The sequence below is a fragment of the Acinetobacter tibetensis genome (genome assembly GCF_023824315.1).
GTDB classification, from domain to species: Bacteria; Pseudomonadota; Gammaproteobacteria; order Pseudomonadales; family Moraxellaceae; genus Acinetobacter; species Acinetobacter tibetensis.
On the sequence record NZ_CP098732.1, the window covers coordinates 1,845,489 to 1,958,807 of the forward strand.

The following is a 113,319-nucleotide window of genomic DNA, read 5'->3' on the forward strand; positions in this document are numbered from 1 at the left end:
TGATACTGATGGCAACATTATTGAAGGTGCCAAAGTTGAAGTTTGGCATGCCAACAGCTTAGGCAACTACTCATTCTTCGATAAATCACAATCTGACTTTAACTTACGTCGTAGTATTTTAACGGCTGCTGATGGCAAATATGTGGCACAGACCACCATGCCTGTAGGCTACGGTTGCCCACCTGATGGTACGACTCAAGCGGTGTTAAATAAGCTAGGTCGTCATGGTAACCGCCCTTCACATGTACATTATTTTGTCTCTGCTCCTGGTTATCGCAAGCTCACGACTCAGTTCAACATTGAAGGTGATCAATACCTTTGGGATGACTTTGCCTTTGCAACCCGTGATGGTTTAGTTGCCACCGCTGTAGATGTGACCGATGAAGCTGAAATTACCCGTCGTGGTTTAAATCAGCCATTCAAGCACATCACATTCAATATTGAGTTAGTAAAAGAACAGCAAGGCGTTCCTTCAACTGAAGTAGATCGTCGTCGCGCTAGCGCTTAACCCATATTTTAGGAACCGAAATGACATCTAAATCAACTGTCATTTCGGAGTGTTCCCCACATTTGGAACCTCGGAGAACGGACATGCCTCGTATTCCTGTAATTAACACCAGTCACCTTGATCGTATTGATGAATTGCTTGTTGACGATTTTGAAACGGGTGAATTTAAACTGCATCGCTCAGTGTTTACTGATCAAGCCTTATTTGACCTTGAAATGAAATACATTTTTGAAGGCAACTGGGTGTACTTGGCACACGAAAGCCAAATTCCAAATAATAATGATTTCTACACCACATATATGGGACGCCAACCGATCATTATTGCGCGTAACCGTAATGGTGAACTGAATGCCATGATCAATGCCTGTTCACATCGTGGTGCACAACTTTGCCGCCATAAACGTGGCAACAAGGCAACGTATACCTGCCCATTCCACGGTTGGACTTTTAACAACTCAGGCAAACTCCTGAAAGTAAAAGATCCAAGTGAAGCTGGTTATTCAGATTGCTTTAATCAAGAAGGTTCACATGACCTGAAAAAAGTAGCACGTTTTGAAAACTACAAAGGCTTCTTGTTTGGTAGCTTGAATCCTGATGTTCCTTCACTGGAAGAATTTTTGGGTGAAACCACCAAAATCATTGACATGATTGTCGATCAGTCTGAGCAAGGTCTGGAAGTTTTACGTGGTGCATCGACCTACACTTACGAAGGCAACTGGAAACTGACTGCTGAAAATGGTGCCGATGGTTATCACGTGTCTGCCGTACACTGGAACTATGCCGCAACGACTCAACACCGCAAAGAAACTCAAGCTGCCGATAATATTCGTGCCATGAGCGCAGGTTCATGGGGTAAACAAGGCGGTGGCTCTTACGGTTTTGACCATGGTCACATGTTGCTCTGGACACAATGGGCAAACCCAGAAGACCGTCCAAACTTCCCTAAAGCAGACGAATACACCGAAAAATACGGTGCGCCAATGTCGAAATGGATGATCGAGCGCTCGCGTAATCTTTGCCTCTATCCAAATGTATATTTGATGGATCAATTCGGTTCACAAATTCGCGTCTTACGCCCACTGGCAGTCAACAAAACTGAAGTCACCATTTACTGTATCGCGCCGAAAGGTGAAGCACCAGAAGCACGTACTCGCCGCATTCGCCAATATGAAGATTTCTTTAATGCTTCAGGCATGGCAACACCCGATGACCTTGAAGAATTCCGTGCCTGCCAAGCAGGTTATGCAGGGATTGAACTGGAATGGAACGACATGTGCCGTGGTTCGAAACACTGGATTCAAGGCCCAGATGATGCTGCCAATGAAATTGGGCTAAAACCAAAACTCAGTGGCATTAAAACCGAAGATGAAGGTCTGTACCTCGCTCAACATCAATATTGGCTAGAAACGATGAAACATGCCATTGCCTCAGAAAAAGCACTGGTGAATGAACAAGGAGAGATCGCATGAATGCCACTGCCACTTTAGAACGCAGCTCACTCGAGCAGATCTCGCAATTTCTATATCAAGAAGCACGTTTTCTGGATGATGAACAATGGGATGACTGGTTAAATTGTTATGCCCCATCTGCTTCTTTCTGGATGCCTGCTTGGGATGATGATGACCGTTTAACTGAAGATCCTCAGTCTGAAATTTCGCTGATTTATTACCCAGACCGTCAAGGTTTAGAAGATCGTGTGTTCCGAATTAAAACCGAACGTTCTTCTGCAACCATGCCCGACACACGTACTAGCCATAACATCAGCAACATTGAAGTAATCGCACGTGAGGGAGACAAAGTAACAATTCGTTTTAACTGGAATACCTTAAGTTTCCGTTACAAAACCAACTATAGCTATTTTGGCATGTCACGTTACGAAATCGATTTTTCAGGTGCGCAACCACAGATTTTAAGCAAATACGTGGTACTCAAAAATGACTATATCAATCAAGTCATTGATATTTACCACCTCTGATTTAAGCGTCATCCCTTCAGTCAAATGGAATGTTGACTGAAGGTCAAGTTTCAAAGTTTTTAGTAGGATTCTAGCCATGTCAAACCACAATATTGCACTTCAATTTGAAGATGGTGTTACCCGTTTTATTAGCGTCGCTCAGGGCGAAACTTTGTCTGATGCGGCTTACCGTCAAAAAATTAATATTCCTTTAGATTGTCGCGATGGTGCATGTGGAACGTGCCGAGCTTTCTGTGAATCAGGAAGTTATGACATGCCTGAAGAAACCTACATTGAAGATGCACTCACCCCTGAAGAAGCTGAGCAAGGCTATATTCTCGCTTGCCAATGCCGCCCAACATCCGATGCTGTATTCCAAATTCAAGCGTCATCTGAAGTATGTAAAACCGAGATTCACCAATACCAAGGCACTTTAGTTGCTGTGGAAAACTTATCAGACTCAACCATCACTTTTGATATTCAACTTGATGAAGGTCAACCTGATATTCACTTCCTTGCAGGTCAATATGTCAACGTTGCCATTCCAGAGACAGCAGAAACCCGTTCATATTCATTTAGTTCTAAACCAGGCAACCGTTTAACAGGTTTTGTGGTGCGCAACGTGCCGAATGGCAAAATGAGTAGCTTTTTAAGTAGCACCGCTAAAGCCGGCGATAAAATGACCTTTACAGGTCCATTTGGCAGTTTCTACTTACGTAATGTAGTTCGCCCTGTCGTTATGCTTGCAGGCGGTACAGGTATTGCGCCATTTATGTCTATGCTTCAAGTGTTAGAAGAAAAAGGCTCAGAGCACCCTGTACGTTTAGTCTTTGGTGTCACCAATGATTTTGATTTAGTGGCTTTAGAACAGCTTGATGCACTTCAAGCCAAACTTCCTTGGTTTGAATATCGTACCGTTGTTGCAAGCCCAGACTCAGCACATGAGCGCAAAGGCTATGTGACTGGACACATTGAAAATGAATGGCTCAATGGTGGCGATGTCGATGTCTACCTATGTGGCCCTGTTCCTATGGTCGATGCTGTTCGTGGTTGGTTAGATAGTGAAGGTATAAAACCTGCAAACTTCCTATTTGAAAAATTCTCCGCAAACTAATACATCACCCAATATTTAAGTTATAGAAAAGATGATACGCGAAAATGTCATTCGCAATTGTTCGAGGCCAGACCACTTGGTAAAAATGCTTTTTCTGCAAGGAAGATATCAAGTAATCGGTTTCGGACGAGTTTTGCAATGAGGTGCATTGCACCGCAAGTTGGTTTCTTGCGAAGCGCTGCTTCTCATTTTCCCAAAAGAAAAGTAAGTCCAACCGAAGGTTAATCCAGTAACTGATATCCAGTTATTAGGATGCAGGCGTGCCAAATTGTATAAATTTAAAAGTTCATCTTTATATTGGATGATAAGTGAGTTCAAAAAATGGCGTCAAATCAAAGATTCTTAAACAAAGTCGTGATTGTGACTGGTGCCGCTCAAGGCATTGGTCGTGGTGTTGCACTCCAAGTGGCTGAAGAAGGTGCGCAAGTTGTCTTAGCTGATTTATCGGACTATGTCGATGAAACATTAGCAGAAATTGAAGAACACCAAGGTGATGCTATAACAGTCAAAGCCAACCTTGAAACCTTCGCAGGCGCACAAGCCGTTGTAGCAAAAGCACTTGAAATCTATGGACGTATTGATGTACTCATCAATAATGTCGGTGGTGCCATTTGGATGAAACCCTTCGAAGAATTTTCTGAAGAAGAAATCATTAAAGAAGTCAATCGTTCATTGTTCCCAACGTTGTGGTGCTGCCGTGCAGTTTTACCTGAAATGATTAAAAATCAGCAAGGTACGATTGTAAATGTATCCTCTATAGCGACTCGCGGGATTAACCGAGTACCCTATTCAGCATCCAAAGGCGGCGTCAATGCCCTCACCGCATCACTGGCATTTGAACATGCCAAAGATGGCATCCGAGTAAATGCAGTTGCTACTGGTGGAACCGAAGCGCCGCCACGTAAAGTACCGCGTAATGCGAATCCACTATCTGAAAATGAAAAGTCGTGGATGCAACAAGTCGTCGATCAAACTATTGATCGTAGTTTTATGAACCGTTATGGCACGATTCAGGAACAAGTCAATGCAATTGTATTCCTTGCTTCAGATGATTCGTCATATATGACCGGTACAGTGGTTCCTGTAGGCGGTGGCGATCAAGGCTAATTGATCGTCACAAAACTTTATATACAGGATCATGTCTGCATGGAGGCAAATGAATGGCTACCCTGTTTAAAACCTTGAAAGAAGATTGGTCTATTTCAGCTACTGTCGCAGGATTTTTGGCCGTGCTGATTTCCTATTCAGGTCCACTTATTATCTTCTTTCAGGCTGCGCAACAAGCTCAGGTTTCCCCAACCATGATGATTTCATGGATTTGGGGCATTTCGATTGGGGCAGCCGTAGCAGGGATCTTCCTTTCCATTAAATTTAAAGTCCCTGTGATTACGGCATGGTCTGCACCGGGTACGGCTTTATTGGTCACCCTGTTCCCAAACATTAGCCTGAATGAAGCGGTTGCTGCCTACATCACCTCTGCTGTGGTGATTTTCCTGATCGGGATCAGTGGTTACTTCGATAAATTATTGAAATGGATTCCGCAGTCGGTTGCCGCAGGCATGATGGCAGGGATCTTATTTCAGTTTGGTTTAGGGTTATTTAGCGCAACCAATAGTATGCCAATTATTGTATTTAGCATGTTGTTTGTATTTTTAGTCGCAAAACGAATTTCACCACGCTATAGCATGCTTTGGGTACTGATTTCAGGTGTGGCCTTGAGCTTTGGGCTTGGTGAAATGAATGCGGTGAGTTTAGATTTCCAACTTGCCATACCTCAGTTTATCACCCCAGAATGGACTTGGCATTCCACCTTAAACCTTGCCCTGCCTTTGATTTTAGTCAGTCTGACGGGACAGTTTTTACCGGGCATGGCCATCATGAAACTCAGTGGTTACGACATGCCTGCCAAGCCGATTATCACCACCACCAGTATTGCTTCTTTAGCTGTTGCATGTGTCGGCGGTATCACTATTGTTTTAGCGTCGATTACGGCTGCACTGTGTATGGGCAAAGATGCGCATGAGTTAAAAGAAAAACGCTATATCGCAGGGGTTGCCAACGGCATTTTTTATATTTTAGGTGGTCTGTTTGCAGGCAGTATCGTTCTGCTCTTCAGCTTACTGCCGAAAGAGCTTGTTGCAGCACTGGCTGGATTGGCCTTATTGGGCGCGATTTCAACCAATATCGCTGTAGCCATGAAAGATGAATCTCAACGAGATTCTGCCCTCATTACCTTTTTAGCCACGGCTTCAGGGATGCATTTTTTAGGCCTAAGTTCTGTTTTTTGGGGCATTGTGATTGGTTTATTCGCACATGTCATTTTAACCAAACGCCCTACTGAACCTACCACTATTTCATCCACTCAATCGAGTAAAAGTTAGTCCGACCTATATAGGGTCTAGGAAATATTATGATTGATAAAAGTTTAGCTTCTTTAACAGAAGCACTTTCGCAAATAAAGGATAGCTCAACCATCATGATCGGTGGTTTTGGTACCGCAGGACAGCCTGCTGAACTGATTGATGGCTTAATTCAACTCGGCATTAAAGACCTTACCATCGTCAGTAACAATGCTGGTAATGGTGACTATGGTCTGGCGAAATTACTCAAAGCCGGTGCCGTGAAAAAAGTCATTTGTTCGTTCCCGCGTCAGTCCGACTCTTGGGTCTTCGATGAACTCTATCGTGCAGGCAAAATCGAATTGGAACTGGTCCCTCAAGGTAACCTCGCTTGCCGTATTCAAGCCGCAGGCATGGGACTCGGGGCAGTCTTTACCCCAACTGGCTACGGCACCTTATTGGCCGAAGGCAAAGAAACCCGCCATATCGACGGTAAAGATTATGTACTGGAATATCCAATCAAAGCCGACTTCGCTTTGATTAAAGCCCAGCAAGGCGACCGTTGGGGCAACTTGGTCTACCGCAAGTCGGCACGTAACTTCGGCCCAATCATGGCCATGGCAGCCAATGTGACCATTGCTCAAGTTTCTGAAGTGGTGGAACTCGGTGCTTTAGACCCTGAACACATCATCACCGCAGGTATTTTTGTTCAACATGTGGTACAGGTTCAACCTGAACCTGTGGCTGTGTAATCAGGAGAACATCATGAGCTATCAAAAACTCAGCCGTAACCAAATTGCAGAACGTGTGGCACAAGATATTCCTGATGGGGCTTATGTCAATCTCGGTATTGGCTTACCGACCAAGATAGCCAGCTATCTGCCTTCAGATAAAGATGTGTTCTTACATTCTGAAAATGGTTTATTGGCTTTTGGTCCACCGCCCGCCGCAGGTGAAGAAGATCCTGAGTTGATCAATGCAGGTAAAGAATATGTGACCATGTTACAAGGCGGAGCCTTTTTCCATCATGGGGACTCGTTTGCCATGATGCGGGGTGGGCATTTGGATATTGCGGTTCTCGGTGCCTTCCAAGTCGCGGCCAATGGGGATTTGGCCAATTGGCATACCGGCGCACCCGATGCAATTCCGGCTGTGGGTGGTGCAATGGACTTAGCCGTCGGTGCTAAGAAGGTCTTTATCACCACCGACCATGTGACCAAACAAGGTGAACCGAAGATCGTGGCTGAATTGAGCTATCCCGCGACAGGTTTGAAATGTGTCGATCGTATTTACACCGATCTGTGTGTGATTGATGTCACCGCAGACGGCTTAAATGTGATTGAGAAAGTCGACGGTCTAAGCTTTGCAGAATTGCAGGCCATGACGGGCGCTCCGTTGGTGGATGCGACACAAGGATAATTAATCCCTCCCGACCTCCCTTTAAAAAGGGAGGAGTTTCCCCCTTTTTAAAGGGGGATTCAAAGTCCAACCGCTCGTTCTTGTTACTTTTTTAAAAAATGAGTGACAACGTCACGCAAGAAAAACTTTGTCATCAACAAAACCTGTTCACTATAGGCATCTATCCAATTGGATTGCAAAAACAATCCTGATCAGGATTTGAGTAGGTTGTTGATGACGTTGAGCACGAGCAAATGCTGGGAAAGAAATTTAAAACTGTCTTTGCTCACATGGCTAGCGACAAGGATGTCGCCTCGTTGCTCAGCACAACAAGGATGTTGTGTCTGAGTAACAAAGGGTTTTGTCACTTTTGCCCTATCAAAAGTGAGGCTTTGCCTACGCAAAGGAAAATGAATAAATCCATCATTTGTGGCAGTGACAACAACAGATTTCAAAATGGAAACGTAAGAATGAAAAACGCTTATATCATCGATGCCATCCGTACCCCATTCGGCCGTTATGCAGGTGGTTTAGCCCCAATCCGTGCCGATGACTTGGGTGCCGTACCGATTCAAGCCTTAATGCAACGTAATCCCAGTGTCGATTGGACCCAAGTCGATGACATGATTTACGGCTGTGCCAACCAAGCCGGTGAAGACAACCGCAATGTCGGTCGTATGTCGGCATTATTGGCGGGCTTACCAGTTGAAGTACCAGCAACAACAGTCAACCGTTTATGTGGTTCATCGTTGGATGCGATTGCCATGGCTGCCCGTGCGATTAAAGCCGGTGAAGCGAATCTGATCATTGCAGGTGGTGTGGAAAGTATGTCTCGCGCACCTTTTGTGATGGGCAAGTCGGAAACGGCTTATGGTCGTAGCCAGAAGATTGAAGACACCACCATGGGATGGCGTTTTATCAATCCGAAGCTGAAAGCCATGTATGGTGTAGAGACCATGCCGCAAACCGCAGAGAATGTGGCACAACAGTTTCATATTGATCGTGCAGATCAAGACCAGTTTGCCTTGACGAGTCAACAGCGCACCGCAACCGCGCAAGCTCAAGGCTTTTTTAAACATGAGATCGTCCCTGTAAGTATTGCGCAGCGTAAGGGTGATCCAATTGTGGTGGATACAGATGAACATCCACGTGCATCGACCACATTAGAAGGTTTGGCTAAACTGAAGCCAGTCGTCACAGCAGAAGGCACCGTCACAGCGGGAAACGCGTCAGGCATCAATGACGGTGCGGCTGCTGTACTGATTGCTTCGGAACAGGCGATTCAACAGTACAACCTCAAACCCCGTGCCAAGATTATTGCATCTACGGCTGTGGGGGTTGAACCGCGCATCATGGGCTTTGCCCCAGCGCCAGCGATTAAGAAGCTCCTCAAACAAGCCAATCTCAGTCTTGAACAGATGGATGTGATTGAGCTGAATGAAGCGTTTGCGGCACAAGCACTGGCGGTTACCCGTGACCTAGGTCTGGCAGACGATACGACACAGGTGAATCCAAATGGTGGGGCGATTGCTTTGGGGCATCCACTCGGTGCATCGGGTGCGCGTTTAGTCACCACGGCTTTAAACCAATTGGAACAAACGGGTGGAACCTATGCCTTGTGTTCAATGTGTATTGGTGTCGGTCAAGGCATTGCAATGATTATTCAGCGGGTTTAACAAATCATAACTATTTAAGATATTTCCCCTCCCTTTTTTAAAGGGAGGTCGGGAGGGATTTTATGCCAACATTTATTTCAAATGATGCAACCATCAATTACGCAACTTTTGGTGATGCCAGCAATCCTGCTTTGGTATTTTCCAATTCTTTGGGCACCAATTATGGCATGTGGCAGCAGCAGTTTAATGCTTTAAAAGAGCAGTTTTTTGTGGTGTGTTATGACACGCGTGGCCATGGTGCTTCCTCTACCCCGCAAGGTCCTTATCGCCTGCAACAATTGGGGGAAGATGTGATTCATTTGCTGGATCATTTAAGGATTCAACACGCTGCATTTTGTGGGATTTCTATGGGAGGCTTAACCGGTCAATGGTTGGCTATTCATTATCCTGAGCGTTTTAGCCATGTGGTGGTGTGTAATACGGCAGCTAAAATTGGTCAGGAGCAGGCGTGGCTGGATCGGGCGGCTTTAGTCAGATCTCAAGGTTTACAATCCATCGCGGACACCGCAGCTTCGCGATGGTTTACAGTTCCCTTTATCCAAAGCAACGCAGCAACAGTTGCAACGCTTTCAAACGACTTAGGTGCTGGCAGCCCAGAAGGTTATGCGAGTTGTTGTGAAGCTTTGGCTAAAGCGGATGTTCGGGAACAATTAAAGACAATTACAGTGCCCGTGTTGATTGTTGCAGGACGGCAAGATCCTGTGACAACCGTGGCGGATGCTGAGTTTATGCAGAGTCAGATTCCGAACAGTCAGTTGGTAGAAATTGATGCGTCGCATATTTCTAATGTGGAACAGCCAACGGCGTTTAATGAAGCTTTAAAACAGTTTCTTGTATAAGAACACCGCCCCCAAAGGCCTCACATTGCTGAGGCTTTTCTTTGTCTAAAATGTTTGTTTAAATACCGTCCACAAACTTCATAACCCCTAGAATTTATAAAAATGAAAAAATACTTTTTCAACTGTATTCTTATGCTTTCAAGTATGTCCGCTTTTGCAAATTCACAATTCGAAACCTACACCATCATTTATGGAGGTGGCGTAGATGATCTCGGACTCGGTTTAACAGATCAGCAAGGAAAAAAATATCACGCCTATTGTAGTCAGCAGTGTGGTGATTGGTTTGAGTTTGATCAAGACTCACTGGGTGAGAAACTCAAAAACCAATACAAAGGTCGCCAAGCTGTAGTCGATCTGTCTTATGAAATTAATGCTGGACGTATTGTTGGTCCTAGTAATGAAGATGAACTTTATTTTATAAAGAGCATCAAACTCATCGATTCAAATCAAAGAAAACCTTGGTTAAACTTTTTTGATCTTAAACAGAATTAAATGCCCTTCTAGGTCATATTTTTAATAATCAATTTGCTTAGGCTATTTTACCATCAATCACACCCATAGCCTTTAACCGTTGTAATTCATGCTCCGCCTTAAATTGAGACAACACAGACATGGTATGTTCTCCCAATTGTGGCGGTGCATGATGATATTCAACAGGTGTTTCTGACAATTTTATAGGTGAACCAATCATCTGGAACTCTGGATTAAGCGGATGTTGTATATTCACCACCATTTCCCGATGTTGAATTTGGGGTTCTTGTAAAGCTTCAGCAACAGAGTTGATTAACCCAACAGGGACTTTAAATGCATGAATCACACTCACCCACGACTCCGCATTTTGCTGTACAAAATGAGCAGACAATAATTCAATTAACGCGTCTCGGTGGCGCACTCGATCCTGATTTCGATTAAAACGCCCATCTTCCAATAGTGAGGTATAACCAATCGCAATACAGAAATCTTTAAACTGCTTATCATTACCACAAGCGACTATAAACTCTTTGTCTTTTGCGCTAAAAGTCTGATAAGGCACAATATTTGGATGGCTATTTCCCATACGCTTTGGAGATGCACCCGTGGTCAGATAATTCATACCTTGATTGGCTAAACCTGCCGCCTGAACATCCAGCAAAGACAAATCAATATGTTGCCCTCGTCCAATTTGATGACGAGCCAATAACGCAGCCTGAATGGCAATCGTGGCATATAAACCCGTTTGAATATCGACCACAGCGACACCCACTTTTTGTGCACCACGCCCTGAATCTTCCTCTTCACCCGTAATACTCATCAGTCCAGACATACCCTGAATGATAAAGTCATAGCCTGGTTCAGCCGCACGTGGTCCTGTTTGTCCAAAACCTGTGATCGAGCAATAAACCAGATTCGGATTAATATCACTTAAAGTTTCATAATCCAAACCATATTTTTGTAATGAACCTGCTTTATAGTTTTCGATCACGACATCTGCTGTTTTGACCATTTCATGCAGAATTTCCTGCCCCTCTGAGCGTGTAATATCAATCGCAACCGAATATTTATTTCTATTGGCTGACTGGTAATAACCCGACTCACGGGTAAGCTCACCTTGAGCATCTCGCATCCACGGCGGCCCCCACATGCGAGTGTCATCACCACATTGGGGACGCTCAATTTTAATGACTTCGGCACCGAGATCTGCCAAAATTTGCCCACACCATGGGCCCGCCAATACTCGGCTAAGATCCAAAACCCGAATTCCCTTTAACGCACCCATTTTTTGCTCCTCAATCTTGCATCTTCATTTTACTTTTGATTTTCAAAGATGCATTTGCCCTCAAGATGCTCTTTCGAGCACCCTGATTTTGATCAAAATGATTTTTTTAAATTAGAATGCAGCAATACCCGTCTGCGCACGACCAAGAATCAATGCATGCACGTCATGGGTGCCTTCATAGGTGTTCACCACTTCTAAATTGACCAAATGACGTGCAACACCAAACTCATCACTAATCCCATTGCCACCCATCATGTCACGGGCTAAACGGGCAATATCTAAAGCTTTACCGCAGTTGTTACGTTTGATTAGAGAGGTTGCTTCTACCGATGCAATCCCTTCATCTTTCATACGTCCAAAACGCAAGGCAACTTGTAGCCCTAAAGCAATTTCAGTTTGCATATCAGCAAGTTTTTTTTGAATAAGTTGGTTTGCTGCTAAAGGGCGGCCGAACTGTTTACGGTCCATTGTGTATTGATGCGCAGTATGCCAACAAAATTCTGCTGCACCCATCGCGCCCCAAGCGATACCATAACGCGCGCTATTTAAGCAGGTAAATGGACCTTTCAAACCACGAATTTCAGGAAACGCATTTTCTTCTGGCACAAAAACGTTATCCATCACAATTTCACCTGTGATTGATGCACGTAAACCCACTTTGCCATGAATCGCAGGTGCCGAAAGCCCTTCCCAGCCTTTTTCTAAAATAAAGCCACGAATGTCACCCACATGTCCTTCTTCAGATACTTCTTTTGCCCACACCACAAATACATCTGCAATTGGGCTATTGGTAATCCACATTTTCGCACCAGATAAGCGATAACCACCTGCTACTTTTTTAGCACGTGTAATCATGCTTCCTGGGTCTGAACCGTGGTCTGGCTCAGTTAAACCGAAGCAACCAATGTACTCACCTGATGCAAGTTTTGGTAAATATTGCTGTTTTTGCTGTTCTGTACCAAATTCTTGAATTGGCACCATCACCAAAGAACTTTGTACACTCGCCATAGAGCGGTAGCCTGAATCTACACGTTCAATTTCACGTGCAATTAAGCCATAACTCACATAATTTAAACCTGCACCGCCATATTGTTCAGAAATCGTTGGCCCCAATAAGCCAAGTTCTCCCATTTCACGGAAAATACCAACATCAGTTCGTTCATAACGGAACTGCTCCAATACACGTGGCATTAACTGTTCCTGACAATAGGCATATGCCGTATCACGAATCATGCGTTCTTCTTCTGTGAGTTGCTGCTCAATTAAAAATGGATCTTTCCAATCAAATTGTACACGTGCTGCTTTTTTATTCACCATTTGGTTCATTGCATCCTCTGCTAGGTCTTGTTATCTGTACTGATGCTATGCCTGAACATAAAATAATTCAAACGAATAATTCGCATGCAGATATGCTTAAAACACATATCTTCTTTAATATTTTCACATTTAAAAAACAATAAGGTGTTAAAAATGGCATTTCTACAGTATGTTCTTATGATTCAATCTACATGCTTTATGCACTTTTGAAATATCCTAACGACAGAATGACAACGCTAATGAGAAGAAAAATTCCCTCTATGCAGAGCTTACTCTGCTTTGAATCGGCAGCTAAACATGCCAGTTACACGCATGCTGCTTTAGAACTGTCCATGACCCAAAGTGCAGTATCACGTCAAATTCAGCAATTGGAAGAGTTCTTAGATATTCAGTTATTTACACGAACACGACATGGTATGGAACTGACCATTGCGGGTACACAATATTATGCGGCGATAAAACCTCACTTACTCGGTTTAGAAAAATCCACACAAGAAGTCATGGCACATAAAGGTTTAGGGGGGACACTAAAACTCGGTGTTGTGCCGACCTTTGCGACTCGTTGGTTATTACCCAAACTCCACGTTTTTAATACGCGTTATCCTGAAATTACCATTCATTTGGAAACCAGTACCAAGCCCTTTCTTTTTCATGAGCAAATGTTCGATGCAGCCATTTATGCAGGTACTGAGCAACAAATTGAACACTGGCCAAGCATCCAAGCCCATTTTTTAATGCATGAAGATGTGATAGCTGTTTGCTCACCTTCACTTATTTTGAAACATTTCCCAAACGCAGAAAAACTCACCCCATACAGCTATCATTTAAACCCAGAGCAAGTTACACAACTTCCTTTATTACAGCAAACCACACGACCTACGATTTGGCAGGAATGGTTTCAAGCACATCGAATCGATCATCCTAAAGCTGACGAAGGACAACGACATGAGCTGTTTTCCATGCTTGCTGTAGCGGCATCGCATTCAATGGGCGTTGCTTTAATTCCACAAATGCTGATTGAACAAGAACTAAAAAATCAAACCTTGGTGATTGCTAGTAGTAGTCCATTACCGAGTAATCGTGCATATTATTTGGTGCATTCTAGTCAAGCGCCATCAACTATCTTGAGTAAGTTTGTCGATTGGATTCAACATGAAGTAAAGGCGATTTCAAACTTCACTCCAGTGGATACCCAAGCCCAAGAATAAGTAAACAATGAGGAAATCATGCAAAACTTAGTGGTATTTTCAGGTGCTGGTATGAGTGCCGAAAGTGGTATTCAAACCTTTCGTGATCACGATGGACTCTGGGAAAATTACAACATTGAAGATGTCGCCACACCTGAAGCATGGGCAAGAAATCCACAGTTGGTTCAAGATTTTTATAACCAACGACGTAAACATATTTTACACGCTCAACCAAACCGTGCTCATCAACTCATTTCCCAATTACAGCAGCACTATCATCTCAATGTCATTACACAAAATATTGACGATCTGCATGAACGTGCAGGTAATGACAATGTACTGCATTTACATGGCAATATTCGCCTCACCAAGAGTTCAGGACCCCATGCTGAATATTCAACAGAATTTTATCCAATACAGGGTTGGGAGCTTAATTTAGAAAAGGATCTTTGTCCCGAGGGCTACCCACTGCGCCCGCATGTGGTCTGGTTTGGCGAGGCTGTACCGGCTTATGCCGAGTCACAAAAAATTGTGCAGCATGCAGATATTTTTATTGTGATTGGTTCCAGCTTAGAAGTTTATCCTGTTGCAGGATTAATTCATGAAATTCCACCACACTGTAAAGCGTATTATATTGACCCCAAAGCGCATCAACAAACCATGCCTCCGCAGTATCAACTTATTGCACAAACCGCAACCGAAGGCATGCAACAATTATTCAAGCTATTGACCACTTAAACCCTAAACTCGGATTGAATCGTTCTCCAACCTCCAGTCTAAGTTTAGGTTTTGAATACATCCGATCTTAAGCGCCATATTGCTTTTTAAGATAGTTGACGATTTTTGCCGATTCAAACATCTTTACTTGGGTATTTGGGTCAACCAAATATGGCACTTGAATATCACGCCCCATCAGCGCCACCACCTTTTCACGTTTACCTTCTTTAAGGGGAACATACTTGCCAGGCTTTAGTCGTAATACGGCTGGTCCCATATCTTGCCAACGTTCTTTTGCCACATTATGGAATACAAATGGTAGTTCCAATTCTGTCAGTACACTACGAACCACACGGGTAAATGGGCTGGCTTCAAATCCCCATAACTGGAGTAAGTGTTGTGGTGCTTCACGGTGAATAATTCTCTTGTCTACCCAAACACCACGCGCACCATTAATAATCGTTCCAGCAAGTGCCATGACAGGAATTTTAGGATAATGCGCAAATTTTTTCGGTGTTTTCCCTGTTCGCCCATAATGTTCAAACAGATGATGGATGATGTCTTGCGACTCATACATCTGCGTTGAAGTATTTTCATCAATGAAGAAAGGAAATTGTTTTTTCCCACCTAATTGCTTTACGATTTGACGATATTTTGTTCCACCTTTTGGACATGGATAAACTTCATAATCCAAATTCAATAAAGTTAAAACTTCACGCACACGGCGACAAAATGGAGAACCTTCAAATTCATAGAGTTTCAATGATTTCTCTGGTTGCTTTGGAAATGCTGTACCAGAGACTCCTCGACCACCTTCCGCGAATGATGAAGCCAAAGCTTGAATAACTTTTATTTGATGATTCACCATGTTTTGTCCTTATTTTTAATGGTCTTATAATTCGACCAAGGGTTCTTTAGCCACCACAATGCCATTATTATCGGCATAAATGTAATCGCCAGATTGAATATTTACCCCACCAAAATAGAGCGGAATATCCGTTTCGCCTATGCCTTTACGATTACTTTTTTGTGGAATTGCAGCCAATGCATGTACACCCAAATCCAATTCCGCAATGGCATCCACATCACGAACACATCCGTAAATAATCACACCATTCCACTGGTGCTTGACTGCTGACTCAGCGATCAAATCCCCCATGAGCGCACAGCGCATTGAAGCTCCCCCATCTACCACAAGGACTTTACCCTGACCATCGGTCGCCAGTAGTTCTTTAACACGGGAGTTATCTTCAAAACACTTTACAGTCACCACCTGACCACCAAAGGTTTTACGAGCACCATAACTTTTAAAGAATTTACCATCCATCGATGGAGTAACCACCTGAAGCTCTTTTTCAGGATTATCATCTAATAAATCACAAGTTACAAAAGGAACAGTTGCCACTTCATTCTCCAGTTATTGAGCTTTTTGTATGCGTAAATTATCATAAATCTCAAACTTTTCAGTCTGATATTGAGCTGCCACGACCATAGTATGAGCCACTTGTTCTGCAGTCACTGGCTTATATTTAAAAGAATCTGGTACCAAATGCGACATCTTTTGATATAAACGCTGAGTAGCACCTTCTAGCAACCGTTGTTCTGACCGCTCCCCTAGCAATAAAGAAGGTTGTAGTATTGAAGTCTTCGCTAAAGCCAATTCACGAATATGCTGTTCTAACTCACCTTTCACACGATTATAAAAAATTGGTGACTTCTGATTGGCACCTAGTGCGCTGACCAACAAGTAATGCGTTTCCAATCCTTCAAATAAGTCCGCAAAATGTGCATTTATCTCATAATCAATATTATAAAACTGTGCTTTTGAGCCTGCTTTTTTTAAAGTTGATCCTAAACAACTAAATGCATGGCTATAACCGTGCACATCTTCATCATTTAGTAACAAAAAATCTTCAAGTACGAATTGATGGACTTTTTCCAACTGACTTAACTCGACATCATAGTGTCGAACCACCGCAGTAATTTGCTCACAACTACTTAATTCATTTAATTGTTTTATTAAGGTCCGACCAACAAGACCTGTCGCGCCAATCACAATTGCATTTTGAATCGAATTTATCATTTTTTGACCGTTCTCCATGGTTTATGAGTAATCTAACGTTTTCTTTAACATTTTTCTGCATCTAAAATGTTGTCAAAGCATGTCAAGACTTGACTTCGTGGCCATGTTTAATCAAAATATGCCACTTGTTTACGGGCTGGTGATAGTTCTACTGATGTTGGTTTTCAGTATGAATTACAGCCCGCCCAGACCAATCTAATTCAAGGAGTGCACGAGTGGCAAACTCTGCTCAAGCAAAAAAACGTGCTCGTCAAAACGTTAAAGCACGTAAACACAACGCAAGCTTGCGTTCTATGGTTCGTACTTACATCAAACGCACAGTAGCTGCTATCGCTGCTGGTGACCATGCTGTTGCTACAGAAGCTTACAAAAAAGCTGTTCCTGTAATCGACCGTATGGCTGATAAAGGCATCATCCATAAAAACAAAGCTGCTCGTCACAAGAGCCGCTTAAATGCACAAGTTAAAGCGTTAGCTAACTAATTTGTTGTATTAAAAAAAGCCCATCTGGGCTTTTTTTACGTCTATACCTTTTGACTTTTCAATTCCATGGTCTAATTAAAAATAAAAGATATCGAATATGCCCTCAACAGAAGTGAAGGAGCGAAATTTTTAATTTACCAATACAGCTAAATTTTTAGGCTTCAAATAAGATAAAATTAAATGGGTATTCGGAGTCAACATACTCCATTTCCGATTCGCCCCATTAGTACATGAATAACGAATCAAATCCGCCTGATTATCGACCCAATATCCCTTATTCAAATCAAGATACTGATTTTCTTGACGAATAGACTGCGTATCTGCTGCCATCGTCCAGATTGGACTGCTTAATTTTGTTGAACAGGTCGCCAAAGAGATTTTATTACCACTTCCATTACTGGTTTGGCTGACCACTTTGAGCTAGCAATTTTTGCTCAAAACTTGGTAATTCAATTTTATGCAAAGCTTCACAACCATTTTCACGGCCAATTTTACCGCAGGACTTATTGCTTCGGCATAGGTCGGAATCTCAATACTAGAAAGCAATTTTTCAGCCTAATTGGCTTTTTTACAATACAAGCCAACATGCTGTGGCTAAGTTTTTATATTTTAAAATAAATCATTAAAAACATGATCTTATGAATTATTATATTATGCTTTTGACGAATCTACACCATCCGTTGCAGGAGTACACATATAAAGAATTATTCAGCCAGATAAAATAGAATATATCGGAGTTTTTGATTCTAATGATGTTGTTTAAACTGTCGAATATTTAATTCGTGTAATTCACCACGCCAAATCCATTTTAGTTTTGAATCTAAAAACTCATCGCCTTCAAACCAGACAAATAAGCCTTCCATCATTTGTGGCCAGTCTTCTTGAGTAATTACATTTCGACCTGAAATTACAGCAATAATTGCAGCAATAATGGTATCGTGACTCACTGCTAGGCTAAGCCCATTATGCTGCTGTGGATGCGTGTTATAAATTAATTCAAGCACATCGACCACACCTCGTATGGGGTGTTTCATGCCAGGTAAAGCATTATTTACAAAGCTATTGATAAATCCCAAAGCACCCTGTTCACGGAAATAAGGGCCTGCCTGTTTAATATCAAGCACAAAACTTCCTGGCTCAACCAAGAGTCCTTGCTGCACTATTTCAATATGATGCGTATTGTTTTGCAGGCTAATTGAATCCGCCCCTTGAATCATTAAAGCAGCAGTATCTACACAACGCTGAATAGGGCTAGAAATACAATGCTGAATAGTCCGATCGGTCTGAGCAATTAAGTGTCCCCCCCATGCTTGCGCCAAATCACGCCCTTGTGGTGTTAGCTGTAAATCATAACCAGCCAAGCCTTGCCCACTCACCATTTCACGAATGGAATGACGTGTAAATAATGTGACTGGAGTATGCGTATCTGGCAATAAATCTATTGCTTTTAACATACTATGTGGGAGTCGTTCTAATGCCATAAGACCATCATGCTTCCGTCGAGTTTACACTATAACATTTTAATTGTTTTGCTCAATGCTTACTCTGCATTACTGCAAGTGCTTGTAATGCGAGTTTTTTCATCTCTGCATTTCGATAGGCAATAAAACCACCATTCAACAAGGTCTCTCGTTGATTATATACAAATGGTCGCCCTCTAAAATCAACCAATCCACCACCAATTCGCTCAATTAAACATTGTCCCGCACTGGTATCCCATTCACTGGTGGGGTGAAAACGAGGGTAAATATCCACCTTATGTTCCAAAATCATACAAAACTTATAGGCACTCCCCGCTTTAAATACATCATAGCTAGTCATATCTTTCAACGCATCTAAATACGCCGTATATTCAGACTTATGCTGTGCACTCTGACTTAGACCTATATGCACTGGCGCAGCCATTGAGTGTTCCAATTCATACACATACCACTGCTGTGTACTTAGATTTAACTTCAATGGCATCCCTTGCAGAGGACAAAAGTACACGACCTGTTCCGCTGGAATTGCCAAGACTGCAAAAACCGTATGCACACCTTCAACCAAACTTAAATTGATGGTGAATTCAGAACGTTTATGTAAGAATTCTTTGGTGCCGTCCAATGGATCGAGCAACCAAAACCGATGCCATTGCTGACGTTGATCATACTCACCTTCTTCTGACAGTAAGGGAATATCTACAGATTGCTGTGCCAAAGCCTCTGTAATATATTGATTCACTCTAAAGTCTGCCTGCGTGACAGGTGAGTCATCATGTTTCTTCGTGATATCAAACTGTTCACCAGCACAATATCGTTGATATTCTTCTCGCAAAATTTCGCACGCTTGTGTCACAATGGGCACAAGCTGCAAGATCATTGCATCTTGCGGCGCTGTTGTTGTTTTAAACATAGATCACCTTATATATGTCGAACTTTTCTCAAAAACCGACCATTATCTTCGATATGGACGGAACCTTACTCGATCTTGCTTATGATGACCTGATTTGGAATCAGCTTGTGCCCATTCAGTATGCTGATGTGCATCAGTGTTCGATCGAACAAAGTAAAGAAGTCCTATTCCAATTCTATCAAGAACATAGTCACACTTTAAACTGGTATTCTTCACATTTTTGGTCGACTAAAGTCGGCTTTGATGTGCTTGCATTACAAAAAAAGCAGCAACATAAAGTGAGCCGCCGTGAAGGCTGTATTGAATTATTAGAATATCTGAAAGCCAATGATTATCCATGTTGGTTAGCGACCAATGCGGACTGTGCCAGTCTAGAATTTAAACTTAAGCAAACAGGTATTGGGCAATATTTTGACGTGATTGTCAGTAGTGAAACGCTAGGCCATGCCAAAGAATTTACTGCCTTTTGGGAGAAGTTACATCAGTTACATCCTTTTGACGCGCAGCAAACTTACTTTATTGATGACACTGAAAAAGTTTTACTGGGTGCACAAAAATTTGGACTACAGCATTTGATTACGATCCAACAGCCCTCATCTACAGGATTAGTGCGTGAGAAATCCAACTTCCCAATGCTTGATATACTCACCGACTTAATTCCCTTACTTGAACAAGCCGAGGAACAAAAGCAATATGCCTAAAGCAGAGCAAAATCTTCCTGCTGAAACTGTACGTATCGATAAATGGCTGTGGGCTGCACGTTTTTTTAAAACTCGAAGCATTGCCAAATCTGCAATTGAAGGTGGTAAAGTCCATTTCGATGGCGAACGTGTCAAAGTTTCTAAAGAAGTTCGTGTAGGTATGGAACTTACCATCCAACAAGGTTTTGAAAAAAAAACGATCGTTGTTAAAGCAATTTCTAATGTGCGTGGCCCTGCCCCCATTGCTCAGCAATTATATGAAGAAACTGAAGTCAGTTTAGCAAAAAGGGAATTGCTTGCATCCCAAAGAAAATTGCATAATCTTGCTCGACCTGATCATCGACCGTCGAAAAAAGATCGCCGACAAATCAGTAAATTTAAACAAGAAAATGATCAGCAATTTGGCCAAGATTGGTCATATAATGATGATTAAATTACTCACGTCATGTTATGTCGCACAAGATATAACAGGCATAGAATAACAGAAATAATTCTGTCACTATACTGAAGTGGAAAACGTTTGCAATGTAAGACATCCACTTGAGTTAAAAGTAAAGTGACAAAGTTTTGAGGTTGTAAGATGGATGAGAATAAAAGTAAGGCACTCAATGCTGCCCTAAGCCAAATTGAAAAACAGTTTGGTAAAAATACAGTTATGCGCCTTGGCGACAATACAGTACAAGCTGTTGAAGCTGTTTCAACAGGCTCATTGACACTCGATATTGCACTAGGTATTGGTGGCTTACCAAAGGGTCGTATTGTTGAAATTTACGGTCCTGAGTCTTCAGGTAAAACCACCATGACATTACAAGCCATTGCACAATGTCAAAAAGCGGGTGGTACGTGCGCCTTTATCGATGCTGAGCATGCACTTGATCCACAATACGCTCGTAAGCTTGGTGTTGATATTGACAACCTTTTGGTTTCCCAACCCGACCACGGTGAGCAAGCACTTGAAATTGCAGACATGTTAGTCCGCTCTGGTGCAATTGACTTAATCGTAGTCGACTCTGTTGCTGCACTAACACCACGTGCTGAAATTGAAGGCGAAATGGGTGACTCACATATGGGCTTGCAAGCACGCTTAATGAGCCAAGCCTTACGTAAAATTACAGGGAATGCCAAGCGTTCAAACTGTATGGTGATCTTCATTAACCAAATCCGTATGAAGATTGGTGTGATGTTCGGTAGCCCTGAAACCACAACAGGTGGTAACGCATTAAAATTCTATGCTTCTGTTCGTCTTGATATTCGTCGTATTGGTCAAGTTAAAGAAGGCGACGAAATTGTAGGTTCAGAAACTAAAGTTAAAGTGGTTAAAAACAAAATGGCACCCCCATTTAAAGAAGCACTTTTCCAAATTCTTTATGGCAAAGGCGTTAACCAGCTAGGTGAATTAGTCGATCTTGCAGTTCAGCAAGACATCATCCAAAAAGCGGGTGCTTGGTATTCATATCAAAGTAACAAAATTGGTCAAGGTAAAAACAATGTCATTCGCCACCTTGAAGAAAACCCACAATTGGCACAAGAAGTGGAACGCATTATTCGTGACCAGTTATTAACAACGGGTGGTGTTGCAGAAGATAAAGAAGAAGAATCTGACCTCTTGCTCGACGCTTAAATCGCCTGCTTATTTATAAAATATACCTGTTACACTCAAACGCCCTTCGGGGCGTTTTTCAATCAAGATTAGATATAGTATGAGCCAATCAAAATTCCCTAAATTGCTTGACTACAACAGCTTAAAACAAGAGCTTGGAACTTCTCATTCTGAGTACACACTGTCACCAGATGCAACGGATTACAATAATGCTGCTATAGAGGCTGAACCACCTCAAAATACAGGGCTAACAGGCTCACGCTTACGTTCTTATGCATTTGCTGTACTCACCCGTAAAGAATTCTCCAAAGCCGAACTGATTGAAAAGATCGAAACCTACGCAGCAAATCGCGAGGAAGTCATAAATCTTGTAAATGAATTGTCCGAGCAGAACTATCAAAGCGATCAGCGCGTAGCAGAAATTGTCCTATCAAGCCAAAAAAGAAAAGGGAAAGGGCCACAACGCATCAAATTAGCATTAAAAAACAAGAAAATTAACAGCGACCTCATTCAAGACGAATTGAAAGAAATCGATTGGGCTGAACAAGCCTATCAACTGAAAATCAAGAAATTTGGTTATGCTGTTGAGAAAGATGCAAAACTGAAAGCGAAGCAGATACGCTTTTTACAATATAGAGGATTTGATATGGACGCAATTATGAAAGCAATTAACCAAAAGGAGTTTGAAGATTAATTATAATAAAATGTTATAAAAATAAATGGTGGCAACCCTACCAGCAAAGCTTCGGCACATCACAATTCTACTACCGTTGCTACCTTCCGGTCCTGGCGGGGTTCGCAGAGTGCAATTGCGAAGTAACCGGCAGGGCTACCATTGCAAGAACAGAGTATAGAGATTTTTACTCAAGTTGCAAGCCTTTAATCTAGTTTTATATAGCTAAGCTATTCATTTGATTATTTAAAATACAAAAATACAGATTTATCACCATTTATCTTCTTCATGCAGGATGAGTTTACTTTAAACATACGACAAGTTTGCAAACACTTATTGCTTTTCCTTACCCGAACATTTTAAATGTGTTCAAGATGAAATGAATAAAGCCACACAAACTCAAGGCTTTAAGCAAGTAATACAAAATGGATATGTTTTATGATGCAATATAAGCATGCAATTTATGCACTCACCTTACTCAGCAGCACTACGTTATATGCCAATGTACCTATCGAAACACGTGGCTTAAGTCAAAGCGATTCAGGTTCAAGCTATAACTCTTCCAACACCAATTCATCAACACCAGAAGCAACTGTGCCAACCAATCTAAATTGGCAACTCATGCAAAAAAATCAACAGCTTGAAAATGATATTCGAAGTCTACGTGGACGCATTGAAGAACAAGAAAATACCATTGAGCAACTTAAAAATGACCTCAACAACCGCTATACCGACCTAGATCAGCGTTTAGAGTTATTACAACAAAAGGTTGACCCTGACAGCACTACCCAAACGGAGGATAATCAACAAGATACTTCTCCCAGTTCCAACAGCACCACCACTCCAGCAACATTAAACAATGCTAGCAACCCCACACCCGTAGCAATCCCCCCAACCAAAGCCATCAACACGGATACAACAGCCACAGCAAACACCCAACAACAAACTACCGATTTAGAGAAAGCAGCCTATACAGTCGCATTAGATGCCTATAAACAAGGAGGTGCGAAAAAAGCAATTGCTCCAATGCAAAACTTTATCAAAAATCACCCCAATAGCGTTTATATTAGTAATGCATATTTTTGGTTAGCAGAATTCAATCTAGCCATAGAACCAACCAACTATACTGAAGCCAAGCGAAATTATAATATTGTGGTCAACCAATACTCTCAATCTTCCAAAGCCTCTCGAGCGCTTTATCAACTGTATAGCATCGCCAAAGATGTAGATCGTAATACAGCACTGGCAAATCAATACAAAGCCAAACTCTTAAAACGATATCCAAAAAGTGAAGAAGCTGGCTATTTTAAGAAATAAAAAAAAGACACCTTAAGGTGTCTTTTTTTACAGCAAATTAACGCACAATGCCGCGCTCAGACTGCTCCAGAGAGTCAAGCAACAATTGAGCTTCTGCCACCGTAGGCAAAATTTCCTGACGGATACGCTCAATTGCCTCAACTGTCGTCAAACCTTCTTTATAAATAAGCTTAAACGCTGTACGTAAACCCTGAATTACTTCTTTAGACCAGCCCTTACGACGCATGCCTTCTACATTCATTGCAAAAGCATGTGCAGGATTACCAGAAGCCATAACATAAGCAGGAACATCTTTCAAAATTAAAGATGCACCACCAATCATGCTGAATGAAGCAAGTTTACAGAACTGATGGATACCTGAGTTTCCACCAACAATAACGTAATCACCAATGTGAACGTGACCCGCCACGCCTACATTATTAGCGAAAATATTGTGATCACCCACCATACAATCATGTGCAATATGGGTATTCACCATCAACAGGTTATGACTACCAATTTTGGTCAAGCTCTGATCTTGTACGGTGCCTCGATGCAAACTGCAATGCTCACGAATCGAGTTATGATCACCAATTTCCAACCAAGTTTCTTCACCTTGGTATTTAAGATCTTGACATACTTCGCCAATACTCGCGAACTGGAAAATTTCATTATTTTTACCAATACGCGTGTAGCCTCCAACCACAACATGTGAGTGAAGTTTTGTTCCCGCTCCAATTGTGACCTGTGGACCAATAATACAATAAGGCCCAATTTGCACATCTGGAGCAATTACTGCTGATGAGTCAATAATAGCGGTTGGGTGAATTAATTCGTTATTGCTCATGCCTGCTCTATACTTTCTGATGATAAACCATAATTTCCGCGGTTGTTGCGACTACGCCATCAACAGTGGCAATACAATTATATTTGTAAATACCACGTTTTTGCATAATTAACTCAGATTTTAATACAAGTTGATCACCTGCAACCACTTGTTTTTTAAATCTCACCTTCTCTGCACCTGCAAAAAGGAACAAAGAACCTTCACTCGGCTTCTCATTGTTCATAATAAAGCCCAAAATACCTGACACTTGCGCCAAGGCCTCAACAATTAATACGCCAGGCATAATTGGGTAATTCGGGAAATGTCCTTGTAAGAACTCTTCATTAATTGAAACGTTTTTATAACCCACAATCCCATTATCAGTTACATCAACAATACGATCAACCAATAAGAATGGATAACGGTGTGGTAAATATTCACGAATTTGCTGAATATGCATTGGCAATTCTGGTTTCGTAAATGATAGTAAAGTCGACTCAGTCATCATATTTCTATTTACGCAATTTAAAAGTTGATTCAAGGGACTCAATTTGAGTCTGCATATGATCAAGTCGTTTGACTAATTGGGTCAATGGCACATCTGCTAATTGTCGAAGCCTTACAACTGTACGCTTCCATTGCGGCGTTTCAAATAATCCTGTACCACCAGAATAACTTCCCGCCTCGTAAATATTATTTGTGACCATTGACATTCCTGTAATTGTCACATTATCCGCAATTGAAATGTGTCCCACAACACCACAACCACCGGCAAGGATACAGTTTTTGCCAATTGTCGTGCTACCCGCAATCCCACTCTTTGCAGCAATCGCGGTGTTTTCGCCAATTTTAACGTTATGCGCGATTTGCACAAGGTTATCAATCTTAACACCATGTTCCAAAATGGTATCATCCAAAGCACCACGATCAACACTACAATTTGAACCAATTCGGACATCATTTCCGATTTGAACAGACCCCAATTGAGCTATGCGATGCCATTTCCCCTGATAAGGTGCAAAACCAAAACCTTCTCCACCTATCACTGTATTGGCATGTATACGCACACGATCGCCAATTTTACATGCGCCCGTTAACGTAACATGCGAATCAATGAATCCATCCTTACCAATTTCAACAGCATCATCAATACGCACATGTGGTTGAATTACAGTGTTATCTCCAACAACACAATTTTCACCAATAACGACATAATGACCAATATAAGCCGAATCCGAAATAATCGCTGAAGGATGAATCTGAGCAGTACTTTCAATACCAACATCTGTATGCTTTTTCTCAAACACATGCGTCAGAATTGCAAAAGCAAGATATGGATTTTGAACGAGGATAAAATTTTGATGGCTATACAATTTTTCCTGTAAAGCCTGAGTGACAATAAGAGCACCTGCTTTTGAGGCAAGCGCTTTATCTAAATACTTTTCATCTGTCACAAACGAAATATTGTGCACAGATGCTGCTTCTAAGCTTGCTAAACCTTGAATAACAAGGTTGGATTGACCTATACACTCGCCTTGTACAAGACGAGCTAGGTCTTCTAAACTTTTTTTGTTAAGATTCATTGATTACTTAATTGCATTAACCTTTTGAATCATTTTATCAGTTAAATCATACTTAGCGTCATAGGCAAGTGCAGAGTTTTTGTTCAACACTACATCTAAATTACCTTCTTTACGCAATTGCTCAGCAACTTGTTTAATACGAGAATCCAAGGTCTTGTTCATCACTTGCAAAGATGCCTGAACTTTACCCTGTAAACCCTGCTGAATACCGTTTAGCTCGTTTAACTTAGTTTGGTATTCCGCACTCATTTTCTGCATTTCAGCTTCTGAGAGTTTAGTACGTTGGGCTTTCTGCTTCATCGCTTCCAGCTCTTTACTCAATTGCTCTAATCGAGTTGTTTGAGGCTTGATCGACTGCTGTAGACTTGCATTTTGTGCTTTTAAATATGTACTATTTTCAACCACTTGCTCTAAATCAACAACACCATAACCAGCCGCATGTACAACAGAACTGAGTAAAACACTCGAAACAGCTAAAGCTTTGATTATATTACGCATGAATTAAACCTTATTGTATATTATCTTTGGTTTAAAAATGATCGTACTTAGAAAGTACGACCAATTTCAAATTGAAGTTCTTTAGTTTCATCACCAGGCTTATCATTCAGTGGGAAAGCATAGCTTAATGATAATGGACCAATCATGGTAATCCAAGTAAAGCCTACACCAACGCTATAACGCATGTTACCTAAATCAAAACCATATTCATCTTTACAGGTTTTCTTTGCAGCGTCTGTACTAAAGACATCACATTGAGTATCAAATACTTGTGCCCCTTCAGCAAACAACACTGGGCGGACTTGTCGCGTCCAATCCCCTTTAAACGGTAAAGGCAATGCCAATTCAGTACCAAATTGAACTAGAGCATTACCACCCACTTCTTCTGGTGATGGGTCTGTTTGCCCCGTTTCACTATAGTAAACACCATCATACTTTGGACCTAAAGTACTGTTGTCATAACCACGTACTGACCCATAACCACCTGCATAGAAGTTTTTATAGAAAGGTAAGTCGTTACCATAACCTAACTTACCATAACCACGCAAAACAAAGTCCTTACCAAGAGGTAAAAACGCCTGTGCATCATAAGTAATTTTTTGGTATTCAACATCACTTCCAGGTAAGGCAATTTCCGCATTGACACGGTGAGACTGACCAGTTGTAGGGAATACAGGGCGGTTTAATGTATTGTATGACCAACCCAAGGTTAGATTGTATGTAAGGAAGTCACCCTGAAACTCATCATCAAAATCAACCAAATCCTTATCACAGTCATAGCTTGTTATTGTTGTTGGCTTTGAAGTATCACCATACACAGGTGTCAACGTTCCTGTACAAACATCCTCAGCACGATGTTTCGCTTTTCCACCATTTGCAAGCAAATAATCACGCACATAAGTAGAAACATACTGACCCGTTGTTACTTCTGTTTGATCAATATTTAAACCCGCACTAATACTTTGGTTTTCATCAATTGGATAACCAAAGTTGATACCCCCACCAAAACTGTCTGTTACGTAGTTATTTACGTTGTAATCATCATCAAGCTTGGTTTTACGGTAGTACATGTTGTAACCACGACGCACACCATCAATGGTGAAATACGGGTCAGTTACACTCAGGTTGTAGTAATCTTGAGTCTCTGAACGAGAAAGATCAATTGCAACACTATTTCCCGTTCCCATAAAGTTGGTTTGGCTCAATCCTGCTTGGAATGTGACACCACCACTTTGTGAATAACCGACTGCCAAGGTACTTGTCCCGGAATGCTGCTCTTCAACATTCACATTCAAGTCCACCTGATCAGGCATATTCGGAATACGAGTTGGTTTAACTTCTACTGTTTTGAAATAACCAGTACGCTCTAAACGCACTTTAGACAAGTCAATTTTTTCATTACTTGCTAAAGCACCTTCCATTTGGCGCATTTCACGACGTAATACTTCATCAGAAGTTTTGGTATTCCCTGTGAAATTAATACGACGTACAGTCACTTGCTGACCTGGATTAATATAATAATTCAGATCAACTTGACGCGTTTCATTATTAATTTGTGGAACAACATTAACTTCTGCATAATAATAGCCAGCATTACCATATTTGCGTAATAACAACTGCTTAACAGCATTTACTTTTTCTTGCGAATAGGTTGAACCATCTTTATAAATCTGCATTGCCTTCAATTCTTCAGGCTTATACAATGCATCTCCTAAAAATTTAGATTCACCAAACTTAAATTGCTGACCTTCACTTACTGAAACTTCAATAAAAATTCGCTTTTTATCTTCACTCAAGTTCAAACTTGAGTTGGTAATATCAAAGTTGATATAACCCGCGTTTAAATATAAAGCACGCAATGCCTCTAAGCTTGCAGCCATCTTTTCACGTGCATAACGGTCATTACGTGAAACAATTGAACTCCAGCTACTTTCTTTTACAGCAAAAGCTTGTTGAATGTCACTATCACTAAAAACAGTGTTACCAATGACATTAATATCTACAACTTTAGCAGCTTTACCTTCATTAAACTCGAGCAATAGATCTACACGGTTATTTGGTCTTGCTGTAGTTGTCACTTTTACATCAGCATCATAACGACCTTGCTGAACATATTGCTGCTCTAATTCAGACTCAACTGTTTGAAGTGTTGATTTCTTTAACACCTCACCTTCAGCCAAGCCCATTTTCTTTAAGCCTTCTTCCAAAGCTTCCTTAGGAATAAGTTTATTGCCTTTTAGCTCAATTTTAGAAATAAGAGGACGTTCAATCACTTTAAATACAAGCGTATCACCGTCTTTCGATGCCTTAATGTCATCAAACATGCCTGAAGCATATAGTGCACGAATTGAATTCGAAATAGCCTGATCATCAACACGATCACCACTACTCACTGGCAACATGGTATACACATTGGTAGGAGTTAAACGAACGAGTCCATCAATTTTTATATCACGAACAATAAATTCATCCGCTGCATATACTTGTTGTACTGCTGCCATAGCACTAACCAGCGCCAAAGGCATAAATAAATGTGTGTGCTGCATGCCAGTCTTTTCCGATGTTAATTTCAAAGCAACGTTGTTATAAACGCATAAAGTCATTAAATAATGCAAGGAGCATCATGCTACCCAACAGTACCATACCAATTTTTAAACCAACCAATTGTATTTGTTCAGAAACAGGTTTACCACGAATCAATTCCACAAAGTAGTACACTAAATGCCCACCATCCAACATAGGAATAGGCAATAAGTTTAATATTCCCAAACTTACACTCATAAGCGCCATAAAGGAAATGAAGGTTTGCCATCCCATTTCAGCACTTTGTCCTGCAACTTTTGCAATCGTGATTGGACCTGATAAGTTTTCAAAACCAATTAAACCACGAACCATCTTAACGATAGAATTCAGGATCATGGTACTAATTTGCCCTGTCTTATCAAGTGCCTTACCAAATGCCTCTACGGGACCATACTGAATAGTTTGTTTGTATTCTTCAGGAATCACTACTTGACCAGGATTATTTTGCACACCAAGCACACCAGATACATTACCCATGTTATCTCGCTTACCTTGAGGCATCACTTCCAAGTGCACCAACTGATTTTGTCGTAATACATCAATTTTGAGTAGTTTTTCAGGTGAAGCTTGCACCACCTCCACCACATCAAACCAATCTTTCATTTTCACGCCATCAATTGCAACAATGCGATCTCCTGCTTTCATTCCTTGACGAATTGCTGCACCATCTTCATTTAATTTCATGACAGTTGCAGGAATGTGTGGACGATAAGGAATAAAGCCCAAGCTATCTAATGGCGATTGATTCTGATCTTTTAAGAAATTCTGAATAGGAAGTACAAAAGATGTTGCTTGACCATTTCGATCTGCATCAATGTGAATGACACCCGTTTCACCAGCACGATCAACCAAAGCAAAGTTTAATTGCTCCCAAGTCGATGTTTTCGCACCATCAACTGCTGTAATCTTATCACCAACTTGCATTTGTGCCGTTGCAGCAGGTGAATTCACCAAGACCTTACCAATACGAGTATTCAACTGCTCTTGAGCTGGTAAAAACAATACCCAGAACAATAAAACTGCAAAGATAAGATTGATTAATGGGCCAGCAGCCACAATCGCAATACGCTTCCATGGATGTTGGCGATTAAACGCATAAGGTAAATCAGCTTCTGCCACATTCCCTTCGCGCTCGTCCAACATTTTGACATAGCCACCTAAAGGCAAAGCAGACAATTGATATTGAATACCTGACTTTTTTGATGTCCATTTCAACACAGTTGGGCCAAAGCCAATGGAATAAACTAAAACTTTGACGCCTAGTTTACGTGCTACAAAATAATGTCCGAACTCATGAATCGCAATGAGAGGCCCGAGCAATAAAATTGCCGCAACAATAATAAACAAGGCATTCATGTTAGCTTCCTTTACTGCTTACAAACTGCTGAGCAATAGATCTGGCAGTTGAGTCCGCTTGTAAGATTAAATCTATTGAATCCGCAGAACCATTTTCAACCCGATTCAACGTATGTTCAACTACTACTGGAATATCGGTAAAACCAATCTGTTTTTGCAAGAAAGATGCCACCGCAATCTCATTCGCCGCATTTAAAATTGCAGGAACTAAGCCCCCCGCTTGAATGGCTTGACGAGCCAAAGTTAGTGCAGGAAAACGTGTTGCGTCTGGCTCTTGAAAATCAAGTTGATGATTTACAAATAAATCCAAAGCAGGAACATGGGTATTAATACGCTTAGGCCAAGCTAAAGCATGTGCAATTGGGGTACACATATCTGGATTCCCCATTTGCGCCAATGTCGAACCATCAACATATTGCACCATGGAGTGAATAATACTCTGCGGATGCACAACAATTGTTACAAAATGTTCTGAAATTGCAAAAAGATGACATGCTTCAATTAGCTCAAGCCCTTTGTTCATCAAAGTCGCAGAATCTACAGAAATTTTCTGACCCATTGACCAGTTTGGATGCTTACAGGCTTGTTCAGGTGTAACACTTCGCAACTCATCTAGAGAATGATGAAGAAATGGACCACCCGATGCTGTTAGTAGAATGCGCGAAACACCCAGTTTAGGCTGACCATTACGCTCCACATTCAAATATTGTTCTGGTAAACACTGAAAAATTGCATTGTGTTCAGAGTCTACGGGCAATAATAAAGCTTGATGCTGACGCGCAGCCTGCATCATCAAGTCACCAGACATGACTAAAGCTTCTTTATTGGCAAGTAATACTCGCTTACCCGCTTTAACAGCCGCCAAGGTCGGTAACAAACCTGCCGCCCCAACAATGGCCGCCATAACAACATCAACATCTGGATGACATGCAACAGCTTCCAAGCCTGCTTCGTCAAATAAGACTTCGATGTCGTTAATATTTTCTTGCGAAAAAAGTTGTAGTAACTCTAGCTCTTTAGCAGACGGAATCACCACAACTTTAGGACGAAACTGTTTGCAAATTTGCACCAATTCCTTAATTCGACTATATGCCGTTATTGCAAAGACAGAATAGTCTTCAGGATGCTGTTGCAGTATTTTTAAGGTACTTTGACCAATAGAACCCGTTACACCTAAGATACAAACAGCTTGTGACATTTACAAATCTACGCCAATTAGTTTTAACACATACATACCCGCAGCAAATATAGGTGCTGCAGAAAGCAATGAATCAATACGGTCCAACACACCACCATGCCCAGGTAAAATACGACCTGAATCCTTAATACCAGCACGGCGCTTAATCATTGACTCAAACAAATCACCTAACACCGAACTAAACACAGTGACTATAGAGAGAATCAGAAATAAAATATGTTGTGCTAACGTTAAGTCCAGATATAAAACCTCAACAACAACCACAATAAGCATTGACGTTAAGATACCCCCGTATAAACCTTCTACAGATTTATTTGGACTCACATCTGGTGCAAGTTTCTTCTTACCCAATTTACGCCCAACAAAATATGCACCGCTATCTGCCCCCCAAACCAACAAGAACAGATACATCAACCACCATGGCGAACTTACCCATAGCGCAAAAATTGCAGTCACAGCAGCGGAAATAAGAATAAATCCTGAGAAATAGAGGCTATTATTATACCAACCATCGTATTCTGGGTAGTTTTTCACCCAATAAACACTCACCAACCAAGACAAAATTGATGCACACCACAATAAAAGTGCAATATCTTTAAAATACAAAGCTAAAGTTGCCAATGCTGCAGTAACAATACCGTAGCACCATGCAAAAGGCTTAATAATATGATTTGTTTTTCTCGGCATGAGCTTAAACCACTCATAACCAGCAACCCCAGCGGCAACAATCATCAGTATCAACATTGGATACTGAGATTGCGTAGCAAACATACAACTAAGTACAACTGCCACCAATACCAATGCGGTAATAATCCGCTCTAACATTTATTAATTCTCAAATTTATCTTGTTGAATTTGCTCAGATGTTTTACCAAAACGACGCTCACGCCCTGCAAAAACCTCAAGTGCATGATCGAACTCTTGCACACCGAATTCAGGCCATAACGTTTCAGTAAAATACAATTCTGCATACGCTGCTTGCCAAAGCAAGAAATTCGACAGTCGATAATCCCCACCTGTACGAATGAGTAAATCTACAGCAGGTAAATCTGACATACTAATATGCTGTCCTACCAGATCAGCATTAATTTGCGCCACTTCAAGCTTACCAGCTTTAACTTCTTGAGCAATTTGCTGCGCAGCTTGCGCCATATCCCACATGCCACCATAACTTACCGCAATGGTTAAAGTCATTTGAGTGAACTTAGCAGTCCTTTGCTCGGCATGCAACATTAACTCACGTAAATGCGGAGACAAGCGTGAACGATCACCAATAAATCGTAAGGCGATTTCAAATTTTTCCATACGCGGGATTTGCTCATGAATTGTCTCTTCCAACAAATTCATCAGCAAATCCACCTCATACTGAGGTCTGTTCCAATTTTCGCTTGAAAATGCAAAAACGGTTAAAGCCTGAATCTTTCTTTTTCGACAATGCTCAACAATTGGATCTAGGACATTTTTACCTTCACGGTGTCCCGCACCCTTTTGCATTTGCATTTTTTTGGCAAAACGATTGTTGCCATCCATAATGATGGCAACATGTTTTGGAAGATGTGTAGCGTCTTCAGATGTGGTCATTAATTTTAGACCTTCATCAATTCGGCTTCTTTTGCAGCTAGACGTTTTTCAACTTCAGCAACGAATTTATCGGTGATTTTCTGGATATCTTCACCTGCACGGCGCTCATCATCTTCAGAAATTTCTTTTTCTTTCAACAATGCTTTGATATCACCCAACACATCACGACGGATATTACGAATTGCTACTTTCGCATTTTCAGCTTCGTTACGTGCGACTTTTTGCATGTCACGACGTGTTTCTTCAGTCAAAGCTGCCATTGGTACGCGAATCGCATCAGCGGTAATAGGGTTCAAACCCAAGTCTGATTCACGAATCGCTTTATCAATTGCAGCAACCATTGTACGTTCAAATGGCTGAATTAATAGTGTACGAGAGTCTTCAACACCGACATTGGCAACCTGATTTAAAGGCACATCAGAGCCATAGTAAGGAACCATTACACCGTTCAGAATGGATGGATGCGCTCGTCCAGTACGAACCTTTGCAAAGCCATGTTCCAACGAGTCAAGTGACTTGTTCATACGGTCTTCTGCGTCTTTTTTAAGATCGTTAATCATATGATCTTCCTTACTTAATTCTAAAAGATATCATTACTAAAATAGCGTGTAGTATAAAGAGCTTTCTGGCTCACGTACATTAGTTCGTAACGTGAGTCCCTTCTTTTTCACCCATAACCACTGAAAGTAACGCACCAGATTTGTTCATATCAAATACCTGAAGCGGTACATGATGGTCACGGCACAAACAAATCGCTGTTAAATCCATAACACCCAATTTTTCATCCAATACCTGATCGAATGTTAAGTTGTCATATTTAACAGCATCATCAAATTTGCTTGGGTCTTTATTATAGACACCATCAACTTTAGTGGCTTTTAAGATAAGGCTAGCTTCAATTTCAATACCACGTAAACAAGCTGCAGTATCTGTCGTGAAGAACGGGTTACCCGTACCTGCAACAAATACACATACCTCACCTTGAGTCAGGTGACGAATGGCATCACGGCTAGAATAAGATTCCACCACAGTACCAATTGGCAATGCTGACATTAAACGTGTTTTAATGTTACGGCGTACCAATGCATCACGCATTGCCAAACCATTCATTACAGTTGCCAACATACCCATTTGGTCACCTGTTACACGACCAACCAAGCCATCTTTTTGTAGCTGGCTACCGCGGTATAAGTTACCACCACCGACAACAATACCAACTTGCACACCAAGTCCAACCAAATGTGCAATAGATAAAGACATTTGATCTAGCACTTGTGCATCAATACCCATGTCTTTGTTGCCCGCAAGTGCTTCACCTGAAAGTTTCAGCAAAATGCGTGAATAGCGTGGATTCTTTGAATCTGACATTCCAAACTCCAAATTTACTTAATCTGTATTTTTCTATATATGGATTTACTTAAGCTGATTTCACTTGAATCAACTTAGCAAACAAGTCGTATTCGTCTGCATCAGTAATTTCAACTTCAAGCAGAGCACCTGGTTTAATCAGATTTTTATCAATATCTTCTACAAAGACGTTCCCATCAATTTCAGGTGCATCCGCATATGAGCGTGCAACCGCAACAGGAAACTCTTCTTCAAGATCATCAACCAATACTGTCATGACTTGACCAATACGCTTTTGTAGCTTAGCGGCTGAAATTTCCTGCTGAACTTCCATAAAACGTTCATAACGCTCTTGCTTAATTTCTTCAGGTACGTGATCCGGTAAATCGTTAGCCGTAGCACCTTCAACTGGTGAATAAGTAAAGCAACCAACACGGTCTAACTTCGCTTCTTTCAACCAATCTAACAACATTTGAAAATCTTCTTCAGTTTCGCCAGGGAAACCAACCACAAATGTTGAACGAATCACCAATTCAGGACATTTTTCGCGCCATAATTTTAGGCGCTCTAATGTATTTTCACTATGGGCTGGTCGCTTCATCAATTTTAAGATGCGCGGACTGGCATGCTGAAAAGGAATATCTAAGTACGGTAGGATTTTACCCTGAGCCATTAAGTCAATAACAGCATCCACATGCGGATATGGGTAAACATAGTGCAAACGAACCCAGATCCCTAATTGACCCAAGGCTTCACACATGTCATAGAATTTGGTCTTAACTGGCTGACCGTTCCAGAAATCCAGTTTATATTTGGTGTCTACACCATAAGCGGAAGTATCTTGAGAGATAACGAGCACTTCTTTTACACCAGCGCGTTTAAGCGCAGCCGCTTCGTCTAAAACTGAACCAACTGGACGTGAAACCAAATCACCACGCATACTTGGAATAATGCAGAAGGTACAACGATGGTTACATCCTTCCGATATTTTTAAATACGCATAGTGTTTCGGGGTTAAACGAATCCCTTGCTCTGGCACTAAATCAATAAAAGGATTGTGCTTTGGCGGTGCTGGAACATATTCATGTACCGCTTCCATAACATCCTGATAAGCTGCCGCACCTGTGACTTTTAGGACATTCGGATGCATTTCACGAATTTTATCTTCGTCTTTACCCAAACAACCTGTCACAATAACTTTACCATTGGCGCTCATTGCTTCGCCAATTGCATCCAATGATTCTTGTACTGCAGATTCAATAAAACCACAGGTATTAACAACAACCAAATCAGCACCATCATAATCTGATGCCACATCATAACCTTCAGTCTTTAACTGAGTTAAAATTCGTTCAGAATCTACCAATGCCTTAGGACAACCTAAAGAAACAAAACCGACTTTGGGGGACTTCATGAATCTGCGCTCCACTAGAATGCGCGTATTGTAAGACTTTTCGATTGATAAAAATAGGTGGGAAGCCGACTCTTTGTGTAATGCACCAAAATTAATCCACTGTTTGCCTTGCATATTTACATTTGCACCATTTTGATACATTTTAAAAGTTAATTACTTTATATCTTCGGCTTACAATTTTAATAAAGTCCAATTTCAGCGCATTTTTTTAATAAAGGTTCAACTTTGACCCCCTAGATTTAAAGTTGGCGTGCATTTTGCTTAATATGCATCAATTGCGTTCCAATATTGGACTATTAATTGCTTTTTGAAGATGCCATTGCGCCATTTTAATACAGGATACCCTCGCTAATGGATCAGCCACATACTATCGACTATCGCGTTTTGGTGGACAATTTGACCACCGCGATTTTGCTTGTCGACAGTAAACTTAATATTTTTTACTTAAACTCATCATGTGAATCTTTGTTTGATATGAGTTTATTACGAGCAAATGGGCAACCTGTCCTAAATTTGCTGCATATGCCAAACGATGAATTTAATACAGAAGAAGCATTATTTAACACTTTAGCAACGGGTCAACCGTATACACGTCGTGAAGCTACAATTAACGTCAACTTTAAAGACATTCATGTGGATTACACGGTTTCACAACTCAATGCAGGTAAACCTTACCATCCCTTACTTTTAATTGAGCTTAATCCGATTGATCGGATGCTGAAAATCTCCAAAGAAGAAAATCTAATTCAGCAACATCAAGTCGCTCGACAATTAATTCGTGGGGTGGCACATGAAATTAAAAACCCTTTAGGCGGCATTCGTGGTGCAACACAACTTTTAGCCCGCAGTTTAAATAATCCAGAATATTCAGAATTCACCGACATTATTATTAGCGAAGTTGATCGCCTTCGTAATCTTGCGGACACCATGTTGGGTTCTCGTCAATTACCGAGTTATGAACCAGTCAACGTACATGAACCTTTAGAACGTGTTCGCTCACTCATTGCCAACCAGACCAAAAAGAAAATTAAGATCACACGCGATTACGACTTATCACTACCTGAAGTCAAAGCAGATCGTGATCAACTGATTCAAGTCATGCTGAACATTAGTGTTAATGCCGTACAAGCCATGATGGAAAACAAGGATTTCTTTACCGAACATCAACCAGAACTGGTCTTAAGAACTCGAATTCAACGTCTTGTCACCATTAATGGTGTACTCAACCGCTCTGCAGTTCGTGTTGATATTGAAGATAACGGGCCGGGTGTTCCAGAAGAAATTTTGGAATCCGTGTTCTACCCGCTTGTGACTGGTCGTGCTAAAGGCACTGGTCTCGGTCTGAGTATTGCACAAAACATTATGCACCAACATAACGGAATGATTGAATGCCAATCTATTCCTGGAAAAACAGTATTTAGCTTATATTTACCTTGGGAGTCTAACCATGTCGCGAAATAAAATATGGGTAATTGATGATGATCGCGCCATGCGATGGGTGCTAGAAAAAACATTCAAAGAAGAAGGTTTTGATGTTACTAGCTTTGAAGAAGCACAATCCGCTTTAGATCAACTGGCAACTGACGCGCCCGATGTCATTCTTACTGACATTCGCATGCCAGGAATTGATGGTTTGACTTTCTTAGCTAAAGTTAAAAACAACTATCCAGACCTGCCCGTCATTATTATGACAGCACACTCCGATCTTGAATCAGCAGTGTCCAGTTATCAAACCGGTGCTTTTGAATATTTACCCAAACCATTTGATATTGATGAAGCGCTCGCATTAGTCAATCGCGCAATTTTGCACATCACTAAACTACAACAACAAGAATCTGCAAAAACAGTATCACCTATTCAATCTACAGAAATTATTGGTGAATCTCCTGCCATGCAGGAAGTTTTCCGTGCCATTGGACGTTTATCACAATCACATATTACCGTATTAATTAATGGTGAGTCTGGTACAGGTAAAGAATTAGTTGCACATGCGCTACATCGCCATTCACCACGTAGTAGCAAGCCATTTATTGCCTTAAATATGGCAGCCATTCCAAAAGACTTAATAGAAACTGAACTCTTCGGACATGAGAAAGGTGCATTTACTGGCGCCAACACGCAACGTCAAGGTCGTTTTGAACAAGCCAATGGCGGTACGTTATTCCTTGATGAAATTGGTGACATGCCCTTCGAAACCCAAACACGTCTATTACGTGTCTTGGCAGATGGTGAGTTCTATCGCGTCGGTGGTCACATTCCTGTTAAGGTCGATGTCCGTATTGTGGCAGCAACACACCAAGACCTCGAAAAATTAGTCAATGAAGGCCGTTTCCGCGAAGACTTATATCACCGTCTTAACGTCATTCGCATTCATATTCCCAAACTGGCGCATCGTAGCGAAGATATTCCAATGCTAGCACAGCACTTTCTTGCACGTGCAGGTAAAGAGCTTGGGGTCAGTCCGAAGATTTTGCGCCTAGAAACACAAGAGTACATGCAGCAACTTCCTTGGCCGGGTAATGTGCGTCAATTGGAAAATACCTGTCGCTGGCTTACGGTCATGATTACAGGTCGTGAAGTTTACCCAGAAGATCTGCCTTCTGAACTGAAACAAATTCCGATTGAGAAAGCATCAGAACATGCGACTACTTCTCATTTTGACCGTATTTCACTGCATCACTGGGATGAATTACTCGGTCAATGGGCAATTCAAAAGCTTAAAAATGGTGAAATGAAGATTCTTGATATTGCGACACCAATGTTTGAACGCACACTCATTAATGCTGCACTACAACAGACTCGTGGTCGCAAACGCCATGCTGCTGAGCTTTTAGGTTGGGGGCGAAATACCCTGACACGCAAACTGAAAGAACTTGGTATGGATACAGCAGATGATGATATTGAAGAAGAAATAGAAGGTTAATCCTTAAAAAAAACAGCTCCTTATATGGAGCTGTTTTTTATAACTAAACTGCAAAGCCAGTATAACGATACATATTCTCTACCCCCAATTCTGAACGCACCAGAATGGCATGCTCAAAATCAACTTTCTGAATTTCTTCATATATATTCGCAGCTTCATCATCATGAATTTGATCCACCGAACGTGACATTTTTTCTTCAAAACGATCAGATACAAACTCAAAGCCCAAATCCATTGCAATAAATAATGTATGTTCACATGGCTGGATATATTGCTCTTGTGTCCAATCTACAACAGCCTGCTGACAAATTGGACAACTAATATTACTTTCTGCTGAATCTATTTCAATAATTTGTTGGTACATCTTTTTTCAACTGTAATCACTTAATTGCAGTCTAATAGATTCAACAGCAAAATTACATGAAAGACCCACGATTAAAAATTGACAATATGCAACATTAACTCTAAATTCTAAAAATTGTTGCATAAATGGAATTATAAATGTTATCTGATCTCGATGATTTTTATTGCTTTGCATTGGTGGTTGAACACGGAGGCTTTAGTGCGGCAGAACGCGCTACAGACATTCCTAAATCAAAACTCAGTCGTCGCGTTTATAATTTAGAAGAACGCTTAGGCGTGCGACTTATTCAGCGTAGTTCACGTCATTTTGCAGTGACTGAAATTGGCATGAATGTTTATCGACATGCTCAAGTCATGATAAATGCCGCTCAAGCAGCTCATGATTTGGTGGATCATTTAAGTGTAGAACCACGTGGTGTGATTAAAGTCAGTCTCCCCGTCTCGATTGCTCAAAATGAAATGACCAAGATCTTGCCTAATTTCCTCAAAAAATATCCAGAAATTAAGGTTCAACTTCTGGTGAGTAATCGTCGGGTTGATGTAATTAATGAAGGTATAGATTTAGCTTTACGTGTCCGATCAAATCTTGATGATGACCCTAGTCTTATCTTGAGAAAATTTGAATTAATTGAGCAGCATCTATTTGCGAGTCAAGCCTATCTCAATGAATTTGGTGAGCTTAAACAACCTGAAGATTTAGCCCATCACCACATACTGAGTATGGTCGATGAGCATCTTGATCAGCAAATTATTGTACATGACAACCAGAATCATCAAAAGAAAATCAAGGTGAATCCCGTTGTCATGGGTTCAGACTTAATGATGTTGGCACAACTGGCTCGACAAAACTGCGGCATCGCCTTACTACCAGATTCGATTGCACAAGATTTTATTAAAACAGGAGAACTCGTACGCGTTTTGCCTGAATGGAAAGCACCTCATGGTATATTCCACGCAGTCTATCCATCTCGCAGAGGGCAACTTCCTGCTGTACGAGTTTTTATTGATTACTTGGTTGAGCATTTAGCACATAAGTAAAGGGCAAAAAAAAGCTTATCCGAGGAGGATAAGCTTGAAATAAGAAACTACAGCGAGAATCTTGGAGTGCATTTTATAGACTGATCTTAATTCGATCAAAGATAAAAAAACGATTAATATTTTCGCTCAAAAATCACACACCCTAGAAAGACTATAGCTCAAGCAAAACAAAGATCGAAATTAACTATTAATATTAACGAACAAATAAGAAACTTCGACTTAAGTCTAAATTCAATTTAATTGAGTTGTCACTTAATTTCTGGATAATCCCCAGTCCCTTCTGGCCAAGGCGTCAATAACTCAAACCCTGTATCTGTTACCGCAACCATATGCTCCCATTGGGCAGACAGTGACTTATCTGTAGTGACTACCGTCCAACCATCTTGAAGTTCTTTTACGCTGCCACGACCGATATTTACCATTGGCTCAATAGTAAACACCATGCCTTTTTTAAGCTTCAAACCTAGACCTGGCTTACCATAATGTAAGACGCTTGGCTGCTCATGATAAACTTTGCCTATACCATGACCACAATAATCTTTAACAATACTAAACCCTTCGCGCTGTGCAACAGACTGAATAGCAAAACCAATATCCCCTAATGTTGCATCGGGTTTAACTGCTTTAATTCCTGCTAACATGGCCTCATACGTGGTATCGACCAGTTTTTTAGCTTCTGGCTTAACACTCCCCACATAATACATACGACTCGTGTCACCAAAGTAACCATCTTTAATAATTGCAACATCAATGTTGATAATATCCCCATCTTGTAAAATATGGGTTGCAGAAGGAATACCATGACAAACAACTTCATTTGGCGAAATACATGTTGTTTTTGTATAACCGTAATAACCAATATTTGCAGGGATCACATTTAAGGTATTTACAATATAATCATGACAAATGTCATCCAGATATTCAGTACTGACCCCAGGCTTAATATACTCACCAATCATTGCCAAAACTTGTGCAGCCAAACGCCCTGACACACGTAGTTTTTCAATATCCTGCTCAGTTTTAATCACTACTGAAGAAGCCAGCATATCCTCACCCTCTTAAATAATGCAGGCATTATAATCCTTTTCATTTAAAAATGTTGCGAGCGATAATTCAGAAATCAGAACACCTTTAACAATATCAAAATGAAGACTCCCAAATAGTGCACAACACCTCGCCCATCTAACTTTCTTATAAATTTCTAAACAGACTCTTTAGTAATTTTTCATCAATTTTCAGCCATATAATTCAACCATTAGTTAAACTACACAAAAGTTTGTATAAAAAAAATTCATATTACATATAAAAAATTTTCCCAAGTCCTTATTTTTCTACTAAAATCGCCTGTTTTTAGTCAATGCATCTCTCAACATGACGAATCTTCGTACTAGAGATATTATTGCCTTGGGTTTTATGACCTTTGCTCTGTTCATTGGGGCAGGCAATATTATCTTTCCTCCTATTGTTGCCCAACAAGCGGGTGAACATGTTTGGCTAGCCGCTGCTGGCTTTCTGGTCACCGCAGTGGGTTTACCTGTTATTACCATCATTGCACTTTCACGTGTAGAAGGTTCAATTCAGCTACTCAGCTCTCCACTGGGTAAAGTTGCTAGTTTAATTTTAACAATTGTTTGTTATTTGGCTGTAGGTCCGCTCTTCGCTACACCCCGTACAGCAACTGTTTCTTATGAAATTGGATTTTCCTCATATTTTGGTACTTCACCCAATAGTTTGCTGATTTACAGCATTATCTATTTTGCAATAGTGACGCTGGTTTCACTTTATCCAAACAAATTATTGGATACTGTCGGTCACTTCCTCGCACCGATCAAAATTATCTCTTTAGCCATACTAGGTATTGCAGCATTCTTAATCCCTGCAGGTTACATCCCTCCTGCTATTCATAATTATGCAAGCAGCCCAGTATCTGAAGGTTTTGTAAATGGCTATCTCACCATGGATACGCTTGGCGCTCTGGTCTTTGGTATCGTCATTATTCATGCCATTCACTCACGTGGTGTCACTGACAAAAAGTTAGTTACAAAATACGCAGTTATCGCAGGTCTTATTTCTGGTGTTGGTTTAACGCTGGTTTATCTCAGTTTGTTTAAACTTGGCCTTGGAAGTCATGAAGTCGCACCAAATGCAGCAAATGGCGCCGTTATTTTGCATGCTTATGTGCAACATGCTTTTGGTGACTTAGGCTCAATCTTCCTTACGGGTATGATTTTCCTTGCATGTATGGTGACTGCAATTGGCCTGACTTGTGCATGTGCCGAATACTTTTCAGAACTAACTCAAATTCCTTATAAAATTTTTGTATTTGTTTTGGTTGGTTTTTCACTCCTGATCTCTAATTTAGGTTTGACCAAACTCATTGCGGTATCCGTGCCTGTGTTATGTGCGATTTATCCACCTGCAATTGTGGTGATCATGCTCAGTTTCTTCGCAAAATTCTGGAAAAACCCTCCAGCAATTATTGCACCAGTAACCGCAATCGCTTTTATCTTTGGAATTTTAGAAGGTTTAAAAGCAGCAGAACTCAATTCTTTCTTACCAGAATTTGTTCAACATCTACCATTAAATGAACAAAATCTTGCATGGTTAATCCCATCTTTGCTGGTCTTGGTTATTGCTCTTATCTGCGACAAATTTAGAAAATAAGTTTTCAATTTGTAATTAAAATCCAATTTTACCCAAATTTGATTTTATATGTGACCAATAAATGTCGGTTTTACCCAAATCAACTTTTATTGTTTACTTTTCGCAGTCATGCAATACCATGCCCTGCATGCCTAAATCCCCCTTCAAGTTACACGCTTTTGCCAAATTCAACTTCTTTGGTCTATTTTTTGCTTTATACGACTTAAGCACTATTAAGCTTTTTCAAATATAGAAGTAGGCTAAGTGTTAGGGTTATGAATATCATATTGATGACATATTTGATCAAAACAATATGTACAGGGAATTATTACCTAATAAAATATGAATTATTCATAAAATAAACAGTTCACCATACAAATTGCAATATTAGTGAAAATTTAATGAAAAAATAACGGTATTAGCTATTGAAATACCCTTTAATTCACAGTACAACATTAGTAACCAATCCGACCGAAACACTAGGTTTAGGTCAAATTCATTAGGAGGGATGGAGATGTTATCATTACATTTCAACAAGCAAGTCTTCATTAACGCTCTAAAAGCAAACAAGAATATGGTCACGTACTTAAGTACAACTGTGGCACTTATGCTTACTTTGCTTTTTCACGGACTTATTCAAGGGCATCTGAAAGCTGAATATTTTGCATACGCTCTTTTCGTCTCTGCAGCATTTTACAGTTGGGCTGTCATTGATCAAAAAGTCCGTGCCCAGAAAAAATCTAAGAATTTCGATTGAACAGATGGATGATTATTCATCCATCTTTAAAAAAGTATATAAATAATTAAAATAAATTAAGTCCCGCACCTAGTACCAACATTCCCGTCGCAAACAGTTCACCTACCACCAGTAAAACCATCGCTAAAGTCATCATCGTTCGTGGTAAAACCTTTTTACCCAATTGATGTGGTACTTTAAATTGATTCGTGGTGTCTTTTAAATAACCATGCAACACATAGCTCAATATTGATGCACTAAAGAAAATCAAATTAATAACCACAAAAATCAGATTCCACATTTCTGACCAAATAGAAAATTCAGCAAGCACAGCCAAAATCAAACTTGCAGATGCATACAACAAGCTACTTCTATGCGCGATATCCACATAATAATGTGCTCTTGCCTGAGTAGAATGTCTAATCTGCCAGTATTTCCAAACCCCTGTTAACATACCCAACCACAAATACACACCACTAAAAAGAATTGCCAATTTCATAGCAATTGAAAAATGATCAAACACCGCCCCTCCTTACCCTTCTTAAATATGAATTTTCTGACTTCTAAGTCATACTTTTAATAAGTTTCTTTTTAGAACTTGGTTAAAGTAATCTAAAACAGCAAATACATAGTACTTATGAACACTCAACCTCAATCGATTCAAATACAATGTGCTGATGGCTATCAATTAAGTGCAAAATTCTATCAAAATCAAATAAATTCCGACAAAACCTTCCCCATTCTGATTTGCCCTGCCACTGGGATCGTGAAAGAGTTTTATCACGCTTATGCAGAATGGCTAAATAGTCTTGGACATACTGTCATGTGTTTTGACTTTAGAGGAATTGGCGCTTCATTGCATGGCCCATTGCACCAATCTGAAGCAACCATTGTCGATTGGGGGCAATTAGATATTACAGCCGCAATTGATTGTTTGTTAGAACAAACTCAAGCCGAAAAAGTGATTCTTCTTGGCCATAGCGCAGGTGGACAACTCCTTGGTATTTCATCAAATTACAACAAAGTCGCCAAAATCATTGCTGTTGCAGGATCAACAGGTCATGTCCGCAGCTTAAAAGGTAAAACCAAATTCCTTGCACCCATTATGTTCAATGTCATTTTCCCAATTTCGAGCAAACTCAAAGGGTTTGGCGCCACCAAGATGATTGGAATGGGTGAAAACCTCCCCAAAAATGTTGCAAAACAATGGGCTGAATTTTGTGGTACACAAGGTTATGTGATGCATGCGGTAAAGAAACAACGACTTCCTGATTACCATAGCCAGATAACTTGCCCCATTACTGCAATTTGGGCATCAGACGATGAAATTGCAACTCACCCCAATGTTCAAGCACTACTCAACCTTTACCCAAATGCTGCAACGGCGATGATTGAACTCAAACCAAAGCAATTTCAACACAAAAGCATTGGTCATATGCAAATGTTCCGCAAATCACATCGTAATATTTGGGATTTAATTGAACAGCAACTTTATATTTAGTTTTCCCCATCAAGCTGCCTTTATTTCCAATCCAGCTTGATGGCTTTTTATTCCATAAAAAACGCCCGATTGTTCGGGCGTTTTCATCATTACATAACTCAGTGGCGATAAATGATTGTCACGAATTTTATGCGATTTTCGTCTAATTCAGTAACTTCAAAATGAACACCTTGATAGTCAAGCTGAGTTCCAACTCGAACTTCGCCTTGCGCCTTATCCAGAATCAGACCAGCTACAGTCATATAACCAGCATCATCTTCAACTAAATCAAAAACACCGAGTTCAAGCTCAAGTTGATATAAATCCAACATGCCAGAAGCCTTCCATGTTTGATCATTAATTTTGACCAAGTCTAATTGCTCATCAGCATCAGGGAATTCACCTGCAATTGCCTCAAAAACATCTAGTGGAGAAATTAAGCCTTTTACATTGGCAAATTCATCTGTGACCAGAACCAATGAACCTTTTGATGTTCTTAACGTATTAATGGCATCAATCACTTTCATCTTTTCAAAGATAAAAATTGGACGCTGACGTTTAATCAGTGATTTTAAAGCTTCATCACCATCATCCAACACATCAAGCAATTCTTTGGCACGCACCACACTAATGACTTTATCCAAGCTGCCGCGGCAGACGGGAAATAAACTATGTGGTACTGCAAGCACCTGCTCTCGAATTTTTTCAGGAGTATCATTTAAATCAACCCATGAAATCTGATTACGAGGCGTCATAATTGAAGCAACTGAACGCTCTGCCAGAGTTAATACTCCACCAATCATATAGCGTTCTTCAGCCGCAAAGGCTTCCTGAGCTTCGCTTTGCTCGGCATCCATATGCGAAGGTTCAACTTTTCCACCCATTAATTTTAAGATGGAATCTGCGGTACGATGACGCAATGGAATCTTAGATTCATGTTTCGCCACATTTCGCTGGGAATATTGGTTAAAGGCTTCAATCAAAATTGCCACGCCAATACCCGAATAAATATAACCTTTCGGAATATGAAAACCGAATCCTTCCGCAATTAGACTAATACCAATTAACAATAGGAAACTTAAACACAGAATAACAACTGTAGGATGACGGTTTACAAAGCTAGTGAGTGGCTTAGATGCAATTAACATCACAATTACTGCAATAGTTACCGCCGCCATCATCACATAAATATTATCTACCATACCAATGGCAGTAATGACCGAATCTAGAGAAAAGACCGCATCAAGTACAATAATTTGCGCTACGACTGCCCAGAAACCTGCATAAACAACTGAAGATGTTGATTTAATTTCAGGCTTACCTTCCATTTTCTCGTGCAACTCGGTCACAGCTTTATAGACCAAGAACAGTCCACCGAAGAGCAAGATTAAGTCACGCCCTGAGAAAGATAAATCGGCAATTTGAATGAGCGGTTTGGTTAAAGTAACCAACCACGAGATAACGGATAACAACCCCAATCGCATAACCAATGCGAGAGAAAGACCAATAACACGCGCTTTATCGCGCTGCTCTGGTGGAAGTTTATCTGCCAAAATGGCAATAAAGACTAGGTTATCAATACCTAAAACAATTTCTAATACAATTAGAGTAAGTAAGCCAACCCAAATTCCTGGATCTAATAAAAATTCCATTATTGGTGCACCTCGATTAACTCAAGGCAAAACTTTAATAAGCTAGACCTGCACGGCGACGGATCCATGTAAAACCTCTTTTTAACAATAGATGGTTTTATTATGCATACTCTTTTTGCATTGTAATTACTTTTTTAATTTTTTTTACAATATCAACTTATTAGATTTGATTTTCAAGAAAGATTAAAATATTATCCATTGATACAATTCAAATACATTGACCGAGTTGATTGTAACAAAACAAAAAAACTGAATAGTCACAGATGATTTAACTCAACCTATTTAAGGATTCATTTTGAATTAAATTATTGATTTAATTAATTATTTAGCATTTAAATATATCTTTTTTTTAGATTAATGTTTTAAATGACAGAAATGTTTTGTAAACAAAGCTAGTTTTCAAAACATTTTTTTATACTAAAATGAAAAACTTATATGGAATATCAGTTTATTTATTACTCAATATGTACGGTAAATGAATTGCCTATTCAACCCAGATTGATTTACAGGATTGGTTGCTATGACAAAAGGAACAGGATTGACCTTTTATCTACCCCTAATGTGCACTCTTAATTTGCACCAAAACCATACTCATTTAGACCTAGAGCAGCTATTTAAACTCCCTCGGGTGTAACTCGTCATCAAATCACTTCAGATACACAAACTGTATTTTGAAAACCTAATCACAATTATATTGCCTAATGTGTCATGTCTCACCTAAAATTAAGCAATATAAAAATAAATATTTGGAATCACATATGACTAAAAAGTATGCGAAGTTTTTACCTACCACCGATGACTTCACCTTAGAAAACTTTCCTTTTTTTTGGATAACTCAGGTTTATTCACAACACGTGCAAAAGGTCGATCAAGTCCTAAAAAAGTACGGCTTAGATAATTCTCGTCGTCGTATTTTACTTGCTTTAAAATCCAAACCGAACGCCAGCGTATCTGATCTTTCTGATATGGTCGTATCCAAAATGTCTACGACGACAAAGATTGTCTATCGCCTTAAGGACGAAGGCTTGGTTAACACCTATTCATGTGAAGATGATGCGCGTATAACACGGGTCATCCTTACGGAAAAGGGTAATGAAATGACACATAAAATCAATGATTTGACTAGCGCTGTACTTGAACAATCATTTGAAGGTCTAACCCCTTTACAGATTGAAAAAATGATGGATAGCTTGAAGCACATTTTTAACAATCTGAATCGTTAATTTATAAAATATAAAAAGGGTTTCTGAATAGAAACCCTTTTTATATTTAGAAAAGATCAAACATATTCAACTGAGGTGTTGGCTTTTCTATTTTTGCTTTAGGCACATGTGAACACTCAAACGCTTCGACAGGAAATCCCTGCATAAATTGAGTCATTTGATGTGGCTGTTTTAAGCTTAACCAATGATCAAGATGCTCATGCGGAATGACGACAATTGATCGTTTTACATCACCAGGTTCATGAAACTCTTTCATCATAGGATGATCTATTGCATCCATATCAAACATTGATGAAACCTTGACTAACCTTTAATTACCTTTCTTTGTATCTATATGATTTTATTAAATTGATACACTTACTATGCATAACCTTGTGTGACATGACATTACTTTTATTTGTGAGTAATATCGTGAGTAACCTTTTTTAAACCATAATGGTTGTTACTCACATCATGTTAAACGATCTAAAAATCAAGCAATTAAAAGCCAAAGAAAAACTATACCGAATCGCTGATCATTCAGGTTTATGTATTGAAGTGCGCCCAACAGGGAAAAAATTTTGGCGCTTTCGTTATCGTTTCCTAAATAAACCGCAAATGCTCACAATTGGGCAATATCCTGAAATTAGTCTGTCCTATGCAAGATCTAAAGTAATTGAAATAAGAGAGCAGCTTGCAAAAAATATAGATCCAATAGCATTCAAGAAAAATGAACGACTAGAGGCACTGCAATCTCAAGAAGAAACATTTAGTGCTCTCGCAATAGAATATTGCAATCATAAAAAGGCCATGAAGTCTAATAATTGGCTTTATGTTCGTGAACTTTCATATGAAATAGATATATTTCCAGTTATTGGTAATAAACCAATTAAAGATGTAACTTCTGTTGATATTAAGAATATTATGGATAATACTCTTTCCCGTGTCTTGCGTTCTGGGAAGGGTACTGGTGAAAAGAAAGCAATTTTAGTTCGACAACATATAGCTGAAGTCATGCAGTACGCCATTATTTCAGACAAGCTTGTAAATGACCCAACATATGCATTGCGTGGCTATATTCAATCTCCAGAAGCTGAAAATGCTCAACCTGTTAATTCAAAAGACCGCAAAATTATTATGTCTAAAATTGATAATTATTCTGGCGCAATTAGCACCAAGAATGCCTTAAAAACTCTCATCTATACAATGCTCCGTACAGTGGAGATTCGCAGAGCTTTAAAAGAATATATAGACTTTGAAGCACGCACTTGGACAATTCCAATTGTAACTAAATCTGATTTACTGGCAGGAAAGAGAAATATGAAAAAGAACCGTATTCATATCGTCCCCTTATCCGACCAAGTTATTACAATTTTAAAAGCCCAATTTTTAGCATACCCAGATAGCCCATATATCTTTCCTGGTATAAAACCTAATACCATGATTGCAGCAAATACTTTGAATCAGTCATTTCGAAATATGGGATTAAATCATATTACAATGCATGATTTTAGAGCTACAGCATCCACCGATCTAAATGAAGCAAATTATAATTCGAATTGGATTGAGCTTCAGCTTGCTCATGTCAAAGGTGATAAAGTCAAAGCAACTTATGATCATGCTAAATGGCTTAAGGATCGTACAAAAATGATGCAAGATTGGGCTGATATTGTTGATAGTTGGAAAGAATAAAAATGAAAGACTGGTTATATTTTCACATCAAGCATGTGCATATAATAGATGAAACATATGGATTCTTATGTCGATTGAAACAATATAACTAATGATGATTATTCAATTTCAGAATCAGATAGGTCTTTGGAAATATTAAGGTTAATTTTAAAATTTTCATGTACCCCCTCCTTAGACCAATCACCGTATATTAAAGCCTGCACATTGATGCCTGAGTCTTTGGATAAATTATTTAACTTTAATAATTTAGTGAATTTAACTGCATCTTCTTCAGAAAGATAGCCTAGCCTCAAGTCATTCACTAGGACCATTACTCGGCATTTATTATCCTTATTACTAAAATCTCTTACTAAAAATGCTGTAACTACTATTTCTACAGAATCGCCTAGTTTAGGACCAATTATTTCAATAAAAGCCCCTTGATAGGGTGCACCATTCATAATTTCATGCTGGAATTTATTTTTTTGAATATGCTTGAATTTGCCTGATAACTTGAAGTTTTCACTTGAGTTAACCATCACAAAAAAAGTAATGGCTATGATGAACAAAAAAAAGAGTAATAACCACATTGTCTGCTCTTTGCATGAAATTGTGGGATGATATTAATCTTATCACTAAGAGCGTAAAAAATTCATGCCCATCAACACAATTACTATTTATATAATTTTAAAAATTTTTCCACTTAAAGTACTTTGAAAAAACATTTCAAAACTAGGGCGAATATCTTCACCATCAACGGTGATATGTCTTATATTCGAATGACATTGTGTATTGGCAAACTGTTGATCCACTGTTGCTTGAATCGTTTGCTTAACCCCAAACTGATCTTTAATGCAAAGACTATGTTTAAACATATATATATCCTCAATAAAATTGTATTAAAAAAAACTTAAATTTATGATGCTTATTAATTATTATCTCTAAGAGACTTTATGACTTAATTTAAATAATTGATTTGGAGAAGCGTAAAATGTACGGCCATCCAAATTCAAATTAACCTCGATCCCAGATTCCAGCAGAACTCTTTTACCGACTTCAATTTGTTTAAAACCTTGACGTGTATTCTGAATTTTATTGAGGGGAATTAATGAAACAATAATTTCAGTACCATTTTTTGATTTTGCAATTAAATCATTTATTTTTAACAACTTATATCCTATTTTTTAGAGATCTTTTACTATTGAAAACAAATTTCAAAGTATAAAAAAGCACTCGTAAGTGCTTTTCACCACTGCTTATTATTACTTAGATAGCAACAATATTTACAGCATTCGGTCCTTTTTGACCTTGAGCTACACTGAATTCAACTTGCTGGCCTTCAAGTAAGGTTTTGAAACCTGAACTCGCGATCTCGCTGAAATGAGCAAAAACATCTGGACCTGATTCTTGTTGAATGAAACCAAAACCTTTAGTCTCGTTAAACCACTTAACAGTACCTTTAACAACATTTGAGTTTGACATAATATATCCTACTAATTTTTAATAATTTTTAGTCATTTGATTGACTGATTATAACTTTGAAATAATAAAGAATGAGACTTAAAATCTGAAAAAACGAAGGATTATGACTAAAACTGCGATACTTAAGGAAGATTTACCGAAACAAGACTTTTTTCTAGTTGAGTTAAATATACACTAAAAACAGAAATAATCAAGTTTTTAAATATATATATTTATTATCCTTATAATTAAATTTAAAAAAATCATTAAAAATTATCTTAATTCAATCAGATACAATCATAATTTAATTTTAATTGCCATTAAATAAGTTTTATTTGCTCGAATGACTTTTTTAACCTAGTCAATCAATAGGTTTATATAGTTTCATAATGGTGTTAGTTATTCTAATTTTAGAAATGATGTTCGCCCGATACAAAAAGCTTTTTTGATGTTTTAGCCGCATCTCAACTTTTTAATATCTTGTTTAGAAAACTAGTTAAAGCTGATACATTAAAACTTAAATTATAAAAAAACCAGATGGATCAACTAATGAAAATTAAATATCCCATTTTACAATTAACGGTAAGCTGCTTATTTTTAGGGTCAACATATACTATAGCCTCCCCTATATTACCTAATAATAGTAGATACCAAATATCTGATATTGTGAGTAAAAATCCTGGTTCAATATTATCTATACAAGAAGAAAATACAGATCTATTTACAAATGCTTCACAGCGATTCTTAATCACTTATCATAGCCGTGGAGTGCATTCAGAACCAATTGTAACTTCAGGATATCTCTTACTTCCTAAAGGTAAAGTACCTAAAGAAGGTTGGCCTATTCTCGCTTGGGCTCATGGTACAACAGGTGTGGCAGATACTTGTGCTCCGTCTGGAGATTATACTGATGGGCCAGTCCATGTTTATCAACAAATTGCTGCTAAAGCACTCAATGCTTGGCTCGCTCGTGGATATGCTGTTATCGCACCTGATTATCAAGGTTTAGGCACACCAAGCGGACATCCATATATGAATGCTGAAAGTCAGTTGCATACTGTTGTTGATGCTGTCAGAGCAACTCATTATATGAAGCAGTATAAATTTAGTAAAAACTGGTATGTCATGGGACATAGTCAAGGAGGTGCTGCATCTCTAAAAGTAGCAGCGGACGGCCCAAAAGATGCACCTGAATTTAATCTACGCGGTGCGATTGCACTCGCACCAGGTGGCTACCAATATGAGGGAATTGCTGAATATGTTGCAAATAATTCAAAAATTACCACAGATGTTGCTGCTTTTTTTCCAATCGTTCTTCTTGGTGCTGAGGCCGCAGATCCTAATCTGAATCCAGTAAATCTAGTCAGTCAAGAAATGGAACAAATCCTTAATTATGCACGCAGTCGTTGTTTGTCTGAATTACAAACAGATCTGAAGGCTGCACCTAACACTGTATTTAAACCGAATATAAATTTGCAACCTTTAACAAATTATTTGAAAAAACAGTCTATTGAAAATATGACTCCTACTGTACCGCTACTAATTGTACAAGGTGAGAAAGATCAACTCGTAGATTATCGTGGTACTTATGCTTATTATCAAAAAATATGTGCAAAACAAAAACCTGTAGCATTTCATCCCATCAAAAATGGCGATCACCGTGATTCTCTGAGACAAAGTGAATTTCTGATTGGAAGCTTTATCAACTCAGTTGAGGATGGTAAATCTGTGAATACGTGTTCTTCAAAATAATACTTTAGACTCAGTAATTTAAAAGTTTAGAAATACTTATATGAAGACTAAGAAATTAAATAATTCGATTTTTTAATATAGACGAGGAGATAAATAAAAATGATGTCAGAAAGTTTACTATCATTGAAGGATAAAACTGCCCTTGTAACAGGTGGTGCAGCAGGTATAGGAAAAGCTAGTGCTCTCATTCTTGCACAATCTGGTGCAAACGTGATGATTGCGGATTTAAATTTAGAAGCCGCTGAAAATACAGCGCAAGAGATCAATAAACTTACTGGCGGAAATATAAAATGTGTTGCATGTAATATTCTGCAAGATGATCAACTGGTCAATGCGGTAAATAAAACTATAGAAACCTTTGGTCAAATTCACATCTTAGTGAACAATGCTGGGGGTGGCGGTGGTGGCCGTGAATCTCCCAATCAAATTACTGTAGATACAATTGAACGTGATTTTCAGCTCAACGTTTTTGCTGCTTGGCGATTATGCCAGCTTGTGGCACCACATATGAAGAAAGCTGGTTATGGTTCAATCATAAACATTAGCTCTATGAGTTCAATTAACAAAAGTCCGGCTATGAGTGGGTATGCATCATCAAAAGCTGCCTTAAACCATATGGTGGCCAATTTGGCACACGATTTGGGTCCTCATATCCGTATCAATGCTATAGGGCCTGGAGCAATTCGAACAGCCGCATTAGAAACTGTTCTTACGCCTGATATAGAGAAAAGAATGCTTTCTCATACTCCACTATGCCGATTAGGTGAACCTGAAGATATTGCCAGAGCCGTATTATTCTTTGCCGCACCTATTTCATCTTGGATTTCTGGACAAACATTATTTGTAAATGGTGGCGGTATACAAACACTAGATTAAATTCAGATTTCAAACCATATTACAAAGCACTTATTTCACGCAAAAGTACCAATACAAAAGCTCTCATTTCGAGAGCTTTTGATAAACTTTATTCATTTAAATGAATAAAAATTGCCGCAGTATTATTAACTAGACTTCCTTTTAACACTAAATCTAAGAAAAATCTAATTCCTTTTCAAATGCTTTTAGTTCAAAGCGGGCCATAGCTAAATTTGATTTAGAACGATCTAAAACTAAATACAAGAACAAGTTATGGTTGCTTTCAAGAGGTCTGATTAAATGATATTACTTACCTAAAGTAATTAAAATATCTTCAATATTATCATTTAATTGTAGAGCTTTCGCTACTTTACGTTTCGCGCGAATGACTTCTGTATTACCTGCTGCTGCAAGTTCTAAATCTATCGTGGTTCCTTGAACAGCTAAAGCCAGACCACTCTCACTATCGACCAATGCTGTTGCAATAAAACCATCTATACAAGTTAAACGTTCTAAAGCTATACGAGCCATATTACTTTCTACCTCAAATTAAGAGTTTCTTGAGGAAATATTGATTTAAAGACCTAATTTTTTACGTAGTTTCATAAAAAAACTGCGAACTTTAATCATCTGACCTTCATCAATTGATTCATCGCTTCTCATGAATTTAGCTTCATGAGAGTCAATCCATGAACCCATTTTGAGCATATGGGAAAGTGCAACAAAGCGGATAATCTGTTGTCTTGGAATCTTTAATTGATCAATTACCGTTTTAATCTGAGCACCTTGGGCAAAACATGAAGCAATTTTTAATAGCTTTCGACGCTCATAGCCTGACTCAAATTTTGGCCAGAACTCCAGTTTAAAATATTGATTAATCTCTATCTCTGGAATATCTAAGTCACTAGAGTGATAACCCATCTGCCACAACCAGCTACGTAAATCCTGAGCATCTAAGTTTTTCATCGTTTCTTGAGCAAATTGATTTGTGACATAGGTTTGATTCAGACTTTTATCAAAAAAAGTTATAGGATAATCAGTGCTTACCCACACTCGCTCCGTCATGGTATCAACTAAGGCCAAAAAACCTCGATAATCAAATAACTGTATAAAACCATTATAAGCCAATAAACATTGATCCAGTACAGTTGAAATTGATACTTCTAAAGTTGTTGGCTTTAAATAAAGATTATCATATGGTTCATAATCAAAGAATTTTTCTTGCAGCCATTCGCGCAAATCATCTGACTTGGTTACAGGATATGATAAGGTGTCCCCTACAATTATTCCCTGCTTTTCTGGGACTTTAATCAGACGTAAATACTGCACATTAATATGAGCGAGAATTTTCTGGATAGTGAATGAAGAAAAAAAAGCATCATTAATCATGAGGAGATCAATGTTTTTATCAGCGATATTCACCCAACGCACCATCACTTTATCAGGGACTGCTAATAGTATTTGGCTTTTAAGTTGGTCAAGCACATTCAGGCTTATCCCGAATACAGCAATATTTAAAAACTTTTTCATACTCTAACCACATTAAGCTAGGTGTCATTACAATAGACAATTAATTACTTTAATAAAAAATATCTATCCATTTATTTCGACAAAAGATTCAGATGCTTTTTTGACTTGATATCTGATTTAACCTATAAAAATATCAAGTGAACCTACTGCAATCATTATCATTGCAAAGTGCGTATATTCAACCTCAGTTAACACCACATATTCATTCTCTAGCAGATTTCAATCAAGGGGTGAAGAATCTGGCATGAATGTATATAGATATTTACTTTGATTTCATTTTTTAAAGCATTTCAACGATTCGGGTTTCAACAGCGGTAATTAAGACCTCTACTAAAAGTAAGACGTCATCATTTTGTCTAGCATCAACAGCAAATAAAGGATAGCTATAGTGATGTAAAGTCATCCATTCTCTATAAATTTTGAGCATCTGATCCACGTGTTGATCGAGATGTGTAATGCCTATGACTATATTTTCACTGTAGCTTCGAAATGCATTGATATAAGTTTGTAATTCTTGCAAACGCTCATGATTCGAATGATCAATTAAAATAGCAACACCAAGTGCGCCTTTGCAGACAATTGGCCACATAAAATCAAATCGATCTTGCCCAGGAGTACCATAGAGTCCAATTTTGGTATTATCCTCAAGCACTATTTCGCCATAATCGATCCCTACCGTAGTGGAGTATTTACTATGTCTATTGACGTCAGTATTAAGTGCTTCCGTTTCTATTACTGGAATATCTGAGAGTGTTTTAATAGCTGCAGACTTTCCAGCCCCCATACTCCCACCAAAAACAATTTTATATTGCTGTAAAACCATATATGTACTCTTCTCTTAAAGATTTAATAAAGTTTTAAATGAATTGTATTAGGTGGCTTTAAAACTAAATTAGACACAATTTAAGGCTATATTTAATTAATTACTTTCAACTAGTAATTTAAATAAATAAATGCTTAGTGAATTCTCTAGCCATCATCACTTTTCTAAATAGAACTTACGATTACATGTGTGAACAAATTGTGAATTTGATTGATATTTCAATTATTTATTTGATTATCAATGATATATATCCAGTATTTTTTATTTTTAAGTATAAATTAAAAATATTTTTAGGATAAGTACAATTAATTACAATTGAAGCGAGTGAATAATAATTATTTTTCAATTTAACAGAAATGGATCATAAGTACGGCTCAATATTTGAACTTTTCATAAGGCAATTAATATTGGCATTAACATTTATTAATTTTTAGTAAAGTTACTCAACTTTCAAAAATAATGCTTTCTCTTTAGCTCGTCGATTTACTAATCCCTTGATCTTTTTACCATTGTCATACACCCAACGATCAAATTGTAATGCTGCAGCTTTTAAATCACCTTTATTGATCAAAGTCAGCATAGTGCTTTTCATAAAAGCTATCTCACCCACGTTATAGATAAAGCTTACCAGTGCATCAAACTGATTTTGATTGATCGTGACCTTCACGTATTTATCTAGGCAAGCATCAACCCATTGGCTATCATTTTTAAGCCAAAGCTCTGCTTGACATTGGGTGCAAGTATCACCTTTCTTAACCTTGGTGCCATTTGGATACTTAATCGTGCCATAGCCTATGGTCCATACCGCTCCAGTATCGAGATAGGCACTTGCTCGAAACCCCTCAAACTCTCGAATAATTGCAAAGCCCTGCTCTGAAATATCGCGTAAGCTGGTAACTACTGGGGTGGTTGGTAAAGAGTAGCCTATTAGCTTGGCAAATTCGCTAAGTCCATTGGTGGCAATAATGGCGTCACCAGCATTGACCTGATCTTGAGTGAGCTTTCCACCCGACATAGCACGAAGCCATGAATATGCTTGAGCGATTTGTTCTGAATGATTTACTGTCATTTCACTTTCCTATAGGCAATAAAAAACCGCCCTAAGGCGGCATATAAAACAAAAATGACCAACGTATGGTCATTTTAAATAAATTAAGATGATTGGATTATTAATTACTCGCGCGTAACCAAGGTGTTACTGTTAGCCCTGTTAGGATTCCTTCAGGACTTAAAAAGCGTGTAACTGTTTGCCCCCATGGCTCGACCCGATTATTAACCAGCAATTGATAGCCATTAGAAGCTAAATGAACTGAAGCTTCCGCAATATCTTCAACTTCAAATTCAATCCAACCTTGAGGTATATTGAGTTCTTCCGGCCATTCGTTAACACCAAAACATGACGCAGCCGCCTGAGTTAAAGGCCATAGTGCAAAATGCTTTACGCCACCTAGCTCACCATCTTCAGTGCTCATATATGATTCATTCCCCTCCATCTCTTTGATTGGAAGATCTAATATATTGAGATAGAGTGATTTACTCTCTTGATCTACTCTTGTAATTGGTCCAAATCCAGCAACAAAAAGTACTTTGATTGGGGGCATTAAAATAACTCATTCTTATAAAGTAGTTGATTCCTTTATACTTCAAATAGTTCACTTTTAAAACATGAAATATTTTATGCATAAAAACTCAATTAATTTATTTGGTTAATTCATCCTTTGATGCTTTAAGATCTTTCACCACTTCAATAATGGTCTTCCCCTCCTGTTTATTGATGAAGTTAAATGTCCACCGAACAACAGCCCAACCAGGTAATCCACACACAAAGAAGAAACCACCGAGAGTAATCATCCCCCAAATGTCAGTCACCCATGAATGCAGAGCAAATTTAACAATGATGAATGATCCACCCGCCAGACTGGAAACCACTGTGCAGATCAAGCCCACGGCCCACTCTTGTGGTGAGCGTGGCATACGCGTCATCAAGACAACTGCAGCGACCAAAGCCACAGCTAACGTCACCATAATTGCTGCACCATAAAATTTTAAAAGTGCTGTTAAACCAAAACTGCTTGTAGAGACAGGCTCCATATATTTCCCCAAATTTTTGACATAAAAAAACCGCTGAACGCGGCACTCACTTCTTCTCACTTAAACTTCAATATTCATGACCTCACCTGCAGGTGCGCTCCTTACGATCAATTGTCCCCGAACAAACACTCGGCTACCCATTTGAAATACCGTGGCAGCAGTACAAGCTACCAATCCTGATCCATCAATGACCAATACCTTATAGTTGGGATGATCAGCCATCTGAACCGTACCTACAAATTCGGATTCCCTGGGAATGAGATCCAATAAGCGCTTATATGCATTACTCATGATTAACTCGCTCAACGGTAACGGTCTGTGTGACTTTGCTATAACTAAATGAACCACTGATAGAATCTACAATGCCCCACCACTCTGCATTGAATGCCAGAATATCTGCAGGTTTGCATTGACCAATTTCTTGAGTTAATGGCATCGTAAAAGCATGCATCTCGACCATTCCCGCTTTGGCCAATGCTGACTTAGCATAAGCACCCATTACTGATGCAGAGGTAAACAAGTTATTGTTGATTGTTTCGACCAGCACATCACCACTAGTACCAGTGCGCTTTACCAGTCCCGTAGCACCTGTCTTGTCATTGGTGAGGCTAATGCCGTTATAGTCTGGATAGGTCTCATAATCAGTAGACTGTTCTGTGATGATCGATTCAGGCAGCAGAATGTCATAGTCATTAGTACTCATCGAATCCCAGAAGGTTTTCTTGTAAAGTGGCTTGATCGTAATCGCCTGACTATCTGTCTCGCTATATACAAAACCACCTGCTGCTGTTGCAATTTCCTGAATGGCTTTGATCGGAGTAAGTCCTGAATAGCTCAAACTTTCAGTAGGAACAATCCAACCCAATGCATCAATCAATTGCCAGTTCAAGCCTAGATCTGGATAAGCAGATCGATCAATCTCAGCCTGTACCAGTTGCACCGACGTACGCTCATTCTCCTGAAGGAACGCCCGAGGTGGTGAAGATGGTGAATCCAGCAAGGCAGATGGACTACGCCCTGTTAAAGTATAGGTTTCTTGAGCAAACTGCCGTGATCGTGTACGGTTTTCAAGCAGCATCAAATACTCGAAGCTATTCACTACAATTTTCAAGATGACAGGTTGCCCTGCTACTGGATCTAGTTTTGACAATTCATATGCTGGAATCACTAAGGTATAGGACCAGCACCAACTCTGCCGATCGGTGCGGTAGTTCCCATTTAACACATGAATCTTTTGCCCACTATCAAGGCGCGTTACGCTAATTTCATTCACGATATACCACCATGGTTTTGGAGCTATTGCGGGTATGCAGTCGTCTACGCCAAAATTCAGAATGACGTTATGTGAGTCCACATCTGTGCAGAGACAATTGAAAACCAAATCTGTATTACCAGCGTATTCAGGGATTTCAGCTTCTGGCCAAGGCTCAACTGCATGTTTGCGGTAATAAGTGGGCCGAGCCTTTTCCCAGGGAATAGAATCCTGAGTGACAAGCTCTAAACCTTCATCCCAATCAAATACCAATCGATGCTCAAAAACTTCAGCGACCTCATGACTGAATGTCAATTGCTTACGCTTGCGAATAAGCTCATCCCATTCTGTAAAACGTTGAATCCTTAGCTTGCTTGATTCTTCAAAAACTAAGCTTTGATTGATGAAGGACTTTTGATTCTCTTGCCAATACAAATAACCTGGACTGCTTAGCCCTGTGCCTTGTTCAAAGGCTTTTTGCACCACTGTTCTAAGTACATTGCCAATTTGAAAACTAGATGCCACAGAATGATTGATGGCCAACCCTGAGTCATAAAAAAAGGCACTGTGATGTGCCTTAAAGTTTGGTTTTGACCAGGGAGTCGCATCGACGATTAGTTGATTCTTGGCAGCACCAAAGTTCAAGCTTTGTTGGAGAGCAACACCTAAACTGTTATTCATGTTTTGAGTGCTAACGACCAATGCATTAAAGTCTGTACTGATATCAGCACTTAAGGCACAGAATTGATCTATGACCACAGCATTTACGAAAGGATTAAAATCCGTTTTGACTTCTGCATAAAGCTGTGCAATTTGCCCAGTAACAGCATAAATCTCTGCATCAAAACAAGTTACGACAGTGCTTTCCAGTGCGTTGTGATCTTGGATTTTTGTCGTAATAACAGGTTCAAAGCCGATTGATACGACAGCATTCAATGAAGCAGTTATGAGCTCATCTGCACCAAACTCTAAAATGAGATGATGAGCATCAATTGCCCCCATCTCTTTTTTAAAATCTAGCTCTACATTGTGTGCATCAGGTGGCGTATAGTTCGACACATGCTCACCTCATCAAACTGTTGTGGGTTTCAATACAATCGAATTCATCATCAGTGTTGCGCCTAGCACTAAGGTTGGATTAGCTAGACTAATGTCGGTTCCAACTGCAAAATCGGCGACTGCTAAACCTGCCCCGTTGTAAAGACGTGCCCATACTGCTGCTCCTGCTTTTGTGACCAATGCTGCATCGGTTTGATTCAACTCAATGCTGTCAGTATTCAATTGTTTGAAGCATGGCTTCGGTAATGTAAGCGTTACAAGTGCAGCAGAAGTGCTCGCAGCGACATCTATGGATGCAGGTTTGGTATCGCTATAAAAAACAAAGGTAGCATTTGAGCTACCTTGATCAATGTATGTTGACAGTGCTTGCAACTGGGCAAGTCCTGCGGCTAAAGATGGGATTACACTCATTTTGGCACCACATTGTCTTGAATAACTGCATTGAATTCAGAAGTAGGATGATGAGCAACGATGAAAAACTTCGTCTTCGTCAGATGATCAAACTCGTAAAAACCGTTTTGATCAGTGACCACTTCCGCAACCATACGACCAGATAATTTCTCAAACAGTCGCAGACGACAAGGAATAGGCGCACCAGTCTCTCTCACCTGTCCTTTGATAGATAAACCTTTATCAGTTGCATACAAAAAATCATTGTTTGCACTAATGGCTGGTATAACTTGAAGATTTATTAGCATCATAAATCCCCTATTTTTAAAACAACTTGCCCGAGTGTAGAGGACGATTGAACTACATTCACTGCAATATAAAGCCCGCTATTTTTTTCAATAAGCTGGTAGTTGGAATATGGTCTATTCTGAAATAACCAATACAATCCAAACATTTCTCCTCGTAAAACTGTTTCATTAATAAAGACTGGAGCAAATGGGGCAACATTGGTTAAGTTAAAGGCTCCAATATAGTTAGATGAACCCGAATACATAGCAGCTTCACCAGTATTTAAAGAAGTGTTTTTAGCTGTAATTGATTGAGCAGCTTGAGAATAACCTCGTTGTAATAAAATTTTAGTTGTAGCTTGACTATCTGCAAGTCCTGTAAGTTGGGCGTGAAAATAACTACTATTTGCAGCTACATTATTAAGCGTACAAGATAGAAAAGTGTTTGATGTATCAGCATTTACAAGTGAATTAAATGCACCAAATCCATAAATTATTACATCTGTAGTAGCAGCAATTGAGGCAGGCAATATATAAAAATAGTCACTATTCCCTACCAAAAACCAATTTCTATTACCCGCTGGTACCGCCTGACTATCACTATAAAAATTAGCAGTTGCGCCTGCGTAATACCATTTTGCCCATCCATTTATGACTGTAGTGCCACTCCCTGTACCCACCCAGTTCTTATTGGGCGCAGCACTATCATAGGGAGCCTGAACCCCAAGCATCGTATCGATATCCGTCATATCTTCAACAATGCCTACTTTTGCGTACTTCGCATAAGTTGAAGTGTAAGCTGGATCTAATTCATCAACCACGCGTAAATATGGTCTGCTCGGCAGCAATATATTATTAGAGCGATACGCGGCTTTTCCAGCAGCACTAAACGGCTTTGACCAGCCTAACGGTGGTAATGAACACGTCATGGCGCCTGTTGCGGTACTTACACTGGGTTCGGATGTAAGTTGAAATGTAATGGTATTGGCATTTGGAACACTAATAATCCGGTGCTCGCCATTAAACTCAGCCTGATTTGCTCCGGCTATTTTAATCACTTGGTACTGCATAAAATTATGCGCTGCACCAAAAGTTGCTGTCACCGTCGTTCCACTGGTAGTTAATGTGCTGACCGACTGAGCGCCAAACCCGTTGACCAAACACGCATCAAGCACATCAATCATGCAGCCAAAATTATTAGTCAACTGAGGTGCATTGCTATTGGTATGCACATAGAGCTTAGGATCTGTACTTGCAACCATATTCTTTTATCCAATAAAAAGACCGCTTTAAGCGGTCATATTCTGTTAATTCACTTTAGACATTGCGATTGATATCGCCACGGAACATGATCTGGAATTGATCCGAGATTGTTGTCGGCTCGGATTGCTTCACCGTGCGAATGCACCAGACTGGGAATGTGGCAGCTTTAGTATTGAAGCGCAGCACATTGCCTGATGCCCAACCCGTTCCCCAACCTTCTTTCTTGATTGTGAAATAAGGAGAACCTGTAATTGGATTGATCGGAGAGCAATCCACATTAATTGAACCCGTTCCAATTTGACCAGCATCCTCACCAATAATTCTGAAGTTAGTGGTATCGGTAAACACAATCGCCCAGCGTTCCTGAATCGCACCTTTATTCGTGACTGCAATCGGATAAAGCGCATCATTGTAATTGGCAGAAAGACTTGCGCCTGTTGCTGTATCGGTCCATGTGTTATTCCACACAGACTGGACAAATTTACTGGTATAGCGCGACTGCATATCATTGATGACTAAAGCGGATCCGACCACCGTATTCTCTGCTTGATAATTGTGCGTCAAAGGCTTGGTAAATGTTACTTGGCCATTAATCTGCACATCATTAATCAAGCCCATATCCTGATAGCGATATTTAGCTTTGAGTGGTACTGCCAGTGCTCCTAATGCGAAATCACCGCCTAAAGTCACATGCCCATAATCATAATCCACCATATACATGTCATAAGGAACCTTGGTCCCCGCGCTATCTTCAAGCTCACACCACGAAATACGCTGATCGTTCAAGTTATAAGTTTGCCCTGCAACATGGCTTGGCAACTCTTGAATCTTGGTTGCACTGATAATGCCGAGATCACCAACACGAAAAATGGGTACTCGCCCATCTGGTGGCAAGCGCGTTGCTGAAAGCCCCAAAATATCCGCATCCAATGGAATGTATGTATATGCCACTGCATTGAAACGCACGCTATCCGCAGCAATCCAGAATGGCACATTGATATAATGATCTGTACCTTCGATAAACTCCAGTTCAGGCAAATACCATTCTTCAGCTTCGATCTCAGCACGATTGGCTTCGGTAATCTTGGTTTTGGTATAGAAATAAAGATCTACAAAACCAGTTTCATAGTTAATCGAACCGTGAGCCTGTGTCGTCTCAATCAGACCAGCTTCATTCGCAGTCAGGGTTAACTGCCCTCCGCTGATTGCGCCTACAACAACGGTCAGAGAACCAGGACGAATCGGAATCGTTGGTGTTCTAAAACTGACATGGTGAATGGGCAAAAGATCAGTTGTAGTCGTGAGCGATTGGAGTGTGAGCGTGTTATCCGCTCCTGGTGTCCAGCTATCAACAGTGACAACACCTGTACCATATTGAATAGATCCACTCTGTGTTGCGCTGCCTGTGGTCGGATCTACATTACGGTAAATTAAACCACTGCGATCAATAAAGGTGTCTGCACCAGCTTTAAATCGTACAGAACCAGATAAGATCTGTTCATCAAAGCCATTAGTGAGATCAAACTTTAAGTTTGATGCATTCACCTGTGTAGATCCTGCTGTTGCACTTGCTGTATCTCGATATCGCACAGTGATATCAGTCGTGCCATAGGCTTTATAGGTTTCTTGCGTTGTAATAACCTTGTCAGTCTGTGGTAAATAGAAGCCCATCTTTTACCCCGCTAAATAATAGGATTGAGTTGTGTAATTTTTGGTGTAACGGGTATAAGTCGAATGAGGGCTAATCTCCACCGCTCCCGTAGTGTAGTTGATGGTGCCCATGGCATTACCCAGTCGATCGACCAGATTTCCCAGAGTTCCACTCACCGGAACATCGGTCACCAGGACCGAGCCTCCCGCTTGTAAAAGCGGATTGGTTAAAGGGATGTCAAGTTCAACACTGTTGGGCTGAATGGCTGCACCTGTACCAATGGTAAATACCAACTTATTACTTGCATCAGGAACAACATTTGTGACCACTTGTGAATCAGGCTCACCATAATCAAATACAAAGTTAAATACGGTGCCTTTCTGCGGAAGCTTATTCGGTATCAACTTTCCACTACCTGCGGCATAGTTAATGCTTCCGATCGCATCCCCTGTGAATTGTCCTTGCGCATTACTGGTTGCGGTTTTAGTCACTCCATCGAGTAACCATGTGGCAGTGACACTGCCAGACTTAACCCCTTCTTGCCCTAAATCAAATTCAATCGCTGCTGGTAGTACAGCAAGATTTGATCGAGCAAAGGTTGTAATTGGTGACCCCCATTGCAACAGAATCGGTGTTCCGACATCAGGTAAAGCGCCTGTGGTTAACAGCCATGAGCCTGTCTGATAGTTGACTGTACCACTACCGACTGCACTGTTTGCCCCAACCAAACGCCCTGTGCCATTGTCTTTTAAGACATAGAACTTACCTTGCGCCATATAAGAAATCGAAAGTGCACCAGGTGCAGGAATCGGAAGTAATACTCCTGTCCAGTTGGTTCCTTGGTTATTCTGAGTCACGGGCAAAGCATAGGACTCAAAAGGTTGGGTAGGTGCTGCAGCAGGTGTAAAGGTGATATTCAATACCTGATTACCTGTGCCGATGGCATTGGTCCACACAATCTGACCCGTTTGATAATCAACACTTCCCACTTGAGTACCAGTTGCTGTACGGAGTGTACCACCACTGTCCATGATTGCTTGACCAAACAAGCTAAACGACATGCTACCTGGCATTACACCTGAGCCAAGAAAGAGGCTTTGTGCTGTATTCACGTTTGTTGTGAATTGAACCGTAATCGCTCCATCACTCCCAGCAACCAGTGCGGTATTTTCACTGACTGCATTCAAGTCCAGCAAGGGCGTTTCGACTTGGGAAGATGGGATGAGCTGAGCATAGATACTTTCAGCATTGACGGTAAAACTGCCGACGTTTACATCTTCAACTAGATCCACACTGGCATAGTAACGACCACTATCCGCGACGATCGTGTCCCGAATGATGGTTGCTGGCTTAGTATTGTTGTACCACTGTGTCGCTGACACACCGATGAAATCGTGATTCAGTGGATCATTAAAAGAATACAGAACAATTTTATATTGAATTGTTTTTCCATCTACCCTTAACAAACCAATTCGCGTCTCAAGTGCTGTAATTCTTAAGAACTGAGTTGTTTCATCAACTGTTCCTTCTCCCACAATTAGAATAATTGTGTCACCAATATTATTCTCAGTTTCAGATGTATCCATCGCCACTTGAATCGACTTCATGCCCATGTAAGCCGCGTCAAGTAAAGAACCGACTGCCTGGGCACCCTTGGCCAAATAATTCTCTACACGGTTTTGTGCAGATGCTCGTTCATCTGTCCATGATTCTGTACTGAACAGCAAAGCCGATACATTCGGGTCTGCTGGATTCTCTGAAATGAAAGCTGTTGCTCCCATGAGTGAATCTGTATCTTCATTGGTTAGACCAGGAAAGATCTTACACATCGATACATCACCCATGGTGCGATCAAGCTCTGATATGTCTGGGAATAAGTTGTTGCTCTCCCCATCTACTACGATCTGACCTGAGTATTTTCCCCCACCATCTTCTGTATCGGTTAAACGCTGCGACTTATAGATGACGAGGTTATGGGTTTCAATTGGCATCGTTTAGCTCCGTAAATCGCATAGTGACACTGTAGAATTCATTCTCAGAAGCCGCAGGAATACCCTTAACCGGCTTGGCTTCAATCGCATTTTCAGCATGATTAAAAATTACGTTAAACTCACGCTGATCACTAGCATATTCAAACTTCAGCGTGAATTCTTCACCTTGAGCTGACGACCAATCTTTCAGGATTGAAAGCGTAGATCGCTTAACCCAGCCCATACCATCTGCTGCAGGTAGCAAAGTAATCGGACGCCCTGATTTCTTTTTGCCTTCCTGAATAATGAGCGTGCCATCTACAGCACGCTCATGCGTCTGTTCAATCGGCTTCCAGTCAAATTCATCCGACCATAAAAAACCGTCCTCAAGTTGGACGGTTTCGTTTGTTGATTTGCGCATTAGTTTCATGTGTTACATACCTTTTTTGAGTCGCTCTAGTTCGTTCATAAATGCGTTCATATCGACTTGAGATGACTCATCCCCTGAGACTTCTACTGTTTTTCCACCAATTGACAGGTTGTAGGTGACTGTCTTGGCAGATGGTTGCTCAACGGTAGAAGTTGGTACCGCCACATTGACTTCAGGCGCTAAAGCATTTACAGATGCGCTCTTGGTACCGGACTTTGCGGATCCTTGACCTGACATATATCGCGCCAAGAGCTCTTCTACTTTCTTGGTACCGAATGCTGAGGTTTGCCCCTGAGCTATTAGTTTTTCAAATGCCTTGGCATTGTAATCACCATATAGACCACCCGTGTTTCTCGCATCACGCGCCTTATTCTTGTCAATCTCTAAGCCTTGATTCAGAATATTTTTAGCGAGTTTTGCAGCCTCAGCTTCGTCGTAACCCATGCTGGTGAGTTTAGATTGAATATCGGAAACGTTATAAGTCGTAAAGTCAGCACCCACGCGCTGCGTCTTATTCTCTTTCTCGGCCTTGGATCGAGCATCCATCATCTCGTTCCATGCCTCGATTGAGCTTTTGGCTTCTTCACGAACTGCTCGTCCCATCTCACGGTAAGCACTAATAGCACTACCTGAGACCCGCTGAGAATGGCTTTCCACAGCTCTATTCATTTCATCATAAGTCTGTACAACCACATTCCCTGTTTCATCAACCTCAACATTCAACCCAGACTGGGCCGCTTTAGCTTTAGCTGCCGATATGGTTACTTGATCCCCAGAAGCAACTGCAGCTTGCATTGTCCTTTCATAAGCTTGTTTCAATTGATCAGCAGTAGCCTTACCACTTGATTGAATCGTATTGAAATCTGCTAAGGCAGACTGGGCGGCAAGTTTAAGTTGCTCCTTGGTTTTAATACCTAAGCGCTCAAAAGCTTGCTCGACTAGATCTAAATCATCGGGTAATTGCTGAGTAACACGGCGAATTGCCTCCACACCAAGTTCCACTTGCTTAGTAGAAAAAACACCCTGTTTCTCAAACTCTAAAAGTTTAGCTTTAGCTGCATCCACCTCAGCGGGATTCTTAGCGGTTTCCAGCCATTTAACCCAAGCCAAATACGTTGCCTCACCCGCCTCCTTACCTTTAACACCCATCAACTCTAGGCTTTTTGCAAAACCATCAAGCGATGTTTGCTTAGAAGAAAATCCATCTGAAACACGATTCAAGATATTATCTAAATCCAGACCTAAGGCATTGGCTGCCTTACGCCCTGCCGCCAACCTTCCCTCCAAGGAGGCAATAGACTCAACACTGATTGTCATCGCACTAACGATGGCCTTGCCAGTGCTATCAAACTCAACCTTTAAGCCTTGAGTAGCAAGTTGAGCATTCAGAACTTTCAGTTGAGCCATACCTGCGGCATCTGCGGTTTTAATGGTCGCAGTTGCTACTGCTTGAGCCGCTTGGATTTTAGCATCAGTGATTTTCTGACTTTCGACCTGATAGGCTTTTTCCTTGGCATCAAGTTCAGCTAACCCCTTAACAGCAAGATCAATAGATGCTTGGTTACCAGACTTACGAGCATCAAATAATTGCTGCTCTAATCGAAGACGCTCATCACTGATAGCCTTGTAATCAGCTTTATGTTTTTCCTCTTGTAACTTGAGGTCATTGAGCATTTTCTGATTATCTGCAACACGCTCAGCATTTTTCTCTGCCTCGGTTTTACGCATGTCCTCTATAGCGGACACGGCGGCAGATTTTGTTTCTAAGGCTAACCTTTTTGCTTCCGCTGCATTCTTTTCCGCCTGTGCAAACAAGCGATCTGAAGCGTCCTGGGCTTGTTTGGCTAGAGTATCAAACCCAAGAAAGCTCAAAGCTTTTGACTGAAGCGCAGATAAACCTCCAGATAGGAATTGCAGCCCTGATAACAGCAGTTTTAGACCTATATTTAATCCAGTTGCCGCATCTGAAACTACGCCAAGCGCAACCCTAAAGACATTAAACAGAGTTGTTAATCCACTTACATCATCTTGACCACTAAGCAATGCACTAAATAATGGGGAAACAGCATTTAAGACTGATGTGAATGCACTCCAACCAGTTTCAGCAATACCAGCAAAACTTGCGACAAGATTCTTAACGGTTTTATAGGTCTCGGCCAGAGTGGTTTTAATTGCTTCAATAGTAGAAGGATCTAATTCAGCCAGCTTACTACCAAACCAGTTAAAACCTTCTCCAACGTCATCAAAAAAGGCTTTGATAATGCCGAGATTGTCAGCAATAGCTGATAAAGCGTTAGCAGCGGCAGCCGATGAACCGCTTGCTTGATCCATCTCGCCAATCAAGATCTGCCAAGAAGTGGCAATCTTTTGCAACGCATTGGAAATCGTTGTTGGGAACTGGTTGTATGTTTCTTGGATTGAGGTGGATTGAGACTGAATAGCCTTGATGACACGCTCTGATGAAAGCTCTCCATTCTCAGCCATCTTTCGGAGTTCACCAGTGGTGACTCCCAACCCCTTAGCTAATGCTTCTGCCAATCCATAGCCGTTTTCCATGATGGAGTTAAACTCTTCACCACGAAGCACACCACCCTGCATAGCTTGAATAAATTGCTGTACAGCCGCTTCACTTGCTTGAGCTGATCCACCACCAATTTGAATCGCCTGAGTAACAGTCTTGGTTAAATCCAAAGCTTGTTGCTGAGACATCCCCATGTCTTTACCAATCGTATTGATACGAGTGAATAGACTGCCTGTGGCCTCAAGACTTGAATTGGTCATCAAAGCAACTTGATGGACACCAGCCATTGCCTGATTAAAATTTCCACCCTCTCGGGTAGCAATATTGATTCGTGTTGAAAGGTTTGTGTAGCTATCGGCCGCTTGAGCTAATTCATTAACCCCTAAACCAACACCTAGGGCCGCCATCGCACCAGCAAGTGCATTTACAGCGAATTTTGCCCCATTCATTCCTTGATTGAAGCCTGTGGTATTGGCCAATAAGTTCAAGTTGAAATCTAAACTGCCAGCCATTTACATTACTCCAGACAATAAAAAACCCCGCAATTGCGGGGTTTGGTGTTCGAGACAAAATCCTTGGTGTCTGCACCCACCATCAATTTAAAAGTTAATTTTTTCCAGACATGAATATTCTTTGCGTTTTACGCAACTATATAAAAGGGGTGAATTTTAAACGCAACCTGTTTTTATGTTTCGGGTGCTTTAATCTTGCATCGAAGTTAACACCCCATTAGTAAAGTATAGATAGCGACTTTGACCTTTATACATGTGGTAGACCCATTGCTCACTTACACCATTCACATTTGTGGTTTTATTTACCTTATCTGGGTAGCCCCAAGTTGACTTTTCGGCTTGCTGAGACGACATTCCAATTCTAGGTTCAACTCTTGCCGCCCAATCTGCTTGTTGCTGTCTGTAAGCCTGTTCACGTGCTATTTCCTTAGCTTTGGCAGCATTAACTTTATCCTGAAGCTCTTTGCTACCAGCACAAGGCTTTCCTTGATAAACAGTTTTTCCGCTCACGGTGCAAGTATAGATCTCAGTAGCATTGGTAGATTGTAAGGCCAGCAGAGAAACAATAACCGAAGCTAAAATTATAAGTTTTTTCATAAATCCCCCCCTTATTGTGAGATCTAGTCTATTTTTATTCTTTTAATTCATCAACAAAACTTTTAAATTGCTTCGCTGCCGCATGATGCGCCATGCGAATGATATTGGATTGAGTAGCAATATTCTGCTTTTCACGTTTCACTACAGCTTCAGAGTAAAGCTTAAATGCTCCATAGGTCATATTCATGATACTTTCGTGGCTATGACCATTCGATATGAGTAGTTGGAATGAATCAAACCAAGTCGACCCATGATCGTTTGTTTCGGTACGCTTTTTGCGGCGTTTTGATTTCTGCTCTTTATCGACGAAATACGACTGATTGGCTTTTAGGCCTGTTTGCAGTAGTTGAATAAATACATCCTGATCTTCTGCCGTTTTCAAAATCGCTTGATGATCAAGATCAGTAATAAGCTGAAGCATCACTACACATTCAATCAAATGCTTCTGCATCAATTTATTGAGAATTTCATCTGAATAATCACTCACATTGCCAAGTGCACTCTTGATCGGATCAGCAGCACCCACCCATAAATCAAACTGACTCATGGTAATTTGCCGAACCTCAAGTGAGACATCATCTATCTCAAGGTTTAAGCTACGGTTCGCTGCAATAAAGAAATCATTCATGATGGAATCCTAAAACAGGCACAAAAAAAAGACGCTCATGCGCCTGGTATTCTTTGTGCCTGTAAAACATTAAGTGGTAACTGAGAAGCGATCGATGTGACCAAAGATGCTCAGTTCTGCATCATTGGCCTTGGCGATATCAGCCAGACACTCACCTTCGATGCTATAACTAGCAAAGTCTTCATTAATTAAGTCAAACTCGGTATCTGGTGAAAGTTCAAGACGCCACAATGTTACTGCAACCTTGTCACCCTGATAGGTATCCACCCCCTTAAAGAAGAAGCGGTATTCACCACCCACGTTGTCAGCAATCGTAGTTCGTGCAATTGCTCCAGAACTACCAGACCACTTCACGTCAGTAATCGCTTCGTTAAAAATCACCGTCCCAAACGCTTCATCCAGAGTGTACTTATCTGCCGTGATTACAGCATCAGCAGGCCCTTTAAATGTAACAGATGTGAGGTTTCGCACTTCAAGATCAATCATCTCACCAGCGATAACTGCACCAATGGATTTATCTGTAATAGTTGAAGCTGCAACTTCAATTGATTTACCGCTCATAATCATTGCAAGGTTTTCTTTAGTCACCTCTTCCAACGTACCACTAATCGAAACACCTGTTTGTTTGCGCAGCACAGCGTCTTTAGCACGCATACCTGTTTTCGATTCATAATGATCGGTTGACTCAGAACTAATTTGAATTTGAAGCTCAGGTGAGCTTCCAACAGGCAGTAATGCCGCAGGCTGACCATTAATCATCTTTGCTAGAAACATTTCCCCTTGCAAGGAAATTAAATCAGGTTTATTCGCCATCAGCTTTTACCTCTTTTACTGTTTTGGTTTGTACAACAAGCTTAGACTCAGAAGCTTCCTTCACTTCTTCAATCACACCTCGCTGCAGTAAGTCTTGGATCTGTACAGTGGTTAATCCACCAACAATATCTCCAGAGCGAAAACGCCCTACGGGCTTTAGTGCCTTATATGTTTTCATAATCACCACGATTTCATCATTTGGGATTCAAATAAAAATGGAAAGTACGCAAATCCTGCTGCTGATCCAACTTGGACGCCTGCATTTACTCGATCAAAAGGCCGATAGCCTGCAATGTTGGGATCAAAGCCCTGCATTTTTGCTAATATTTCACGTATGAAAGGGTCAGCAATTTTTCTAATATTTGATGTCTCTTCAAGCTGAGCAGATGCATCTTGTACAGCTAAAACAACCAACCATTGTTGTGTAATAGGTGTAGATCGACCACGACCCGCACTTTCACCCACTTGGTCACCGACATAAATCACGTTCAGTGAGGGTGATACATTAATCACTTGAAGCATGTCATCGACGCTAAAAGGTGTATTGATTGCCAAAATGCCTTCAATATCTTTTAATCGTTCAACAATCGCAGGCTCAAGCGCAAAATATTCACTTTGCATTCATTAATAACTCCAGTAGATGCTCTTCAATTTCAAACAAGACCTCTTGAGAGTCATCAACAGACATACCCAAAAATGGACGTGCAGGGATAATTACGCTCTGAACCTGTGCCCACCCACCCATGGTTGTTTTAAACTTTAAGTACTTGCCAGATTTGGCTCTAATCGTTGCACCGAAATGCATGACTGGAGCATAGAAGACATTAGTACCCACAATGACACGCTTACCACCATCAAGCACGGTGTACTTAATTGAGTTGTACAATCGACTTGTATCACGCAAAGTTGTTCCACCTTGCATTTTTGCACGCCATGATTTCTGCCAAGGCTTATCATCCGTGCCAATACCTGTGTTAATACGCTGTTTTGTATTATGTTCAAGTATTGAGCCGATGTTGTGCATTAACTTTGAGTGATCGCCTGCCTCCTTTAAAACCCGATTCAACCATTTTGTGATCTTTTCCTGACCGTGGAATTGAATAGAATCAGCCATAACTAAATACTCGGCATGTTATTCAGAATCGAGTCACCAAATACACCACCTGTGTAGGTCGTACCAATTGGCACTGTTGAAGGTTGTTGTTTCGGCGGATCAGGTAGGATTTCGTTTGTTACAGCATCCTTAATTAATAAAGATGCCTTATTATTCGCAATAAGTTTTAAGAACGCTATTGCGTCCTCATAACGCTGCCGAACTTCATCCGAGGCTCTGGACTTCCAAAGTTTGTATCGCGCAATGTCACATACTAAGCGCTTGAGGTTCTGCGGTGTTTCAGCGAGTGGGAGTGAATAACGCACAGCAATATAGCCATCAACTTCTTCACTTGCATCTTGAAGCGTAGCATCGACACTCATTGAGTTTTCTGCCTGAATACTCGCTTCAAGTTGCTTTATTTCACGCTCACCAAAACGCAGAACCAAATCATTACGGTCTGCATACCCCATGAATCACCTATTTGGTTTCAGTGGCGGCTTTCTTAGCCTCGGCAGTAGCCTTTTTCAAAGCAGCTTCTGAGGCATTCAGGGATTTTTCAAGACCTTCCACCTTCGCTTTCAGCTCTGTGTTTTCTTGTTCAGCCTTGTCTTTAGCTTCAATCAGCTTAAGTTCATTCGCTTTCAGCTCTGCAACCTCAGCAGCAAGATTTGCCAACTGTGCTGCGGTACCATCCGCCTTAGGTTCCTCAGGCTCTTGATATTCTTCAATAGCCCCAGTTGCTAAAAGGGCCTGAAGTTGTTTAGCTTCAAGCCCTGTAATTTCTTGTCCCGGTCTAAAATGACCAATGGACTGTTTTGTAATGTACTTCGTCATTATTTATTCCTTATACAAAGCCACGACCACCAACAAGACCATTCTTGTTGTTAGGAATTGCCAGAGGTGAAGACTCCGCTAACATCTCAATGCTAGATGGATTCTTTTTCTGATCCTGAGTTAAGAAAAACTCTAGTGCCTGACCAAATGCTTCAAGGTTTTGAATAGCGCAGTGAGCAATCCAACCATTAGCATCATTAATCATCCCGAAAAAGTCCTCTGGAATGAATCGACCTGCTGCACCATCCATACTGTGCTGAACGTCATAAGTCCAGATTTCAATGTTATCGACCACGCCACGGAACTGTGCTTTGTCTTTATGATCGAAAGTAGGTGCAAGTGGAACGCTGATTCCAGCGTATGGCGCAACAAATTTAGCAACGAAAGCAGCATCCTGTTTCATTGCATTGAATACTTTTGAGCTTGTTAAAATCATATTTGGAGATGAACCACCATGCTCGATGGATAAATCAATCATCGCCTGCATATCGTCTAACACTTTCGCTCCTGATTGCCCCCATTTGATTAATGGAGAGAAATTACAAGCAGGATTACGGCGGTAGTCCACTTCATATTTTGGAAAGTCTGCTGAAGCGAATGTGGTTTTTCCATAAAGAAGAACATCACGGGCAATCAGCAATTTTCGATTTTCAATAGACTGGCGTAGGTATAGTGCCTTCTGCGCCTGGTCAATCAATAGTAAGTCAGCATCAGAAAGACGATTTGAACCTGTGGCAATCACACCAAACTTACGCAACTGCGTTACCAAAGCAGCATTTTGAACGTCCGCAGGCGTTACAGTTACCATTGGCTTGAGGTAAGCAGGCTTAACAAATTGTACTTCACCTGATTCTTCAACTTTAATTGGTCGAGCACCAACATTTGGCGTAACAAATGGCGCAAGCGGAGTGGCTGTGTTTAATTCACCAACTGGTACCTGTTTTTTGTTGTAAGACACACGTTGCGGGAAGAAACGGTCCATTAACCAAGTGTCTACCTTCTGAGTGGTATCAGTTAACAATACCAACTGAGGTACATCTAAAAGCTCTACAGGAGCTTCCTGAAACGTAAAAATTTGACCCATCTTTTATTTCCCCACTACTTTACGTAGTTCAATTTTGTTAATTAGACCCTGTGCACGAACCGCATCAATTTGATCAGAAGCGAGCTTCACACCATTGACAGTGACAACAGATACATCGAAAGGACCTTGTGTATAAATTGGCATTTCAAGATTATTGGCTGCATGATAGGTGGACTGAGCTGCTGTAAAATCCTCAACAGCAATTGCATTCCAAGTACCGACTACGCCACCTGTAACCGATGGATGAGTTGCTACGTTGGAGGCATCTACATAAAGAAGATCACCGCGTTTATAGACTGTATTGGTGGTTACTTTGGCATTTTCTGTACGAACACCATTTCCAACAACCAACTGCTCAGAAGTGATCGTTTGAGTAATTGTTCCCATTATTTTTGCTCCTGTGAGGCTGCAAATTTATTGAAGGCCTGATCCAATGCTGATCCTTGATCACCACCTTGTCCCTGCTGTCCACCCTGACCACCAGTAGCTTGATGACTAAACAAGTGCTGTAAGTGAGATGGAACGGCGTTGGTTTGCTGCTGTTGATGACCGGCAGGTGGTGCTGACTGCTGTCCTGAGAACTGCTTTAGCTGCTGAGACATGAAGGCAAAAGCTGAGTCATCCATATTGGTATATGACGTTTTTTCTTCAGCGTTGAACTGCTTATTCAAGGTGGTTTCCAGTGCTTTAATATCGTCTTCGCGTTTACTTGCTTTGAACTTTTTAAGATCTGCTAAAGCATCATCACGCTCTTTTTCAGCCTGTTTCTGTGCGGCTTTCGCCTGTTCGAGTTCGGTCACGTCCGTTTCCTCTTTGGTTGGGTTAGGGTTGGATTTGCCTGAAAAGGCTTCGATAGTGGTTTGAGTATCCGCACCCACTCCACAGATTGTGATTTCATGAACACGCACGTTTCGAAAGACATGCAGTGGTCCTGTAAAAGTTTGACCATTTACGCTTACTGTTTTACCTGGTGCAATTTCTTCAATACTCTCTGGATCTGCCCACCATGACATTTGAAATGGATACTCTTCATCAATGTCTTGAACAATCTCCGTTGCTCGTGGATTACTTAGAAAATGACCTTTAGCTTTAAAGCCGCCATTTACATCATATGAAGTAGCAACCCCAACACGAGTACCACCGAAATGATCTTCAACCAGTCCTGTTTTAGGCTTAAGTTTCAGACCCTCTAAGTCAATTACCACACCTGTACGCCCCCAGTACCAGTGGTTATCAATCAAACCACCGCTATAGACTTCAGCATCAAAAGTTCGTCGCTTTTTAGCTTCATCGTTATTCACGCTGATAGGGGTACTTATCGCGGTAAATTGATGTTTGAGGTATTCTTTATTTTCCTCTGGCATTTTCATGCTCCATAAAAAAACCGCCTTTAACGGCGGTCTATGTTCAATTACTTACCTAACTCAAGCTATATACGGTGTTATTGGCAACAAATAGTCGCGTAGCAACCTCGCTTGTCTTTCTAAGCATTATTTCTGTATCAGATATGCTAATTACCTCTAGATTCAAATCAGGAGCAAGTAAGGCACCATTCAAACCATTAAATTTAGTCAAATCCAATGCAGCACCATTTGCATCTGTAATGACAATATTCTTCCCTGCTTGTTCTGCAGTTCTAAATAATGTTGGCGTTTGAATACCGATAACATTACCAATCTGCAAATTCAGCGAATCAAAACCTTTGATGTTATTACCTGTGATCTTATTTTTAAGATTCTTGGCGACTTTCATAAGGGAATCAAAAGAACGCTTCATCCAATTCACAATGACATTCGATTGTATGTCGTCTTTCATGATTGAAGTTTTGAACAGGTCAGTCAGTGATTGCTCATCTTCACGAATCAACTCCGTCAACATTCGTATCGCACTCGGCTCTACATCCTTGTTTTGATCAATCACACGATCTACGATCACTTCAAGATTATTTCGAGATTGTTCAGACATAGGTTGAAAGACTTTAACGATTTCATCATTGGCTTGTTGAGCAAGCAATGCCTCGTCTCGCACATTGATCAATTCAGATGCAAGAGGCGCATCGACTGCGAGTGCTTCAGTAATCTTTTCCTGAACCACCACATTTAAATGCTTTCCATAACTCGCAGGACTTACAGCCCAACCTTTATCGGGCTGAACACTAGGCAGCTTATCATCAGGTGTAATACCTAACTTTATCGCCTGTGCTTCAGTTAGCGCATCTACACCACAACGACATAAATAACCATTTGGCGGGTAGTATGTGTACCAAAATGAATCATCAATGTGCCGAACAATATTGTTTAAAGCTAAGTGACTTGGACGAACCCTACTATCTGTTAAAGATGAGTAGCGCAAATAAGGTCGATTGACTTTATTCTCTTGCTGCTGCGTCCAAATACCGTGTGCATAAGCACTCTGGATATTGGTTCGAAAGATATTCTCAAGATGGTGCGGGCTTAGCTTAATACCCTCTGCCTTGATGGATTCTTTAAACTCTTGAAATGTTGAACCGCTTTCAATCGCCTTATTGGATAGATTAATAACGGTTCGGATCTGATCAAGAGAAGCTAGTTTACTAACTGTGGTTGCATACTGCCTTGCATTCAAATCCAGCAAATAAAACTCTTCAGGTAGAACAACTTTCTTATCACGCGCATAACGCAGAGCATCTGTATAACTGATCGTCATTACTTGCTCCGTTGCACATATCCAATCACATCAAATAAATACAAAGCTCTCGCCATTGTTTCAGTGAATTTTTCAACAGACTCACCAGACATCAAGCCATAAAGCTTTGTTTGCAAATCATTCACATCACTTGATGCTTCAACCAATTCCATTAATTCTGATTCAGAAAATAGTGTTTTATCAATTTCAGAAATCTTTTCATCAATCTCTTGCTGATTAGCATCTAACCCCTGAACATCAGCTTTAAAGCTAAATGCACGTTTTGGTAATGCCGAGAATTGAGTGTTAGCCGGTAATTGCTTAATCTCTGCGATATCACCATCCTGTAAGCCGTATTCACGTTGAAAGTACTGCGGTGTCAGGTTAGCACCAGCATTCTTAAGGTGTGCATCACGCTCTGCTTGCTCTTTGTTGAGTGGTTTTGGCTTCTCACCAAGCATGACCTCATATTCACCCCAACCATTTAATACACAAAGTGCATTAACCACCGCCTGTAAAGTTGGCGTTACTAGTCGAATATCAGATCTAAGCTTATCCATTCGTACATTTTCATGCACCTGACCAAGACCGTAACTTCCCTTTCCATCAGTACCACTGGTGAGTGTCTGGCCTAATACAACTTTCTGAATCTGACGTACCAACTGATTGTTAAAAGACTCAAAAGCAGATCCAGCAGTACCGCTTGCACCTGAAGTACCCAAAACCTGCACATCATCTTCAACATCTATCGATAAAACACTCTGAGCATGAGCGGCCAATAATGCCTTACTCATATCTTCAGTTTCAGTGTTTTTACATTTACCAAGCAAAATTGGCGTACCAAAGCGCTCAAGAAATTTTGCCCAGAATTTGAAACCATTTTGCTTAAAAAAGAACAACCAATACAGTGTGGCCAACAATGCCTTACCATACGGCTGCTCAAAAGTAGCTTTACGACGCGTCAGGAAAAATTTAAAGATTTGATCAACTTCGCGCTCTGTATTTATCCCGTCTTGCCGATAGATCAATCGACCATCATTCTTAGGCTCAAACCATTGCATTGGCTTCTCGCCGATCCACTGAATACCTATATAACCTTCTGGCTTCAGCTCGTACACAGCTTCTTGGACAGAATAACCAAAGAACAATGCGCTTATAGCACCAGTAGCAATTTCATGAAACCATTCCTTTAATGCCAAATTCAGCATATCTGCTTCTTTTGTGTCGCTCGGCTCAATTCGAAACGGCGTTGCTAACAATGCATCTACACGGGTTTCAGTGGCCTGTGCAATCTCATCATCATCCAGCAACACACGCAATCTGTGACGGGAAATACCCGCTTTACGAAGCACTTCATCAGTATCTGGTTGCTTACCAAAATTCACTAAAAACTGTGTTACCGCTTCTTGAGTGTATAAGTTGCCATAAGACAAAGCCTTTTTTGACGCTTTGTCCTTTTTTGACTTTGCCATGTGTTTTCCTTTAGTAGGTTCTCGTTCCTGCACCAGAAGGTTTTTTACCAACTCTCGCTTCATTCAACTCATTAAATGCATCACTTCCAGCATCGACCTGATCGTCATGTTTGCCATTTGGAAAATTTCGCAACTCTTCAATGAATGCTTTATTCCAGTCTCCACGAAGCATTTTTACATTCCCGACGTTAACTTGGGCTGCAAAAGGCTGTGCACGAGTAATCTTGTCACCCGATACCGTTTCAGCCTTCACATTAAAACCAGATAGTTTAGTGATGAAGTTTTTAGCCTGTGATTTACCCGCTTGACCGGGATCCTGAGGTAATCTTATCGCTACAGGCTTTCCATCCAACTCTGCAGTCTGTGTAATACGCTTTTCAACACCGTCAGGCCCCAACTGCGCACGCTCTACATCAACAATATAGATATACCCATCTCGGCTTTTAGCTTCACGCACACCCACAGTGTAGTCGCCTTCATTTTCAGAAGATGCTAAATCCCAAGCACGAACCTCTTTCAGAATATCAGCAGGCAAGGCATCAACAATTTCAATATTGTCAGGCTTAAAAAAACCACCGGCTGGTGGTGATGGTCTTTGGCGATATTGCCCCGAGAAAACATACGGCGCTGCCAACTCCATTCGATTTAAAACTTCAATGGAGTGTTTTGCTGGCCATAATGCAGATCCATCTGGCTGAATGGCTGAAAGCTCTAAATGCTCCCATTCTTCACCATTACCCCCATCAAGCAACCACCCTGCCAAATCCTCTTCATGCAATCGCTGCATAATAACAATGATCGGCGTGTCAGGTGAGTTCGTGCGTGATTCCAATGTGTTCTGAAACCATTCAATCACACCTTTGCGAATCGTGTCTGACCGGGCTTCACTGGCTTTATGAGGGTCATCGATAATAATTGCACCACCAAAGGTGTCTCGAAACTTACCAGCACCAAAACCAGTAATCGTGCCGCCCGTACCCTGGGAGTAACACACACCACCTTTAGCGGTGCGCCAATCATCTTTAGCTTTACTATCATCACGTAGTGCAAAATCAGGAAACACCCGCTTATAAGCTGCTTCTTGTACTAAATTTCGTGTCTGAAAAGCGTTATTTGCAGCCAAAGTTGCAGAATAACTGACATGAATGAACTCACTGTCAGGCACTTTACCAAAGCACCATGCCATGAAATTAATTACTGCCAATTCAGTTTTAGAGTAGCGTGGTGGAATGTTAATGATTAGACGCTTGGTTTCACCCCGGAATACCTTCATCAGAGCATCACAAACCACCCTGTGGTGCCAATTATGCAGCCATTTATATTTACGGCGTTCCTTGAACATATAGCGAGAAAAGAAATATAGATCCTCTTGGGCTTCAATCTGAATTGCTAATTCGCGCTCAGCTTTAGTACTCATCTAAAACCTGCTCCCTAGCTTGCAGGTAGCCCTCTTTGGAAACAGTTGTTTGTACGGTTTCTAACGGCCCACCATCTTTACCAGTTATTTCAATCTTCTTCTCATAAAACCCTTTCACAATTTTTTGAATTTGATCTGAAAGCTTGATTGCATCACGGGTATTGCCTTGCTTTTTAATAAATAAAGCACTCAAGACTCTGAGCTGAACAATATCGTTTGCTGCTTCAATATTGTAGATCGGCTGATCAATGTATTTCTTTCGTGCTTCATGGAATAAATCCACAAACTCTTGTGATAAATCGGCACCTGCTGTCTTGGTTGGGTCGTAAGCTTCTACCTGTTGAGGAGTTACATCTATCTTAAAGTTTTCCTTGATAGCCACTACCACCTCAGTAGGTGTCATAAACTGTGCAAGTGACCGTACAATAAAGACTTTTTCTGCTTTTTTAAGCCTTGCCATAACTCACCATCCATCAAGGTACATCAAGGTAAGTGGGCAAAAAAATTTAACCGATGACACAGTTCCCACAACACGCAGCAATATTAGTTTCTGAAACAAACGGCGCATTCTTCGCAATTTCTAAAAGTCGTTTTACTGACTCGTCAGCACCCCATCGTTTTGTTTCACCAAAGAACACCTCAACATCGTGTCCAGCTAAATAGTGCTTAGGTAAGCCAGTGTTATCGCTATAAATGATTTCACCATCTGCATCACGCTCAACACCGATGTGATAAAGCTCATGCTCAATCAAACGACAAAATTCACGGTCATTTGAGTTTTCACAAAAACTTGCATCGATAGTGATTAGATAAACTGGAACATAACCAAACCAATCCCGCATCTGTTGTTCCTGGCGTGCTTTCTTCCATCCACCTTGGTTAAACATCACCTTTTCACATTGACCAAGCACCATGCGTTTCTTTGCCATGCATGCCGATGATGCCCAAGCAAATGCTAGGAAAGTTTCGTCATCGTGAAGTAGCTCAGCAATGTGGTCATGGTCTGGATTATGAAGTTCACCACCAAGCGTTAAGAAATTTTGAATCACCCAATCTTTTAATTCCACGGCGGGTGCTAAGCGTATTGCTTCTTCTTCCTCCGCCTGATCAATCAGATCCGTTGGCGGGAATGGTCTGATTTGGTCCATTAAGTGATTCTCTCTTTAAGTTTTTCAGCCATTGAGATGCAAATTGAGCCTCTATCTGTAATGGGCCAAATTCATCAATCTTGTATCTGTTAGCAGACTCTAATCGAACAACGGTAAAACCCATCTCGGCAGCATGATCATATCGATCCATGCTCCAAGCTTTATTTGCTAATTTGCCACGGCGACCACCTGACCAAGGACCACCAGATATCTCGACCAAGATTCGATGCTCAATCAAATGGAAATCAAAACGCCAGTGCTTAGTGGATTTGAACTGGAATTTCTTCTCGTACTTGATACCTAAGACATTTAAAGCCTGCTCAAATTCTTCTTCTGCTTCTAGATATGTATCTTTGGCCTTAGGTAATGGTTTTGCTCGAGGCTTGGTTTTTGGTGGGCGCTTTTTAGTTTTCCAGAAATAGTCTTTCTCATCCATAAATTGCGCTCAATAAAAAACCACCCGAAGGTGGTTATCATTTTTTGACTCTATGAAATTAAAGTTCTGAGAAGACCCGTCATAGGTTGTCTTTATTCACAGTATTAAGCATTTCAATTAGACTTTTTCTAAATTCGGGAATTGAAAAAACATCAATATATGGCATTTTGAGAATACGTTTGTTTTTCTTAAGAACTCCCAAACCTGAAACAGGCTGAGATGTATCGGTTAGGAAAAAAATTTCAAAAGAATAACCTTCAAAAATAATTAAAAATCGAACACGATTATTTTCGTCAATTTTGCATGAAAAATCACTTATAAAATCTAGATCATCTATCTGTAGAGATTCAATAGGGTTCACTAATTTTGAAATTCTGATATTGAAAAAATCAGATCTATAAAGTTTTTCATTATACAAACAATCCTTCAATAATTGTTTTACCAATGGAGATGCATCAAAAATTTTGAGTTTTTCGAAAATAGTGTGATCTGACTCAACCCCTCTCCATAAAATTGACAATAAATATAAAATCAACTTGGTTTGATGAGCGCCTTGAATTTCGAAATAATTATTTCTTTTTTTGTGCTTAACTGATTTTATTTTATTCCTTAATACTCCCAATGAATATTCTTCGTATCTGGTATTAAGTTTATATTCGCAATCCCCGCAAAGCATATAAGTAGCCCATTGATCCTGATCCTTAACTACTTTTTTGTATTTTTTATCAAACCTTAACCCATAATTTGCTCCTTTTAAGGCTTTTCTAAAAACGGCTCTCCCAACAACATGAGAGTTTTTCAATTCCTTTGCTTTATCACATAATTTACAAACCCCAATTTTCATAAACTCACCGTTAAAATTTGATCAACTGACTAACACATTGCCAAAAAAAACACACGATCTCAATAAAGATAATAAATCTCATATGCTTAAAAATTTAGTTAAGTTACATTTAATGTCTGTATTATGATTTTAACAATAAAAAACCCGCCATTTTGACGGGTTTTCAGCTTTTAAGATTTAAGTATGAAGTAATCTTTCAGCACTGGCGGCTAAGAAAGCAGAACGCGATTTAAACCGTCCATCTTTCTTTACGCGATCATCGATTAAGTGAATTAATCGACTTGGCAGAGTAACATTAATTTTCTCCGCTTTTCCTAAATAGCGACTTACATCAACATCAACCAATGCCCAAATCATACCTTTATACTCGTCGTCATCAAAGAAATTAGCAGCCTCCGATGCTAGAGGAATATCCTCACCATCTTCTGCTAAAATCTCTAAATGCCCTGCGATTGCCTCTTTAACATTCTCAAGAGCTTCCTCGAAGGAATCTCCTGCAGAGAAACACCCTTGAATATCAGGGACAATCACGCCAAAAGCCTCAGAATCTGAGCCTCTTTCAACTGCGATTGGATATAACATTTTTCTCACCCACACATAAGGTTTAAATATATTCTGGAATTCCACGGGTCTTAGAGACCCGCTTGCTTCAAGATGCTTTTCACAGTTCCGCTTGGTAAGTCCTTTTTGGGATGGGGAATAGTAACTAATCCTTTTTTAGTTGGATGCTTGAAGTGATGATGACTTCCAGTAACCCGAACCTCGTACCAACCGTCTGCTTCAATCTTCTTGATTAAATCCAGACTTCTCATTTAAACCCTCATATTTATTGTATGAGAATATTATAACCCTAGAGTTATAATTAATCAATAACCCCAGAGTTATAATTGATTTTTCCATCCACACAAAACTTACCACAAATTTTTAATCAGCTCTTTCGGTTTAATAAATTGTCAGCAACTCTGTACGAGTAAATCCTGATCGACTAGTACTAGATTAAATTGTCAGAAATTTACGCATTTGCTTCTGTCTTCTACTTAGTCCAAGGATCTCTTTTCGATGAAGTATCTCATCCTCATTAAAAGGTAAATGCTCCAATAATTCTTCAATTGGCATTGAGCTATTTTCAATCAGAAAAGAGTCTTGGTCGATTGTCCAATTTGATGGTGGATACTCTGGTTTTTTGCGTGGTTTTTTCATCTTGGCATGATATATCAACCTTATAGATTGATATTGAAAGAACTAAGGGCGCCCTGATATTGCTTACACAAAAAACATTTCTCAGGGCATTAGAAATGCTCACATTTCTGTGAGCGGTTTTAGGTTATCTCGTCTTTCCGAGTGTCAGTCGTTTTACTGGTTAGGCGATATATAACTTCGTCTAACTTAATAGAAAAATTACTCGGAATTTACTATTGAATCAATCAGTTTATTTCGTAATTTTTTGATAAATATCACGTTTAATTCACGACTGACATGATCTCTAATTAATCACCACAGAAGTCCTATGCTGTGGTCCATAGCTACTCGCTTACTTTAAAAACCACTGGATAGGCACAGTATTCTTAATTCAGCTTTCGTATTCATTTTTTGGCGGGGCATCACTCCCCAATTCTGATTTTAATTTCCTGCATATCCTATCCATGCTCGATGAACTGCATGGGTTGTATCCTCTTTCGTGGGATCTATACGTGCTTACTCAAACAGTCTTTAGCTAATTAGCAAACTTTAGAATGTGGGCATGGCTTTTCTCCAGACAATAAAAAACCACCCGAAGGTGGTTTATAGCTATTTCCAATGCATTCAACTGATTGGGATTTTGCGTAAAGTTGATATTCCAACAATTGCCATTGCGCCAGCTCCCAAACCGAAAGCTAACCAAAATAAATTCGTCATTTCATAGAGCATAAAGAATGTGACTACCCCAATAGTGCTCTCAATTAAAGGTAAACCTTTTCTATTGATGGTCTGCATCATAAGAGGTATAACCCATGCTACAGCAGCTAACACCAACCAAGTACTTTCTAGACCTCTAGTTTCAATTTCTTTTGCAACATAATTCTTATAAAGAAAATAACTAGGCATCGTTACCATAAAGTATCCACAATAAAATCTAAAAAATGATCCGATTCTAGATACTGGAGATGTAAATATAAAAGGTGAATACAGAAAAATTAATAAAATTATGAAGGCTATTAGTTGGCCCATGCTATTTATTCTCAATAATGGCTCATTAAATTTTAATGAATTGTTTTATTTATTCAATATTTAATGAGCTTAAATCAGTACAAATAACCCTATAAGCATAAAAAAACCCAATCTAAACAGAAGACTGGGCTATAAACTTTGAATCTTTCTTCGTTGGTAGCGGGAGCTGGATTTGAACCAACGACCTTCGGGTTATGAGCCCGACGAGCTACCAGACTGCTCCATCCCGCATCAACGAGTTGACTTTATACGCCCTATACCAAACTTAAGCAAACTTTATTTATAAATTAATCACCTGTGACAAATGTAAGCTCATATTCGTTATTGGTTATCTTAAAGCCTATACCACGATAACAACGATTCTCTGGATCAAAAGATGAATTTATCACTTCTTCAGCAAATACTGGATTTGACATCAATTGACTATATAAATCACGACCAATAAGAAACTTTAAAAGTCTCTTATTCTTCTTTTGATACTTATCAATTGCTTGATCTAAAAATTCTAAGTTAGAGCTACTCATTCTGTTACCTTAAGTATGCCAATAATTCATATTTACATGAGTAGCCAAAGCAAACCAGATATAGAAAGCAAAAAAATACTTTATTTTTGCTCAGTTTTTTCAAAAGGATAGAGTAATTGGATGAAATAAAAAAGCCTATAATTCAACCACCTATTTAAGACTAAAGGATGTAACAAAAAAAGCCCGCAAATCAATTGCAGGCTATTAAAATTTAAAAGATTAGTCAGGGAACTATCTACTAAATCTGACGAGAATTTTGCAGAAATTCTACAGATATTGCAATACCAAAATGCATTTAAAATACACATTCAAAATAATTTTCTATCAGAATGCAAAAAGCTCATCATTTGATGAGCTTTTAAATATTTAGTGAATTACTATAACTTCGTCCACTATAGCAGAAATATGCCATATTGCGTCTAGACAGTCAACTTAAATCAAAATCGTGATTTTGCAGAAACCCTTGCAAATACAATACAGATATTAAAATCTGAATTGCCTCTTTGGCGGCAATCTCATCACTACGTTCGAAAAGCTGTAAATGTAAAAGCAACTGTTTGTTATGCATAGTTGTGCTAATCGAAACATTGCCTTTTAAACCAATTACATTGTCTGAAAATTTAAAAATATCGTCTCTTGAAACTCCTTGAACAATTACAAGTCTTACTCTCTTTTGCATTTTATTGTCTTTTTATTGATTTCTTAATCTTTTATCATGCCCAGCTAAGTAAAATCTAGCACAACTCACCATAATTGCGGCTTGCGCTCTAGATTGATTTGTTTCCTCAGCAACTTTACTTAGACCTTTGTTTTCAACTTTATTTTTCACTAAGCACATCAATGCAAATTTAGTAGTAAAATCAGTATTTCCGCTCTTAAATATGCTTTTAAGCAAAGCCTGTATATGATCGGCTTCAAAATCACTAATTTCACACTTAATGTATGACTTACTCTTGCGAGGTGTTTTGTCTACTTCTTGTATTAACCAATAGATCTGATTCACATGTAATCCATCTGGTAAGCCACCGCCTTTCATGCGAACAGTCTCACACCAAGCCCCAAACTGCTCTAACCATCCATCAATATTATATTTAGCCCAATTCATTGTTTGTGTATTAACTGCTGCATTCATGCTCTATCCTCAAACTTCTCTTACGTCTATGTTGTGCACTGTTTTCATAAGGTGCTTTTTATTGCGATAACTCGCTAATTTTCTTGTCGCTACTGACTTCACATCTTCCACTACAAACTCTCCAGTACTGCGGTAATACGTGAAATCAGCAAAATAACGTAATGCTGGTTTTGCTCGTTTCTCCCCTTCAATTTTCGTCTTCGGTGCCAATTCAAATTTGGTATGGTGCTTTAGATCTCTGATCTCACCGCGTTGCTGCATTGCCTTAAGTTCGATATACCGTTGAAACTCTTTCTTGCTGTCAAAGGTGATTCCATCCAGTTCAACCTTCATGGCTTTGAACTTGTTGCCTTTGCTCTTTCCCTTCGGTTGCTTAGGCTGTGGAAACATTTCACGGTACTTGGCAATGCTGATTGAACTCATGCCAACTCCTTCAAGTTGCCGCTAAAGCCAACCTGTTTCAGGTAGGGTTCCCATTTTTTGGCTTGGGTTGGATCTTCAAGTTTTACGGCGATACGTGCTGCGAGTTTTTCAAAGGACTCACCTGGTTCGCTGTACTTGCCTGAAAACTCAGGATGGTGAGCAAGTTTCTGTGCGAAAGTGGCTATCTGTTTTTCAGTCAGGTGTTTTGGATTATTGGCTGTAGGTGTTTTGCTGTATCCCGCTTTGGTCTCTTGGGAATACTTGTTGCGATATGCGTTCAGCAACCAGTCGGCAAAGTGGAAGTTCATGAGTTCATCACATAGGGATTTGTCTTGGTTGTAAATCTCGAATGCTCGTTTTTCCCGTTCAGCCCATTTCGCTGTCAGGATAGTTTTTGGATCGATGCTGTCATCGGCCAAAGAAATTTCTTCTCGCAGTTTTTTGAAGCAAAGCCAATCTTTTTTATTTTTAGATTCATCTGGAAGATTCTTTGGTAGATTCCGTGTCCCATCGTTGGGACTGTTAGGTGGGATTGTTGGGACTGTTTCAGAGGAACAATGGAACTGTTCCGTTGTTGGTACTGTTCCATTATTGGGACTGTTTAAATCGGGGCTTTCATGATTAAAGTGTTCCGTTGTTGGGACTGTTTTATTTTCTCGTCCAGAAACACCACACAAGCGGTAAACCTTAACTTGTTTGGTTGCTCCTTTACGCTCCCCTGTATCTTGAATTAAGCCATCTTCAATAAGTTCAGCAATAATCTTCAATACGGTTTTACGGTCAAGTGTGGTGTCTTCTTTTAAACGGTTAACACTTGGGTAACAGGTGTGGTCTTCTCCAGCACGATCAGCAAGTGACAAAAGCACCAATCGTTTTAGCGGCTTTAAACTTCCATTTTTGCGATCAGGAAATTGAACACCCCATGCCCATTTAGTTGCATCTAGGCTCACGCTTCACCTTCCTTTTCAATAATCTGTATAAAGCGACCAAACATTATGATTCGCTCGGCACGTAACAGGCTGAAAATGATCTCTCCTGCATACCAAGCCGAGATTCGATGTTCGGTCATCAGCATTTCTATTAATTCACTTCGCATTACTGCAGCTTTTGATTCGTCATTGTTAATCCTGCGCAAGTTTGCTCTTCGGATCTCTAGCAAACCCCCTAATGTGCGAAGTGCTGGCTCATACCATGACTGGACACCTTGAGCGTGTTTATGCTCAGGTTGTTTCTTAAGTACCTTGTTGGTAATCATGGAACCTCCGCTATTGAATGTTCAGCTTCGGTTAGACGGCGTTTTGTCATAAGTTCCGTGGTTGAAGCACTACGGACAAATCTTTTATTTATTGTCAAAATTCCCATGCCGATAAAAACATCCACTGTGTTTTCATAAACCTCTGTCACGTGGTAAAGGGCATCAAAATCAAGTGGAATACCCTCAAGTACAACGACATCCCCGATTAAAAAATCTTCATTGTGCTCAATTACTTGTTGTGCTAAATTTGTTGTATTCAATTTGATCCTCCAATCAATTTTGAGAAAGCGCAAAAAGCCTGATCTAGTCCATCAGGCTTTTTCTTTTTCAAAATTTGCTGTGTATTTCTTCATTTGTTTAAGTGCTGCCTGATCAACCGCAGCAATCAGCTCTGTTAAACCTTGAGTAAGTTGATGGATCTCTTCGTACTCAGCAGGTGTAATCACCCCATCTTCATAAGCCTCGTACACAACATGGTTAGCTTTTCCACTCTTAATGTTGTGTTGCATCATTGCCTCAAAAATTGACAACTCATGGTGCTTGCTTGGATCGCAGTTCACTGGAACCAAGGCATAGCCCAATTGATGTGCCCATACTTTTATAAGTTCAGAGCTTTGCGTGAACATCATGATTGTTTCGAGCTTCTTTAAGCTTGGTAAGTGGTTTGGCATTCTTACGTTGCCGTAGTTGCAAATTGTGTTATGCGAATCACCAGTAACCTGGGCGATCTCCTTAGGCGAAATGCCTTTAGTCTGGTTAATCATTTTAAAAAGTGCTGTTTGCGCTTCACTGCTTAGTGATATTTCTTGCATTGTGAAATCCTTGTTTTATTTCACGTTTCTTTAAAAAATTGACCGAGGCATAATTACCTTATGCCGCTGTACTTTCTGGTTTTGCTGCATTGAGTAGCCACTTAGCAGTAAAAGCCCCATTGCTATTTTGTGCGAGAATTTCAGCGTATTTGGTTTCACCCGTGTATTCAGTGCGTGGTAAAACACCGCGCTTCTCCATTTTGCTCATAGCCATATATGAGCGATTTAGTAGAGCAGCCGCCTTGGATCGGCCGCCTACAGCATTAAAGGCGTGCTTGATAGGATTCAAAGTTAAATCTCACATTCTTAAAATCACGATTAAATTAAATCATAGGTTTAATTTTAATTCAATCTATGGTTGCTTCTATTTTTGTAGGATTCAATTAGAATTTTAAACTAAAGGTTTATTATGCAATTACCCATGGAAAATTTAGTTGATCGGATTCAATTTGCGCTTGATAAAGCAGGTATTAAGTGGTCTGCCGCCGCAATCAAGATTGGCTTGTCAGCTCAAGCAGCCACAAACTGGAAGAAGGGTAAAATTGGTAAGGATACAATTGAAAAGCTTGCCAATATTCTTGATGTGGATGCAGGTTGGTTGCTCACTGGGAAAACCGCTGAAGCATCCAATATGGAGACAATAGAGTCGATCACAGCTACTGATGACATCAAAGACCGCTTCATCTGGGTCGATGTTGTAGAGGCAAGTTTCTCTTGTGGTACAGGTGAATCCATTGAATTTCACTTTGATGCTATCAATGGAAAAATTCCCTTCTCTCCATCGTTCTTAAAAGATAAGAATGTCACTGAAAAAACAATGAAGATCATCAAAGCCAAGGGCGATAGCATGGCTGATTTCATTAAGGATGGTGACCTGGTCGGAATCAACCTTGCACAAACAGACATTGTTGATGGTGAGATTTATGCTGTTTACCTTGCTGGTGATGGAATGATTAAGCAAATCTTCAAAGAAGCTGATGGTTCATTAATTCTTCATAGCCTTAATGAAAAATATAGAGATAAAGTTGTAACTGAAGAAAACGGCAAAAATTTTAAAGTTATTGGTCGTCAATTTTGGCGAGCTGGGTAAAACGAATAGGTTACTTAATGAAAAAAATTTCTAATAAAGAACGGCTCAGAATTAAATTACTTAACCTTCAGCACCTTAATAATCAAAAAGCAAAGAATAGACCTACATACCATTTGGGAATGCCACAGAAACTATCCCTTTTTAATAGTAAATTCAGAGACAATGTATTACGAAATATTGAAAAAATGCAAATGAAGCATGCATCGCGTCAATGTTGTTTTATTGATTTTAATAAGGTTGATACATTGATGCCTGATGGCACGATTCATTTCTTACATCAGCTGGCAAAATTACCATCTTTAAACATTAAAGGTAGAACCGCCCAAGCTCCGATTGTTAAATCAATGTTAAGTAAATTAGGTGTCCATAATAGAATGGGAATACCATCCTTTGAGTTCAAGCATAGAGTTGTTGATAACTGGTATTACATGATGGGAGAAACTGCCGATTTTGGTGACGAATTTATAGAAATTCAAAATGCCTTACATGAGGTCTTAAATGATCCTGATGAAGAGTTTATTGTAAGTACAGCAATTTCAGAAGCCGTATCTAATGTTGTACATCATGGATACGATAAGAATTCAAACTATAAAAAATGGCTATTATTTGTAGGAATATCTGATACACGCTGCGATATTATTATCTCCGATCTTGGGATGACGATTCCAAAAACTGCTCCAAAATCTCTTGGAGAAAAAATTAAAGATTCTCTTCAAATTAAATGGAGCGAAAAAGCTGATGCTGATCGCATTGAATTAGCTACAACTTGGAGAAAGAGTTCTACAAATGACTCACATAGAGGCAAGGGATTTGATAATATTATTCAAGTTAAAGAGGTCAGAAGTGATACCTATATTCACGTCTTAAGCAGAAGAGGTGCTTGGTCCTCGGAACAAGGCAAAAGGTCATATGCAAATCCAGTTAATGGTACTATTGTGTACTGGAGCATTCCTGTTAAAAACTCTTTATCATCAGTAAATTCGTAAGGTTATTATCATGGACAATCACATCAGAATTAATGTTGGTGAGCAATTTTACCCTCGCCCAGCAGGCCGCTTCTATACTGATGGAGAACACTCTGGTCAAAAGTTTAGAGAGCAAGTTTTAGTACCATACTTAAAACAACTGAAACCAAACCAAAAATTGATTTTGGATTTTTCGCTAGTAACGATGGCAGGCTCATCATTTTTGGAAGAGAGCTTCGGTGGCTTAGTTAGAGTTGAAGGTTTTGATAAAAGAAAACTACACCAAATTCTTGAGATAATTAGCCCGAGAAAAATTATTAAAGACAGAATATTTGAGTACATAAATGATGCTAAACCAGTTTGATGCAAAGTTAATATTTGCTATTTTTGGCTTTGCTTTTGCTTTGATTAGTTTTCTATATAAAAACCATGAAACCAATCAATTGCGAATTCTTAAAAATATCACTGATAACATAAAAGAAATCAACAAGGTATGCATAGAGGTTTTTGCGAATCAGAATATGAAGGAAGATGTCTATCCTCGCATTTCAATGTTTCTTGATCTAGTTCAACTGGATGTTAAAACTTTTCCTACAGGTAAATTCTATAACTCCAAAAAGAGAATTGAAGCTAACAGGGATTTAATAAATCGATTAATTGAAGACTATAAGGACTTAATATTTAGTGATACACCAATTGAAAATAAATCTATTAAGATTGAAATATTCCCCAATAGAGAGGAAAAATTAGATGACATCATTCAAAAATCAATTAAATTGCTGGACTCTTTAGAAAAGTTTCTACCTTAGTTTTTATTTAAAGTTACACGGACTTTTATTTTTACTAATTCTTTTCCGAACAATAAGACATCTAATATGAAAAATAAAATACTCATCCTACTCCTCTTGTCGTTTGTAATTACTAGCTGCTCAAAACAAGAATCCGCTCCTCCAGTGACCGACAGGGATACATCTGCACGATTCGAGAAGTTAGATGCAATTATTAATGGATATTTAGATAAATTAGATGATCCTAAAACTGCTTTGACTGAGCGCAAACAAATTCTGTGTATTGATTATCCAAATGTTTACAATAAAGAGTATGCTCCTCTTTTGCTTAAACATTTCCCTAACGAATTTACTCAAGTCAAGCTAGATCAAGATTTAAAATTAGCTTTGGATTACTACAAAGGAAAAGACAACATTCAATGTTAGGGTTAATGAATTTGATGTTGATATTATTAAGTTTGTGCCATTAAATCCTGATTTTACAACACTTAAATCAAATCAGATAGATATCTCAATAATTGGCGTTGTTGTGGCTCACAATAGGAAGTTTAAATACTAAAGATGCAAAAAATTGAAGTAAATTCTCGCAAAATCAGCTATGTGCTTTATCAGCACCTCTTATTAACTGTAGTGCTTAAGACTGGTGAGAGATTTATTTATAGACTTCTTGAGGCAAATACATTTAAAGATTTTATTGAATCAATTGATAAAGATAAATTCTATAAAATCCAAATTGAGATGAATAAGAAGTTTAAGAGAATTCAGCTTTTTGTGTAATTAAAACTGCGAACCCGACGCAGCTCCTTAGAACAGATCGGGTGGAGGAAGTAATGAGCGATAGTATCACTGTAAGCAGACCAATTGAAATTAAAGATAATTCAGTTGAAAGAGTTGCTTTTGACTTAATGTCTAAAATTGCAGAAGCAGAGCGAGTAACAGGAAAAGATGAGGGTAAGAAAAATAACCCTCGGGAATACTATCTAAAACTCTATAATCAGTGCCATAAAGTTGTAGGTTGGTCTGGTGTAGATGTGAAAGATGTTCTTTAATTTGTTTTCTTAAATAACTCTTTTTCAATTTTGTTGATGCAGTAGATAATTTTATCTGCATCGGCATACCCGGCATTGATCAACTCAATTACAAGCTTAAGTTTTTCATTGTGATCTAACATAGTGAAACTCCAACCAACCCATCCCAGTGATGGGTTTTCTTTTGTCTATTAAATTACACGAATCAATTATTTAAATCTATAGTTTAATTTTATTTCAATCTTTGGTTTATTTATTCTTGATTTAAGATTAAATCTAAGGTTTAATTTATTTCACCAGATAACAAAAAAGCACACCAGACCTCGAAATCAAATGTGCTTTTACTCAAAGAGTGAGACAAGTATGAAACAAACTATATGCCACAGTCAAATGCCAGAGTTCGTAAAGAACCAAAGCAATACAACTCCTTTTCTTCACCAGCCGCCTACTCCTGAAAACACTATTCAGTACAAAAGCAAGTCGGGTTTAGTGCGCGCCTCTATCACAGCAATCATCTGTAGCGTTTCGATTATTTCAGGTCTTTTCAGTTGCACGGTGGATCAACATGCAACCGCCGCTCAAGTTGAGCACATCGTTAAAGCAGGAGTTAAGCCATGAATGCAAACTCTAAAGTGGAAACCACAGAAGTCATTAACTTCGGGAAGTTTAAAGGCACTGCCCTTATTGATCTTAACCATGGATACGTTAATTGGCTACTTAGCTTAGACAACCTTAATGAGGTTTTGCGCAAAAGCTTAGAAGCACTGCCATGGGTTCAAGAGGCTCGTGAGCGTGAGCGCACATTCCAAAAGCGCAAAGCTTTGGCAATTGGCTTGCAGTCTTCACACATCCCTTCACGAGACCGTCGTGCGTATAAAAAACGCATGGGACGAGTTTGGGCTTAAGGAGTAACGGATATGACAAATACAAATCAACAAAACATAAATGCTGTAGAACAACCAGTAAACGTATTGCAGCTTATTCAACTTGAACTTAAAGCACCTAAAAGTAAGCGTAATACCTTTGGTAACTATAACTACCGTAACTGTGAAGACATTCTGGAAGCAGTTAAACCCCTACTGCAAAAATACAATGCCTCACTGGTTATTACTGACGAAGTTCAGGAAGTTGGACCTGTTGTAGTCGTAACAGCAAAAGTTATCTTTACCGATACCAATGGTAAAGAAACTACGGTTCAAGCCCATGCAGGTGTAGAGATCAGTAAGAAAGGTATGGATGTAGCTCAAACTTTTGGTGCATCTAGTTCTTATGCGCGTAAGTATGCCCTGAATGGCTTATTCCTGATTGATGACACCAAAGACTATGACTCTGATGAATATCATAATCAGGTCAACAATGATGCTCGAAATAACTCGCAGCAGAACAATAACCGAACTCAACAAGCTAACGGTAATCCTAGCAATCAGCAAAATGGTAATGGCCAACAACAAAAAACCATTGGGCAACGCTATAACGATGCCCTTATAGCGATTCGTGAGGCCAAAAAACCTCAAACGCTCGATAAAGCGATAAATACTTTTGCAAATACACAATACAACGAAGCAATACGGCGTGCATGCCGCGCTCGGGCAGATCGGATGGGTTGGGATGAAGTTCCTCCTCAACAAAATCAACAACAGCAATCTTTGCGTCATTAACCCGAGGGCTGCTTATGAAATTCAAATACTCAACAATCACCCGAACGCTCACAGTGTTCGGGGCAAAGATGACACATGTTTTTGACAACGTCAGTGTTGGTGAAATTGAAGAACTTGTGATTAATGCGAAGTTCAAAGAAGCGCTTTGGAGAACAAAATGAATAATACTCCTATGGATTTAAACGCTGTCTTATTCGCTCAACTTAATCGCCTAAGCAATCCAGAGTTAAAAGGCAGCGCACTTGAAGCTGAAATCCAAAAAGCTGAAGCGATTGAGAAAATTAGCGAACAGGTCATCAAGAATAACAACATGCGTCTTAATGCTGCAAAGCTTGTAGCCGAATATCGTGGAATTAAGAATGCAGATCCTGCCCTTGTTCCACAATCTTTGATTGGGTGAGCTATGCCAAAAGGTACTGCAATTAAATACACCACAGAGCAGTTAGATTTTATTAAATCTAACTGCTTGTTGGGGCGAAGAGAATTAACCCAGAAAGTTAATGAGATGTTTAACAAAACATTCACAGTCGATCAGATCAGCTCTTTGTGCAAACGCAATAAATGGAATACGGGTAGAACTGGATGTTTTGAGAAGGGTTCAAAACCTTGGAATACAGGTACCAAGGGTATCTGTAAGCCAAACTCAGGAAACTTTAAAGCTGGGCAGATAGCCTGGAACAAGAAGCCTATCGGCTATGAGCGTATTTGTTCAAAGGATGGTTATGTCTTGATTAAAACCGCAGAGCCAAACGTATTTGATTTAAAGCATCGGGTTATTTGGGAAAGTGCTCATGGACCTATCCCTAATAATCAAGTTCTAGCATTTAAGAACCAGGACAAAACAGATTGCAGATTAGAAAACTTAATTCTGATGAGCAGAGCCGACATGGTTCGTTATAACCAAAGTTTTCAGAAGTTGGCCAATCCTGAAAATAATGAATCTTGCCTACTTATGGCCAAGATTAAAAATAGAAAGTATGAGCTTATTAAGGAGGTGACATGATGGGGGTTGCAATTGATTTAACAAATACAGAACGTAGAATTTCCACTGCGGAATTTGCTCTAAGAATGAATATTTCAGAAAAGGAGTTGTACGCAAGAATAAACGGTGGCCGTATTAAACCACCAATGAAAGATGGTCGAAAAAACTACTGGTTGAACAGTTATGTTTTGGAGTGTATCGTGAATCCAGATGATGATAATATTGCATCGCTGAATGCATGAAATAGATATAAATCACAGGTCGCATTTGGCGGCCTTTTTTTTACAATAAAATTAAATGTGAGTAATATTGTGAGTAATATCCAACAAGCATAAATAATTAATTATATTTTTCATATATTTATGTTATGAATGTTGAATAGCATCCATCGTCAGCATGGCTGCGGAACGAATGATTTCATTATTGATTTTACAAATTTCATAAATTGCAGCAATAAAAAAGGCTTTGCCGTCTTTACGCCTCACACCCCATCGTTGTGGTTTATTTTCAATATATTTACTTTCATAAAACTCAGTGACTGGAATTACACCAAACTTACATTTATAAGCCGCATCCTGAAAGCTAGGCTTTTCAAAAATTGTCTCATGTCTAGCATTATAAGTACGCTTAGAGGCACTGGCATCTTCAGCCCATTTCGGCACGAAACCAAATAATACTTCTCGCCACTCAAATCCATGCTCAGATTTAAACAATAACGGAGTTTTATAACTCGGATAAACCTCTTCCAGATATTCAAATGGAATTTGTGGCAAGCCGAATTGCTGTAGTTGCGACAAGGTTAGAGGTTTAAAATTGGCACACATCTTCAGGTCTACCGATTTTTAGTTGTTAATCTTTTTAAAAGCCACATAAAAACGCCAATACATAATTGCTTGTACAAGAATTGAAGTAACTAATGATATCCATCCTTGATAGGGAGAAAATATTTTTTGAGTCTGAGAGATATCTATAAATCTCATAGAAAACACCAAAATAATCACAATAAAGACAAATAATAAGAAATATACTAAAAAGATCTTTATAGTAATTGGCAAGCTAATACAAATTAAACGATTAAGAAACTGCTTTCCATGACCTCCACCATTTGCAGTAAAACAAAAATTCACGGCAATGATGAGCATTAAGATAGTAATTACCGTATTAATAGTGCTAGGTACGATATCAACAACAGGGGAAAAGCGAATAGCAAACATCATTAAAAAAGTAACAGAAGCACTTATCAAATAATAGTTTTTATAATCTTTATCAGCTAAACGTTCATTTTTCAAATCATCAATTAATTTATTCGTGTTCCAAAAATACATTTTTCTTCTCTATTAAAAAAAAGAGGTATCTATCAACCAGATACCTCCACAAACCTATAAGGTAATATTAGTCACCTGTATAACCTTTAAGTTTCAAACGTGCAGCATGTAACAATGGCTCAGTGTAACCTGAAGGCTGAACACCCCCCTTGAAGATTAAATCAGAAGCTGCTTGGAAAGCGATATTGTTATCAAAGTCTGTTGCCATTGGTGTATACAATGGATCATCAGCATTTTGACCATCTACAATTTTAGCCATGCGTTTCAAGACTTCTTCAACTTGTTCACGTGTAACGATACCGTGACGTAACCAGTTTGCAACGTGTTGTGAAGAAATACGTAATGTTGCACGGTCTTCCATTAAACCAACGTTGTTGATATCTGGAACTTTAGAGCAACCTACACCCAAGTCGACCCAACGAACTACATAACCCAAGATACCTTGACAGTTATTTTCAAGTTCATTGTTGATCTCTTCAGCCGACCAGTTAGTCTCTGGAGCAAACGGAGGCGTTAACAAATCATCTAAAGAAAGCATTTGTTCAGCTTTTAACTGATCTTGGCGTGCTTTTACATTCACTTGATGGTAATGCATCGCATGTAGAGCAGCACCCGCTGGTGATGGCACCCAAGCACATGATGCACCAGCATTTGGATGTGCAGCTTTAGTCGCTAACATATCTTTCATACTGTCTGGCTTAGGCCACATACCTTTACCAATTTGCGCCTTACCTTGCAAACCACACTCTAAACCAATTGCTACGTTACGGTTTTCGTAAGCTGCAATCCATTTTTGTGTTTTCACTGCTTCTTTACGAACAACTGGTGCTGCTTCCATAGAAGTATGGATTTCATCACCTGTACGGTCCATAAAACCAGTGTTAATAAAGATCGTACGGTCTTTAGCAGCCTCAATACAGTTTTTCAAGTTAACTGATGTACGGCGCTCTTCGTCCATAATACCGATTTTTAAAGACTTCGTCGGTAAGCCAATTGCTTGTTCTGCACGTTCAAACAATTCAACTGCAAATGCAACTTCTTCTGGTCCATGCATTTTTGGTTTAACTATATACATTGAACCTTTACGAGAGTTCTTGTTCTCATTTTGACCACGAATATCAGCAACACTGAGTAACGGTGTTACCAAAGCATCCATAATGCCTTCAAAAATTTCTTCGCCATCGACCAAAATAGCAGGGTTCGTCATTAAATGACCGACATTACGTAGAAGCATTAACGAGCGACCATGTAAAGTTGTCGTACCACCAATCAAGTTTTTAATGGTACGGTCTTTATTTAATGTACGAGTAATGGTCTTACCATTTTTCTCGATCGATTCTTGTAAATCACCTTTCATTAGGCCCAACCAGTTACGGTAGCCTTCTACTTTTTCTTCAGCATCAACAGCAGCAACAGAGTCTTCTAAATCCTGAATCGTTGTAATTGCTGCTTCAAGAACTAAATCTTTAACACCAGCAGCATCTGTTTTACCCACTGGGCTTGCTGCATCAATTTCAATAATGACATGTAAACCATTATTGAGTAGAATAACTTCTGATGGATTCGCTTCTTCACCATTGAAGCCAACAAATTGTGCTTCATGTGCTAAACCCGTTGTAGAACCATCTTTTAAAGTCACAACAAGTTTATTATTTTCCACTGCATAACGTGTAGCGTCTGCATGTGAACCTTGTGCCAATGGGAAAGTTTCGTTTAAGAAATTTTTAGCAAATGCAATAACTTTGTCACCACGTACAGGGTTATAGCCTTTACCTTTTTCTGCGCCACCATCTTCTGAGATTACATCGAAGCCGTAAAGTGCATCGTATAAAGAACCCCAACGAGCGTTTGCCGCATTTAAGCAATAACGCGCATTACGCACAGGTACGACCAATTGTGGACCTGCCAATAATGCAACTTCTTCATCAACATTTTCTGTGCTGATCTGGAAATCTTCTACTTCTGGTACCAAGTAGCCAATTTCTTTAAGGAAAGCTTTATAAGCTTCTAATTCAAATGTGTTGTTGCGGTGCCATTCATCAATTTTAGCCTGAAGATCTTCACGCTTAGCTAAAAGCGCTTTATTTTTTGGGCTAAGATCGACAACGACTTGCTCAAAGTTTTTCCAGTATGTTTCGCTGTCCAAACCAGAACCTGGTAAAGCTTCATTCTCGATGAAATCGTAAAGTTCTTTAGCAATCGCTAACTTACCCTTTTGAATACGTACAGTCATTGTCTTTCCTGATATTGCTACTTTTTATAACAAGAGATTCCAGTATACCTATTTATACTTTTCTGAATACGAATATCACATTCCTAAATAGTAAGCATTTTCTGTGCAATAAATATTGACTTCATCAAATAAAATCCTATTTAGTTTGTATTATCACGTTCATGAATACTCTTTTTACAGTGTATTAAGTTTTTGAAATGTCGAAATTAGACTTAAGTTCAGCGTTACTTCGAACCTGCCTCATTTCTTGAATTTTTACTTGTTTTGAGGTATTCACATTTCCTTATACAAGAAAAAATGTTGATTTAACATACAATACTTTCACCCATAAAAAAACGCCATTTAATGGCGTTTCTTTATTTATTCGTTAAAATCTTTGGCAGATTTCTCAATGAGTCGGTGTTCTGAATGCAAATAGTCATCGGATTGCATTTCAAGTAAGCGCGAACGTGTTCGTTCAATTTCAAATGCCAACTTTTCACCTTGATAAATATCAATGATCGTATCTTGCGACGTCAGCAACAATTTGACTCCGCGGTCATAAAACTCATCGACCAAATAAATGAATCGGCGCGTCCCTTCCGACAGATAATCAGTTAAATGCGGGACATTACTTACCAGTACCGTGTTATAGATATTCGCAATTTCAATAAAGTCGGCTGGACTACGAGGTTTCAAGCACAGTTCAGAAAACTCACACCACAATACATCTTCAGTATGACCAATAGTTTCTACCAGACGATTATTGATCACAATCGGTTCTTGCGACTGATGCTGAGTTTGCGTCAATGCCGTAAAACGCTGAGCAATCCAAAGTTTATGGTCATGCGTTAATGGATGTTTAAACAATTGTGCCTGCTTGAGTACACGCAAACGGTAATCTACACCCGCATCTACATTTAAGATGACACAATTCTTCTTCACCATCTCAATAGTTGGAATAAAACGATCTCGATGAATCCCATTTTTATACAAACCATCTGGCGCAATATTTGATGTCGCAACCAAAGTCACACCACGGCTAAACAACTTCTGGAATAGCTCACTCAGAATCATTGCATCCGTAACGTTGGTAACGAAGAATTCATCAAAACAGATAATCACTGCATCTTTATAAATTTGATCTGCGACCGCATCCAAAGGATTACGCTGACCAGACAATTTATTCAGCTCACGATGCACATGTTGCATAAAGTGATGAAAATGCATACGTGTTTTACGACGGAATGGAATCGAATCATAGAACTGGTCCATCAACCATGTTTTACCTCGACCCACACCACCCCACATATAAACACCTTGTGGAGATGTCTGACGACGGAAGCGACGAAATGCTTTCTTTGATGCCTTATAGCGTTGAATCAGTTCTTGCCAGACGCGATCTAACTCGTGTACGGCCTGCGCTTGAGCTTCATCAGGCATAAATTGCCCCGAAGCTAAGGCTTGTGCATAACGTTCAGCTGGTGATAAAGGAGCAAAGGCGGTGCTGTGAAGATTTAAATCCGACATATCTTGATTACTATTTTGGTCTGACGAAAGTATAACGAAAATTGGAGAACAGTAAATAAAACTTTGGCATGAGTCCAAGCACTACTTGGAATATTGCCTTGGACTGCGCCCAAACCATCGTTTAAATGCATGGTTAAAAGCAGCAGGCTCAGAATAACCCAATAATTCAGCAATCATTTCAATGGTGTACTCCTGATATTCAATTAATCTTAGAGCCTTTTCCTTAATTAATTGCTCTCTAATCTGTTTATAACTGCTATTTAACTGCTGCAACTGGTGTCTTAAAGTACGTTCAGGAATATGTAATGCTTGTGCTGTTTTCGCCATAGTCGGAATAACACCTTGCTGTAAATCCAAATAATCCTGCACACGCTCTACCAAATCAGGCACTGCCGATTGCTGAGACAATCGCTTCATTTCAGCCTGACATTTATAATCATAAATACGGAAGGTCATCTGATCAGCCGAAGGAATTTTAATATCCAAAACTGCTTCATCAAACCAAAAAGCGGCATAGGACTTTGAAAATGTAATGTCCAATCCATAGTACGCCTGATACATTGCCAAAATCTCGGCATTTTCAGGTGGATCAAAAGGCAGCTCAACTTTAAGCTGAGGCACGCTTAAGCCCATTTTCTTATACAACTCTTGAATAAATTTGTATGTCCCTGCCAATTCAGATTGCGCGCGCAACATATTTAGTTCATCGGTTAAATCATTGGCTTCATAACACAATGCCACCTGATGATTCTGAAATTTTAAACTCAGTTTAGCCGTAAGATGTGTTAAAGGTTGATATGCAATGACCTTTTCAAGTGCGACTCTAATATTATCACTGGTCACCAATAACATTAATAAAGGACCATATCCAGCCAATGCATAATGTTGTCCAATATTTAAGCCTTGCTCAGAAGAAATATGCTCACCTAAGACCATCAATACATCACGTTCCAAACTGGGCTGAATAATAGCAGTTGGATCCAACGCATCCGCACTTAAACCAATACTTTTTAATTGCTGATCGATATCAATCCCAGCTTTACGCATCGCTTGTATTAAATACATGAGACTGAGAATCGATCTTTTCATATTTGTGTCAATAAAGATAAGAACCCTTTTTTAACCCAATTCTTTGTATTTGAAAATTGCCGAATCTATCAAACTACAATCGTATATAAAGATATACTTCTTTATTAGACTTGTGCCGAACCTCAAAAATCTTGATTTACCTTTGCATGAGTCACTGCAACATTCGCACACTTAAGCTATGATGGCACAACACCAAATTTTCACTTTACCTATGCAAGCCTTTATACTGATATCTCAGCTTCTTTTGTGCTTAGCCGCTGGATATTTCTTTGCAAAAAAAATTGCAAGTAGTTTGATCAAACTATCTTTTAAGGTCTTACCTTATTTTTCATATTTGCTTTTGATCGGCATTAGCATGGAGTTTACCCATGCCCTTGAAAATATTCACGACTCTTCTCAGATATTAAGCAGTGCAACCGCATTGGCTTTTTTTACGACAATAGGGTCATTTTTATGTTGCTTTGCGCTTTATAAATTTATTGGCATACAACCCGTTTCAGGCAAAATCTCACTTACCCTACTATTCAAATCTTTCATTAGTATTTCCTATGCTTGTATAGCCCTAGCTGTAGGATTTCTTTTAGCAAAAGTACTGGAAAATATAGGAATTCCAATCCAAGTAAATACATGGTATCTACTACTGGTTTTCATGTTCTTGATTGGACTCGATCTTGCATTCAGCCCATTAGATCGCTCTTGGTTAAATTTTAAAATTCTTTTAGTGCCTATTGGCTGTATTATTGGTTCTATTATTGGAGCCTTGCTGTGTAGTATTTTTCTAAAACAACTGCAACTGAAAGATCTGATTATGCTGTCCCAAGGTTACGGTTTCTACTCTATGAGCGGAATTGTTGTTTCAGAACTTAAAAATCCTGCTCTAGGCAGTATTGCTCTCATTAATGATTTATTTAGAGAAATCTTTGCAATCATTCTCATGTATTGTATTGGTTGGCGTTATCCGCGTTCAGCGATTGCTTCAGCAGCAGCTACTGCAATGGATGTTTCACTTCCAATGGTCAAGCAAGCTTGTGGTAACGACTTTATCCCTCATGCCATGGTCAGCGGTTTTATTCTCTCTATTCTTGCACCCATTGCTGTTAGTGTACTTGCTGCACTTTAAGAAAAAGATAAGCCCTTGGTATTGATTTTGATAGTTAACACCAAGGGAAATGAATAAAATCGAACCAGACGCACTACAGATCTATATCAATATTACCAATAATATCACCCACAGCTTCAATGATGGCAGATCCGATATCTACCAAATCAATTCCAGATGACCAATCATTAGAAGATTCTTCTTTCTTTTCTTCAAGTAACTGCGTCTCTTCTAAAGTGTCCTGCAACGCGGCAACACCCTCTGCATCAGCAACCTCACTAAGCTCAAACATTTTTTTATTTTCCATCTATTCACCTTTTTAATATTGTATTCATACAAAAAAGCCTTTCTTTGAAAGGCTTTTTTCGATTATTCGCACTATTAAAGCGTAGCTAAAATCTCTTTTAGCATTTGACGTGGATTTTCAGATTTTGTAATTGGGCGACCAATGACCAAATGCGTAGAACCATCTAGCATCGCTTGTTTTGGCGTAACAATTCGCTTTTGGTCATCCGCATTAGCACCTTCAGGGCGAATACCCGGCGTCACCAAAGCAAAATCTCGACCTAACAATTCACGCAACATTTTTGCCTCTTGCGCTGAACACACCACCCCATCTAAACCACTATCTTTCGTTAACGCTGCTAGACGCTTTACTTGCTCAAATGGCTCAACATCCAAACCAATATCACGCAAGTCTTCACGACCCATTGATGTCAGCACAGTCACAGCAATCAGTTGAGTTTGATAACTCCCAGCCTTTAAACGCTCCACACAGGTTTCCATCATCTTACGGCCACCTGAGGCATGTACATTCACCATCCACACACCCAAATCTGCTGCTGCACATACAGCTTGTGCCGTGGTATTCGGGATATCATGAAACTTCAAATCCAAGAAAACTTCAAAACCTTCTGCATGTAAGGCTTTGACTACCGATGGACCCTCGTGAGTAAATAACTCTTTACCAACTTTTACTCGACATAATGCAGGATCTAACTGCTCTGCAATGTGCAATGCATCAATTTGGCTTTTAGCATCTAGTGCAACAATGATACTCAAGAGAATTTACCTTTGATTAGACAAAAAGAAAGCCCATTATAATGGGCTTTTATTATCGTTTGTTACATCAAATACAGTTTTTTCATGCCTTACGTTCGCAGCTGCCTCAGCAGCAGCTAATTGCGCAGCTTGAATTTGTTCTTTTCGAAGGTGATCAATATCTTTACGTAAGCGTTTAATCTCCCAACTTGTCTGAAACACTCGGAATACTTGTACACCAAGCAATAATCCGACCACCACACCCAAGGCTAAAGTCAGTAATAAAACTAGACCTAAGCGCATAGCTGGGACTTGTGTAAATAACAAATCGACCGTGACTTCAGTACCGTTCTGTAAAACCAAAGCCAAGGAATAACCAAATAAAATGATTAATATGGCGACCAATACATAACGCATATACACCCCTCTTATTATTAATCTATAGCTTCATTCACCGCGTCACGTAATGCCTTACCAGGTTTAAAATGTGGAACTGCTTTTGCTGCCACTTCAACAGATCTTCCTGTTTTCGGATTGCGACCAATTCGTGGTTCACGATGATGCAAGGCAAAGCTACCAAACCCGCGAATTTCAATACGACTATCAGACGAAAGTGATGCAATCATTTGATCAATCATGATCTTAACAGCTTCTTCCACTAAAGGCTCCGCTAAGTGCGGGTTTTTTAGGGAAATACGCTCAATTAAGTCAGACTTATTAAGAGCTTCAGTAGTCATCGGCGACCTCTTTAATTATCAAGCTACTTTGTACCTAAACTGATAATAACCTGTTTAAATACAAAACGGTAGCGCAATAATTAAATACTACGCTACCGTTTACAGTATTTGTGTAAAAAGTATTAGTTAAATTACATTAACAATACAATTTATACGACCTACTTAGTGGTTCATTTGAGCTTTGATCAAGTCACCAATAGTCTTAGGACCATTTTCTTGAGAAACAGATGTAGTTTTCAAGTTAGCAACAGCTTCTTTCTCTTCAGCTTCGTCTTTCGCTTTGATAGACAAGTTGATAGAGCGAGATTTACGATCAACGTTGATGATTTTAGCTTCTACTTCTTGACCAACTTCCAAGAATTTAGTTGCATCTTCAACGCGATCACGGTTGATTTCAGAAGCTTTTAATTGAGCTTCCACTTCGTCAGCCAACTTAACAGTAGCGCCTTTAGCGTCAACTGCAGTTACAGTACCTTTAACCAAAGCACCGCGTTCGTTAGCAGCTAAGAAATCGTTGAACGGATCACTGTTCATTTGCTTGATGCCAAGGCTGATACGGTTGCCTTCAGCGTCTACAGACAAGATAACAGCTTCAACAGTGTCACCTTTCTTGTAACGACGAATCGCTTCTTCACCTTGTTCGTTCCAAGAAATATCAGACAAGTGAACTAGACCGTCGATACCACCTGGTAAACCGATAAAGATACCGAAGTCAGTGATAGATTTGATCGTACCAGAAACTTTCTCGCCTTTGTCGTGGTTCTTAGCAAACTCTTCCCATGGGTTAGCACGAGTTTGTTTGATACCAAGAGAAATACGACGACGCTCTTCATCAACTTCAAGAACCATAACATCAACTTCGTCACCAATCTGAACAACTTTAGATGGGTGGATGTTTTTGTTCGTGTGGTCCATTTCTGAAACGTGTACTAAGCCTTCAACGCCTTCAGCGATTTCAGCGAAGCAACCGTAGTCAGTTAAGTTAGTTACGCGAGCTTTAACGATTGAACCTTTAGGGTAACGGCTCATGATCGCTAACCATGGATCTTCGCCTAATTGCTTAAGACCTAAAGATACGCGGTTACGCTCTTTGTCAAATTTAAGTACTTTAACAGTAACTTCTTGACCAACTTCAACAACTTCTGATGGGTGCTTGATACGTTTCCAAGCCATGTCAGTGATGTGAAGAAGACCATCGATACCGCCAAGGTCAACGAATGCGCCGTAATCAGTAAGGTTCTTAATAGTACCTGTAACTGTTTGACCTTCTTCAAGCTGAGCAAGAAGAGCTTCACGGTCAGCTGAAGATTCAGCTTCCATAACAGCACGACGAGATACAACAACGTTGTTACGTTTCGCATCAAGTTTGATTACTTTGAATTCTAACTCTTTACCTTCAAGGTGAGTCGTGTCACGGATAGGACGAGTATCTACCAAAGAACCTGGTAAGAATGCACGAACTGGACCGATGTCAACAGTGAAACCGCCTTTAACTTTACCAGAGATAACACCAGTAACGATTTCGCCATCTTCAAAGATTTTTTCAAGTTTAGTCCAAGTTTCAGCACGTTTCGCTTTTTCACGTGATAAAACAGTTTGGCCCATACCGTTGTCAAGAGCTTCAACAACAACATCTACTGTATCGCCAACTTGAACTTCAAGTTCACGTTGTTCGTTTAAGAATTCAGCACGGTCAACAACGCCTTCAGATTTAAGGCCAGTGTCAACTGTTACCCAGTCAGAGTCGATGCTTACTACAACGCCCTGGATGACAGCACCCTTTTCAACGTTGAGGTTTAATTCACTTTCTTCAAAGAGGGCTGCAAAAGATTCGGTCATGATATACCCGATAAAGTATGCGGTCTTGGATCAGACAAGGCCGTTTTAGTTACGCGTCTACATAGTCTTTTATAAACTGATCAAGCTATGCTTTCGCTAAAAATTTCTTTACTTAGCTAACTGCTTGTCGATATATTGAGTCATCAGGTTAAACACTTCATTAATGTTTAACTCAGAGCTATCAATAATCAAAGCGTCTACTGCGGGTCTGAGTGGAGCGACTTCGCGTTCCGTATCTCGTTTATCGCGAGCTTCAATATTAGCTAAAATGTCGTTTATTTTAACATCCAGCCCCATACCCTGCAACTGTTTTACCCGACGCTCAGCTCTGGATTGTGCTGAAGCGGTCAAATAAATCTTCGCTGGCGCTTCTGGAAAAATTGAAGTTGCCATATCTCGACCATCTGCAACCAAGCCTGGCGCTTGTGCAAAGGCACGCTGACGCTCAAATAATGCCGTTCTAAGTGCAGGAATTGCAGCGACTTTTGATGCTAATTCGCCTACACGTTCAGTACGAATGGTTTGAGTGACATCTTCGCCATCTAACAAAATCTGTGTTTCATTTGGGGTTGTTACAAATCGTATATCTAAATTTGTTGCAATTTCAGCACAACGGTCAATTTGCGAATCTATTTCTTCCAATAGGTTTTGCTTATGCAATGACAGTCCGAGCAACCGATATAAAGCACCAGAATCTAATAAATGAAATTGATAATGTGCAGCTAATTTAGCAGCTAGAGTACCTTTGCCCGAACCACTAGGGCCATCAATTGTAATAATTTTAACTGTCATTACTTTTCCGTTATGCCTTACACAGATTTCGCGAGTTTAGAAAAACCTAGTTTAATCGCAGAATTAAGCTGTGCAAGGATTAATTTACTGACAAAAGGAACGCGTGCTTGTAATTCAATCGTATACGTCACCAATGTTGAATCTGGAGTCAATGCTTCAAACTCAATAATCCCGAGATGGTGTTTAATGAGCGGATTCTGAATAATTTTATATTCAATACGCTGGTTTTCTTGCATTAATGTTATTTTTTCACGCAAAGGCTTTACAGGACCAATCCCCATTCGTCGAACTGAACCTAAGCCATCTGGTCTTTGTGGATCCTTTGAATCCACTACACGCTCGACTTGAATCGGTGCGAAAGCTACATTATAAGTCGCATGTTTTGCTAGCAAATCAAAAACTTGTTGAATTGGGGCTTCAAATTTCTTTTTAACTTGAATTGAATTCATATATACATCCATCTTGACAATTTTTATTGTCATTAAATTCTACATGAAATTGACTTAATTAATCTGAACCATCAAGTTTTTCTTGTCTTTTTTGCTCTCTCTTCTGCTGACGACGCATTCTAAAGAAATCACTTAATTGCTGAGAACATTGCTCCTGCAAACATCCAGAAACCACTTCAAACTGGTGATTATAATAGCCCGTTTCCAATAACTTACGTGCACTCACCAAAGAACCCGCTTTAGGTTCAGTTGCTGCAAACACCACTTTAGCAACGCGCGAATGAATTAAAGCCCCGACGCACATGGTACAAGGCTCTAAAGTTACATATAAAACTGCATCTGAAGGTAGTCGGTAATTTTGAAGTTTGTGACATGCCTGACGAATCGCTTGGATTTCCGCATGTGCTGTTGGATCAGTTTGTGAAATGGGGGCATTATGACCCACTCCAAGAATTTGATTCTGACTGACCAAGACAGCCCCCACAGGGATTTCTTGCTGTGAAGCGGCAATAGCAGCCTGCTCATAAGCAAGCTGCATCCAATATTCATCGGAATAAAGTTCAAATTCCGTCATTTAATTAGGCAATCACACCATACTGTTTGAGCAATTGATTCCAACTTTCAATCGTCGTGACAGGTGGATTTGCAGATAAGATGCCTTTTAAGGACAAATCTGCTCCTTGAGTCCATTCTGGAGCCAAATCTTTGTCCACCAAACGTGCGCGAACGCCTTCCACGAAGTCAGCATGACGAATTTTCCAATCAGAAATTTGCGTTTCTAACTCAAATACTTCATTCCAAGAGTGAATCTGCTTACCCCATTGCCATAACAACCATGTTAGCGCAGCAGTCGCAGGTGAACCTTTTTGTAAATTTTCACTGGCTTGACGCAACCAATCGCTACGGGCATCTCTCAAACCAATGATCGATTCATAATCATGTTCAAAATTTACACCACGACAAACGCTTTGGATCACATCCAAAGAGTTTTGTAACGGACCAGGTCCTACAGGTCTATGCAAACTATTCAAAGTATCATCAATTGCACGGAAGTCACCTGCTGGATAGTGTCCCCAATCAATATTGACTAGCTTATCAAGTACCTTATCGCGATGTGCATCACAAATATGCGTTGCCCAACCAATACTATAAGCACCAGCAGCCGTCATAATTGAGCCTGTTAAACCTGTAAACAACCCAATCGCACCACGATCAGCCAAGAAACGTGTTGCACCCACATCAGGATATAAACCAATATTAATTTCAGGCATTGCCAAACGCGAATATGGTGTCACCATACGAAAAGGAGCTGCCATAAACAGGCCTAAACCGCCACCCATGACATAGCCTTCACCCCAAACCAATACGGGCTTCGCATAGTTATGCAAAAGCAAATCAAGCGCATATTCCTGTTCAAAGAATTTGTTTGCTGAATCAACTTCTGAATTAATGACCAGTTGGCGTAATTTACGAACATCCCCACCCGCACAAAATGCTTTTGGTGTCGTAGAATCCAGCCAAATCGCCTTTACGCGATCATCATGATGAAAATCTTGAAATACCTCTAACAACGCTGAGACAATAGACTCATCTAGCGCATGTAGAGACTTCGGACGATTTAAGCGTACAATACGCCAACCGTTAATTGCTTCTTCAACAAGAATATCAGGATGATAACTTTTTAATATGGGAGAATGTGTCATGCGTCCAGCTGCCAATTTATAGGCTCAATGCCATTATGTTTGAGATAATTATTTGTTTTTGAAAAAACTTTACATCCAAAAAAACCGCCACGATTTGCAGCCAGTGGAGATGGATGTGCCGCTTTTAAAATTAGGTGCTTATTAGGATCTATTCTTTGCCCTTTCCGTTGAGCATATGCGCCCCAAAGAATAAATACTATGTGTTCACGTTGTTCATTTAACACATCAATCACATGATCAGTAAAATTTTCCCAACCACGCTTTTGGTGTGAAGTCGGTTGACCCGCCTCAACAGTAAGCACGCTGTTTAGTAAGAGCACACCTTGTTCCGCCCAATGCGTTAAATCACCGTGACGAGGAATTTCAACACCTATATCCGCATGTAATTCATGAAAAATATTACGTAAGGATGGAGGCAATGCAACACCTCTTTGCACAGAAAAACTTAAACCATGTGCCTGATTTGGTCCATGATATGGGTCTTGCCCTAAAATCACCACCTTAACTTGCTCTAAAGGTGTTGTATTAAACGCATTAAAAATCAAGCTACTCGGTGGATAGATTTCTTTCTGCGCTTGTTTTTCTGACACCAAAAAATCTCTTAACTCATCCATTTGTGGGCTGAGTAAGAAATCACTGAGTCCATATTTCCAACTAGCATCAAGCTGAACTTTATCCAACTTGTGTAGTTGTTGATCGGTATAAGACATGCTTATTTCCTAATCCCTTTGAGTTCTTTCTTAATGTGTAAATTAAATTTTTACTTGTAAATCCACGCTCGGATTTTGGAATTTAAAGCCCTGTTTCAGCTTTTCATACATTAAAGGGTCAGTCCATTCTGATTGTACTTGTTCAGAAAATACAATTTCATCTAAGGACAATATTCCCATCTGTTTATTATCAATATCTTCTAAAAAGCTTTGTGCATAACCTGTATCAGTTTCATGCACAATTACAGAATAGACTTCTACATCACCTTCACCATTTTGTGTTTCGGTTGATGCCAAAATCTGTTGTGCTAAAAAGAAGAAAATACGAGAAAATTGTTCTGCTGAAGGTGAAACAGGTAAGGCTACCCAACGTGCACTAAATTGTTTACACGCCTGAATATACTCTGGGTCATCATGCTGCCAAAAACAAATTGCATGATCAAAACTGTCAAAAATGTCTTTGATTAGCCCTTTAAGCAGACCAAAGTCATATACCATTTGACCATGATCCAACTTCGAAGCTTTAAGTAGTAATTCAACTTTATAGCTATGCCCATGAATCGAACGCTTGCAGCGGTCTGATGTGCAATTTCGCACTATATGCGCATTTTCGAACTTAAATAACTTACGAATTAACATGTGCCTTAACGGTATCAGTCATCAATGAAATAATATTAATTATAGAACAAAAGTGACCTAAAGCACATTAATTTTCCCATTTATCACGATCGGTCCTTGAGATTTACCTATTCGGGAGCAAGCGACCGACTCAGTACATAAACTTTCTTATCTTCTCTCAATAAATTTGTTTGAAATTGACGCTTCCGTTCACTCAGCACTACTTCAATTTTTGCACGAAAGTAATTCGACTTTACCCCAAGTAAACTTTGAACTGAGCTTCGTGTATCAGCGTTAATTTGACTAAAAGGCGCTAGCTTCCAGAACTCATCCAGATTAGCAAAATGCTCTATATTCTGCTGTTTAGTCTCCAAAGCTACCTGCACAGCTTTTACATCTAAATGTTCATCCAAACTCGCCAATACAATGGCAGGTGCAGTATTAATATTCAACTTGGTATCTTTAACTGAAATAGCACTGACGTATGGTGCAATTTTTAGGTATTTCTCACCTTCAAACCCTCGGACCATTTTTAGCTCATCAATCGCATGAAATTTTGTATTTGCTGGCAAATAGGCATTATTGAGCCCTCGATAATAGCCGTCTTCGGCCCCCATTGGTCCTATATTTTCATTATCAGCATCTTGCCAGTCAATTACAGCTTCACTTAATTCTGCTGTTAAACCCACATTCAGCAGTAGTCGTTCAAACCATTGCTTTGCCGCGACATTCACTTGCCCCGAATCATCGATAAGACTATTCAGATTAAATTTGCCAGATTCATCGTAAAGCTGCCCTGTCACATAGCCATCTTCAACAGGGAATGCAGGCATAGGTTTTGCCCAATTTTCTTGTAAGAAATCGACATCACCTGCATTTTCAGCATCTTCAATCAACAATTCCGAAAAAAAAGTTTCCGCACTTTTTGCATACCACAATGATTGATTCTGTCTCATCAAATAAGCTGTATTATCCGCTGTAAACTTCTGACGTTGACCGATAGTTGCAGCCAAAATAGTTGCTAAAGCCACCATCACCAATATCGTGATTAATGCGATTCCCTTTTGCTTATTCATTTGACATCCCATTGTGTGCAGTCACCCAAAATATACTGCACTTTAACTTTTTTGCTTCTGCTCTAAATAATCTGTATTCAGCAAACTAAATATCCACTCATACGCAACACCATTGACTGTTAGATTTATTTTTATTCCTTTTGGCAATCTCTTTTTTTGCATCAAATCGTCTTGCTGTTGCTCATATTCAGGCCATGAGGAGAGTTGATTCGGATTCAACACGCTTACCTGAAACTGTTCAACATTTTCAAGTAATACACTTGATTCTGGCTGCATTTGTGCTGCTGCATTCAAACCACGCGTACGCAATCGGTTTAAGCGCTGCGTATCTGCTTGATATTGATATTGAATGCGTTCCTCGGCTGGAATGCCCTGCAATAGCGGATCAGTGACACCAATTTTACTAAAAACAAAACGATCATTTTGCAGAACCAAAGCAGGTTCAATTTCACCATTTACATTTGAGGCCAGCGGTGCGATTTGAATACTGTCTTTCAAAATTTGCTGGTAAGCTTGTTGTAAATTCGCCAACTTCTGCTCATGTTGAGCATTACGCTCTTTTACTTTTATTAAATAATCAAAAACTTTCCAACCCAAAGCAGATAAAACTGCAAAAATTGCGATAGCAACCAACAGTTCGACCAAAGTAAAACCCGCGCGTTTTTGCATGATTATGTTCTATTATTAAAAAAGACCAGATGGGTAACTCCCGCTTCGGCCTTACCTGTTTCCGTGTTAAACAAACGCACTTGTATTTCTACGCGTTGCACATTTGGACTAATCGTGGACTGTGCACTTTTCTCTATCTGCCAATGCTCACCTTGTTGGGATAACTGTTCAGACTGAATACCATCCAACCATTCACCTTTGATTTGCATTTCAGCGATTTCATTCTGCGCAACAAATTGAGCTTTGGTTCGTAAAATCGCTTGTGCTGTCGCTTGTGTATATTGCATTGCGACTTTGGTCAATGCCATTGCCGCAGTTGCGAAAATTGCCAAAGCCACCATGACTTCTAATAGTGTAAACCCTTTAGATTTCATTAATTTTACCTAAATGGTCAATTTCAATTTCAGGTCCAATTGGCTGTTGTGAATAATAAAATTGTATTCTTACTGGTTTGACTTCACCATTACCCAACCAAATTAACTGGGGTGCTTTAGCATCCAACAAAGTTGAGTTCTGTGCTTTATCATATTGATAATCTGTCGATTGTATTTGAAAACTTA

At 39.8% G+C, this 113,319-nt stretch carries 135 protein-coding genes, 1 tRNA gene, 1 other RNA gene and 4 pseudogenes (2 of these 141 running past the window's edge); 43 read left to right on the top strand and 98 right to left on the bottom strand.

Features of this window, described 5'->3' with window-relative positions; translation table 11 throughout:
* The 11 genes from catA to M5E07_RS09025 all read left to right on the top strand — a co-directional run.
* Positions 1 to 508, top strand: partial view of a catechol 1,2-dioxygenase gene (gene catA / locus M5E07_RS08975; RefSeq protein WP_252218575.1) — the 3' portion only. 413 nt of this gene lie to the left of the window's left edge; 508 of the gene's 921 nt are visible here — the last part of the coding sequence; its start codon lies off the left edge, out of view; the stop codon is at positions 506 to 508.
* A gap of 83 nt (positions 509 to 591) precedes the next feature.
* A complete protein-coding gene (benA, locus tag M5E07_RS08980) occupies positions 592 to 1,977 on the top strand; it encodes a benzoate 1,2-dioxygenase large subunit (RefSeq protein WP_116760743.1) in 1,386 nt (461 codons plus the stop codon).
* Positions 1,974 to 2,483 (top strand): benzoate 1,2-dioxygenase small subunit, encoded by a 510-nt coding sequence (gene benB, locus M5E07_RS08985; RefSeq protein ID WP_252218578.1) that lies wholly within the window; start codon positions 1,974 to 1,976, stop codon positions 2,481 to 2,483. The genes benA and benB overlap by 4 nt, the downstream gene beginning before the upstream one ends.
* Positions 2,484 to 2,559: 76 nt before the next feature.
* On the top strand, positions 2,560 to 3,576 hold the full coding sequence (gene benC, locus M5E07_RS08990; RefSeq protein WP_252218582.1) for a benzoate 1,2-dioxygenase electron transfer component BenC: 1,017 nt from the start codon (positions 2,560 to 2,562) through the stop codon (positions 3,574 to 3,576).
* Between the two features lie 321 nt (positions 3,577 to 3,897).
* Positions 3,898 to 4,683 (top strand): benzoate diol dehydrogenase BenD, encoded by a 786-nt coding sequence (gene benD, locus M5E07_RS08995; RefSeq protein WP_252218586.1) that lies wholly within the window; start codon positions 3,898 to 3,900, stop codon positions 4,681 to 4,683.
* Positions 4,684 to 4,736: 53 nt separating this feature from the next.
* Positions 4,737 to 5,957 (top strand): benzoate/H(+) symporter BenE, encoded by a 1,221-nt coding sequence (gene benE / locus M5E07_RS09000; RefSeq protein ID WP_252218588.1) that lies wholly within the window; start codon positions 4,737 to 4,739, stop codon positions 5,955 to 5,957.
* 29 nt (positions 5,958 to 5,986) lie between these two features.
* Positions 5,987 to 6,667, top strand: a complete 681-nt coding sequence (locus M5E07_RS09005; RefSeq protein ID WP_252218590.1) for a 3-oxoacid CoA-transferase subunit A — start codon at positions 5,987 to 5,989, stop codon at positions 6,665 to 6,667.
* Between the two features lie 13 nt (positions 6,668 to 6,680).
* A complete protein-coding gene (locus tag M5E07_RS09010; RefSeq protein ID WP_252218593.1) occupies positions 6,681 to 7,334 on the top strand; it encodes a 3-oxoacid CoA-transferase subunit B in 654 nt (217 codons plus the stop codon).
* A 449-nt stretch (positions 7,335 to 7,783) separates the two neighbouring features.
* Positions 7,784 to 8,989 carry a 3-oxoadipyl-CoA thiolase gene (gene pcaF, locus M5E07_RS09015; RefSeq protein ID WP_252218595.1) on the top strand — a complete coding sequence of 402 codons (1,206 nt, stop codon included), beginning with the start codon at positions 7,784 to 7,786 and terminating at the stop codon, positions 8,987 to 8,989.
* A gap of 62 nt (positions 8,990 to 9,051) precedes the next feature.
* Positions 9,052 to 9,828, top strand: coding sequence for a 3-oxoadipate enol-lactonase (pcaD, locus tag M5E07_RS09020; RefSeq protein ID WP_252218597.1), 777 nt, complete (start codon positions 9,052 to 9,054; stop codon positions 9,826 to 9,828).
* 144 nt (positions 9,829 to 9,972) lie between these two features.
* Positions 9,973 to 10,320: a hypothetical protein gene (locus M5E07_RS09025; RefSeq protein WP_228157490.1), complete on the top strand. Its 348-nt coding sequence runs from the start codon at positions 9,973 to 9,975 to the stop codon at positions 10,318 to 10,320.
* A 37-nt stretch (positions 10,321 to 10,357) separates the two neighbouring features.
* On the opposite strand, the gene M5E07_RS09030 is transcribed toward M5E07_RS09025, so the two are convergent.
* Both M5E07_RS09030 and M5E07_RS09035 read right to left on the bottom strand, forming a co-directional pair.
* Positions 10,358 to 11,584: a CaiB/BaiF CoA transferase family protein gene (locus M5E07_RS09030; RefSeq protein WP_252218599.1), complete on the bottom strand. Its 1,227-nt coding sequence runs from the start codon at positions 11,582 to 11,584 to the stop codon at positions 10,358 to 10,360.
* 111 nt (positions 11,585 to 11,695) lie between these two features.
* Entirely contained in the window at positions 11,696 to 12,910 is a 1,215-nt protein-coding gene (locus M5E07_RS09035) for an acyl-CoA dehydrogenase (RefSeq protein ID WP_252218602.1), read from the bottom strand.
* A gap of 230 nt (positions 12,911 to 13,140) precedes the next feature.
* Between M5E07_RS09035 and M5E07_RS09040 the strand changes: the two genes are divergently transcribed.
* Together M5E07_RS09040 and M5E07_RS09045 are read left to right on the top strand one after the other, a co-directional pair.
* Entirely contained in the window at positions 13,141 to 14,109 is a 969-nt protein-coding gene (locus tag M5E07_RS09040; RefSeq protein WP_252218605.1) for a LysR substrate-binding domain-containing protein, read from the top strand.
* Between the two features lie 18 nt (positions 14,110 to 14,127).
* Positions 14,128 to 14,826: an SIR2 family NAD-dependent protein deacylase gene (locus M5E07_RS09045; protein WP_252218608.1), complete on the top strand. Its 699-nt coding sequence runs from the start codon at positions 14,128 to 14,130 to the stop codon at positions 14,824 to 14,826.
* A gap of 67 nt (positions 14,827 to 14,893) precedes the next feature.
* Here M5E07_RS09045 and M5E07_RS09050 read toward each other — a convergent pair whose 3' ends face one another.
* Genes M5E07_RS09050 through M5E07_RS09060 form a run of 3 tightly spaced genes read right to left on the bottom strand, consistent with a single transcriptional unit; the run spans position 14,894 to position 16,888 of the window.
* On the bottom strand, positions 14,894 to 15,673 hold the full coding sequence (locus M5E07_RS09050) for a glutathione S-transferase N-terminal domain-containing protein (protein ID WP_252218611.1): 780 nt from the start codon (positions 15,671 to 15,673) through the stop codon (positions 14,894 to 14,896).
* A gap of 24 nt (positions 15,674 to 15,697) precedes the next feature.
* Complete coding sequence (rraA, locus tag M5E07_RS09055) at positions 15,698 to 16,210, bottom strand: ribonuclease E activity regulator RraA (protein WP_252218613.1); 513 nt, start codon at positions 16,208 to 16,210, stop codon at positions 15,698 to 15,700.
* A 12-nt stretch (positions 16,211 to 16,222) separates the two neighbouring features.
* Entirely contained in the window at positions 16,223 to 16,888 is a 666-nt protein-coding gene (locus M5E07_RS09060) for a Rossmann-fold NAD(P)-binding domain-containing protein (RefSeq protein WP_252218616.1), read from the bottom strand.
* A 215-nt stretch (positions 16,889 to 17,103) separates the two neighbouring features.
* Here M5E07_RS09060 and rpsT point away from each other — a divergent pair, with 215 nt between their 5' ends.
* Positions 17,104 to 17,370, top strand: a complete 267-nt coding sequence (gene rpsT / locus M5E07_RS09065; RefSeq protein ID WP_016167735.1) for a 30S ribosomal protein S20 — start codon at positions 17,104 to 17,106, stop codon at positions 17,368 to 17,370.
* Between the two features lie 129 nt (positions 17,371 to 17,499).
* On the opposite strand, the gene M5E07_RS09070 is transcribed toward rpsT, so the two are convergent.
* The 3 genes from M5E07_RS09070 to M5E07_RS09080 form a co-directional block, all read right to left on the bottom strand.
* Complete coding sequence (locus M5E07_RS09070; protein ID WP_252218621.1) at positions 17,500 to 17,784, bottom strand: hypothetical protein; 285 nt, start codon at positions 17,782 to 17,784, stop codon at positions 17,500 to 17,502.
* 332 nt (positions 17,785 to 18,116) lie between these two features.
* On the bottom strand, positions 18,117 to 18,851 hold the full coding sequence (locus M5E07_RS09075) for a phosphoglycerate mutase family protein (protein ID WP_116759001.1): 735 nt from the start codon (positions 18,849 to 18,851) through the stop codon (positions 18,117 to 18,119).
* A 52-nt stretch (positions 18,852 to 18,903) separates the two neighbouring features.
* Positions 18,904 to 19,761 carry a 3'(2'),5'-bisphosphate nucleotidase CysQ family protein gene (locus M5E07_RS09080; RefSeq protein WP_252218624.1) on the bottom strand — a complete coding sequence of 286 codons (858 nt, stop codon included), beginning with the start codon at positions 19,759 to 19,761 and terminating at the stop codon, positions 18,904 to 18,906.
* Positions 19,762 to 19,775: 14 nt separating this feature from the next.
* Here M5E07_RS09080 and M5E07_RS09085 point away from each other — a divergent pair, with 14 nt between their 5' ends.
* From M5E07_RS09085 to M5E07_RS09100, 4 genes are all read left to right on the top strand, one after another.
* Complete coding sequence (locus tag M5E07_RS09085; RefSeq protein ID WP_252218627.1) at positions 19,776 to 20,462, top strand: HAD-IA family hydrolase; 687 nt, start codon at positions 19,776 to 19,778, stop codon at positions 20,460 to 20,462.
* Positions 20,455 to 20,895, top strand: a complete 441-nt coding sequence (locus tag M5E07_RS09090) for an RNA-binding S4 domain-containing protein (protein WP_116758998.1) — start codon at positions 20,455 to 20,457, stop codon at positions 20,893 to 20,895. The genes M5E07_RS09085 and M5E07_RS09090 overlap by 8 nt, the downstream gene beginning before the upstream one ends.
* Positions 20,896 to 21,042: 147 nt before the next feature.
* Positions 21,043 to 22,083 (top strand): recombinase RecA, encoded by a 1,041-nt coding sequence (recA, locus tag M5E07_RS09095; RefSeq protein WP_252218630.1) that lies wholly within the window; start codon positions 21,043 to 21,045, stop codon positions 22,081 to 22,083.
* Between the two features lie 79 nt (positions 22,084 to 22,162).
* The gene (locus M5E07_RS09100) at positions 22,163 to 22,756 is read left to right on the top strand and encodes a regulatory protein RecX (protein ID WP_252218632.1); all 594 of its coding nucleotides are present in this window, start codon (positions 22,163 to 22,165) and stop codon (positions 22,754 to 22,756) included.
* Positions 22,757 to 22,791: 35 nt separating this feature from the next.
* On the opposite strand, the gene ffs is transcribed toward M5E07_RS09100, so the two are convergent.
* Positions 22,792 to 22,888: signal recognition particle sRNA small type (gene ffs, locus M5E07_RS09105), an RNA gene on the bottom strand.
* 285 nt (positions 22,889 to 23,173) lie between these two features.
* On the opposite strand from ffs, the gene M5E07_RS09110 reads away from it, so the two are divergent.
* Positions 23,174 to 24,052 (top strand): YbgF trimerization domain-containing protein, encoded by an 879-nt coding sequence (locus M5E07_RS09110; RefSeq protein ID WP_252218634.1) that lies wholly within the window; start codon positions 23,174 to 23,176, stop codon positions 24,050 to 24,052.
* A 37-nt stretch (positions 24,053 to 24,089) separates the two neighbouring features.
* Here the strand turns inward: M5E07_RS09110 and lpxA are convergent, their stop codons facing one another.
* From lpxA to rimO, 12 genes are all read right to left on the bottom strand, one after another.
* The gene (gene lpxA / locus M5E07_RS09115) at positions 24,090 to 24,878 is read right to left on the bottom strand and encodes an acyl-ACP--UDP-N-acetylglucosamine O-acyltransferase (RefSeq protein WP_116758994.1); all 789 of its coding nucleotides are present in this window, start codon (positions 24,876 to 24,878) and stop codon (positions 24,090 to 24,092) included.
* A gap of 7 nt (positions 24,879 to 24,885) precedes the next feature.
* Positions 24,886 to 25,362 carry a 3-hydroxyacyl-ACP dehydratase FabZ gene (gene fabZ / locus M5E07_RS09120; RefSeq protein WP_104442206.1) on the bottom strand — a complete coding sequence of 159 codons (477 nt, stop codon included), beginning with the start codon at positions 25,360 to 25,362 and terminating at the stop codon, positions 24,886 to 24,888.
* Positions 25,363 to 25,369: 7 nt separating this feature from the next.
* The gene (lpxD, locus tag M5E07_RS09125; protein WP_252218636.1) at positions 25,370 to 26,440 is read right to left on the bottom strand and encodes a UDP-3-O-(3-hydroxymyristoyl)glucosamine N-acyltransferase; all 1,071 of its coding nucleotides are present in this window, start codon (positions 26,438 to 26,440) and stop codon (positions 25,370 to 25,372) included.
* 3 nt (positions 26,441 to 26,443) lie between these two features.
* A complete protein-coding gene (locus M5E07_RS09130; RefSeq protein WP_116758992.1) occupies positions 26,444 to 26,938 on the bottom strand; it encodes an OmpH family outer membrane protein in 495 nt (164 codons plus the stop codon).
* A gap of 47 nt (positions 26,939 to 26,985) precedes the next feature.
* Positions 26,986 to 29,484, bottom strand: a complete 2,499-nt coding sequence (gene bamA / locus M5E07_RS09135; RefSeq protein ID WP_252218638.1) for an outer membrane protein assembly factor BamA — start codon at positions 29,482 to 29,484, stop codon at positions 26,986 to 26,988.
* Between the two features lie 37 nt (positions 29,485 to 29,521).
* Entirely contained in the window at positions 29,522 to 30,877 is a 1,356-nt protein-coding gene (gene rseP / locus M5E07_RS09140) for an RIP metalloprotease RseP (RefSeq protein WP_116758991.1), read from the bottom strand.
* Position 30,878: 1 nt separating this feature from the next.
* Positions 30,879 to 32,075, bottom strand: coding sequence for a 1-deoxy-D-xylulose-5-phosphate reductoisomerase (ispC, locus tag M5E07_RS09145; RefSeq protein WP_252218640.1), 1,197 nt, complete (start codon positions 32,073 to 32,075; stop codon positions 30,879 to 30,881).
* Positions 32,076 to 32,900, bottom strand: a complete 825-nt coding sequence (locus M5E07_RS09150; protein WP_116758989.1) for a phosphatidate cytidylyltransferase — start codon at positions 32,898 to 32,900, stop codon at positions 32,076 to 32,078.
* Positions 32,901 to 32,903: 3 nt separating this feature from the next.
* A complete protein-coding gene (uppS, locus tag M5E07_RS09155) occupies positions 32,904 to 33,656 on the bottom strand; it encodes a polyprenyl diphosphate synthase (protein ID WP_116758988.1) in 753 nt (250 codons plus the stop codon).
* Positions 33,657 to 33,661: 5 nt separating this feature from the next.
* On the bottom strand, positions 33,662 to 34,216 hold the full coding sequence (gene frr / locus M5E07_RS09160) for a ribosome recycling factor (protein ID WP_116758987.1): 555 nt from the start codon (positions 34,214 to 34,216) through the stop codon (positions 33,662 to 33,664).
* 79 nt (positions 34,217 to 34,295) lie between these two features.
* Entirely contained in the window at positions 34,296 to 35,024 is a 729-nt protein-coding gene (pyrH, locus tag M5E07_RS09165; RefSeq protein WP_016167716.1) for a UMP kinase, read from the bottom strand.
* A 49-nt stretch (positions 35,025 to 35,073) separates the two neighbouring features.
* Entirely contained in the window at positions 35,074 to 36,417 is a 1,344-nt protein-coding gene (rimO, locus tag M5E07_RS09170; protein WP_116758986.1) for a 30S ribosomal protein S12 methylthiotransferase RimO, read from the bottom strand.
* A 351-nt stretch (positions 36,418 to 36,768) separates the two neighbouring features.
* Between rimO and glnL the strand changes: the two genes are divergently transcribed.
* A complete protein-coding gene (glnL, locus tag M5E07_RS09175) occupies positions 36,769 to 37,878 on the top strand; it encodes a nitrogen regulation protein NR(II) (RefSeq protein ID WP_016167714.1) in 1,110 nt (369 codons plus the stop codon).
* Entirely contained in the window at positions 37,865 to 39,340 is a 1,476-nt protein-coding gene (gene glnG, locus M5E07_RS09180; protein WP_116758985.1) for a nitrogen regulation protein NR(I), read from the top strand. The genes glnL and glnG overlap by 14 nt, the downstream gene beginning before the upstream one ends.
* A gap of 43 nt (positions 39,341 to 39,383) precedes the next feature.
* Here glnG and M5E07_RS09185 read toward each other — a convergent pair whose 3' ends face one another.
* On the bottom strand, positions 39,384 to 39,704 hold the full coding sequence (locus tag M5E07_RS09185) for a hypothetical protein (RefSeq protein ID WP_116758984.1): 321 nt from the start codon (positions 39,702 to 39,704) through the stop codon (positions 39,384 to 39,386).
* A 137-nt stretch (positions 39,705 to 39,841) separates the two neighbouring features.
* Here M5E07_RS09185 and M5E07_RS09190 point away from each other — a divergent pair, with 137 nt between their 5' ends.
* A complete protein-coding gene (locus M5E07_RS09190) occupies positions 39,842 to 40,741 on the top strand; it encodes a LysR family transcriptional regulator (protein WP_116758983.1) in 900 nt (299 codons plus the stop codon).
* 248 nt (positions 40,742 to 40,989) lie between these two features.
* On the opposite strand, the gene map is transcribed toward M5E07_RS09190, so the two are convergent.
* A complete protein-coding gene (map, locus tag M5E07_RS09195; protein WP_252218642.1) occupies positions 40,990 to 41,787 on the bottom strand; it encodes a type I methionyl aminopeptidase in 798 nt (265 codons plus the stop codon).
* A 325-nt stretch (positions 41,788 to 42,112) separates the two neighbouring features.
* Between map and brnQ the strand changes: the two genes are divergently transcribed.
* Together brnQ and M5E07_RS09205 are read left to right on the top strand one after the other, a co-directional pair.
* Positions 42,113 to 43,405, top strand: a complete 1,293-nt coding sequence (gene brnQ / locus M5E07_RS09200; RefSeq protein WP_116758981.1) for a branched-chain amino acid transport system II carrier protein — start codon at positions 42,113 to 42,115, stop codon at positions 43,403 to 43,405.
* Positions 43,406 to 43,898: 493 nt separating this feature from the next.
* Positions 43,899 to 44,141, top strand: coding sequence for a hypothetical protein (locus tag M5E07_RS09205; protein ID WP_016167708.1), 243 nt, complete (start codon positions 43,899 to 43,901; stop codon positions 44,139 to 44,141).
* Between the two features lie 46 nt (positions 44,142 to 44,187).
* Here M5E07_RS09205 and M5E07_RS09210 read toward each other — a convergent pair whose 3' ends face one another.
* Positions 44,188 to 44,619: a hypothetical protein gene (locus tag M5E07_RS09210; RefSeq protein ID WP_252223769.1), complete on the bottom strand. Its 432-nt coding sequence runs from the start codon at positions 44,617 to 44,619 to the stop codon at positions 44,188 to 44,190.
* Between the two features lie 138 nt (positions 44,620 to 44,757).
* Between M5E07_RS09210 and M5E07_RS09215 the strand changes: the two genes are divergently transcribed.
* Entirely contained in the window at positions 44,758 to 45,621 is an 864-nt protein-coding gene (locus tag M5E07_RS09215; RefSeq protein WP_252218644.1) for an alpha/beta hydrolase family protein, read from the top strand.
* 98 nt (positions 45,622 to 45,719) lie between these two features.
* Here M5E07_RS09215 and M5E07_RS09220 read toward each other — a convergent pair whose 3' ends face one another.
* Positions 45,720 to 47,252: a TerC family protein gene (locus tag M5E07_RS09220; RefSeq protein WP_252218646.1), complete on the bottom strand. Its 1,533-nt coding sequence runs from the start codon at positions 47,250 to 47,252 to the stop codon at positions 45,720 to 45,722.
* A 758-nt stretch (positions 47,253 to 48,010) separates the two neighbouring features.
* On the opposite strand from M5E07_RS09220, the gene M5E07_RS09225 reads away from it, so the two are divergent.
* The gene (locus M5E07_RS09225) at positions 48,011 to 48,475 is read left to right on the top strand and encodes a MarR family winged helix-turn-helix transcriptional regulator (RefSeq protein ID WP_116758978.1); all 465 of its coding nucleotides are present in this window, start codon (positions 48,011 to 48,013) and stop codon (positions 48,473 to 48,475) included.
* Positions 48,476 to 48,521: 46 nt separating this feature from the next.
* Here the strand turns inward: M5E07_RS09225 and M5E07_RS09230 are convergent.
* Positions 48,522 to 48,764, bottom strand: a pseudogene (locus tag M5E07_RS09230) (DUF159 family protein); the annotation flags it as partial.
* A gap of 164 nt (positions 48,765 to 48,928) precedes the next feature.
* On the opposite strand from M5E07_RS09230, the gene M5E07_RS09235 reads away from it, so the two are divergent.
* The gene (locus M5E07_RS09235; protein ID WP_252218648.1) at positions 48,929 to 50,146 is read left to right on the top strand and encodes a tyrosine-type recombinase/integrase; all 1,218 of its coding nucleotides are present in this window, start codon (positions 48,929 to 48,931) and stop codon (positions 50,144 to 50,146) included.
* Between the two features lie 98 nt (positions 50,147 to 50,244).
* Here M5E07_RS09235 and M5E07_RS09240 read toward each other — a convergent pair whose 3' ends face one another.
* The 4 genes from M5E07_RS09240 to M5E07_RS09255 form a co-directional block, all read right to left on the bottom strand.
* Entirely contained in the window at positions 50,245 to 50,715 is a 471-nt protein-coding gene (locus M5E07_RS09240; protein ID WP_252218650.1) for a hypothetical protein, read from the bottom strand.
* An 87-nt stretch (positions 50,716 to 50,802) separates the two neighbouring features.
* Positions 50,803 to 51,000, bottom strand: a complete 198-nt coding sequence (locus tag M5E07_RS09245; RefSeq protein WP_252218652.1) for a hypothetical protein — start codon at positions 50,998 to 51,000, stop codon at positions 50,803 to 50,805.
* Between the two features lie 66 nt (positions 51,001 to 51,066).
* Positions 51,067 to 51,294 (bottom strand): hypothetical protein, encoded by a 228-nt coding sequence (locus tag M5E07_RS09250; protein WP_252218655.1) that lies wholly within the window; start codon positions 51,292 to 51,294, stop codon positions 51,067 to 51,069.
* 97 nt (positions 51,295 to 51,391) lie between these two features.
* A complete protein-coding gene (locus M5E07_RS09255) occupies positions 51,392 to 51,607 on the bottom strand; it encodes a cold-shock protein (RefSeq protein ID WP_252218658.1) in 216 nt (71 codons plus the stop codon).
* A 516-nt stretch (positions 51,608 to 52,123) separates the two neighbouring features.
* Between M5E07_RS09255 and M5E07_RS09260 the strand changes: the two genes are divergently transcribed.
* Both M5E07_RS09260 and M5E07_RS09265 read left to right on the top strand, forming a co-directional pair.
* A complete protein-coding gene (locus tag M5E07_RS09260; RefSeq protein WP_491523323.1) occupies positions 52,124 to 53,338 on the top strand; it encodes an alpha/beta hydrolase family protein in 1,215 nt (404 codons plus the stop codon).
* 102 nt (positions 53,339 to 53,440) lie between these two features.
* Positions 53,441 to 54,214: a glucose 1-dehydrogenase gene (locus tag M5E07_RS09265; protein ID WP_252223771.1), complete on the top strand. Its 774-nt coding sequence runs from the start codon at positions 53,441 to 53,443 to the stop codon at positions 54,212 to 54,214.
* Between the two features lie 153 nt (positions 54,215 to 54,367).
* Here M5E07_RS09265 and M5E07_RS09270 read toward each other — a convergent pair.
* The 47 genes and pseudogenes from M5E07_RS09270 to M5E07_RS09500 form a co-directional block, all read right to left on the bottom strand.
* Positions 54,368 to 54,724, bottom strand: a pseudogene (locus M5E07_RS09270) (roadblock/LC7 domain-containing protein).
* A gap of 45 nt (positions 54,725 to 54,769) precedes the next feature.
* Positions 54,770 to 55,723 (bottom strand): hypothetical protein, encoded by a 954-nt coding sequence (locus M5E07_RS09275; RefSeq protein ID WP_252218664.1) that lies wholly within the window; start codon positions 55,721 to 55,723, stop codon positions 54,770 to 54,772.
* 280 nt (positions 55,724 to 56,003) lie between these two features.
* Positions 56,004 to 56,546, bottom strand: a complete 543-nt coding sequence (locus M5E07_RS09280) for a GTP-binding protein (protein ID WP_252218667.1) — start codon at positions 56,544 to 56,546, stop codon at positions 56,004 to 56,006.
* 439 nt (positions 56,547 to 56,985) lie between these two features.
* The gene (locus tag M5E07_RS09285; RefSeq protein ID WP_252218670.1) at positions 56,986 to 57,615 is read right to left on the bottom strand and encodes a lysozyme; all 630 of its coding nucleotides are present in this window, start codon (positions 57,613 to 57,615) and stop codon (positions 56,986 to 56,988) included.
* A 100-nt stretch (positions 57,616 to 57,715) separates the two neighbouring features.
* A complete protein-coding gene (locus tag M5E07_RS09290) occupies positions 57,716 to 58,018 on the bottom strand; it encodes a VOC family protein (protein ID WP_252218673.1) in 303 nt (100 codons plus the stop codon).
* Between the two features lie 226 nt (positions 58,019 to 58,244).
* Positions 58,245 to 58,637, bottom strand: a complete 393-nt coding sequence (locus tag M5E07_RS09295) for a hypothetical protein (RefSeq protein WP_252218676.1) — start codon at positions 58,635 to 58,637, stop codon at positions 58,245 to 58,247.
* Between the two features lie 60 nt (positions 58,638 to 58,697).
* Complete coding sequence (locus tag M5E07_RS09300) at positions 58,698 to 58,928, bottom strand: hypothetical protein (protein ID WP_252218679.1); 231 nt, start codon at positions 58,926 to 58,928, stop codon at positions 58,698 to 58,700.
* Positions 58,921 to 60,948, bottom strand: coding sequence for a hypothetical protein (locus M5E07_RS09305; RefSeq protein ID WP_252218681.1), 2,028 nt, complete (start codon positions 60,946 to 60,948; stop codon positions 58,921 to 58,923). Before M5E07_RS09305 ends, M5E07_RS09300 begins: the two co-directional genes overlap by 8 nt.
* 12 nt (positions 60,949 to 60,960) lie before the next feature.
* Positions 60,961 to 61,359, bottom strand: coding sequence for a hypothetical protein (locus M5E07_RS09310; protein WP_252218684.1), 399 nt, complete (start codon positions 61,357 to 61,359; stop codon positions 60,961 to 60,963).
* The gene (locus tag M5E07_RS09315; protein ID WP_252218686.1) at positions 61,356 to 61,649 is read right to left on the bottom strand and encodes a carboxypeptidase-like regulatory domain-containing protein; all 294 of its coding nucleotides are present in this window, start codon (positions 61,647 to 61,649) and stop codon (positions 61,356 to 61,358) included. Before M5E07_RS09315 ends, M5E07_RS09310 begins: the two co-directional genes overlap by 4 nt.
* Complete coding sequence (locus M5E07_RS09320) at positions 61,646 to 62,887, bottom strand: hypothetical protein (RefSeq protein ID WP_252218688.1); 1,242 nt, start codon at positions 62,885 to 62,887, stop codon at positions 61,646 to 61,648. Before M5E07_RS09320 ends, M5E07_RS09315 begins: the two co-directional genes overlap by 4 nt.
* A gap of 55 nt (positions 62,888 to 62,942) precedes the next feature.
* On the bottom strand, positions 62,943 to 64,559 hold the full coding sequence (locus tag M5E07_RS09325; protein ID WP_252218690.1) for a hypothetical protein: 1,617 nt from the start codon (positions 64,557 to 64,559) through the stop codon (positions 62,943 to 62,945).
* A gap of 3 nt (positions 64,560 to 64,562) precedes the next feature.
* Positions 64,563 to 66,530, bottom strand: a complete 1,968-nt coding sequence (locus M5E07_RS09330) for a hypothetical protein (RefSeq protein WP_252218692.1) — start codon at positions 66,528 to 66,530, stop codon at positions 64,563 to 64,565.
* A complete protein-coding gene (locus tag M5E07_RS09335; RefSeq protein ID WP_252218694.1) occupies positions 66,520 to 66,939 on the bottom strand; it encodes a hypothetical protein in 420 nt (139 codons plus the stop codon). The genes M5E07_RS09330 and M5E07_RS09335 overlap by 11 nt, the downstream gene beginning before the upstream one ends.
* Positions 66,940 to 66,942: 3 nt before the next feature.
* Complete coding sequence (locus M5E07_RS09340; protein ID WP_252218696.1) at positions 66,943 to 69,972, bottom strand: tape measure protein; 3,030 nt, start codon at positions 69,970 to 69,972, stop codon at positions 66,943 to 66,945.
* A gap of 189 nt (positions 69,973 to 70,161) precedes the next feature.
* Positions 70,162 to 70,569 (bottom strand): hypothetical protein, encoded by a 408-nt coding sequence (locus M5E07_RS09345; RefSeq protein WP_252218699.1) that lies wholly within the window; start codon positions 70,567 to 70,569, stop codon positions 70,162 to 70,164.
* 34 nt (positions 70,570 to 70,603) lie between these two features.
* Positions 70,604 to 71,197 carry a hypothetical protein gene (locus M5E07_RS09350; protein ID WP_252218702.1) on the bottom strand — a complete coding sequence of 198 codons (594 nt, stop codon included), beginning with the start codon at positions 71,195 to 71,197 and terminating at the stop codon, positions 70,604 to 70,606.
* Positions 71,198 to 71,266: 69 nt separating this feature from the next.
* Complete coding sequence (locus M5E07_RS09355) at positions 71,267 to 72,010, bottom strand: phage tail tube protein (RefSeq protein ID WP_252218705.1); 744 nt, start codon at positions 72,008 to 72,010, stop codon at positions 71,267 to 71,269.
* The gene (locus M5E07_RS09360) at positions 72,000 to 72,188 is read right to left on the bottom strand and encodes a hypothetical protein (RefSeq protein WP_434087782.1); all 189 of its coding nucleotides are present in this window, start codon (positions 72,186 to 72,188) and stop codon (positions 72,000 to 72,002) included. The genes M5E07_RS09355 and M5E07_RS09360 overlap by 11 nt, the downstream gene beginning before the upstream one ends.
* Positions 72,189 to 72,190: 2 nt before the next feature.
* A complete protein-coding gene (locus M5E07_RS09365) occupies positions 72,191 to 72,631 on the bottom strand; it encodes a phage tail terminator protein (RefSeq protein ID WP_252218708.1) in 441 nt (146 codons plus the stop codon).
* Complete coding sequence (locus M5E07_RS09370) at positions 72,621 to 73,124, bottom strand: phage virion morphogenesis protein (RefSeq protein ID WP_252218711.1); 504 nt, start codon at positions 73,122 to 73,124, stop codon at positions 72,621 to 72,623. The genes M5E07_RS09365 and M5E07_RS09370 overlap by 11 nt, the downstream gene beginning before the upstream one ends.
* 2 nt (positions 73,125 to 73,126) lie before the next feature.
* Entirely contained in the window at positions 73,127 to 73,576 is a 450-nt protein-coding gene (locus M5E07_RS09375; protein WP_252218714.1) for a gp436 family protein, read from the bottom strand.
* A 7-nt stretch (positions 73,577 to 73,583) separates the two neighbouring features.
* On the bottom strand, positions 73,584 to 73,940 hold the full coding sequence (locus tag M5E07_RS09380) for a hypothetical protein (protein WP_252218716.1): 357 nt from the start codon (positions 73,938 to 73,940) through the stop codon (positions 73,584 to 73,586).
* A 10-nt stretch (positions 73,941 to 73,950) separates the two neighbouring features.
* Positions 73,951 to 75,024: a major capsid protein gene (locus M5E07_RS09385; protein WP_252218719.1), complete on the bottom strand. Its 1,074-nt coding sequence runs from the start codon at positions 75,022 to 75,024 to the stop codon at positions 73,951 to 73,953.
* A 3-nt stretch (positions 75,025 to 75,027) separates the two neighbouring features.
* Positions 75,028 to 75,411, bottom strand: a complete 384-nt coding sequence (locus M5E07_RS09390; protein ID WP_252218721.1) for a hypothetical protein — start codon at positions 75,409 to 75,411, stop codon at positions 75,028 to 75,030.
* Positions 75,411 to 76,388 carry a hypothetical protein gene (locus M5E07_RS09395; RefSeq protein ID WP_252218723.1) on the bottom strand — a complete coding sequence of 326 codons (978 nt, stop codon included), beginning with the start codon at positions 76,386 to 76,388 and terminating at the stop codon, positions 75,411 to 75,413. The genes M5E07_RS09390 and M5E07_RS09395 overlap by 1 nt, the downstream gene beginning before the upstream one ends.
* Before the next feature lie 55 nt (positions 76,389 to 76,443).
* Positions 76,444 to 77,709, bottom strand: coding sequence for a phage head morphogenesis protein (locus M5E07_RS09400; protein WP_252218725.1), 1,266 nt, complete (start codon positions 77,707 to 77,709; stop codon positions 76,444 to 76,446).
* The gene (locus M5E07_RS09405) at positions 77,709 to 79,160 is read right to left on the bottom strand and encodes a phage portal protein family protein (protein ID WP_252218727.1); all 1,452 of its coding nucleotides are present in this window, start codon (positions 79,158 to 79,160) and stop codon (positions 77,709 to 77,711) included. Before M5E07_RS09405 ends, M5E07_RS09400 begins: the two co-directional genes overlap by 1 nt.
* Before the next feature lie 10 nt (positions 79,161 to 79,170).
* Positions 79,171 to 80,577, bottom strand: a complete 1,407-nt coding sequence (gene terL, locus M5E07_RS09410; RefSeq protein ID WP_252218729.1) for a phage terminase large subunit — start codon at positions 80,575 to 80,577, stop codon at positions 79,171 to 79,173.
* On the bottom strand, positions 80,567 to 81,037 hold the full coding sequence (locus tag M5E07_RS09415; RefSeq protein ID WP_252218731.1) for a DUF2280 domain-containing protein: 471 nt from the start codon (positions 81,035 to 81,037) through the stop codon (positions 80,567 to 80,569). The genes terL and M5E07_RS09415 overlap by 11 nt, the downstream gene beginning before the upstream one ends.
* Before the next feature lie 46 nt (positions 81,038 to 81,083).
* A complete protein-coding gene (locus M5E07_RS09420) occupies positions 81,084 to 81,725 on the bottom strand; it encodes a putative metallopeptidase (protein WP_252218733.1) in 642 nt (213 codons plus the stop codon).
* Positions 81,685 to 82,161: a hypothetical protein gene (locus M5E07_RS09425; RefSeq protein WP_252218736.1), complete on the bottom strand. Its 477-nt coding sequence runs from the start codon at positions 82,159 to 82,161 to the stop codon at positions 81,685 to 81,687. The genes M5E07_RS09420 and M5E07_RS09425 overlap by 41 nt, the downstream gene beginning before the upstream one ends.
* A 79-nt stretch (positions 82,162 to 82,240) precedes the next feature.
* Positions 82,241 to 83,005, bottom strand: a complete 765-nt coding sequence (locus tag M5E07_RS09430; protein WP_252218738.1) for a hypothetical protein — start codon at positions 83,003 to 83,005, stop codon at positions 82,241 to 82,243.
* Positions 83,006 to 83,182: 177 nt separating this feature from the next.
* Positions 83,183 to 83,587, bottom strand: a complete 405-nt coding sequence (locus M5E07_RS09435; RefSeq protein ID WP_252218740.1) for a type II toxin-antitoxin system HicB family antitoxin — start codon at positions 83,585 to 83,587, stop codon at positions 83,183 to 83,185.
* A gap of 50 nt (positions 83,588 to 83,637) precedes the next feature.
* Positions 83,638 to 83,817, bottom strand: a complete 180-nt coding sequence (locus tag M5E07_RS09440) for a type II toxin-antitoxin system HicA family toxin (protein WP_252218742.1) — start codon at positions 83,815 to 83,817, stop codon at positions 83,638 to 83,640.
* Between the two features lie 184 nt (positions 83,818 to 84,001).
* On the bottom strand, positions 84,002 to 84,205 hold the full coding sequence (locus M5E07_RS09445) for an acyl-CoA thioesterase (protein ID WP_252218744.1): 204 nt from the start codon (positions 84,203 to 84,205) through the stop codon (positions 84,002 to 84,004).
* Positions 84,206 to 84,808: 603 nt separating this feature from the next.
* Entirely contained in the window at positions 84,809 to 85,099 is a 291-nt protein-coding gene (locus M5E07_RS09450; RefSeq protein ID WP_252218746.1) for a hypothetical protein, read from the bottom strand.
* 268 nt (positions 85,100 to 85,367) lie between these two features.
* Positions 85,368 to 85,444: transfer RNA gene (locus M5E07_RS09455), tRNA-Met, on the bottom strand.
* Between the two features lie 56 nt (positions 85,445 to 85,500).
* On the bottom strand, positions 85,501 to 85,737 hold the full coding sequence (locus tag M5E07_RS09460) for a hypothetical protein (protein WP_252218748.1): 237 nt from the start codon (positions 85,735 to 85,737) through the stop codon (positions 85,501 to 85,503).
* Between the two features lie 427 nt (positions 85,738 to 86,164).
* Complete coding sequence (locus M5E07_RS09465) at positions 86,165 to 86,416, bottom strand: hypothetical protein (RefSeq protein ID WP_252218750.1); 252 nt, start codon at positions 86,414 to 86,416, stop codon at positions 86,165 to 86,167.
* 12 nt (positions 86,417 to 86,428) lie between these two features.
* On the bottom strand, positions 86,429 to 86,869 hold the full coding sequence (locus M5E07_RS09470; protein WP_252218753.1) for a hypothetical protein: 441 nt from the start codon (positions 86,867 to 86,869) through the stop codon (positions 86,429 to 86,431).
* 9 nt (positions 86,870 to 86,878) lie between these two features.
* A complete protein-coding gene (locus M5E07_RS09475) occupies positions 86,879 to 87,292 on the bottom strand; it encodes a DUF1064 domain-containing protein (RefSeq protein WP_252218756.1) in 414 nt (137 codons plus the stop codon).
* Positions 87,289 to 88,242 carry a helix-turn-helix domain-containing protein gene (locus tag M5E07_RS09480; RefSeq protein ID WP_252218759.1) on the bottom strand — a complete coding sequence of 318 codons (954 nt, stop codon included), beginning with the start codon at positions 88,240 to 88,242 and terminating at the stop codon, positions 87,289 to 87,291. The genes M5E07_RS09475 and M5E07_RS09480 overlap by 4 nt, the downstream gene beginning before the upstream one ends.
* On the bottom strand, positions 88,239 to 88,547 hold the full coding sequence (locus M5E07_RS09485; protein ID WP_252218762.1) for a hypothetical protein: 309 nt from the start codon (positions 88,545 to 88,547) through the stop codon (positions 88,239 to 88,241). The genes M5E07_RS09480 and M5E07_RS09485 overlap by 4 nt, the downstream gene beginning before the upstream one ends.
* Positions 88,544 to 88,807, bottom strand: coding sequence for a hypothetical protein (locus M5E07_RS09490; protein ID WP_252218765.1), 264 nt, complete (start codon positions 88,805 to 88,807; stop codon positions 88,544 to 88,546). The genes M5E07_RS09485 and M5E07_RS09490 overlap by 4 nt, the downstream gene beginning before the upstream one ends.
* A gap of 51 nt (positions 88,808 to 88,858) precedes the next feature.
* Entirely contained in the window at positions 88,859 to 89,359 is a 501-nt protein-coding gene (locus M5E07_RS09495; RefSeq protein WP_252218768.1) for a phage regulatory CII family protein, read from the bottom strand.
* Between the two features lie 58 nt (positions 89,360 to 89,417).
* A complete protein-coding gene (locus M5E07_RS09500; RefSeq protein ID WP_252218771.1) occupies positions 89,418 to 89,648 on the bottom strand; it encodes a hypothetical protein in 231 nt (76 codons plus the stop codon).
* A 132-nt stretch (positions 89,649 to 89,780) separates the two neighbouring features.
* Here M5E07_RS09500 and M5E07_RS09505 point away from each other — a divergent pair, with 132 nt between their 5' ends.
* The 8 genes and pseudogenes from M5E07_RS09505 to M5E07_RS09535 all read left to right on the top strand — a co-directional run bounded on the left by M5E07_RS09505 (position 89,781) and on the right by M5E07_RS09535 (position 93,251).
* Entirely contained in the window at positions 89,781 to 90,449 is a 669-nt protein-coding gene (locus M5E07_RS09505; RefSeq protein WP_252218774.1) for an XRE family transcriptional regulator, read from the top strand.
* 17 nt (positions 90,450 to 90,466) lie between these two features.
* Entirely contained in the window at positions 90,467 to 91,435 is a 969-nt protein-coding gene (locus M5E07_RS09510) for an ATP-binding protein (protein ID WP_252218777.1), read from the top strand.
* A 10-nt stretch (positions 91,436 to 91,445) separates the two neighbouring features.
* Positions 91,446 to 91,778, top strand: coding sequence for an STAS-like domain-containing protein (locus M5E07_RS09515; protein WP_252218780.1), 333 nt, complete (start codon positions 91,446 to 91,448; stop codon positions 91,776 to 91,778).
* Entirely contained in the window at positions 91,759 to 92,223 is a 465-nt protein-coding gene (locus M5E07_RS09520; protein WP_252218783.1) for a hypothetical protein, read from the top strand. Before M5E07_RS09515 ends, M5E07_RS09520 begins: the two co-directional genes overlap by 20 nt.
* Before the next feature lie 66 nt (positions 92,224 to 92,289).
* Positions 92,290 to 92,628, top strand: a complete 339-nt coding sequence (locus tag M5E07_RS09525; RefSeq protein ID WP_252218786.1) for a hypothetical protein — start codon at positions 92,290 to 92,292, stop codon at positions 92,626 to 92,628.
* Positions 92,612 to 92,761: pseudogene (locus M5E07_RS16400) on the top strand (LexA family transcriptional repressor); the annotation flags it as partial. The gene M5E07_RS09525 and the pseudogene M5E07_RS16400, both read left to right, overlap by 17 nt.
* 2 nt (positions 92,762 to 92,763) lie before the next feature.
* Positions 92,764 to 92,979: a hypothetical protein gene (locus M5E07_RS09530; RefSeq protein WP_252218789.1), complete on the top strand. Its 216-nt coding sequence runs from the start codon at positions 92,764 to 92,766 to the stop codon at positions 92,977 to 92,979.
* Between the two features lie 53 nt (positions 92,980 to 93,032).
* Positions 93,033 to 93,251 carry a hypothetical protein gene (locus M5E07_RS09535; RefSeq protein ID WP_252218792.1) on the top strand — a complete coding sequence of 73 codons (219 nt, stop codon included), beginning with the start codon at positions 93,033 to 93,035 and terminating at the stop codon, positions 93,249 to 93,251.
* Here M5E07_RS09535 and M5E07_RS16325 read toward each other — a convergent pair.
* On the bottom strand, positions 93,248 to 93,373 hold the full coding sequence (locus tag M5E07_RS16325; RefSeq protein ID WP_286675270.1) for a hypothetical protein: 126 nt from the start codon (positions 93,371 to 93,373) through the stop codon (positions 93,248 to 93,250). The two genes, M5E07_RS09535 and M5E07_RS16325, sit on opposite strands and share 4 nt — an antisense overlap.
* Positions 93,374 to 93,844: 471 nt before the next feature.
* Here M5E07_RS16325 and M5E07_RS09540 point away from each other — a divergent pair, with 471 nt between their 5' ends.
* The 5 genes from M5E07_RS09540 to M5E07_RS09560 all read left to right on the top strand — a co-directional run bounded on the left by M5E07_RS09540 (position 93,845) and on the right by M5E07_RS09560 (position 96,112).
* Positions 93,845 to 94,135, top strand: coding sequence for a hypothetical protein (locus tag M5E07_RS09540; protein WP_252218794.1), 291 nt, complete (start codon positions 93,845 to 93,847; stop codon positions 94,133 to 94,135).
* A 12-nt stretch (positions 94,136 to 94,147) separates the two neighbouring features.
* Positions 94,148 to 94,888: an ERF family protein gene (locus M5E07_RS09545; RefSeq protein ID WP_252218796.1), complete on the top strand. Its 741-nt coding sequence runs from the start codon at positions 94,148 to 94,150 to the stop codon at positions 94,886 to 94,888.
* Positions 94,889 to 95,045: 157 nt separating this feature from the next.
* Entirely contained in the window at positions 95,046 to 95,288 is a 243-nt protein-coding gene (locus tag M5E07_RS09550) for a hypothetical protein (RefSeq protein ID WP_252218798.1), read from the top strand.
* A 3-nt stretch (positions 95,289 to 95,291) separates the two neighbouring features.
* Complete coding sequence (locus tag M5E07_RS09555) at positions 95,292 to 95,891, top strand: HNH endonuclease signature motif containing protein (RefSeq protein ID WP_252218800.1); 600 nt, start codon at positions 95,292 to 95,294, stop codon at positions 95,889 to 95,891.
* Positions 95,891 to 96,112: a hypothetical protein gene (locus tag M5E07_RS09560; protein ID WP_252223775.1), complete on the top strand. Its 222-nt coding sequence runs from the start codon at positions 95,891 to 95,893 to the stop codon at positions 96,110 to 96,112. Before M5E07_RS09555 ends, M5E07_RS09560 begins: the two co-directional genes overlap by 1 nt.
* Positions 96,113 to 96,241: 129 nt before the next feature.
* On the opposite strand, the pseudogene M5E07_RS09565 reads toward M5E07_RS09560, so the two are convergent.
* From M5E07_RS09565 to M5E07_RS09585, 5 genes and pseudogenes are all read right to left on the bottom strand, one after another.
* Positions 96,242 to 96,694, bottom strand: a pseudogene (locus M5E07_RS09565) (SOS response-associated peptidase family protein); the annotation flags it as partial.
* Between the two features lie 18 nt (positions 96,695 to 96,712).
* The gene (locus tag M5E07_RS09570) at positions 96,713 to 97,195 is read right to left on the bottom strand and encodes a hypothetical protein (RefSeq protein ID WP_252218802.1); all 483 of its coding nucleotides are present in this window, start codon (positions 97,193 to 97,195) and stop codon (positions 96,713 to 96,715) included.
* A 67-nt stretch (positions 97,196 to 97,262) separates the two neighbouring features.
* The gene (locus M5E07_RS09575) at positions 97,263 to 99,428 is read right to left on the bottom strand and encodes a malate synthase G (RefSeq protein WP_252218804.1); all 2,166 of its coding nucleotides are present in this window, start codon (positions 99,426 to 99,428) and stop codon (positions 97,263 to 97,265) included.
* Between the two features lie 360 nt (positions 99,429 to 99,788).
* Positions 99,789 to 100,937 carry a cell division protein ZapE gene (zapE, locus tag M5E07_RS09580; protein ID WP_116758975.1) on the bottom strand — a complete coding sequence of 383 codons (1,149 nt, stop codon included), beginning with the start codon at positions 100,935 to 100,937 and terminating at the stop codon, positions 99,789 to 99,791.
* Positions 100,938 to 101,018: 81 nt separating this feature from the next.
* Positions 101,019 to 102,026 (bottom strand): AraC family transcriptional regulator, encoded by a 1,008-nt coding sequence (locus M5E07_RS09585; protein ID WP_116758974.1) that lies wholly within the window; start codon positions 102,024 to 102,026, stop codon positions 101,019 to 101,021.
* Positions 102,027 to 102,237: 211 nt separating this feature from the next.
* Here M5E07_RS09585 and M5E07_RS09590 point away from each other — a divergent pair, with 211 nt between their 5' ends.
* Complete coding sequence (locus M5E07_RS09590; RefSeq protein WP_252223777.1) at positions 102,238 to 103,146, top strand: LysO family transporter; 909 nt, start codon at positions 102,238 to 102,240, stop codon at positions 103,144 to 103,146.
* Positions 103,147 to 103,219: 73 nt separating this feature from the next.
* Here the strand turns inward: M5E07_RS09590 and M5E07_RS09595 are convergent, their stop codons facing one another.
* The 15 genes from M5E07_RS09595 to M5E07_RS09665 form a co-directional block, all read right to left on the bottom strand.
* Positions 103,220 to 103,432: a hypothetical protein gene (locus M5E07_RS09595; protein ID WP_252218807.1), complete on the bottom strand. Its 213-nt coding sequence runs from the start codon at positions 103,430 to 103,432 to the stop codon at positions 103,220 to 103,222.
* Between the two features lie 74 nt (positions 103,433 to 103,506).
* A complete protein-coding gene (gene pyrF, locus M5E07_RS09600; RefSeq protein ID WP_252218810.1) occupies positions 103,507 to 104,187 on the bottom strand; it encodes an orotidine-5'-phosphate decarboxylase in 681 nt (226 codons plus the stop codon).
* A gap of 36 nt (positions 104,188 to 104,223) precedes the next feature.
* Positions 104,224 to 104,583, bottom strand: a complete 360-nt coding sequence (locus M5E07_RS09605; protein WP_116758971.1) for a lipopolysaccharide assembly protein LapA domain-containing protein — start codon at positions 104,581 to 104,583, stop codon at positions 104,224 to 104,226.
* Positions 104,584 to 104,600: 17 nt separating this feature from the next.
* Positions 104,601 to 104,903, bottom strand: coding sequence for an integration host factor subunit beta (locus tag M5E07_RS09610; RefSeq protein ID WP_116758970.1), 303 nt, complete (start codon positions 104,901 to 104,903; stop codon positions 104,601 to 104,603).
* 162 nt (positions 104,904 to 105,065) lie between these two features.
* Positions 105,066 to 106,742, bottom strand: coding sequence for a 30S ribosomal protein S1 (gene rpsA / locus M5E07_RS09615; RefSeq protein WP_116758969.1), 1,677 nt, complete (start codon positions 106,740 to 106,742; stop codon positions 105,066 to 105,068).
* A gap of 108 nt (positions 106,743 to 106,850) precedes the next feature.
* Complete coding sequence (gene cmk, locus M5E07_RS09620; protein ID WP_252218813.1) at positions 106,851 to 107,534, bottom strand: (d)CMP kinase; 684 nt, start codon at positions 107,532 to 107,534, stop codon at positions 106,851 to 106,853.
* A gap of 17 nt (positions 107,535 to 107,551) precedes the next feature.
* On the bottom strand, positions 107,552 to 107,983 hold the full coding sequence (locus M5E07_RS09625; RefSeq protein WP_116758967.1) for an SRPBCC family protein: 432 nt from the start codon (positions 107,981 to 107,983) through the stop codon (positions 107,552 to 107,554).
* Between the two features lie 58 nt (positions 107,984 to 108,041).
* On the bottom strand, positions 108,042 to 108,557 hold the full coding sequence (gene tadA, locus M5E07_RS09630; RefSeq protein WP_252218817.1) for a tRNA adenosine(34) deaminase TadA: 516 nt from the start codon (positions 108,555 to 108,557) through the stop codon (positions 108,042 to 108,044).
* 4 nt (positions 108,558 to 108,561) lie between these two features.
* The gene (locus tag M5E07_RS09635) at positions 108,562 to 109,686 is read right to left on the bottom strand and encodes an enoyl-CoA hydratase/isomerase family protein (protein ID WP_116758965.1); all 1,125 of its coding nucleotides are present in this window, start codon (positions 109,684 to 109,686) and stop codon (positions 108,562 to 108,564) included.
* Positions 109,683 to 110,396 carry a uracil-DNA glycosylase gene (ung, locus tag M5E07_RS09640; protein WP_116758964.1) on the bottom strand — a complete coding sequence of 238 codons (714 nt, stop codon included), beginning with the start codon at positions 110,394 to 110,396 and terminating at the stop codon, positions 109,683 to 109,685. The genes M5E07_RS09635 and ung overlap by 4 nt, the downstream gene beginning before the upstream one ends.
* 42 nt (positions 110,397 to 110,438) lie before the next feature.
* The gene (locus tag M5E07_RS09645; protein WP_116758963.1) at positions 110,439 to 111,035 is read right to left on the bottom strand and encodes a 6-pyruvoyl trahydropterin synthase family protein; all 597 of its coding nucleotides are present in this window, start codon (positions 111,033 to 111,035) and stop codon (positions 110,439 to 110,441) included.
* Between the two features lie 107 nt (positions 111,036 to 111,142).
* On the bottom strand, positions 111,143 to 112,090 hold the full coding sequence (gspK, locus tag M5E07_RS09650) for a type II secretion system minor pseudopilin GspK (RefSeq protein WP_252218820.1): 948 nt from the start codon (positions 112,088 to 112,090) through the stop codon (positions 111,143 to 111,145).
* A gap of 42 nt (positions 112,091 to 112,132) precedes the next feature.
* Positions 112,133 to 112,759 carry a type II secretion system minor pseudopilin GspJ gene (gene gspJ, locus M5E07_RS09655; protein ID WP_252218823.1) on the bottom strand — a complete coding sequence of 209 codons (627 nt, stop codon included), beginning with the start codon at positions 112,757 to 112,759 and terminating at the stop codon, positions 112,133 to 112,135.
* A gap of 2 nt (positions 112,760 to 112,761) precedes the next feature.
* Positions 112,762 to 113,133 carry a type II secretion system minor pseudopilin GspI gene (gene gspI / locus M5E07_RS09660; protein ID WP_252218826.1) on the bottom strand — a complete coding sequence of 124 codons (372 nt, stop codon included), beginning with the start codon at positions 113,131 to 113,133 and terminating at the stop codon, positions 112,762 to 112,764.
* Positions 113,123 to 113,319: the end of a prepilin-type N-terminal cleavage/methylation domain-containing protein gene (locus tag M5E07_RS09665; protein ID WP_252218829.1), read on the bottom strand. 355 nt of this gene lie beyond the right edge of the window; only the last 197 of its 552 coding nucleotides appear in the window; its start codon lies off the right edge, out of view; the stop codon is at positions 113,123 to 113,125. Before M5E07_RS09665 ends, gspI begins: the two co-directional genes overlap by 11 nt.

Coding starts and splice junctions, on each gene's coding strand:
- benA (WP_116760743.1), top strand. CDS start 592: ATGCCTCGTATTCCTGTAATTAACACCAGTCACCTTGATCGTATTGAT.
- benB (WP_252218578.1), top strand. CDS start 1,974: ATGAATGCCACTGCCACTTTAGAACGCAGCTCACTCGAGCAGATCTCG.
- benC (WP_252218582.1), top strand. CDS start 2,560: ATGTCAAACCACAATATTGCACTTCAATTTGAAGATGGTGTTACCCGT.
- benD (WP_252218586.1), top strand. CDS start 3,898: ATGGCGTCAAATCAAAGATTCTTAAACAAAGTCGTGATTGTGACTGGT.
- benE (WP_252218588.1), top strand. CDS start 4,737: ATGGCTACCCTGTTTAAAACCTTGAAAGAAGATTGGTCTATTTCAGCT.
- M5E07_RS09005 (WP_252218590.1), top strand. CDS start 5,987: ATGATTGATAAAAGTTTAGCTTCTTTAACAGAAGCACTTTCGCAAATA.
- M5E07_RS09010 (WP_252218593.1), top strand. CDS start 6,681: ATGAGCTATCAAAAACTCAGCCGTAACCAAATTGCAGAACGTGTGGCA.
- pcaF (WP_252218595.1), top strand. CDS start 7,784: ATGAAAAACGCTTATATCATCGATGCCATCCGTACCCCATTCGGCCGT.
- pcaD (WP_252218597.1), top strand. CDS start 9,052: ATGCCAACATTTATTTCAAATGATGCAACCATCAATTACGCAACTTTT.
- M5E07_RS09025 (WP_228157490.1), top strand. CDS start 9,973: ATGTCCGCTTTTGCAAATTCACAATTCGAAACCTACACCATCATTTAT.
- M5E07_RS09030 (WP_252218599.1), bottom strand. CDS start 11,584: ATGGGTGCGTTAAAGGGAATTCGGGTTTTGGATCTTAGCCGAGTATTG.
- M5E07_RS09035 (WP_252218602.1), bottom strand. CDS start 12,910: ATGAACCAAATGGTGAATAAAAAAGCAGCACGTGTACAATTTGATTGG.
- M5E07_RS09040 (WP_252218605.1), top strand. CDS start 13,141: ATGAGAAGAAAAATTCCCTCTATGCAGAGCTTACTCTGCTTTGAATCG.
- M5E07_RS09045 (WP_252218608.1), top strand. CDS start 14,128: ATGCAAAACTTAGTGGTATTTTCAGGTGCTGGTATGAGTGCCGAAAGT.
- M5E07_RS09050 (WP_252218611.1), bottom strand. CDS start 15,673: ATGGTGAATCATCAAATAAAAGTTATTCAAGCTTTGGCTTCATCATTC.
- M5E07_RS09060 (WP_252218616.1), bottom strand. CDS start 16,888: ATGATAAATTCGATTCAAAATGCAATTGTGATTGGCGCGACAGGTCTT.
- M5E07_RS09075 (WP_116759001.1), bottom strand. CDS start 18,851: ATGGCATTAGAACGACTCCCACATAGTATGTTAAAAGCAATAGATTTA.
- M5E07_RS09080 (WP_252218624.1), bottom strand. CDS start 19,761: ATGTTTAAAACAACAACAGCGCCGCAAGATGCAATGATCTTGCAGCTT.
- M5E07_RS09085 (WP_252218627.1), top strand. CDS start 19,776: ATGTCGAACTTTTCTCAAAAACCGACCATTATCTTCGATATGGACGGA.
- M5E07_RS09090 (WP_116758998.1), top strand. CDS start 20,455: ATGCCTAAAGCAGAGCAAAATCTTCCTGCTGAAACTGTACGTATCGAT.
- recA (WP_252218630.1), top strand. CDS start 21,043: ATGGATGAGAATAAAAGTAAGGCACTCAATGCTGCCCTAAGCCAAATT.
- M5E07_RS09100 (WP_252218632.1), top strand. CDS start 22,163: ATGAGCCAATCAAAATTCCCTAAATTGCTTGACTACAACAGCTTAAAA.
- M5E07_RS09110 (WP_252218634.1), top strand. CDS start 23,174: ATGATGCAATATAAGCATGCAATTTATGCACTCACCTTACTCAGCAGC.
- lpxA (WP_116758994.1), bottom strand. CDS start 24,878: ATGAGCAATAACGAATTAATTCACCCAACCGCTATTATTGACTCATCA.
- fabZ (WP_104442206.1), bottom strand. CDS start 25,362: ATGACTGAGTCGACTTTACTATCATTTACGAAACCAGAATTGCCAATG.
- lpxD (WP_252218636.1), bottom strand. CDS start 26,440: ATGAATCTTAACAAAAAAAGTTTAGAAGACCTAGCTCGTCTTGTACAA.
- M5E07_RS09130 (WP_116758992.1), bottom strand. CDS start 26,938: ATGCGTAATATAATCAAAGCTTTAGCTGTTTCGAGTGTTTTACTCAGT.
- bamA (WP_252218638.1), bottom strand. CDS start 29,484: ATGCAGCACACACATTTATTTATGCCTTTGGCGCTGGTTAGTGCTATG.
- rseP (WP_116758991.1), bottom strand. CDS start 30,877: ATGAATGCCTTGTTTATTATTGTTGCGGCAATTTTATTGCTCGGGCCT.
- ispC (WP_252218640.1), bottom strand. CDS start 32,075: ATGTCACAAGCTGTTTGTATCTTAGGTGTAACGGGTTCTATTGGTCAA.
- M5E07_RS09150 (WP_116758989.1), bottom strand. CDS start 32,900: ATGTTAGAGCGGATTATTACCGCATTGGTATTGGTGGCAGTTGTACTT.
- uppS (WP_116758988.1), bottom strand. CDS start 33,656: ATGACCACATCTGAAGACGCTACACATCTTCCAAAACATGTTGCCATC.
- frr (WP_116758987.1), bottom strand. CDS start 34,216: ATGATTAACGATCTTAAAAAAGACGCAGAAGACCGTATGAACAAGTCA.
- pyrH (WP_016167716.1), bottom strand. CDS start 35,024: ATGTCAGATTCAAAGAATCCACGCTATTCACGCATTTTGCTGAAACTT.
- rimO (WP_116758986.1), bottom strand. CDS start 36,417: ATGAAGTCCCCCAAAGTCGGTTTTGTTTCTTTAGGTTGTCCTAAGGCA.
- glnL (WP_016167714.1), top strand. CDS start 36,769: ATGGATCAGCCACATACTATCGACTATCGCGTTTTGGTGGACAATTTG.
- glnG (WP_116758985.1), top strand. CDS start 37,865: ATGTCGCGAAATAAAATATGGGTAATTGATGATGATCGCGCCATGCGA.
- M5E07_RS09185 (WP_116758984.1), bottom strand. CDS start 39,704: ATGTACCAACAAATTATTGAAATAGATTCAGCAGAAAGTAATATTAGT.
- M5E07_RS09190 (WP_116758983.1), top strand. CDS start 39,842: ATGTTATCTGATCTCGATGATTTTTATTGCTTTGCATTGGTGGTTGAA.
- map (WP_252218642.1), bottom strand. CDS start 41,787: ATGCTGGCTTCTTCAGTAGTGATTAAAACTGAGCAGGATATTGAAAAA.
- brnQ (WP_116758981.1), top strand. CDS start 42,113: ATGACGAATCTTCGTACTAGAGATATTATTGCCTTGGGTTTTATGACC.
- M5E07_RS09205 (WP_016167708.1), top strand. CDS start 43,899: ATGTTATCATTACATTTCAACAAGCAAGTCTTCATTAACGCTCTAAAA.
- M5E07_RS09210 (WP_252223769.1), bottom strand. CDS start 44,619: ATGAAATTGGCAATTCTTTTTAGTGGTGTGTATTTGTGGTTGGGTATG.
- M5E07_RS09215 (WP_252218644.1), top strand. CDS start 44,758: ATGAACACTCAACCTCAATCGATTCAAATACAATGTGCTGATGGCTAT.
- M5E07_RS09220 (WP_252218646.1), bottom strand. CDS start 47,252: ATGGAATTTTTATTAGATCCAGGAATTTGGGTTGGCTTACTTACTCTA.
- M5E07_RS09225 (WP_116758978.1), top strand. CDS start 48,011: ATGACTAAAAAGTATGCGAAGTTTTTACCTACCACCGATGACTTCACC.
- M5E07_RS09235 (WP_252218648.1), top strand. CDS start 48,929: ATGTTAAACGATCTAAAAATCAAGCAATTAAAAGCCAAAGAAAAACTA.
- M5E07_RS09240 (WP_252218650.1), bottom strand. CDS start 50,715: ATGTGGTTATTACTCTTTTTTTTGTTCATCATAGCCATTACTTTTTTT.
- M5E07_RS09245 (WP_252218652.1), bottom strand. CDS start 51,000: ATGTTTAAACATAGTCTTTGCATTAAAGATCAGTTTGGGGTTAAGCAA.
- M5E07_RS09255 (WP_252218658.1), bottom strand. CDS start 51,607: ATGTCAAACTCAAATGTTGTTAAAGGTACTGTTAAGTGGTTTAACGAG.
- M5E07_RS09260 (WP_491523323.1), top strand. CDS start 52,124: ATGGATCAACTAATGAAAATTAAATATCCCATTTTACAATTAACGGTA.
- M5E07_RS09265 (WP_252223771.1), top strand. CDS start 53,441: ATGTCAGAAAGTTTACTATCATTGAAGGATAAAACTGCCCTTGTAACA.
- M5E07_RS09275 (WP_252218664.1), bottom strand. CDS start 55,723: ATGAAAAAGTTTTTAAATATTGCTGTATTCGGGATAAGCCTGAATGTG.
- M5E07_RS09280 (WP_252218667.1), bottom strand. CDS start 56,546: ATGGTTTTACAGCAATATAAAATTGTTTTTGGTGGGAGTATGGGGGCT.
- M5E07_RS09285 (WP_252218670.1), bottom strand. CDS start 57,615: ATGACAGTAAATCATTCAGAACAAATCGCTCAAGCATATTCATGGCTT.
- M5E07_RS09290 (WP_252218673.1), bottom strand. CDS start 58,018: ATGAGCACTGAAGATGGTGAGCTAGGTGGCGTAAAGCATTTTGCACTA.
- M5E07_RS09295 (WP_252218676.1), bottom strand. CDS start 58,637: ATGGAGCCTGTCTCTACAAGCAGTTTTGGTTTAACAGCACTTTTAAAA.
- M5E07_RS09300 (WP_252218679.1), bottom strand. CDS start 58,928: ATGAGTAATGCATATAAGCGCTTATTGGATCTCATTCCCAGGGAATCC.
- M5E07_RS09310 (WP_252218684.1), bottom strand. CDS start 61,359: ATGAGTGTAATCCCATCTTTAGCCGCAGGACTTGCCCAGTTGCAAGCA.
- M5E07_RS09315 (WP_252218686.1), bottom strand. CDS start 61,649: ATGATGCTAATAAATCTTCAAGTTATACCAGCCATTAGTGCAAACAAT.
- M5E07_RS09320 (WP_252218688.1), bottom strand. CDS start 62,887: ATGGTTGCAAGTACAGATCCTAAGCTCTATGTGCATACCAATAGCAAT.
- M5E07_RS09325 (WP_252218690.1), bottom strand. CDS start 64,559: ATGGGCTTCTATTTACCACAGACTGACAAGGTTATTACAACGCAAGAA.
- M5E07_RS09330 (WP_252218692.1), bottom strand. CDS start 66,530: ATGCCAATTGAAACCCATAACCTCGTCATCTATAAGTCGCAGCGTTTA.
- M5E07_RS09335 (WP_252218694.1), bottom strand. CDS start 66,939: ATGAAACTAATGCGCAAATCAACAAACGAAACCGTCCAACTTGAGGAC.
- M5E07_RS09340 (WP_252218696.1), bottom strand. CDS start 69,972: ATGGCTGGCAGTTTAGATTTCAACTTGAACTTATTGGCCAATACCACA.
- M5E07_RS09345 (WP_252218699.1), bottom strand. CDS start 70,569: ATGAAAAAACTTATAATTTTAGCTTCGGTTATTGTTTCTCTGCTGGCC.
- M5E07_RS09350 (WP_252218702.1), bottom strand. CDS start 71,197: ATGAATGATTTCTTTATTGCAGCGAACCGTAGCTTAAACCTTGAGATA.
- M5E07_RS09355 (WP_252218705.1), bottom strand. CDS start 72,010: ATGGCGAATAAACCTGATTTAATTTCCTTGCAAGGGGAAATGTTTCTA.
- M5E07_RS09360 (WP_434087782.1), bottom strand. CDS start 72,188: ATGAAAACATATAAGGCACTAAAGCCCGTAGGGCGTTTTCGCTCTGGA.
- M5E07_RS09365 (WP_252218708.1), bottom strand. CDS start 72,631: ATGCAAAGTGAATATTTTGCGCTTGAGCCTGCGATTGTTGAACGATTA.
- M5E07_RS09370 (WP_252218711.1), bottom strand. CDS start 73,124: ATGGCTGATTCTATTCAATTCCACGGTCAGGAAAAGATCACAAAATGG.
- M5E07_RS09375 (WP_252218714.1), bottom strand. CDS start 73,576: ATGGGGTATGCAGACCGTAATGATTTGGTTCTGCGTTTTGGTGAGCGT.
- M5E07_RS09380 (WP_252218716.1), bottom strand. CDS start 73,940: ATGACGAAGTACATTACAAAACAGTCCATTGGTCATTTTAGACCGGGA.
- M5E07_RS09385 (WP_252218719.1), bottom strand. CDS start 75,024: ATGGGTCAAATTTTTACGTTTCAGGAAGCTCCTGTAGAGCTTTTAGAT.
- M5E07_RS09390 (WP_252218721.1), bottom strand. CDS start 75,411: ATGGGAACAATTACTCAAACGATCACTTCTGAGCAGTTGGTTGTTGGA.
- M5E07_RS09395 (WP_252218723.1), bottom strand. CDS start 76,388: ATGCCAGAGGAAAATAAAGAATACCTCAAACATCAATTTACCGCGATA.
- M5E07_RS09400 (WP_252218725.1), bottom strand. CDS start 77,709: ATGACGATCAGTTATACAGATGCTCTGCGTTATGCGCGTGATAAGAAA.
- M5E07_RS09405 (WP_252218727.1), bottom strand. CDS start 79,160: ATGGCAAAGTCAAAAAAGGACAAAGCGTCAAAAAAGGCTTTGTCTTAT.
- terL (WP_252218729.1), bottom strand. CDS start 80,577: ATGAGTACTAAAGCTGAGCGCGAATTAGCAATTCAGATTGAAGCCCAA.
- M5E07_RS09415 (WP_252218731.1), bottom strand. CDS start 81,037: ATGGCAAGGCTTAAAAAAGCAGAAAAAGTCTTTATTGTACGGTCACTT.
- M5E07_RS09420 (WP_252218733.1), bottom strand. CDS start 81,725: ATGGACCAAATCAGACCATTCCCGCCAACGGATCTGATTGATCAGGCG.
- M5E07_RS09425 (WP_252218736.1), bottom strand. CDS start 82,161: ATGGATGAGAAAGACTATTTCTGGAAAACTAAAAAGCGCCCACCAAAA.
- M5E07_RS09430 (WP_252218738.1), bottom strand. CDS start 83,005: ATGAAAATTGGGGTTTGTAAATTATGTGATAAAGCAAAGGAATTGAAA.
- M5E07_RS09435 (WP_252218740.1), bottom strand. CDS start 83,587: ATGTTATATCCAATCGCAGTTGAAAGAGGCTCAGATTCTGAGGCTTTT.
- M5E07_RS09440 (WP_252218742.1), bottom strand. CDS start 83,817: ATGAGAAGTCTGGATTTAATCAAGAAGATTGAAGCAGACGGTTGGTAC.
- M5E07_RS09445 (WP_252218744.1), bottom strand. CDS start 84,205: ATGAAAAAACCACGCAAAAAACCAGAGTATCCACCATCAAATTGGACA.
- M5E07_RS09450 (WP_252218746.1), bottom strand. CDS start 85,099: ATGGTAACGATGCCTAGTTATTTTCTTTATAAGAATTATGTTGCAAAA.
- M5E07_RS09460 (WP_252218748.1), bottom strand. CDS start 85,737: ATGAGTAGCTCTAACTTAGAATTTTTAGATCAAGCAATTGATAAGTAT.
- M5E07_RS09465 (WP_252218750.1), bottom strand. CDS start 86,416: ATGCAAAAGAGAGTAAGACTTGTAATTGTTCAAGGAGTTTCAAGAGAC.
- M5E07_RS09470 (WP_252218753.1), bottom strand. CDS start 86,869: ATGAATGCAGCAGTTAATACACAAACAATGAATTGGGCTAAATATAAT.
- M5E07_RS09475 (WP_252218756.1), bottom strand. CDS start 87,292: ATGAGTTCAATCAGCATTGCCAAGTACCGTGAAATGTTTCCACAGCCT.
- M5E07_RS09485 (WP_252218762.1), bottom strand. CDS start 88,547: ATGATTACCAACAAGGTACTTAAGAAACAACCTGAGCATAAACACGCT.
- M5E07_RS09495 (WP_252218768.1), bottom strand. CDS start 89,359: ATGCAAGAAATATCACTAAGCAGTGAAGCGCAAACAGCACTTTTTAAA.
- M5E07_RS09505 (WP_252218774.1), top strand. CDS start 89,781: ATGGAAAATTTAGTTGATCGGATTCAATTTGCGCTTGATAAAGCAGGT.
- M5E07_RS09510 (WP_252218777.1), top strand. CDS start 90,467: ATGAAAAAAATTTCTAATAAAGAACGGCTCAGAATTAAATTACTTAAC.
- M5E07_RS09515 (WP_252218780.1), top strand. CDS start 91,446: ATGGACAATCACATCAGAATTAATGTTGGTGAGCAATTTTACCCTCGC.
- M5E07_RS09520 (WP_252218783.1), top strand. CDS start 91,759: ATGATGCTAAACCAGTTTGATGCAAAGTTAATATTTGCTATTTTTGGC.
- M5E07_RS09525 (WP_252218786.1), top strand. CDS start 92,290: ATGAAAAATAAAATACTCATCCTACTCCTCTTGTCGTTTGTAATTACT.
- M5E07_RS09530 (WP_252218789.1), top strand. CDS start 92,764: ATGCAAAAAATTGAAGTAAATTCTCGCAAAATCAGCTATGTGCTTTAT.
- M5E07_RS09535 (WP_252218792.1), top strand. CDS start 93,033: ATGAGCGATAGTATCACTGTAAGCAGACCAATTGAAATTAAAGATAAT.
- M5E07_RS16325 (WP_286675270.1), bottom strand. CDS start 93,373: ATGTTAGATCACAATGAAAAACTTAAGCTTGTAATTGAGTTGATCAAT.
- M5E07_RS09540 (WP_252218794.1), top strand. CDS start 93,845: ATGAATGCAAACTCTAAAGTGGAAACCACAGAAGTCATTAACTTCGGG.
- M5E07_RS09545 (WP_252218796.1), top strand. CDS start 94,148: ATGACAAATACAAATCAACAAAACATAAATGCTGTAGAACAACCAGTA.
- M5E07_RS09550 (WP_252218798.1), top strand. CDS start 95,046: ATGAATAATACTCCTATGGATTTAAACGCTGTCTTATTCGCTCAACTT.
- M5E07_RS09555 (WP_252218800.1), top strand. CDS start 95,292: ATGCCAAAAGGTACTGCAATTAAATACACCACAGAGCAGTTAGATTTT.
- M5E07_RS09560 (WP_252223775.1), top strand. CDS start 95,891: ATGGGGGTTGCAATTGATTTAACAAATACAGAACGTAGAATTTCCACT.
- M5E07_RS09570 (WP_252218802.1), bottom strand. CDS start 97,195: ATGTATTTTTGGAACACGAATAAATTAATTGATGATTTGAAAAATGAA.
- M5E07_RS09575 (WP_252218804.1), bottom strand. CDS start 99,428: ATGACTGTACGTATTCAAAAGGGTAAGTTAGCGATTGCTAAAGAACTT.
- zapE (WP_116758975.1), bottom strand. CDS start 100,937: ATGTCGGATTTAAATCTTCACAGCACCGCCTTTGCTCCTTTATCACCA.
- M5E07_RS09585 (WP_116758974.1), bottom strand. CDS start 102,026: ATGAAAAGATCGATTCTCAGTCTCATGTATTTAATACAAGCGATGCGT.
- M5E07_RS09590 (WP_252223777.1), top strand. CDS start 102,238: ATGCAAGCCTTTATACTGATATCTCAGCTTCTTTTGTGCTTAGCCGCT.
- M5E07_RS09595 (WP_252218807.1), bottom strand. CDS start 103,432: ATGGAAAATAAAAAAATGTTTGAGCTTAGTGAGGTTGCTGATGCAGAG.
- M5E07_RS09605 (WP_116758971.1), bottom strand. CDS start 104,583: ATGCGTTATGTATTGGTCGCCATATTAATCATTTTATTTGGTTATTCC.
- M5E07_RS09610 (WP_116758970.1), bottom strand. CDS start 104,903: ATGACTACTGAAGCTCTTAATAAGTCTGACTTAATTGAGCGTATTTCC.
- rpsA (WP_116758969.1), bottom strand. CDS start 106,742: ATGACCGAATCTTTTGCAGCCCTCTTTGAAGAAAGTGAATTAAACCTC.
- cmk (WP_252218813.1), bottom strand. CDS start 107,534: ATGACAGTTAAAATTATTACAATTGATGGCCCTAGTGGTTCGGGCAAA.
- M5E07_RS09625 (WP_116758967.1), bottom strand. CDS start 107,983: ATGAATTCAATTCAAGTTAAAAAGAAATTTGAAGCCCCAATTCAACAA.
- tadA (WP_252218817.1), bottom strand. CDS start 108,557: ATGACGGAATTTGAACTTTATTCCGATGAATATTGGATGCAGCTTGCT.
- M5E07_RS09635 (WP_116758965.1), bottom strand. CDS start 109,686: ATGACACATTCTCCCATATTAAAAAGTTATCATCCTGATATTCTTGTT.
- ung (WP_116758964.1), bottom strand. CDS start 110,396: ATGTCTTATACCGATCAACAACTACACAAGTTGGATAAAGTTCAGCTT.
- M5E07_RS09645 (WP_116758963.1), bottom strand. CDS start 111,035: ATGTTAATTCGTAAGTTATTTAAGTTCGAAAATGCGCATATAGTGCGA.
- gspK (WP_252218820.1), bottom strand. CDS start 112,090: ATGAATAAGCAAAAGGGAATCGCATTAATCACGATATTGGTGATGGTG.
- gspJ (WP_252218823.1), bottom strand. CDS start 112,759: ATGCAAAAACGCGCGGGTTTTACTTTGGTCGAACTGTTGGTTGCTATC.
- gspI (WP_252218826.1), bottom strand. CDS start 113,133: ATGAAATCTAAAGGGTTTACACTATTAGAAGTCATGGTGGCTTTGGCA.